The sequence below is a fragment of the Paenibacillus pasadenensis genome, from assembly GCF_023715725.1.
Classification (GTDB): domain Bacteria; phylum Bacillota; class Bacilli; order Paenibacillales; family Paenibacillaceae; genus Paenibacillus_O; species Paenibacillus_O pasadenensis_A.
This window is the reverse complement of the sequence record NZ_JAMBOT010000002.1, coordinates 286,377-401,719: the sequence shown is the minus strand read 5'-3', so window position 1 is coordinate 401,719 and position 115,343 is coordinate 286,377. Positions and strand designations below refer to the sequence as shown.

Here is a 115,343-nt window from a genome sequence, read left to right as displayed (position 1 = left end):
TATGCTCAACGTGGAGGTTCACGGCAAGACGATTATCGCCAGAGAAATTTCCGATCAATGGGGCGAGGAATGCCATACCTTCCTCAGCCGTCCTGAGCTGATGCACTGGGCACAAAATCGCTTTAAGCCGGAAAGCTTTCAAGGCCGCGAGGAAGAACTGGCCGAAATTATGCAGAATCTGCGCGACGTTTAAAATCGGATAGCCGGCCTTTGGCGCAGAGGCCCTTTTTTAACGTCCATTTTAATTATGCGCTTGAAGGAGTCCGGGTCATATCTCTCGAATTATCGCTCCAAGCGGAGCGAATTGAACAGATGGAGGAAACAAGCCTGCATGGACACGACTAACGCTGTCATTTTCATCATCGCCAGCTTCTGCCTAGCTGCAGTTGTCCTTATGAACCGCGAGCGTCTGAATGAGAAGGTACGGAGACCTCTGGCAATCAGCACCATCGTCCTCGTAGCGGTATCGTTCGTCGTACTGGTCGCCTCGCTTTTCCAAATGGGAACATAAGGATTAGGCGCAACAGCCATACTAGGGAGAATTCTGTTCTCTCTGGAGGCCTGTTCCATGAAATGGTTGCCCCTGCTGCTGTCGCTGAGCCTGCTTTCCGAAATTCAGGCAAGCGGCGCAGCCAACCGTCCTTCAACGCCGCTGCATGACCGCACCGCGAATGCGTTCCAAATCTCATCCCCGACAAGGAGGCCTATTATGAGCCAACTACCGAAACGTTCCGAGACGGCTCCGGAGTACCGCTGGAAGCTGGAGGATATTTTTGCCAATCAGGCCGCGTGGGACAAAGAATATGCTGAAGCGAAGGAGCTGCTCAAGGCCGCCGCTGCCTTTCAAGGCAAGCTGTCGGACGCTGCCCAGCTGAAAAAATGCTTCGAGCTGGAAGACGATCTCGGCTATCATGTCGAGCGGCTGTACGTATACGCCAATATGAAGCATCATGAGGACACGGCTGAGCCCGGGTTCCAGGCGCTGTCCGAGAAGTCCCAGAAGCTTAGCGTAGAAGCTGGCGAGTCGCTAAGCTTTTTGACGCCTGAAGTGCTGGCGCTGCCCGCTGAAACGCTGGAAGCATTCATCGCCGACGAGCAGCTTTTGCCATATCGCCAAACGCTGGAAGAAATGAAGCGGCAGAAGGCCCATATTTTGTCCAAATCCGAGGAATCGCTGCTGGCGCAGGTCGGCAACATCAGCTCCTCGCCGCAAACGATTTTCAGCATGCTGAATAACGCCGATCTCAAATTCCCTAAGGTGAAAAACGAAAAGGGCGAAGAAGTTGAGCTGACTCAGGGGCGTTACATCGAGTTTTTGGAAAGCCGCAACCGCGACGTGCGCCGGGATGCGTTCAAGGCGATGTACGATACATACGGCAAGCTGAAAAACACCCTCGCCTCCACGCTGAACGCAAACGTAAATAAAAACGTCTTTTATTCCAAGGCGCGCAAATACCCGTCCGTGCTGGAAATGTCTCTTTACGGAGACAATATTCCAACTACGGTTTATACGAACCTGATCGACACCGTGCATAAGTCTCTGCCGCTCATGTACCGTTACATGGAGCTCCGCAAAAAATTGCTGAATCTCGACGAGCTTCACATGTACGATCTGTTCGTTCCGCTTGTGGACGAATTCGATATGAAGATTTCTTTCGAGGAAGCGAAAAAAATTACTGCTGAAAGCCTAAAACCGCTCGGCGACGACTACGGCAAAACGCTGCAGGCAGGCTACACGAACAGCTGGATCGACGTTTACGAGAACGAAGGAAAGCGCAACGGCGCTTACAGCTGGGGGGCTTACGGCACCCATCCTTACGTGCTGTTGAACCACAAAGACAACCTGAACAGCATGTTCACGCTCACTCATGAGATGGGCCATGCGCTGCATTCCTACTACTCGGATCAGAACCAGAAGTACCGGGATGCGCAGTACACGATATTCCTCGCTGAAGTCGCGAGCACGCTGAACGAGGCGCTGCTGATGGATCATTTGCTCAAAAAATCGACCGACCGCAAGGAAAAAATGTATCTGCTCACCTATTACGCGGATCAATTCCGCACAACGGTGTTCCGCCAAACGATGTTTGCGGAGTTCGAGAAAATCATCCATGAAAAAGCCGAGGCAGGCGAATCGCTGACACCGCAGGAGCTGTCCAAAATTTACTACGGCTTGAACGAGCTGTATTACGGCAAGGGCATGACCATCGACAAGGACATCGAGATGGAATGGGCGCGCATTCCGCATTTTTACACGAGCTTTTATGTGTACAAATACGCGACCGGCTTCTCTGCCGCGACGAGCTTTGCGAAGCAGATTCTGGACGAAGGCCAGCCTGCCGTCGACCGTTATCTCGGCTTCCTGAAAAGCGGCGGCAGCGACTTCTCAATTGAGATTTTGAAAAAAGCCGGCGTCGACATGAGCTCGCCGGAGCCGATTGAACAAGCGATGAGCGTGTTCGAGGACGTCATCAGCCAGCTGGAAGCGCTGGTGGAGTAACATGTGGCGTTTCCGCTGGGACTACTCCAGCGGAAACATTGATGGAGTGACTCAGGTGTGAAAACCGGGATACCATCCGTAGAACGCTGGCGGGAACACCTTGGTGAAAACCAGGAAATCGCTGCAGCAGTTAGCTGGCGAATTGACAAACACCCCTGCGGGGACCGCGCTTGGCGCGGTTTCGCAGGGGTGTTTGCGTTATATGAGGGATGGGTTTAGCAGCGTTGCTGGAATTGTAGCGGGAGACGCCAGGGAGTAATTATGCCCAGCCCGCCCCGATGGCGGCGGCAATGATTCCGGCGAGCAGCGACGACAGCAGGTTGACGGCGTCGTTGGTCATCCAGGCGAAGCCGCGTACTGGTTCGGCAGCGCGCCCGCAATGCTCGGCGCGCTCCGTATCGCTGCCGCAAACGCGGCAGCGGTACATGGCCTGGACGGTTGCGCCGAGCCAGGAATCGGCGAGCGCTCCGGCCAGGCCCGCTGCGGCGCCGGCGATTAGCAGCGCCGCTCCCGGCGGAGCCGGCTGCGCAGCTGCCGCGCCCCATGCAAGCGGCAGCTCCGCCAGCAATGCGGCGGCTGCGCCGATGAAGGCGCCGCCAAGCAGCGCCGCGAGGGTGCCGAGCGGCGTAACGCCGCCGCTTGTGCCGGCCGGAACGCGGCGCAGCGTGCGCACGGATATTGGCTCGCTGCGGCTGAGGGCGCCAATTTCCGTCGCCCAAGTGTCAGCATTAACGCTGGCCATTACGCCGATAAATGTGTACAGCAGCCACGGCTCAGGCCATACGCTGTAAGCTGCGCACAGAAGCAGCCCCGCCCCTCCGTTTGCAAACACCTGCAAGGCGTCACGCTGACTGCCTTTGGCATAGTTACTCTCGGCCTGTGCTTTGGCCCGGTGATGCTTTTTCCACTTTGACCAGAGCGTCGAGCTTACAAAAAAGGCAATCAGCAGGCTAAACCAAATCGGACCGCCCCAAAATACATACCCGGTGCCAAGCAGAATTGCTGCCGCGGCTCCAGAGCCCGATAGCGCTCTTAGCTTCCAGGCGGCGCCGGCAATCAATATACTTCCAGCCGCACCAACAGCCAGCCGAAGCAGCGGACTGGCATCCAGTAAGCTCCAAATATCCATTCGCTTCGGTTCCTTTCCCTAATCCGGATTCGTTAACGCAACTGAGTTGCGTTTACTCCACTAAACCTACGCTCTAGCTATCAAACTCAACTTAGTACTCTTCAAAACTACACACTCTTTAGCGACTGAACGCAACTCTGCACGTTTCTACGCAATCCTACCATTTCGCAATTCTAACGCAACTGTGAGCTCTTATTCAGGTGTAATCCCCACTATTCATAACCTAATGCAACTGAGACGCCTTATCCCGCCATTTTAACGCCTAAACACGTCGATTGAAGGCAATTAACGCTTCCCAGTTGCGTTAGACTTCTAAAAGTGGTCAAATCGGGCAAATAGCGCTTCTCAGTTGCGTTAGCTCCTTGACTTACCAACGTGTACAGCACACAGCAAACAGCACACACAAAACAGTAGAGCGTGCGGAGAGCTGGAAAGTGTTAGTAAAACACCAAAAGGCCCAGAGTCCTTTTGATAGAATTATAAAGTCCTCTTACGAGCAGTTGCGCTTATTCGAGTTGAATTCTACTACCTAGCCGCTTAAATCATCCCGCTCGGGCAGGCTCCGCAGCGCTGCGCGCCAGTGGGACGGATCGTCCGTGCAAATCATCAGTTCCGCATCCATAAGCGCATAGCGGCGAATCAGCCTGAACTCATTGAGCGTCCAAGCCATCGTTCTCAGCCCATGCGCCCGCAGCTGCTTAAGCCGCTCGCGGTTAAGCGAGCGATAATCAATAGAGAGCAGGCTGCAGCCTAGCTCCAGCAGCTCGGCCGGAAGCTTGCCGCTCCAGCTGTCGGTAATTAAACCCGTTTGCAGCCGCTCATCCAGCTCCTTCACCCTTCGCAGCGAGCTGCGGCTGAAGGAGGTGAGCACACAGCGGTCAGCCATCCCCGCCCTGTGAATCGTTTCAATCACTTTCTCTTCCAGCGGCCGCGTGGTCCCGTGATGCTTCAACTCGATGTTGAAGCGCAGCCTGTCCCCTGTCTCGCGCAAAGCTTCCTCCAGCGTTGGCAGCTTCTCTCCCCGGTACTTTGCCGAGAACCAGCCCCCCGCATCGAGTTTGCCCATCTGCGCCGCCGTAAGCTGTCCCGGCTCCGCCCCTCCGCCGTTCGCCGTACGGCGAAGCTTGCGGTCGTGTACAAGCACCGGCACATGGTCGGCCGATAGCTGTACATCAACCTCAGCCCAGCCAACATCGGCGGCTTCCGCAGCAAGCTTGAGCGCTGCCAGCGTATTTTCCGGCGCAAGGCTTGACCAGCCGCGATGGGCGACGCAAGGATTCCTCAACGCTTAGCCACCGTCCCGTCTGCCGCTACAGAAGCAGCTCTGCTAATGCTGTCCAGCCGTTTTAATTGAGCCTCGCGCTCTTTGCCCGTTACCGATTGAGGGCGGGATTGAACGATTTTCATCGGATTAAACTTCAAGCCGCAGCGTCCGTCCTTCGAGCACACGGCGTCCAGCACGCCGCTTTCGCTCGTGTTGGAATTCGCGTTGGAGGTGAAAATAAAATTGCCGAGGCTATAAGCAATCCACTTGCCTTTATACAGCTCAAATCCTTGCAGCACATGAGGATGCGAACCGATGACCAGATCTGCGCCGGCATCGATAAAGTTTCGGGCCAGCGTTTTTTGGTGATCGACAGGCTGATCGGCCCGTTCCTTGCCCCAGTGAACCATCACGACGAGCAAATCCGCCTTGTCCCTTGCCGCGCGAATCGCCGCTTCGGCGCTTGCGGAATCGTAAGCGTCCGCGACGCCTATCCGGTTAGGGCCCGCTTTCCATTCAATAACGGGCATGACACGGCTAACGCCAATGTAAGCCACCTTGATGCCTCCGCGATTCACAATATACGGCTCGTAAGCTTCCTTGTCGTTGCGACCGGCCCCGACATAAGGAAGTCCGGCTTCATCCAGATGGCGGATCGTATCCAGAAGTCCCTCCGTGCCCTGGTCAAGTGTATGGTTATTTGCGAGAGTGACAACATCGAAGCCGGCTTTTTTCAGCGGCTTTAAGTATTCGGGCTTGCCTTTAAACACAAATTGTTTATCCTGCGCAGGGGTGCCGCCGGTCGTAATTGGCGTTTCCAGATTGCCGGCCGTTATGTCCGGTTGTTTCAAGAAAGCTCCGGCTCCTGTAAAAGGATAGTCCAGCCCTTTGCTGTCCATATGTGCCGCTACCTTGGAAGCAAGCAAAATATCGCCTGTAAACGCCAGATGAACCGTGGGAGCATCCTTTGGAACGCTTCCGCCCCAACCCGGTTGATTCGAACCTGAAGAGGATTCGTTGTCATTGGGCGAAGGGCTTGGACTTGGACTCACGCTAGGCGTTGCTGAGTGAGACGGAGTAGCGGATGGCGTCGGCGAACCCGTCGGTGTTGGGCTTGGTGTAACAGTCGGCAACATGGACGGTGAAGGCGTCGGCGAGGCTGTGCCAGCTGAGGCGGCATGTTCTCCCTGCCCCGGCTCCTGCGAATCCCCCCTGGAACCTCCGGGGCTTCCTGCGTTATCTGCAACGACGCCGTTCGGCTCCGAAGCGCCTGCATAATAAAATAAATAATAGCCCCCTGCCCCGATCAATAAAATAAGCAGTGTTACATTAAAAAATAACAGCCTGCGCATCGTACGCTGCTTACGCTTGCGTCCCTGCTCCCTGGCTTGAGTTCGATTACGGTACAAAAAAAGACAGCTCCTCTCGCGGGTGAAATGAATGGATGATGACCGGGCCGCACCCGCAGGGCAGCCTTCCGCCATTATACCATTCTATAACGTCCCGCAAAGAGAAGCTGTTGCAGATTAAATCAGGCTTGACCAAATTTTTTTGGCCGCTTCGCGGCCTTGACGGATGCAATCGGGCAAGCCGACTCCATCAAATGCCGCTCCCGTCACATACACGCCGGGACAATCCTGCAGCATAGCGTCCCTCAGGCTGGCAATTGCCTGCACATGTCCCACCGGATATTGCGGCATGGAGTGATGAAGCCGGGTAATTTCCGTAAACAGCGGCTCTGCGTCAATCCCCATCGTATCGCGCACATCGCGCCTAACAGCTGCTAACAGCTCGTCGTCCGGCAGGAACGCGCCTTCCTCGGCGCCCGAACGGCCAACATAACAACGAAGCAGCACATGATCGTCAGGACTTGTATGCAGCCATTTGGCGGAAGTCCACGTACAGGCCGTGATTGTCCTGCCCTCGGATATCGGCACCAGAAATCCGGAGCCGTCAAATTCCATATCGGCAATCGTCTCAGCTTTAAAGGCCATGACGACGTTTGCGACCGAAACGTATTCCACGGCGCGCAAAGCAGAAACATCCGTGAACGGCTGGAGCAGCTCCGCCGCAGTCGGGCTAGGCACAGTAACGACAACCGCATCAGCGAGCAGCTCTCCGCCTCCGTCCAGCTCCAGCACGTACGGGCGTTCGCCGCCTTCCGCAGCGCGGATCGAGCGAAGCGACGCGCCCATCCGGCGTTCAACGCCGCCGAGAGCATTGTCCAGCCCGTCAACGAGCGTACGCAGACCGTTCCGGTACGTCATAAACATGCCGCGCGCCGAAGCCGGCACGTAATCCGGCAACGCGGCTGCAGCGCCAGGCTTAGAAGCCCGCATGCCGCGAATGAGGCTGCCATGCTCCAGCTCGGCTTTGCGGAACTGCGGGAAGGTTGCGGCGAGACTCAGCTTGTACAGATTGCCGGCGTAGATGCCTGCCAGCAGCGGCTCGCTGATACTCTTCACCATATCCGCTCCGAACCGCCGCTCCAAAAAGGCGCCTACAGACTCGTCCGTGCCGTCATCGGGGCGCGGCGGGACGAGAAAATCCTCCGTCGCCCGGAATTTGGCGTCCACGTCAAGCAGCTCCGTCTTCAGGAAGGAGGCGATGTCCGCCGGAATGCCAAGCGCCAGCTTAGGCGGCATCGGATGCAGCTGTCCGCCTTGATAAATATACGTTTTGACCGCCTTGGAATTGGTCGTTACGAGCTCATCCAGCAGCCCGAGATCCTTCGTCAGCTCCAAAATGGCATGTTTGCGGCCCAGAAAAGAATCCGGCCCCTTTTCAATCGTGAAACCGTCCTTCTGGAGGGATTCTATCCGTCCGCCAAGGCGACTGCTTGCCTCCAACAGGACAATCTCAGCTTCAAGCCCTTGCTCCCTGCCCTGCTGCTGCAAGTAAAAAGCGGCGCTTAAACCGGTCAGCCCCGCTCCGGCAACAGCAATGACGGGTTTCCTTGCCGTAGTCATGCCCCTAGCTCCGCAGACGCTTCGCGAATGGAATCGGCCAGAGTCTCCATATAAAGCGGGTCGGAATTAAGCATGCGAATCCGCCCGAATGCAACGCCGAGCTGCTCGGCATGCGCCATTGCCTCAATATCGAGATCATAGAGCACTTCCAGGTGATCGGATACAAAGCCGACCGGAGCAGCCAGCAGCGCCCGCTCCCCTGCCCCCGCGAGAGATTCCATCGTCTCCAGAATGTCGGGTCCGAGCCACGGCTCCGGTGTTCTCCCCGCACTCTGCCAGGTGAATTGCCAGCTGTCTACTCCAGCCGCTTCAGCTACAGCACGCGACGTTTCAAGCAGCTGCTCCTCGTAAGGGTCGCCAGCCTCGCGAATTCGCACCGGCAAGCTGTGCGCGCTGAACAGCACTTTAACCTTGGCGCCGTCTGCCTTTGCGGAAACAGCCTCAACACCTTCGCGCACACGCTCCACCAGCGCCTGAATCAAGCTCGGATGCAGATGATAAGAGTCGACGCATACCATTCCAATGCCATGCTTCTCCGCTTCCGCAACCGCTCTTTTGTTATAACTCGCCACGCTCATCGTGGAAAAATGCGGCGCAAGCACGATGCCGACCGCTTGTTTCACGCCGTCCGCAGCCATTTGAGCCACGCCGTCCTCAATGTATGGACGGGCATGCTTCAAGCCTTGATAACAGCGGAAACGTCCCGGCTCCGCCGTGTCCAGCTTGTCCTGCAGGCTGCTGACCTGCCGGTCGGTATTTTCACGAAGCGGGAACACGCCCCCGGCAATGGCCTCGTAACGGTCCGTCAGCTCCTTGAGCTGCTCGGGCGAAGGAGCGCGGCCGCGACGGATATGCGTGTAATACTCCTCAACGTTGTCCAGACTTTCCGGAGTTCCGTACGACATAACCAGAACGCCGATCGTTCCATCAGGCATGGGAAATCTCCTCTCCTGCACTCTTTTTGCTAGAAGATACGCTGGAAAGAGCCTGCGCCGAATAATCGTGGATGTAATCCGTCAGCTGTTTAAGCTTGTCGAGCGAAGCTTCCGGGAACAAGCCGTGGCCTAGATTGAACACATAGCCAGGCTCCTGGATGCCCTGATCGATAATCGCTTTGGCATGCTCCTGTATAACCTCAATCGGAGCGGTGAGCACTACGGGATCAAGATTGCCCTGAACCGCGTACCCGCCTCCCAGACGTCTGCGCGCTTCCGGAATGCTGACGCGCCAGTCGATACCGATCGCTTCTGCCTGCAAACCGCGCAGCTCCGGCAGCAGCTCGCCCGAGCTTACGCCAGGGAAATAAATGCCCGGCTGCTCCAGGTCGGACAGCTCCGCAAAAATGCGGCGGATTGTCGGCAGCACGAAGACGCGGAAATCATGCGGCGCGAGCGAGCCGACCCAGCTGTCGAACAGCTGAAAAGCTTTGCCACCGTTCGCCGCATGAGCGCGCAAATAAGTAATGACCATATCGCCCAGCTTGTCCATGAGCAGAAACCAAGTTTGCGGATCGCCGTACATCATCGCTTTTGTTTTCAAATAACTGCGCGAAGGACGGCCCTCGATCAAGTAGCTGGCAATCGTGAAAGGCGCTCCGGCGAAAGTGATGAGCGGCACCTCAAGCTCCCGGTCAAGAATGCGGATTGTCTCCAGCACATGCCCCAGGTCCCCTTCGACATCGATCGGTTTCAGCCGCCGCACATCTTCCGCGCTGCAAATCGGATTGTGAATAACCGGTCCCGTGCCGGCGACAATATCAAAGTCAATCCCGATTGAAGCTACGGGATTCATAATATCGGAATATAAAATAGCGGCGTCCACGCCAAGCTTGCGAACAGGCATCAGCGTAACCTCTGCGGCCAGCTCGGGCTGCCGGCAAATCTCCAGCAGGCTGTAGGATTCCTTGATTTTGCGGTAATCCGGGTCGTACCGCCCCGCCTGCCTCATGTACCAGACCGGCACATGGTCGGTTTTTTCCCTCCGGACAGCCCGGAGGAAGGAGTCGTTTTTAATCATTTCCGCTCCCCTTTGCTCTCTATGAATTTCCCATCGCTTCCATTATGCCCGTTTTTAAAAACGCTAACAAGCTTCGACCTGTCACGGCTATGACAATCCTATGACAAAGAAGTTTCAAGTTCGGGCCAAAACGATTATACTATGCACAACTATTCGATTTCAGTAAGAATCAGGCTACGACAAGGAGAATGCCTCGATTATGACTTCATCTGCGATGAATTCCGAGCTGGCCGCTTTGGCCTATGACGGCTCGCCGCTGGGAATCGCTTTTGCCGTACTGCCAGAAGGGACCTGGCTTGGCATGAACGCCGCTTTTGGCAGACTGCTCGGCACAGCCTCTAATCCGGCACAGCAGCAGGAAGCTCCCGGACTAGTTCTTACGGAGCCCGGCGAAACGCCGGAGCAGCTTGGCGAGCTGCTGCGCAATCATCCTTATATTTATCGACGCATTCGTCTCAAGCATGCCGAAGGGTATTCCGTGCAGCTGCGGGTCAGCCTGAATGAAGTCGCTTTTGGCGGCGGCCGGGCCGTCATGATTACAGCCGTTGAAGCGGGGCAGGTGCTGCCCGAACGGCTGAATGATGAGGATTTATACGACCTGATCGTAAACAGCACGCAGGACATCGTCTCCTGCAGCACGCCTGAGGGCACAATTCTTTATATTACTCCGTCCGTCACGGAAATTCTTGGCTACACGGAAAGCGAGATGCTGGGCCGCAACCGCCGAGAATTTTACCATGCCGAGGAAGCAAGCGATATGGCGAACAGCCGTATGTTCGATCCGGAGAATAGCTTTGTGCGCAGGGTGCGGCATAAGGACGGCCGTTTTATTTGGATGGAGACGTACTTCAAAATCATTACTCTGCAAAGCGGGAACCGGCGGATTCTGACGTTCGGACGAGACGTAACCGCGTTGAAGAAGTATGAGGAGATGCTGGCTGCCGTACACCGGATCGCCAAAATCGGCGCATGGGAATGGGATATCGCCGCCAATCGGATCACCTTTTCCGAGGATGCCCGGCGAATGTACGGGTATTTGCTGCCCTCCGTGGCGCCTGCGGGTGACGAGTTGATTGATTCGCTTGGCCTGGACCCTCTTGTCTCCTTCGACTTCAAGCATTTTTTGCGGCTTGGCGCGCACAACAAGGACAAGCATAAGCTGTGGGAATACAAAATGAAGCTGCCAGACGGGAGCCTGAAATATTTCCAGGTGCAGTGTGAAGCAAAGGTAAACCACTATGGGGATATCTATCAATATATCGGAATCATCCGGGATGTAACGGAGCAGCGCGAGCTGCAGCAGAAGCTGCTGGACAGCGAGCAGAGATACAAATCGCTGTTTGAGCATAACCCGCAGACGGTGTATTCCATGAATATGAGCGGCCAGTTTCTGACCGCCAACGCCAAAATCGAGCAGTTAACCGGATATAGCGTGAAAGAGCTTGTCGGAATGGACTGGCACTCGCTCGTCTCCGCCGGGTTCGCGGACAAGGCAAAGCTATATTTTAAGCTGGCCTGCCAGGGCGTGCCGCAATCCTTTGACATTACGCTCCGTCACAAAAACGGTTATGAAATCCAAGTCAACATTACAAACATCCCTATTATTGTGGACCGGGAAATCGTCGGTGTTTACGGAATCGCGATGGACATAACGGACCATAGGAGATATTTGGATCAAATTGAAAAGCTCAGCTACAACTATACGTTGATTTTAAACGCCGTGTCGGAAGGAATTATGGGTCTGGACCGCCAGGGACGCTCTACCTTTATTAATCCGGCCGCCGCAGCCATGCTCGGTCTTTCACCTGCAGAAGCGCTCGGCGGTTCCTATTTGGACATTATCGATCAGACCCGTTCCGACGGCACGCCTTATCCGCTGGAAGAAGCGCCGATCTACCAGGCTCTGACCGAAGGCCGCCATTACCGCAACAAGGAAGCGGTGCTTTGGCGCAAGGACGGCACCAGCTTCCTGGCTGAATTTCGGGTTACGCCCATTTCCGATAACGGCGTCAACCGCGGCGTAGTTATTGTATTTCAGGATATTACGAACGAAAAGGAGATTATCCGGGCCAAGGAGTCGGCAGAGGAAGCGGACCGGGCCAAATCCGAGTTTCTTGCGATAATGAGCCACGAGCTTCGCACGCCGATGAACGGCATACTGGGCATGGCTGATCTGCTCGCCGGAACGGAGCTGGACGAGGAGCAGCAAAGCTACGCGGATACGATAATCCAGAGCGGGGAATCGCTGCTTCGGCTGCTGAACGAGATTTTGGACTTCAGTAAAATTGAAGCGGGTAAAATGTCGCTGGAAAAGGAGCGTTTTTCTTTAGCTTCGCTCGCCTCGGATGTGCTGGAGCTGTTCCGTCCCGTGGCTTCGGAGAAACAATTGAACCTGGAGCTTAAGCTCAGCGAGCGTTTGCCGGATCTATTTGTCGGCGATGCCGGACGTATTCGCCAGGTGCTCGTCAATCTTGTCGGCAATGCGGTGAAATTTACGGACCGCGGCTCCGTATCGCTTTGTTTGAACCCGCTGGCAATCGACGATCATTCCTGCATGCTGGAGCTAGCGGTGCACGATACCGGAATCGGGATTCCGCTGGATAAGCAAAATCTTCTGTTCCAGTCGTTCTCCCAGCTGCATCCGGCTCTGAATCGGAAATACGGCGGAACAGGACTCGGCTTAGCCATCAGCCGCAAGCTGGTGGAACTAATGGACGGCACAATCGGTGTTGAAAGCACGCCTGGCGAAGGCTCCGTGTTCCGGGTGATGATCAGCCTGGCATACGAACAGCAAACTGCCACCGCTATTAAACAGGCAGCCGAATTCGAGGAAGCTTTGAAGCCCCAGCCCGCCTGTTCCGCCCGTTTCAGCGGCATACATGCACTCGTTGCTGACGACAATCAGGTGAACCGGATGCTGCTTACCGCCCTGCTCCGCAAAATGGGCTGCAGTGCCGATACGGCCGCGAACGGCCAGGAAGCTGTGGAAAAACTCGATCAGCAAAGCTACGATATCGTGTTTATGGATTTGCAAATGCCCGTCATGGACGGCCTGGAGGCAAGCCGCACGATTCACGCCCGAATTCCAGCCGAGCGCCAGCCGGCTATCGTGGCAGTCACCGCATTTGTCCGCCAATCCGACCGGGACAAATGCTCCGATGCCGGAATGAAAGATTTCATTAGCAAGCCGGTATTCGCCTCTGAAGTGACACGCGTACTGGGCAATTTAGTGTCGGGCGTATATGGCGGTTCGCCTGCTGACGGCTCCTCCTAACCCGGCATGAACCGCAGATGTATTGAATTACTGGTTCAATTGGAACACTAGTCCATGTAAGGCGGCGTTGAACGTTGCTATAGTTTGGATTAGGTGATGACATGGCTTATGATTACTCCGTAATTGGAAAAAGAATCCGCAAAGCAAGAGAGGATAAAGGTCTGACTCAGGAAGCTCTGGCCGAAAGGCTGGACGTATCCAATGCCTATATCAGCAAGATCGAGCGTGGACGGACTCCGATCAATCTGGACAGGCTTTCGGAGTTATGCGTTGTCCTGGAGGAAACGCCGGAATATTTGTTAAGCGGCGCCAACAGCTCGGCCCAGGATTTCCTGCGCAACGAGATCATGGAGATGCTGGAAGGCTGTCCGCCCGAAAAAATCCGCCTTATATCCAAAGTAATCCGTCCGATTATTGAATACAAAGATTAAGCTTCAACAAAAAGGCCCGGCATTGGATGAGCAATCATCCGATGCCGGGCCTGAGCTTTATCCGGTTATGCTTTTACAATCCGCACTTCCACTTCATCCGGACGGAATACGCTGACGAGAGAGCCGTTTTTGTCCGCAGCGAACAACACCGACCGCTCCGCCTCCAGCTTGAAGGAATAACGGACGCCCGTGACAGGGTCCTTGACCGTAATATCCGCATCCAGCGCGTACTCCGATACAAACACATACACGGCTCCGCCTTGGAATTGCAGCTTGCGGCCGTACACGCCGGCAAGCTGTCCGCCCTGCTCCCACTCCAGCTCCGCCTCTACTCCCGCCGCTTCCAGCACGCGGTCATAAACGGCTTCAAGCGGCATGTAGGATTCCGCCAGCTCAAGCGGCAGAGGGCACCAGAACAGACGTCCTTTGCCAAGCTCGATTTCATGCAGCTGAGCGGCCGCATTCATTGGACGGCCGTCCTCCCCGAGCAGCGCCTGTTTGCTGAGACGCGCGATGCTCTCGCCTGCAAAGCTTACCGGCAGCAGCTCTCCATCCAGCTCCAGCGCCTCTTCGCGGCGCACGTTGGCTGCCACAGACGGGCCGGTCAGCGCGGCTGCACGCTCGGTGCGATGCCAATAAGCATCCAGGTTAAGCGGGCCGGTCACGAGCAGCGTGCCTCCCGTCTCGGTTGCCCAGTCGATAAGCGACTGCAGCGCCTCGTCACTGAAATTTTGCGCGGAAGGCACCATAATCAGCTTAGGCGATTCATAACGCTCATCCTTGAGCACATCAAGCCCGTACTCGCTCAGCGAGCGGAACGGAACGTTCATCCGGTGAGCCAGCGAGCGGCTCAGGCAGGACGTGCTTTCAAGCACGGAAGAACGGTTCGAGAAGCTGTTGCTGTACGGATATACGACCGCCACCTCTTCCAGCTTGCGGTCCTCGAACAGATGTCCCGCTTCCTTAATGAAGCGGCCGAAATCATACGATACGCTTGCTTCCGGCTTTTCCGTACCGTCAGCACGGATGGCTCCGATATGCGATTCATTGATGTTGTGCATGTAATAGTTGATGTTCCAGATCCATTGGACCGCGCCTGCGCCGCCAGTAGAAAACGTATAGGCGTACTTGCGCTCCAGAATGGAATGCAGCTCTTCTTCCGAACGTTTGGCGAAGCCGTCCGGCGTCTCGATGTACATGATGCCCGTTTCTTGAATAACGTTTGGCTTAAACGGCGTTTTGGCGAAAATACCGTCCAGCACAAGCTGATCGTTCATCCACCACGTATGGTTGGTCGTGTAATCAACCGCCGCCTCATAAAAGAGCGGAGACGGGCGCTGCGCCTGAAGCGCTTCGTCCTGGCCAACCGTTACCATCTGTTTCGGCTGAATCGCTTGGATTGCCTCGCGCAGTTCGGCCGCCCACCGGTTATGCATCTCTTGGGAGAACAGCAGGTAGTCGAGCCATTGCCCGCTGCGCTTTTCCAGCAGCTCAGTCGTTCTGAAGCCGATGTCTTCCTTGGTCGGCGTTTTAATGCTGTCAAAGGAAGGAAGATCAAGCGGCGACATATTCCACGTCTCCTGCAGCTTTTCGATGCTGCCGTGACGCTGCTGCAGCCATTCCCGGTAAGCGGCCAGCTCGAAGCGGTCGCCGATTGTGCTTGCCGCGCTCCACAGCTTCAGCGGGTGGAACATCGTCGGCTCGTTGATCAGATCCCAATGCACATGGGCGCTGTCCTTATGACGGGTCACAATCGCCGTAATAAAGCGTTTTTGCGCCTCGACGCTGCGCGGATCCAGATAAGGGTTCTCGCCCTCCCACAGCTCCGGCGTAAACGCGAAGAAGTTGAACACTAGCTCCAGGTCATGGCGTTTTGCCGTCAGGATGAGCGCATCAACCGCACGCAGCATCTCTTCGCTGACATGGCCGTCGACAAACGCCATTTTACGCAGCGCCGTCCAAATTCCGGTACGGATCATGTTGATGCCGGACTTTGCCATATGGGCCATATCGCGATCCCATACCGCCGTGTTAGGCAGATGCAAATATTTGCGCGCCACATCGCTCGTCATATACGTCATGCCAACGATCGGCAGCGGCTTGCCGTCCTTCACAAAATAATCGCGGTTCGCTTCCAGCATGCTGCCCTCGCGAAGCAGCTGCTCGTCGCGGCCCCAGAAGCCCTGCACGAGACGGCGAATCTCGCCGCTGCCCTCGGCCGTCAGCTCGGCGTCGATGCGGTAGTATCCCGGATCTGCCGTAATCGGCAGCGGAATACGCTCATAGTCGGTTAGCGCGCCGGATTGCAGCGTCAGGCTGTCTTCGACTACAACCGTCTCCTGTTCGCCTTTGATCCGGCTTACTTTGTACATCACCTTCCAGCTAGCATCACCGCCGGAGCGGCTAAGCCGCTGGCGCTGGAATGTCAGAACCGGCTTCTCGCCGATTTCATAACAGGCGTAGTTAGGCTTCAGCCACCATTCGGTCACGCCGCGCGCAGCAAAATCAGCCCAGGCCGCCAACGCTTCCGCGCCTTTGCCGTCTTCCCAGAAAGCGGCTCCCGCCTCGCGGTTGGCAAAGATCCACCGTCCGCCCGCGAAGTCCCCTTTTGTATTTTCCAACAGCACAACCGGAGCGCAGCGCTCGCGGGAATCTTTGTCCAGGCCGGTGAGCAGCGGGTAAATATGCGCATCCATCGGTCCGGCAGAGCCGTTTTCGTCCGGGTGATCGTTAGCGCGCGTCACATGCAGCGCCAAGCCGTAGGTCGGCGACTGATCAAACAGCCCTTCTGCGCCTTCAAGCAGAGGGATCGACGAAGAGGCTTTCCACTCGACAACCCGGGATACATCGGCCTTGAGCGCCTCGTGAATGCCGATTGCTTGATGATACGCGGTCTGCTCAGCCTCAGGCTGCCAGCTGCCCTCCACATGCGCTACCGGAACACGCAGCGGAATACCGCCGATTACGACAAGTCCGCCTCCCCGCTTCAGGTGGTTCATAATAGCTGGCCAAGCCGCTTTTGGAAAATAAGGACCGTGCAGCATAACGAGCGCCTCCGGCCGCTCCTGCTCCAAACGGTCAGCCAGAGCTGCCGCCTCAACGAGCGATTCACCTAACGGCCGAAGCTGTGCCTCAGCAGGGCGCTGTCCCGCGAACGGGAAGTTAGCGTCATAAAAAGCAATCCATTTATACATGTCATACGTCCTCTCTTCATACTCTCATTCCGGCTTCTTCCGGCAGCTGCATACGATTATATAGCCGTTAAAAAGGCCGCTGCCGGGCGGCAGGCTTTGGCATCAGATCTGCTGCCCGCCGCAAATTTAAGGTCAACCGAAAAAATAGTCTTGCGCTAATTTGTTAGGTTTGTTAGGCTAATGAGAAGCATAAATTCCACCAAACAATAGAGGGTGCAAACATCGATGTCAAGAGGCGGAAAAGTAACGATGCAGCAAATCGCCGATCGGCTGCAGGTGTCAAAATATACCGTATCCCAGGCGATGTCCGGCAAGTCCGGGGTCAGCGAGGCTACTCGCCAAAGGGTAATGGAAACAGCGCATGCGATGGGCTATGAAGCCCCGGCGGCCAAGGCGGAGCCTGCTGCAAGTTTATCGGCGGCGCAGCATCCTAACGATTTGACAAATTCCGGTTCGCGTTCGGCGGGAACGGACGGACGTTATGTGGTCATATGGATGTCGAGAGCCCATCAAGAAGAGCGCATGTACTGGCAGCGGGTGCTTGGCGGCATCCAGGAGGGCTGCCGTCAGCGCGGCTGGGGCACTGTTCTGCTCGCCCCGATGGACGAAGGCAAATCGGCCGAAATACTGCCGTCTTACTTGGACCGCTCGCGGTGCGTCGGCGGGCTTGCGGTTGGCGCGTTCCCGCTGCGCCAGCTGACGGCAATGAAGCGGACGGGGCTGTCCGTCGTGCTCGTCGACCATCAGGAGCCGTATTCCGGAATCGACAGCGTGGCAAACGATAATATTGCCGCTGCGCGCATGATTTGCGGTATGCTGCTCGACAAAGGCTGCCGGCGGTTTATTTTTATTGGCAGCGACCGCTTTTCCGTCAGCTTCAGAGAACGCTGGCTCGGCTGCCGTTCCGCGCTTGAACAGGCATTCGCCCAGCGCAAGGACGGAGAGCTGCGCCGCTGGAATATCCCGTACTCGCGCGAATGGGACGAGGCGCTGCTGACCCGCCTCGCCAAAACAACCCCGGACGATTTGCCGGACGCTTTTGTTTGCGCTAACGACGATATCGCCATCCATCTGCTCAAAGCGCTGCAGCAGCGCGAGGTTGCCGTACCGGGACGCTGCCGCGTTGCCGGCATCGACAACATTGAAGGCTCTGCCTGGACCAAGCCAACTCTGACTACGATGGATCTCGGCAAAGAGCTGCTTGGGCATCGCGCCGTCGAAGCGCTTGAGCGCAGAATGCGGCTGCCCGGAGCATCCGTCGAACGGATTGGCTTAGTGCCGGAGTTGGTCGTGCGCGCAAGCACCTGATGTACAACCGCAATAAGCCTCTTCCCCTTTTGAGGGGAGAGGCTTATTTTGCTTCATTATGGCTTTTTTAATGAAATACAGCCAAAAAGGGTCAGTCCTTGACGCGCATGACGGCCAGTCCGTCATAAGCAGGCAGAAGCGTCCCTGTCAGCCTCGGATCTTCGGATAACATCCGGTTGAAGTCCCTCATCGCCAGCACGGAAGGTCCTGTGCGCAACGGATCGGCGACACGGCCCCGCAGCAGCGTGTTATCGGCAACTATAACAGCCCCCGGCTCCGCCAGCCCGATGGCCGCCTCCAGATAACGCGGATATCCTCCTTTGTCCGCATCAATGAAAAAGAAATCAAAGCGCCTTCCTTCCCGTTTCAGCTGCTCCAGACTGTCCGCAGCATCTCCGACAACATACTCCGTCTGTGGGCCGAATCCGGCCGCAGCCAGATGATCTCTCGCTGTATCGGCGTAATCCTGCAGCAGTTCCAGCGAAGAAAGCCGGCCTTCCGGCTGCAGCCCGCGCGCCAGACAAATGCCGCTATAACCTCCTAACGCGCCGATTTCCAATACACGGGAAGCTCCGCTCATGGCAACGAGCAGCGTCAGCAGCCGGCCGTAACCGGTCGGCACGGAAATTTCCGGCATGCCCCGCTCGCGGATGCCAGTCAGCACTCTTTGCAAATCCGGATCGGGCGGAAATAACGCTTCTATATATGCCTCCATTTCTTCCTGTCCGTACAATCGTTCCTTCATTCGCGGTTCCTGCCTTTCTTCGTTGTACTTGTTGCGTTCAATCGCCTATACTTGATTGTATGACGACAGGTCAGGAGACACAAATGCTCCTCACCGGATATGGAGTGAATTGAACGACATGCAACAGCTTGAACTTATTGCAACTTCTCCTATGGGCCTCGAAGCGATCGTCGCCCGGGAGCTGAAGGAGCTTGGATACGAGGATACCAAAACCGAGAACGGACGCGTCACGTTCCGCGGCGGGCTGGAGGATATCGCCCGTGCCAATCTGTGGCTCCGCACGTCCGACCGGGTGCTCGTCAAAATGGCGGAGTTTCCGGCCGTCACGTTTGAAGAGCTTTTTGAAGGCACGCGCGCCATCAACTGGCCGGACTGGATTCCTGAGCACGGCGAGTTTCCGGTAAACGGCCGCTCTCACAAATCCCAGCTTTCCAGCGTGCCTGCCTGCCAGTCCATCGTCAAAAAAGCCGTCGTTGAGCGGATGAAGGACGAATACGGGACCGAATGGTTTACCGAGGACGGGGCTCGTTACGTAATCGAGGTTAGCCTGCTTAACGATGTCGCGCTCATTACGCTCGATACAACCGGGCCAAGCCTGCACAAGCGCGGTTACCGCAAGCTCGTTACGGAAGCGCCGCTGAAGGAAACGATGGCGGCAGCGATGGTGCTGCTCAGCCGCTGGCGCCCGGAGCGTCCGCTGTACGATCCGTTTTGCGGCTCCGGCACAATTCTTGTTGAAGCGGCGATGATTGGCTGGAACGTAGCTCCCGGCCTGCGCCGCGAATTCAACAGCAGCAATTGGGACATTATGGGAGATCGCCGCTGGGAGATCGCGCGCGAGGAAGCGATGGATTCCGTCAAGGATGACGTGAAGCTGGATATTAGCGGCTCGGACATTGATCCCGAAGCGATTGAGGTTGCGGAAGCGGCCGTGCGCAAAGCCGGCTTCGCCCGTGAAATCAAGCTGCAGACGATGCCGATTGCCCGCGTTCAGCCGCAGGGCAAATTCGGCTGCATCATTACGAACCCTCCTTACGGGGAGCGTCTCGGCTCCGAGAAAGAAGCGGACAAGGTAGTCCGGCAGCTCGGCTTCATTGATGCCGTGAAGAAGGACTGGTCGGTATTTGCGCTCAGTCCGTCCAAAACATTCGAGCAGAGCTACGGCCGCTCGGCGGACAAAAAACGCAAGCTGTTCAACGGCCGCATTGAATGCCAGCTGTACCAGTACCTCGGCCCGCTGCCGCCGCGTCCTCGTCCGGAAGAATGAAATAGGGGCTGTCCCATAGGTCACACGATGTGACTAGGGACAGCCCCTTTTCAGCTTGGATCGCTCCGTAAGGTCGTTTGGCGACCTTACGGACGCCGCTTTTCAGCTTCGCCCGCTCCGTAAGGTCGTTTGGAGACCTTACGGTCGTCGCTTTTCAGCTTCGCCCGCTCCGTAAGGTCGTTTGGCGACCTTTCGGTCGCCGCTTTTCAGCCCTGCCCGCTCCGTAAGGTCGTTTGGAGACCTTACGGTCGCCGCTTTTCAGCCCTGCCCGCTCCGTAAGGTCGTTTGGCGACCTTACGGCTGCCGCTTTTCGGCTTCGCCCGCCCCGTAAGGTCGTTTGGCGACCTTACGGTCGCCGCTTTCACACATCCCGCAAAAAAACCGGCCCCGCCATGAGAGAGCAACTCTCTCGCCAGCGGAAGCCGGTTTATTTTTTAATATGGGGTTTGACCTTCTCCAGTACCTCGTCCTCGGTCGGCGCCGTAATATATCGGCCGTTAATAAACACAAACGCCCTCTTGGCACAAGGCCCGCAGTAAGACTTGCAGCCTACCTTGATGTCCGCTTCAGGGTCCAGCTTCTGGAGCTTGGGCAGAAGCGTCTTGACCCGGGTAAAGTTGCATTTGTCGCAAATGCGGATATCGTTCAAAGCGGTGTAACACTCCCCGCCTGGCGCAGCCAGTGTCTCAGTGGTCACCGTGGTTGCCCTTCGACGGATTAGTTACAGTGAAGCCTTCTTCCGGACTGTACAGGTAGTCGATTTTAACGCCGTCTAACAACTCGATCCCTTTTTCCAGCAGCACGTCGATCTCTTTATCGGTGGAGACAAGCTCGTCCTTCTCCGTTTGATCGTCAATGCCAAGGCCGTAGTGAGCATGGTCGCCATGCGAATGAGTAATATAGACGCGAAGGAACTTTCCTTCGTGCTCCGGCTTGTCCAGCTCGGCCTTCAAAATCTTCGCCGCATTACGGGTAATCTTGCAATTCATGTGTATCCTCCTCGTCTATCAGAACCCTCTTGCCGCAGCAAGAGGACTGTCGGTCCAATTCTATCTTATTTTATAAAATGCAGGCTGAAACTTCAACCCGCGCGGTATTTGTTTTCCATCCAACGGGTGAAGCCTTCGGCAGCAATCATCGTCACCGCAACGTCGTCCACCGGGATAAACGGCATCACATCCGGCAAAACCCAGTAAAGCCCAACCGGAAGCAGAAACATCAGCTTATGGGACAGCTTCACTTGAGGTGAACGAAGGAGCCGGTATATTCTCGTAAAAACATGCTTCCAATGCCGCAGGGAAAGCAGCTTGCGCATGGTCATCCCTCCTTGAAGACAGAATTGCCGGATTGAACCTCTTTTAAACCGGCACTACTAATACGAATCAACTGCCCTCCTGGTTGCACGGCTGTTAGCGAGATGCTTTTTGAACCGCTTCATCGGCACGCCGCTTAATCTCCGCAACGGTCGTATCAATGCTCTGAGCGTTCATAAAATATTTCTCGGCCTCTTCCATGAAAATTTGCCGGATAACCGTGCTGGCTGTCGTATTTGTCGCAACAATCGGCATATACCGGCCCTTCAGCAGCCTTTCAAACGATTCCCGGTCAAAATATTGTCCTTTGTCGCCGATGATCAGATCGGCGATTTGATCCAGGTTCACCTTTTTACTGGAAGGTACGCGCCCCCCTGGAACCATATGCAGATTCCCCTCCGTCAAATACCAGACCATAAACCTCATGGCTTCTTCCTTATGAGCGCTTTTGGAGTTGATGCTTAAATAATCGCCATGTTTGGATTTGTCGATACCGGATCCCCCGGGAATTCTAGGCGTAGGCGCAAACGCAATTTGAAACTTCCGATCCGGATACGTTTTATCGTCCTTAATATATCGGACAAAATAAAGCGAGGCATAAACGGACGCTGCTTTTTCCTTCAGCAGCTCATCCTGCGTTTGGGCCTTGAACGCAATTCCCTCCAGGTACGGCATTGTCGCTTTAGCGTCCAGCAAGCCTTTTTGCAGCTCCAGTCCCTCCCTGAACGCAGGTTCGTCAAAGTTTGTGGAGCTTCCGTCTTTTTGATAATAAGGATTATGCGGCTTCACCGTGCTCAACACGTCATAGGCAATCGGCTCCCAGGTCGGATTAAAAAAGGTGCCGTACTGCCCCGGCTTCGTCAGCTTTTTGCTCAGCTCGGCGAACTCGTCCCATGTCCAGCCCGCTCTCGGCACCTCCTCGCCGATTGCATCAAGAGACGCCTTGTTAAAGGCGAAAAAACGAATATCCATCGTAGCCGGCAAATAATAGATGCCACGGTTATACTTCATCACGTTTTTGGAGCCGATAATTCCTTCCAGATCAAAGCCCGACTTTTCGATCAGCTTTTCCAGCGGCTCCGCCATTTCTCCCTTCACGCGCCGGTCAAGCTGGAACTCGCTATAGGAGAAAAACAGATCCGGCGCATCGGCAGCCGACAGCAGCGCCGTATCAAGCCTTGTATTGCCGGAGTCATCGTTAACAAAGCGGACATACTCGATCTGACTATCCTTATTTTTCGCATTCCAGGCGTCAACGACGGCGCTCGGGCCGTTTTCCTCCGGCACTCCTCCCCACCATTTCAGCGTTACCGCCGAAGAAGGCGTATTTGAAGCGTCGGGCTGAGCTTGTTTATTTTTGCAGCCTCCTGCTAGCACCGCAGCCGTTGCCAGCACCATTAACATAACGATTGCCTTGCGTCTCAACCGTCCCCCTCCTCTTCCGCATCATTTCGCTCCGCTCCGTTCATCCAAGGGTCGAACAGCTGATTCATGCTGGCTTGGCGAAGCCTCGCTCGGCGCTTCACCCCGGCCGGTCGCCAGTCTGCGGTATTCGAGCGGGAATAATCCTTCCATTTTTTTGAAATACTTGCTGAAATGATTGGAGTCGGTATAACCGACACGCTCGGAAATCTCGTAAATTTTCAGCGAAGGATTCATGAGCAGCTCTCTCGCTTTTTGCATGCGGATCTTCGTCAGGAAATCGACGATTTTTTCGCCGGTTTCTTTTTTGAACAAAACGCTCAAGTAATTTTCCGAAAAACCGACGCGCCGCGCCAAGTCCGACACTTTAATCGGCGTAGCGTATTCCCTCTGCATCATCTCAATTACAGCCTGCACTTCCTCGCGGTAAATCGGACGGGACGGACGGCGAATTAGAGAAACCGCTCCGGGGAGCCAGCCGAAAAACCAATCAGCGATTTCCTGCAGCGTCTCGGCATTGCGGATGACATCAAACGGAAAGCGCCCCTCGGCATCCTGCAGCAGATGAATATCCTTTCCGCTTCCATCCGGCGTCCGGCCCAGCCCATGCAGCAGCTGCAGCCACTGCTCCCTGACGAGAGAGCTTCCGAGAGCAGTCTGACCCTTCAGCGTTTCCTGCCATTCGGCAAATTCCTGCTTGAGCGGTTCCAGCTCTCCCGCTTCGATTCGCCTGATCCAATTGTCCACTGGCAGCAAGGACAGGCTGCTGTTTTTGTCTGATCCCGGGTAAAACACAAATTCTCCGCGTAAGAAAAAGCGCCTCGCCAGCGCCGCCTCCGCTTCAATAAAGCTTTGATGCAGCTCGTATTCTCCCTGATGTGAACAGGACACGCCAAAACTGATGCTAACCTGAGCAAACCGGATCACGGCCGAACGGATTTCATGCAGCAATTCATCGGAAATGGAGCTGCGGATGATCAGCAGCCTGCCGCTGTGCATGTCAACCAGCTCGCTGCTGCCGTATTTCCGCAATAATTCATTTATAATGTTAGCGACGGTATATAAAAGCAGCTGCTCGCTTTTAAACCGGTTCTGCTCCAGCACCCGTTCTCTTTGGTCGATGGAAACCGCTGCGACGCGATAACCCTCTTTCAAAAACTGCGGCAGCGGATGATCGCGAATTTGAGTATCAATTTCCGGCTTGGACGCTTGTTTGCCAAGCAAATTGCGAAGCAGCAGCTCTGTTGATTGCCTGCTCAGCCGTTCCAGCCGCACCGATTGCTTCTCATTTTCAAGCTGTTCCTCCAGCAGCGCCTCCCGAATTCCCCGGCACTTATCCAACAGCTCTTCCGGCGTCCAGGCCAGCTTAAGAATAAAGTCAACCGCTCCAAGGCGCAGCGCCTGCTGAACATATTCAAAGTCGTTATGGTTGGACAAAATGACACATTTGACCGACGGCCACTTGCTGCGGATTTGTTGAATTAGTCCCAGCCCGCCCATATTCGGCATGCGGATATCGGTTAGCACGATCTGGCAGGACTGCTTCTCCAGCAGCTCCAGCGCTTCCAGTCCGTCCGTGGCCTCGCCGATAATTTCAAATCCCGCTTCCTCCCACGGAATCAACGTTTTTAAAGATATCCGCACTAAAATCTCATCATCCACGATAAGAACTTTTGTGCTCATCTCATTCTTCCCTCCGCTCAGGAATAGTTGCCGTAATCAGCATGCCGCCCGTCTCCGGCGTAGAGACCTCCAGACCGTATTCGCTTCCAAAATGAAGCTTGATGCGGCGGTCGACATTGAGCAGGCCGAGGCCGCTGTACTTGGCATCGTCATGCTTCAGCTGGCTCTGAATACGCAGCATTTTATCCTCCGACACCCCTTGGCCGTTATCGCGGACCCGGATTTTCAAATCGTCCCGCTCACGCTCCGCTTCAATCCAAATGTGCAGCGGCAGCTTTGCCCCGTGAATAATGCAGTTTTCCACCAGAGGCTGCAGAGTGAACTTCAGCACGGTACAATCCAGCAGCTCCTCCGGCACGTGAATGGAAATATTAATATCATCGTGATAGCGGATTTTTTGCAGCTTCATGTACAGCTCCAAATATTGAAGCTCTTGGCGGAGCGTGACAAACACCGTATGCTGCTTCATCGAAAACTCCATCAGCTTGCCAAGGGCCGTAATCATGTCGCTTACATCGCGGTTCGTATTGGACAGCATCGCCATTAGCTTGATCGAATTCAGCGTATTAAATAAAAAATGCGGATTGATCTGTGCCTGAAGCGCCTGAAAATGAGACTCCTCCCGTTTTCGCTGCTCTTCGGAAACATGCCGGATCAGCTCGTCCAGCCGGGATACCATCCCGTTAAAGCTGCTCCCAAGCACAGCCGCTTCATCGTTGCCAATAACGGGAACCTTCTGTTTAAAATCTCCCTTGCCGACAAGCATAATTGACCGGATGAGCGTGTGCAGCGGCTTGGTGAACCGGATCAGCAGCAGCACAAAAACCGACAATCCTATCATATAAAACAGCACCAGAATAACAAGCGATTCGTTTTTGCTCCGGTTCATCTGCGCCCGGAATTCGTCTATGGGCAGCAGCGCCGCTACGGAAAGGCCTATCTGGGGGATTTGAGCGATATTAACCAAATATTCGTTTCCGTCCAGCTTCAGCCTTTTTACCGTCCGAGAATGCTGCTTCAGCTCGACCATCTGCTCCGGCGCCAGCTTAATCTCACGTTCTCCGCTCAGATGCGCCATATATTCGCCGCCATCCCAAACGAGCAATTCCGAAAATCCGGCAGTTGTCTGAGGCTGAACGTTAAAAAATTGCTGCATCGACATTCCGATTACGACGACTCCATAATTTTGAACGCTGCCAACGCCGTTCAGAACACGCGACACGACTAAAAAATCTTTATTAGGCGCGCCTTCGACATATCCCCATTCCGGCGGAATCCGGTACCCCCTTAACCAGTACGGATAGCCCTTTTTCTCAACGCCGATTTTGTACCAAGGCTCGCTGCGAATGTTTCCAACCGCTTCCAGGTGAAAATCGCTTAGCGTTGTCACCGCGTCCCCGTTCTCATCCACAATGCCGACAAAGGAATAATTATCTAGCATCACATCGCGCAAACTTAACATGCTCTTCTGAATTTGCAATATCGTCGACATATCCTGATTGTCAGCCGTATTCCAAAGCGCCGGTTTGTTCAAATAACTCGAATACAGCTGAGCGTCAAGCATGTACGTCATCTTAACCATTTTTTCCGCGTTCAGGTTCATGCCGCTGACAGCTTGATCCATCAGGGACTGATTGGCCCAATAAACCTCCTTCTCCAGCAGCTGTGAGGATTCAGCCGTGAACCGGTAAAACACAAGGATCGTTGGCAGCGCCACAACAACAATAAACGCTCCAAGCAGCTTGCTGCGAATGGAAATAAAACGTTTAAACGGTTCGTTCAACATTGTCCCCCCGGAGATTGCAGTCTAGTTAGGCCTGCCTGAAGGCTCTGCACAAAAAGGGCGATTCCCCGGATCGGGTTGATCCGGGGAATGCCCGTCAGCTTGATAAGGAAATCCGGCTAAATGATTAGGATATTGCCTGTTCCATGACGATATCGTCATATGAATTTGTTGCTTTATAGGTATACAAGCCCGATTTTCCCCATGAAAACGTGTTGTCAGTGACCGTACAGACCGTTACGAAGCCCGATCCGCTGTCCGCTTCCAGCGTCAGCTGATTTCCTTTTACCGTGGCGCGGAGCGTGTATTCCACAGCGGTGTTAAAGGTGAAGGCGGGGCCTTCCGCAAGCGTGCTCCATATTCCGGCTTGTTTTTTCCAGATTTTCCACGTTCCCGACGACTTGCTGTAGCCGAGCCTGTAAAAGTTGCTGGTGTCGACATAACGGGCTACAAGCGATACCGATCCGTCCGTTGCGATTGCAGACGCTTTCACTTTAGCTTGAATACTGGCGTCATTCCAAGGACGCTCAAACAGCGACATGGATTCGCCAGCTGCCGAAGCAGCGTTATACCGGGAAGTTCCATCCGTCACAACGCTCCAGGTGCCGACGGAGTTGGAGGATGGATTCCAGCCGTTTGCGTTGCCGTCGTTAAAGTTGTCGCGGATCAGGCTTGGCTTAATGACAATATCGTCATACAGATTGATACTATTGTAGGTAAGCAGCCCCGTCAAGCCGCTCGTGAAGGAAGAGTCTGTCCCGGACGCAACCGTGACGAACCCGCTTCCGCTGTTTACCTGCAGCAAGAGCTGATTGTCCTTTAGAACGGCACGTACGCCATATTCCGTATTAGCAGCAAAAGCAGTCGGAGCGCTCTCGGCGATTGTTGTCCAGGTGCCGGAAATTTTCTTCCAGATTTTCCATGTGCCGGACGTTTGACTATATCCGAACCGGTAAAAATTAGCGGAGTCTACGTAGCGTGCCACGATAGCTGCCGAGCCGTTAGAGGTCATATTCGTTGACTTAATTTTGGCTTCAATACTCGTGTTGGAATAAGTCGAGCCGAGCAGGGAAATCGTTTCATTGCCTGTCAGCGACGAGGCTTGGTATTTTTGCGTCCCGTCGTTCACAATGCTCCAGTTCGCTGCTGGTCCGCTTACAACGCTCCATCCCGAGGCGTTGCCGTCGTTGAAGTTATCGGTGAACAGCTCGGCATTAAGCGGCGTTGGTGTCGGCGTTGGTGTCGGCGTTGGCGTTGGCGTTGGAGGCGTCGGTGTCGGAAGCGGCGATGGCGTCGGCACCTCATGCGTAATTCCCGGTCCGTTATAGGCGCCGCGGTTCGGCGCAGCTGTCGCGGACACGCTGTTGCCCCAGTAGTCTCTTCCTCCGTTATTCGGGATAACAACACCGGAATTCAGCGCAGGAGAGCCTGCTTTCAGCAAGTATCCGTCCACCGTGTCTTTGCTGACAGCCGTCCCCGGATTGGCCAGCATCGGATTGCTGGTCAGTTTGTTCGGATCGGCCGGCTCGCTGGCCGTATTGTTGCCGTAAAAGACGTTGGAATCAAAAAGGTTGTTTGTGCTGGAGCCGAAGGAGTAGCCTTTCGTACCGTGATTAACAAAGATATTATTGTAATATTGCGTATTGTTCGCAAAACCGTTCCAGTTGCCATGCTCGATAATCGTCGGAGTCATATAAGGACCCAAGTGGGATCCGACATAGATTGTATTGTTATAAATTTTCGTATTTTGGACCGGGCCCATGACCTGGATGGAGCGCGTCATATCATTCTGGCTGATGTTGTAACGGGCAATGCCGTTTGTCGTTGTCTGGCCTTTGCTGCCGTCAACGCACACAAGCAGAAAGCCGCCAACGTTATCATGGCTGTAATTGTATTGGATAATCGTTCCATCCTGCGCGTAGTCAATATCGAAGCCTTGCCCGTCCGCCGTTTTTTGCGTGCCGAACGCTTCGTTGAACTGAATGATGTTGCGGTCTCCGTTCCATACCCAAATGCCCGCATGCGCTAAAAATTTATCGTTATAATTAGAATAGCTAACGACATTGTATTCAATGACGGCATCGTTGGAGTTCGTAATGAGAATGCCGTCGCCCCACGCCCGCTGCACCGTGTTGTTCCTGACAACGATATTGGACCATGGCTGGAACGGGCCGGCGGCGTCTGACACGCCGGGGCGCTTGCGCCAGCTGGAATAAGTTGCGATTCCGGAACGGGTAACATCAATGACTCTGTTCCCTTCGATAAGGACGTTGTCAAATTTGGTCGTCGTCCCGCTGCCCGTAACTTTAACAATAATGCCGCCGTCATATTTCCAGCTCGCATCTGCATCCACGTCGTGCACGTAGTTGTTGAGGATTTTAATGTCGCTGACGAGGCTGGAGTCAACTCCCTCGACGAGAATGCCGGACAGACCGGGCAATTTTGTCGGGCTTTCGTTCGTCACTTCCAGGTTCTGAATTACCATATGGGACTGGTTTTTCAGGTAAACGGCGCCGCCTTGAATGCCGTTGCCTTGAATGAGCGGCAAACCGCCTGTGCCGTATTTATCAATCGTGATCGGGCTGCCCGGAGCGCCGGAGCCTTTTGGGTACAACTGGCCTGTCCACGCGCTGCCGGACTTCAGCATTATTTTATCTCCTGCGGAGAACGTTGTGCTGTTGACCTTGTCCAGCGTCTTCCAAGGCGACGAGCTGCTGAGGCCGTCGTTGGTATCGGACCCGCTCACGGAATCTACGTAGTAAGAGTTTCCGGCCGCGTATGCGCGTTCCGGCTGAGTTCCAATTCCAATAAATAACGTACATACGAGTGAAACAATGAGGATTGGGCTGCACCATTTCATAGCCAATCTGTTCATCATGATGATTGCTCCTCGTTCATATTTTACTTTATTCCATCTCAAAATCATTAAAAGCGCCTGTCAATTCCACCTTTGCCTTATCCGCCTGTTCAGCAACCTCGGCATCAAATGCCTTCTCAACCATCATCGTTGCAATAGCACCGCCTACTTCTTCCAGCGGCTGATACCCGCCCTCCATTATTTCAGCAAGCTGAATAATCTGATAGCTGCCGGTTTCTTCCCAAACCCCGCTGATGTCCCCAGCCTTCATGTCCTGCAGCATCCTCAGCAGTCCTTCGTCGTTCATTCCGGGGTTCATGTTTTTGCGCGGATCCCAGATTTCCGATTCCGGCTTTCCAGACTCATGGACCTGCTTCGCGGCCACATCAAACGGTTTTCCGCCGAATATGTCTTGCGCAAGCAACTCCGCTTGTTTCAGCGCCGCCTCGGGTTCATCGCCCTTGTCGATAACGATTCTTTTGATGCTGTAGGAGTTGGGCCTATGAAACATCGCGTCTTTGTTCGCTTCATAATAGGCTTTCAATTCGGCTTCATCGGGGCTCCAGACCGGATCCGCGAGCAGCTTCCGAACAAGGCCCAATTTCAGGTTGGCGGTCAGGTAATCATAGTAATCGGCTTCAGAGTATTGCGTAGGGCCGTAGACAGGCTGGTTGTTTTCTAACGCTTTTTGTCTTCGCTCATTTTCCGACTCCAGCTTCTCTGGAAAGGATGCGTAATCGAACGACTCCTCCAGCTTCAGCTCCTGAGCCTGCTTCTGGATTAGTTTGGCCTCGACCAGCTGTTTCAGCGCCTCTTTTTTGATGTATTCCAAAGGCGATTCAGGAGCGCCATGTTTCTCCGTCCAGTAATTTTTGCCGAAGCTTGCGCCGTACTGCTCCGTATAATGCTGGATGACGCCGGAACGGAGCTTTTGCGTATAGAGCTCAAATTCCCCCTTTTCGACGGCTTCCCCGTTTACGGTGAAAACAGGCTGATCGGAGCCGCAGCCCGCACAGGCTGCGGACACAATGGCGAGCGGAAGCAGCAGGCGAAAAACAGGCCGCGAGAGCGGGCGCAAGAGCTGCGATAACCGTCCGTATAGACGGGAGCCTGGATGCACTTGCAAAACGTTCACCTCATCCTTGTCCGAATTTGCGTTAAACCTTCACATATCCCCCTTCCGTCAAAATGTAGCGCTTACAACTGTTCCAATCGAGAGTCTGCAGGCTGAAAGGCCTTTCTTGAGTAAGTGTAACCAATGTCATTTTTGAAAAGAATGTTTTATTCTGTTGATTTGCCGTGAATTTCTGCGATGATGGAAAATGCAAAAAAGGAGCCCGCAGGCTCCCTGTTGTGCTGTCCTTGTTATGTCGCAAATCATAGGCTCCGCTAGGAAATAACTTGCTCCATTACAATATCATCGTACGAATTTACCGCTTTATAGACATATAAGCCTGATTTTCCCGCTGCAAACGAACTGTCGGTTACGGAGCAAACCGTCACAAGGCCCGATCCGCTATCCGCCTCCAGCGTCAACTGATTTCCTTTCACACTGGCGCGGAGAGTGTACTCCGTATTGGTGTTAAACGTGAAGGCCGGACCTTCAGCCAGCGTGCTCCACATTCCCCACTGCTTTTTCCAAATCTTCCATGTGCCCGAAGTTTTGCTGTAGCCGAAACGATAAAAATTGCTGGTATCGACATAACGGGCTACGAGCGACACCGAGCCGTCGCCGGCGATTGAAGACGCTTTGACCTTGGCTTGAATACTGGCGTCATCCCATGGACGCTCGAACAGCGACATCGATTCGCCAGCCGCCGAAGCGATGTTATAACGGGAGGTGCCGTCCGTTACGATGCTCCAGGCGCCAACGGAATTGGAGGAAGGACTCCATCCGTTAGCATTGCCGTCGTTGAAGTTGTCGCTAATCAGGCTGGGCTTGATCACAATGTCATCGTACAGATTTGTGCTTCTGTAGGCCAGCAGTCCCGTCAACCCGCTGGAGAAGGCGGAGTCTGTACCGGACGCTACGGTAACATAGCCGCTAAAGCTATTCACTTGCAGCAAGAGCTGGTTATCCTTCAAAACAGCCTTTACGCCATACTCCGTATTAACGGCAAAAGTAAAAGGCGCGCTCTCGGCGATCGTTGTCCATGAGCCGGATTGTTTTTTCCAAATTTTCCATGTTCCCGTTGTTTTACTGAAGCCGAAGCGATAGTAGTTGGCGGAGTCAACATAACGGGCTATGAGCGAAACGGAGCCGGTTGACGTCATATTTGTTGATTTGACCTTTGCCTCGATGCTCGAATTGGAATAAGCCGGGCTGAGCAGCGAAATCGTTTCGTCACCTGTCAGCGAGGAGCCCTGATATTTCGGCGTGCCGTCGTTCACCATACTCCAGTTGGACGTCGTGCCGCTCACTACGTTCCAGCCGTTGGCATCGCCATCGTTGAAGGTATCGCTAAACAGCTCTGCGCTGAGCGGCGTTGGCGTCGGCGTTGCCGAAGGCGTTGGCGTCGGGCTGGGGGTCGGCGTCGGCGATGGAGGTGTTGGCGTCGGAAGCGGCGAAGGCGTCGGCACCTCGTGCGTGATGCCCGGTCCGTTATAAGCGCCGCGGTTCGGAGCAGCCGTCGCGGATACGCTGTTGCCCCAATAATCATGCCCGCCGTTATTCGGTACAACGAAACCGGAACCAATTGCAGGAGAGCCTGCCTTAAGCAAGTACCCGTCCACCGTATTTTTGCTGACGGCCGTTCCCGGATTGGCCAGCATCGGATCGCTGGTCAGCTTGTTCGGATCGGCTGGCTCGCTAGCCGGATTGTTGCCGTAGAACACGTTGGAGTCAAAAACGTTGTTCGTGCTGGAACCCAAGTAATACCCTTTTGGACCATGATTAACAAAGATGTTGTTGTAATACTGCGTATTGTTCGCAAATCCGCCCCAGTTGCCATGCTCAATAATGGTCGGGCTCATATAGGGGCCAAGATGCGAGCCGACATAGATCGTATTGTTATAAATTTTTGCCCCTTCCACAGGGCCCGAAACCTGGATGGAGCGTGTCATATCGTTCTGGCTGATGTTGTAACGGGCGATGCCGTTTGTCGTTGTATTGGCGCCAATGCTGCCGTTGGAGCAGACAAGCAGGAAGCCGCCGACGTTATCATGGCTGTAATTGTATTGAATAATCGTTCCGTCCTGCGCGTAGTCAATGTCGAAGCCTTGCCCGTCACGCGTGTTTTGCGTAGCGAACGCTTCGTTGAATTGAATGATGTTGCGGTCTCCGTTCCACACCCATATGCCTGCTATAGCGATATAAAGATTGGTGTAATTCGCGTAGCCAACCGTGTTGTACTCAATGATAGAGTCGTTGGCGTTTGTGATGAGAATGCCGTCGCCAACCGTTTTATGAACCGTATTATTGCGGACGACTACATTGGACCATGGCAAGAAATCTCCGGCGCCATTTGTAACTCCCGGGCGCTTGCGCCAAGTGGAATACGTCGCAATTCCGGAGCGTCCAACCTCCGTGACCCGGTTCCCCTCGATCAGAACGTTGTCAAACTTGGTCGGAGTTGCACTTCCCAAAACCTGGACAATAATGCCGCCGTAATAATTCCAGTTATGGTCGGAGTCCACGTCGTGCACGTAGTTGTTGAGGATTTTAATGTCGCTGACGAGGCCGGAGTCAACCCCCTCGACGAGAATGCCGGACAGGCCAGGCGCTCTCGACGCGATATCGTTGGTGACTTCCAGGTTCTGAATCACCATATGAGATTGGTTTTTCAGGTAAACAGCGCCGCCTACAATGCCGTTGCCTTGAATGAGCGGCAGGTTGCCGGTGCCGTATTTGTCAATCGTAATGGGGCTGCCCGCTGCGCCGGAGCCTTTCGGATACAGCTGGCCTGTCCAAACGCTGCCGGACTTCAGCAAAATGTTATCTCCCGGGGAGAACGTCGTTCCGTTCACCTTGTCCAGCGTTTTCCAAGGCGACGAGCTGCTCAGGCCGTCATTGCTGTCGGAGCCGCTGACTGAATCCACATAATAGGAGCTGCCTGCAGCATAAACGCGTTCCGGCTGTACTCCAATCCCGATGAACATTGTGCAAATCAGTGAAAAGACCAGAATCGAACTGCACCATTTTTTAGCCGTACTATCCATGATTATTGCTCCTCCTTCAATTTTGCGCTGCTTTGTGTCCGAATTTGCACGTAAGGCTCCGTTGCCCCCTTCCTGAAATATAGCGCTTACAAAACTGTGCCGGCCGGCAATCCACTTTGGAAATGACTGCCACCTGTAGTGTAATCAATGGAATTTTTGAAAAGAATGTCCTATTCTGTTTGTTTTCCGTGAATTTCTATGGTGAAATAAAAAAAGGAGCCCGCAGGCTCCCTAGCGTCCGACTTTTTTGGAAATTCGCAGCAGCTCGTCGAGCAAACTGCGGAGTTTTACATACATGTCCTCCCACTGCTCCAGCGGCAGCGGATTTACTCCTCTTCCAGCCTCTATCGTAAAACCGGGACGGATTACACTCCACCACTTGAGAAAGAAAAAACACTTAAAACAAAAAAACCGCTCTATACGCGGTTTCTATGCATATATGTTCTTGTCCTCTGACAGTTGTCCAATGACACAGATCACTGCTAACAGGATCACGAACCGAAATATTAATGAATCCAAGAATTCGGATTCACGCTTATGTAGATTGGTAATTTGTGATAGTTTAAGACGATTTTACAAGAGTCAAGTAGAATGCATTAGTCGGCTTGGGTGAGCATTTTTGCCAGCGGCGAGGGAAACTTCGGCAGTACGCGTTTACCGTCGAGCCAGCCGCTAAGCCGTGCGGCTTCGAATTCGAGCGCGTTAAGCCCTTCTGAGCCGATATCCTCAAGCAGTTGAAGGATGACTTCGCCTTTGTCACTTTGGACCCAGCCCCCCACGATCCTGCCATCCCACCAAGCCGTGGGTCCTGCGTTGCCACTAGTGTCGAACAAGTGCTCTTTGTAAGGGCCGAGATACCAGTCGCGTTCAGCCCACCCCATTGTCGTCGGATCCAGCGGCGGCAGGAGCGCAGCCCACGGTTCGACAGGGTCGACCGATTCCACGTCATCAGGAAGGATATAGCCGATCTGGCCGTCGAGATCGACCTCAACCGCGTGGAGGCCGACAAGCGCCTTACGCACCGCGGTGATTGTCGATCCGAGCCACCATTTGATGTCGGTCACGGTACCGGGTCCGAAAGTTCGCAGCCACAGTTCGACCAGCCTCGCTTCACCCTCGGCTTCGTTGCAAGGTTCGATGTCCTCACCCGCCCAGGAGCTCATCGTGGCCCAACGGTGTCGGGATGTGCTCCATGAGCCATCGTTTGATGCGCGCACAATTTGTCCTGCTGCGGACAGAGTGGTTAAAACTCTTGGACCGACCGCGACTTTCCCTCCCCAGGATTTCCCTTCTCCTTGAGTTATGGATCCGGTGAGAAGCGGTATCTTCTCGCGCAATTCGGACAGAGTCGCCTCGCGCCCGTCCGCGAGCAGCGCAAGCGTCTGATCGCCTGCCTCGCGGAGCCAGCGTTCGCCATCCTGATGGAGGCCGGCCTGTCCCACCTCGCGTACCAAACGGCGCCGCTCGGCAATGGCGACGCGGTTGCTCGCCCCAGCCTGGGCAAAGCGAAGCAACTCACGAGGGAAGACAAACAGGGTTCGTCGCATCGCCAAGTGCTTGATGAGGGAGCGTTCAACGTAGAGAGCACGATCCATGTCATCCACGGTCATCCCATCGACACGCGCCCAGGAAGAGAGATACACGGTTGGCTGGTCTGTCCCGTGGAGACACACCATGCTCCTCGCTGCGTCAACAACTTTCGTCGCCCGAAAGCCAGGCGCTATACGGTGGCGACGGGCCAATCGCGCTCGACGCTCGGGAGCTCCGATGCGACGGATGGACAGAGTACCCATTGCTTTTATACCTCCTCTGCTTAAATAACGGTCAAATGACGGCAATCAAACCACCCGCAATGCTGATTACTGAAAGCGTTAAAAAGACCTTGCCTGTTATGATTCTCTTCGGAACGATTGTATGTTGTAGTCTATGGGTTCACAGAAGTGTTTTTAGACGTTTCCGAAAAACGTCCGCACTTCTTCTGCATACCGCTGCGGCTGCTCCATCGCGTAGAAATGGCCTCCTACCGGACATTCGCTCCAATGCACGATCGCATGATCTTTCTCGGCAAGAGCCCGCACTGACATATCTTGGGAGAGTGAAACCAGTACGCCGGTCGGCACCGTACCCTTTTCCTTCGGCAGCCACGCGGACTCATCATGCGCTGACTCGTAGTACACCTGCGCCGCCGATCCTGCCGTGCCGGTAAACCAATACAGACTGACATTGGTCAGCAGGCGGTCGAGATGGATGATCTCCTCAGGCAGCGTTTCAGCGGGAGAGGTCCACTTCATGAAAATCTCCATGATCCACGCAAGCTGCCCCACCGGCGAATCCCCCAAGCCAAATGCGAGCGTGTGCGGGCTCTTGGACTGGATCTGCAGGTAGCCGTCGTTGAACGTCTCCATACGCGCCAAGCGAGCTTGCTCTTCCTCGGACAATGCATCCAGCTCTCCTTCTTCGCCAGAAGGGAAGGTGAACATCGCATTCAGATGAATGCCGATGATCCGCTCCGGCGCTAGCCGCCCCATCTCGGAGGCCACAAATGCGCCGGTATCGCCGCCCTGCACGCCGTACCGCTCGTAACCGAGACGATCCATGAGCTGTACCATCGCCTCGGCCATCCGGCCGGGCGTCCAACCGCTCTCGGCCAGCGGAGCAGAGAATCCAAAGCCGGGCAGCGACGGGATGACGAGGTGAAATGCCTGCGCCCCCTCCCGGCCATGCGCCTGCGGGTTCGTCAGCTCGTCGATGGTGTCCAGGAACTCCACGAACGATCCCGGCCAACCGTGCAACAGCAGGAGCGGCGTCGCTTCCGCCTCGAGTGATTGGACATGGATAAAATGAATCTGTTGCCCGTCGATAACGGTCGTATATTGCGGCAGCTTGTTAAGCGCCTCCTCCTGCGCCCGCCAATCGTATCGATGCTGCCAATAATCGGCAAGGTCACGGATATAGGATTGGGGCGCTCCGCGTTCCCATCCGGTCTCCGGCAGCTCTGTCCAACGGGTGCGGACCAGCCGCGTTTTAAGATCCTGCAATGCTTCCTCGGATACCTGAATTTGAAAAGGCTGTATCAGCGGGTTGATGTTTGTCATCGTTCATTCTCCTTTGTATTTGTATTTATCATCCAAGCAGACACCGGCTTGTCAGTGAGTGCTCCGCTTGCAGCAGCTGTGACGGCGTGCCTTCAAACACCACGCTCACGCCTCTACTTCCGCCCTCGGGACCAATGTCGATGATCCAGTCGGTACTGCTGACGACGTTTTACGGATCATCTGAGTTTTATTGTACACCCCTAATCCTGACAACATGGTTGTCAGGATTACCAGGACCGCAGTCCAAGTTCTTCACAAAGCTCCATGAGCTGATGGATGCCAGTTAGCTGATTTCGATTGCGTTCACGGATCTGAGTGACGATTTCCCAGTGTAATCAATTGAATGAAATTTCTGAAAATAATGTCCTATTCTGTTTGTGTTTCGTGAATTTCTATGGTGAAACTAAAAAAAGGAGCCCGCAGGCTCCTTACCGTCCAACTCCTTTGGCGATCCGCAACAGCTCATCGAGCAGGCTGCGCAGCTTGACGTACATATCCTCCCACTGCTCAAGCGGCAGCGGATTGACGCCTCGCCCCGCCTCTATCGTGAACCCGGGACGGCGGAACTTTTGAATAAACCAATCCTTGTAACCGGCATCGCTGTCGGTAAGCGCAATCGGCGCATAACCGCTGACCGCACCGAGCCGTTCCACTATCGCTCTCGACTCCGGCGGCTCCAGCCCCCGATAGTTCCAATAGATTTCCTCTCCTTGCGTGTGCAGCGCAGCTACCATATCGAACGACTCCCGTTCACTGAGCAAAACGACCGCTCTGGATTCCGGTTCGCTGAGCGGGCTCTCGCCGGGATAATCGCGCGGCCCCGGTCCGTCCGTGCCCCGCCGGCTTCGCTCCTCTTCCCAATTGGCGGGAAATTGGTCGTTCAGGTCTACACCGCGGATATTGGCTTTCCATGCGCTGAAATCCTCGCTGCCCCCATTCCATTCCAGCAGCTGGCGGCGATAGGGATGCTCCGGCGGAGCGCCTTTCAGCGACAGCTCGACCCCGTCGGGATTAACCATTGGCATGAGCCAGATCGTCAGCTCCTCCATCCCGCTTGAACCGGCAGCTTGCCGCTCCAGCAGTTCTTCCGTATACATCATGAGCAGCAGACTCGTAATCCACTCGCAGCCGTGCACGGACGCATTCAAATGCACATATGCCGCGCCGCTGCCAATACGCAGCGACTCCAGCCTTTTGCCCATAACGCTTGTTCCCGCAGGCTGTCTGTGCAGGAAAGGATAGCGAAGCTGCAATGCAGCCAGATCCGCAGCCAGTTCGGCCGGACCATAGCGGCATGGCTGAACAATGTTGCCCAATCGTTCACGGTTCACGTATTGCCGCCTCCCTTGTCTGTCCTCACTCATCTATATGCCGGGACGAGCGGGTCTATCCCGGTGCTTTGTCACAAGCAGCGGCAGCGCGGCGCAGCAGCAAAAAATAGAGCCAGTCGAGCCTGAAAAAAGGCTGGCGACTGGCTCTATTGCAGCAACATGCTGCTAGAATAATTCTGAGTCGGTTATTAGGCCATGGTGTTAATGATTGCCGATCTGAGGAATTTGCCACACGACCGGAGTCAGCTCAATCTGTTTGCCGAGCCATTGCTGCGCAATGCTTTTGAACAGAGCCGGGTCGCCGCTGCAGAAGAAGCGGTGCACAGGAAGCTCCGCCTGCGAAGCAAGCTTGCCCGTTTCCTGCAAAATCGTGCTCATCTCGCGGGCCGTCTCGTTGTCCGAGCTGATGAGCTGCACACCGGGACCTACCGCACGACCGATTGATTCGGACAGAAACGGATAATGGGTGCAGCCGAGAATAAGCGTATCCAGCGGAATTTCCTTCAGCGGAGTGAGCGAATCCTCAACAATATGGAACGTTTCCGGTGAATGAAAGTTCCCCTGTTCCACAAGCGGCACGAATAGCGGACAGGCTAAGCTCGCGACATGAATATTCGGATTGAGCCGCTTGAGCGCTTGTTCATAGGCGCGGCTGCGCACCGTACCGACGGTGCCGATAATGCCGACCACGCCGGATTTTGTGCTGTTAATCGCAGCGCGAGCGCCGGGGTTAATCACTCCGATGACCGGCACGTCAACGACGCTGCGAATTTCCTCCAATGCTACCGCAGTTGCTGTATTACAAGCAATAATAATCATTTTAGGGTTATATTGCATCAGATAGGTGACAATCTCTCGCGTGAACCGAACCACTTCCTCGGCCGGCCGAGGTCCATAGGGCGTTCGTGCGGTATCTCCAAAGTAGATGACCTTCTCGCGGGGAAGCTGCCGCATGACTTCACGGACAACCGTAAGTCCCCCTACTCCGGAATCTAGGATGGCTATCGGTCTTTGCACGTACACACCGCTTTCCTTGTACAAAATTGATGTCGGTTAAAACTATGACAGCATATGAATAGCTTCTGCCAAACGTACCTACATCTTAGCGGATTCCGCGTATCGCTTCAAGCCGGGCTCACTCTGGACGGTGGAGCGGCAGGACGGCAGTCATTACCGTTACGGCTCCTTCTTCACTGGCCGCACTGATGCTGCCTCCGTGCATTTGCATAATTTTACGGCTGATAGAGAGACCAAGTCCGCTGCCTCCGCCCTTTCGCGTGCGCGACGGGTCGACTTTGTAAAACCGGTCGAAAATAAAGGGCAGGCTGTCCGCCGGAATGCCGGCTCCTGAATTCTCCACCTCCACTACCGCATCACTGCCGCGGCTGCGCAGCTTGATGCTGATTGCGCCGCCCTCCGGCGTGAACTTAACGGCGTTATGCAGCAGATTCGTCCACACCTGACGCAGCAGATCGTCGTCCGCCTCCACCTCCAGCGGCTCCGCATCCATACCGATCTCCTGATTTTTCGCGCTCCAAAGTGGCTCCAGAGAAAGCATAGCCTGCTGCAGCTGCCTGTCCAGCCTGAACGTCCTCGGATGAAACGGATGATGCTCGGAATCCAGCGAAGCCAGCCTCAGCATGTTATCGGACAGACGCGAGAGGCGAATGCTCTCCTGCTCGATAATATCGAGATAACGTTTTCTCTGGTCCGGCGGCAGGCTGTCATCCTTTAATGCTTGAGCGAACCCGCTAATAGACGTCAGCGGCGACTGGATTTCATGCGAGACGTTGGAGATAAACTCCTGCCGCATGATCTCCATTCGTCCCAAATCGGCCGCCATATCGTTGATACCCCGCACCAGATGATTGAAATGGTTACGGTCGTCCCATGGCTCCGGCAGCTTGATCTCTACTTGAAAGTCTCCGCTTGCAATTTGCCGCAGCGCATCAAGAATGGACTGGAACAGATCGAAATTACGTTTGTTCAAAACACGGGCCATGAGGCCGACTGTTAAGCCGAAAATCAAAAAGCCTAACGCGGCGCCTGCCAGATGCTCCACCAGCGGCGAAGGTTTCCAGCCGCTCGTCTGCATGACGTAATACGCGCCGATCCAGCAGAGCGCAAGCCAGCTGATGATGCCTATTACCGCAAACACACCACGGATTTTGGCGCGGGTTCTCTCCTTATGCCGCCTCACTTCTTTTCCTCCAGCCGGTATCCGAGCCCGCGAATCGTGCGGATTTCTACGTGCTGCGCTTCCTCCAATCGACTGCGCAGCCTTTTGATATGGACATCGAGTGTACGCTCGTCTCCTTCGTAATCATATCCCCAAACCTGCTCCACCAATTGCTCCCGGGGCAGCGTTTTGCCTGGATAGCTAGCCAGTAGAAACAACAGCTCGAATTCTTTGCGGGGCAAAATAAGCTCCCTGCTGCCGATGCGGCATTGAAACGTTTGGCGGTCCAGAAACAAATCACCGACGGCAGCCTGCTGGGATGCCGAAATCCGGCTGCGCTTAAGCAGCGCCTTGACGCGGGCGACGAGCTCCAGCGGATCAAACGGCTTCACGACATAGTCGTCCGTGCCAAGCTCAAAGCCCCTTACCTTATGCGGCGTTTCGCCTTTCGCGGTCAGCATCAGCAGCGGCAGCTCGCTGTAATCCTCACGCAGCAGGCGGCATAACTCCCAGCCGTCCATGCCCGGCATCATAATATCCATAATGACCAGATCGGCGGGGTCCGACTCGTACAGCTGCAGCGCTTCCCGTCCGCCAGCGGCTTCCGATGTTGTAAAGCCTTCTCTTCGCATAAAATGAGCGACCAGCTCCCGAATATGGCTGTCGTCGTCCACAACGAGGATGTGCGGCACGCCGATCCCCTCCTTTTAAACGTTTGTAGTGATGTGCTGTGAATTAAGCACAATTTTATCATAATCATACCCGAGCAATATGAACCGAATATGTCCTGGGAGCAGAGCATTCTAGCGCTGTCCATATGTAGAGATTGATGCCGAGCACGTTGGGCGGCTCACCTGCCAAACTCCTCGATTAAGCGTTTAATGGAAGTATCGCCGAAAAGATATCCAAATAAAAAGGCCCCATCAAGGGCCGTCATTCATCTAGCCGTATAGGGCGTATCTGTTCAATCATACACAACTTCCGTACCTGCAATAAAATCGTGAATATCTTCATGAACCCCAATCATAATTGCGCTGACAATAAGTGCAATACCCAATGTAAATCCTTAGATCAGACCAGCGACCACATTTCGCAGCAGCATCGTCCCCAGGCCTGGCGGCATCCCGTCTCTAACTTTTACAATCCGACAGCTGCAGATCCGTTGCCAGGGTTCTTTATTTTCAAACAGTCAATCCTCTCTGTTGAATTTTAAATGCACCTTCGGTCAACCGAAGAAGAGATCCACAATGTTGGAACCGGCCGACGATTGTTTGTTATAAAATTCGGAGTATCCGCAATCAGCGCAATACACAACGACAAATTGATTATTTTGAATATCGAACATTTTGGAAAGACCGGTCCCGGTCATTGCGACTTCTTTGGTCCTAGCGTCCCTACTTCCGCATTTAACGCATCCCTTTTCTTCCATCCAAGTCCACTCCCTCATCTTAAGTTTGCTTATATACGTTTCCATTACTTGGAAAGTTTCTGAGTTCAAGAAAATAAATTCTGGACTTTCGCTATTGAACAAGCGACGATCTGAATTCGGCTGAAATTCCTCTGGTTCAAGTACTTTCCCTATCACCTGATCCACAGATAACGGGCCAAAGGTAAAAGTTGTTCATTTCATAAAAAACCTCTAAATTACCCCCTGTTTTTCTATTGTTTCTATTTCATTTTTTGTTTTAGAGTCAGTTAATGCCTCGTCATTTGAGCAACCCACTATAATCAGTAATGTCATTAAAGTTGTAAAAACAATTAAATAATTCTTCATTTAATTCCTCCCTACAAAATTGATTTTAATATTCTTAAATGACAGCTGCTTGTTACTACGATAATCAACCGAAATCGCCAAAAAGGCCGCTTCTCAGCGGCCTTTCCACTCTAGCTCTAATTTAGTTGTACTTCGGCAGCCAATCGCCATGCGCTTCAATCAGGTCGTCGCACAGCGAGACAATGTCATCGATTGACAGCTCGGCAGCCGTATGCGGGTCCAGCATCGCGGCGTGGTAGATATGCTCTTTGCGGCGAGTAACCGCCGCTTCCAGCGTCAGCAGCTGCGTATTGATGTTCGTACGGTTCAGCGCAGCCAGCTGCGGCGGCAAATTGCCGATGTGAACTGGCTGGATGCCGCTGCGGTCGACGAGACACGGAACCTCGACGCATGCCTCGCGCGGCAGGTTGGAGATCAAACCTCCGGTGTTCATGACGTTACCGCCAATTTTGTACGGAATGTTGGTTTCGATTGCTTCCATGATGTATGAAGCGTATTCTTCGGTACGCTTATGGCTGATTTCAGCCTTGCTGAGCAAGTCGTCGCGCACCTTGTTCCATCTGTCGATCTGGTCCACGCAGCGGCGCGGATACTCATCCAGCGGAATATTGAAGCGCTCGATGAGCTCCGGGTAGTTGCGCTTGATGAAATACGGATGATATTCGGCATTATGCTCCGACGATTCCGTCACATATGCTCCGAATTTCAGCATCAGCTCAAGGCGAACCATATCCCAATGTTTTTCCTTTTGCTTTTCGGCAGCAAGGCGTTTGATTTCCGGGTACAGGTCGACTCCGTCGCGCGTCACCTCAAGCAGCCATGCCATATGGTTGATGCCGGCAATCTTGGATTTGACGCCCGATTTGTCGATTCCAAGGTTATCGAACAAATTGGACACGCAGTGCTGAACGCTGTGGCAGAGGCCGACCGTGTTCACACCGGCATAAGTATTCATATAGTTAGTCAAAACGGCCATCGGGTTGGTGTAGTTCATGAACAGCGCGTCCGGACATACCTCGCGGATGTCCTGCGCAAAACCTTCCAGCACCGGAATCGTACGCAGATTGCGGAAAATGCCGCCGATGCCGATCGTGTCGGCAATCGTTTGTCGCAGGCCGTATTTTTTCGGAATTTCAAAGTCCGTCACCGTACAAGGCTCGTACCCGCCTACCTGAATCGCATTGATAATATATTTTGCTCCGCGCAGAGCTTCTTTGCGGTCCTCATACACTTTAATCGTGCATGTGCTGCCGCTCGTACGCTTGATTGCATTAAGCAGCTGCTCCGATTCCCTGACCCGTTTATGGTCAATGTCAAACAATGCAATCTCAAACGACTGAAGCGCCGAAGTCAGCAGGACGTCACCCAGCACGTTACGCGCGAATACGGTGCTTCCTGCGCCTAAAAAAGTAATTTTGCTCATCTTGCATCCTCCTATATAACCCGGATTAATGTCTTTTTTGGCATAAACGGAGAAAACGCTGCCAATCCGCTTCGCTGCCGTAACATCGGGAATTAATACTTAAACTATACGAGGTTTTCGGCTTATAGCGCTATGGAAGTTTGGAGCTAATGGATGGACATTTGTCGTTTCTTATTCTATCCTGAATGAAGCAACGCCCGCCGGGAGGAGGATTCAATCGGATGGATACGGAGACACAACACAACGATTTGCCGGATCATTACGTTTATAAGGTAAGCGGCAACCGTGAGCCGGCCGAGGCTAGCGAGCTTACGGTGTTGTTCTGCGGAGAAGGAAGCCCGGTGAAGCTGCAGCGCACCGGTCCGGGCATTCACGATTACGTTCTGGTGCATACGATCATCAGCGGCAAAGGCGTGTTCCGTTGGAAAGGCAGCGAGTATGAGCTCGCATCCGGCGATACGTTTGTCATTTTTGAGGATGACTTGTTTGAGTATGAAGCAGACGGAGATGATCCGTGGACTTATAAATGGGTAGCTTTTCGCGGTTACGCCTCCGGCCAGCTCTTGAGAGAGGTTGGACTTACTCCTGAGCATCCCGTCATTACCGGGGCATCCGGATTCGGAGCTCTCGTGCTGTACGACCGGCTGCAGGCCGTGCTGGCCGGCAGCGGCAGCGCCGCCGTGACCGACTTGGAGGCAAGCGGCTGGCTCAGACTGCTGCTTGGCGAATTCGCCCGCCTGCAGCCCCACCGGACAAGGCCTGCCCCCCACTCCTCCGCAGCGGCAAAACGGCAAGTGGATCAAGCGGCCCGCTGGCTGCAGACGCATTATGCGGAGCAGGTGTCCATTCAGGAGCTAGCACGTTCGCTCGGCTACCACCGGACCCATTTGTCCAAGCTGTTCCGGCTATATACCGGGCTGTCGCCGATGCAATATTTGCAGCAGCTCCGTCTGAAAAAATCCGCCGATCTGCTGAAAACCGATTTGACGATTGAGCAGGTCGCCGGATCAAGCGGCTTCGCCGACCCGCTTTATTTTTCAAGACAATTCAAGAACAGCTTCGGCCTGTCTCCCTCGGCTTACCGCCAGAAATGGTTTGGAGGCGGAGATTTGCAGAAAGAGGACTAGCCCAACGTCAAAAGGCGTCAACCCTTCCAACAGGGTTGACGCCTTTTGTGATGAAGAGCAGAGCCTTTTCGCTTAGCTTATTAAACCTGCTGGATTTTAATCAGGTTGGTTGCGCCGGATTTGCCGCTTGGCACGCCGGAAGAGATAACGACGTAGTCGCCCTCATGCAGCAGGCCGGTTTTGCCGCCGTCTACAATGGCAGACTGCAGCAGCTCGTCCGTAGAGCGGGCGCGCTCGCCTTGAACCGGAATGACTCCACGAAGCAAACAAAGCTTCGCAATCGTTTTTGGATCCGGAGTAATGGCAATGATCGGAGCTTTTGGACGGTATTTGGACACCATGCGCGCCGTGAAGCCGGATTCCGTAGGCGTCAGAATCGCTTTTGCGTCCAGATCCAGCGAAGAGCTAACCGCAGCTTGGCTGATGACTTCGGTCGTCGTCGTTGCATGCAGCGTCTGGCGGGTGCGGAATTGCAGGCGGTAATCAGCCAGCGATTCCGTTTTAGTGGCGATCGTCGCCATGCGGCGCACCGACTCAACCGGATATTTGCCCGCAGCCGTCTCGCCGGACAGCATGATGCAGTCCGTGCCTTGGATAACGGCGTTGGCAACGTCGCTAACCTCAGCGCGCGTTGGACGAGGATTAACCTGCATCGACTCCAGCATATGCGTCGCGACGATGACAGGCTTGCCAGCCAGGTTGCATTTGTGAATCATCTGCTCCTGCAGCGCAGGCACGTCTTCTACCGGAATTTCTACGCCAAGGTCGCCGCGGGCAACCATGATGCCGTCGGAAGCCTCGATAATAGCATCGAGGTTTTCTACGCCCTCATCGTTCTCGATTTTGGAAATAATCTGGATATGGCCGGCGCCGTTCTCCTCCAAAATCTGGCGAATCTCAATAATATCCTCTGCTTTGCGTACAAACGAAGCTGCAATAATATCTACCTGCTCACGGATGCCGAAATGAATGTGTTTCACATCGCGCTCCGTTACGCCTGGCAGTCGGGTGCGCACACCCGGCAGGTTCACGCCTTTGCGCGGTTTCAGCACGCCGCCGCTAATAATACGGCAGCGAATTTCGGTACCGCCGGATTCAATGACTTCCAGCTCAATCAAGCCGTCGTCGATCAAAATCGTGCTGCCTGCGGATACGTCCTCCGGCAATCCGGCGTAGTTCACGGAAATTCGGGAAGCGTCTCCTTCCAGCTCAATCGTTGTCAGTGTCAGTTCTTCACCTGGAACAAGCAAAACAGACGCCTCGCGCAGCTTGCCGATCCGGACTTCCGGGCCTTTAATGTCCATCAGCACCGGCACAACAACGCCAGCCTTTGCCGATGCCTCGCGCACAGCGCGGATGCGCGCCGAATGGTCTTCCAGCTCACCGTGAGCCATATTGATACGGGCAACGTTCATGCCCTCTTCCATCATTTGAATCAGGACGGACAGCGCTTCGCATGCAGGTCCCATAGTACAGACAATTTTTGTTTTACGAATGGTCACAAATATAGCCTCCTTCACATACTGCCTCTATTGTACCTCTGCAGTCGTCAGGATTCGACATGCTATAGTATAATAAAAAACCTATAGTACAATTTTGAGCAGCGGCAGAGGGGATACGTTCATGAACTGGTCGACCATCCATTTGCAAGGCAGTCATTCATCACGGCACGGATCTGCTCCTGAATCCCTCCAGCGGGGAAATCAAGGAACGCTCCTGCTTATGACCTATGGCGGCATTCAGCTGCGCTTGCCCGGTCAACCGGCCTCCATGCCGCTCCGCCGGGGAGAAATGGCTTATGTACCGCCAGGTTTTCAACCTGCACTTGTTCAACCAGACGGGAAAGTATATGAGTTGTATGCCATTTCCTTCAAGACGGAATCGCCAGAGATTCGTATGCTTGAGCTGCCGGAGTTAAGCTGCCATTCGCTCAAAACGATCCGTTATGATTGGGCGCTGCTTCGTTACCGGACTTTGGCGGAGGAAGAAAAGGAGAAACAGACGGGCTTTCGGATTCGCGGATGGGGAATCCTGCTCGAGCTGCTCGCTTTGTGGAGCAGGGAGCGAACAGCCGGCGCTGCCGCACCGGCCGCAGCACGCCACCTGGAGCGGATGAAAACCTACATTCAAGACCGGTACCGGGAAAAGGTGACGAAGGAGGACCTGGGCCGCTGCATCGGCCGGACGCCCAATTACGCCGCCACCCTTTTCCGGCGGGGCACCGGCCAGACTATCAGCGGCTACGTCCATGATCAGAGGATGAAAACAGCCGTATATATGCTGTCGGAATCGCTATTGACCATAGAAGAAATAGCCGATTATCTCGGCTATGGGGAGGTTTCTTATTTTCAGCGCATTTTCAAGCGCTCATACGGAATGCCGCCTTCTCATTATGCAGGGCGGCACGAATAATCCGTATTTAACTTAAATTTTGTCGTCCAGCGTTTGCTCGCGGATGAACGTCTCTGCTTCTTCACGAGCTTCGTCAGCTAGCTCATCTAAGGGTAGATTATCCGTCAGCTCCTCGAACGAATCCTTTGCTTCATGTGCCGCTTTAGCGCCTGCTGAGGAAATAACCGCCAGCTCACCCTCCGCTTTACGCTCCCAGAACTTAATGTTTGAGGCGAGATGATCCGCTGTATGCAGCGCTTTGTCTTTCAACGCAGCGGCCCCTTCCGCCGTTTGTCTTGCCGCATGCACAGCGCCGCTGCCGATTTTTTCGCTCAGCTCTCCGGCACGGTCAGCCGCTCTTGCCGCACGCTCGCCCAGCTCAGCACGAAGCTCGCTGCCTGCTTTTGGCGCCAGCAGCAGTGCGGTTACTGAACCAACAATCCCGCCTGCCAATGCTCCAAGCAGAAATCCTCCGCTTTTTTTCGATTTAAATTTCATCATGTTCAATCTCTCCTTTCAGCGTTAGGGTTCCCAATCTCACGGTCAGAACATGCAGGCGTTTTTAGTTTGGCCGCTGCGGTACGGATATACATCCAGCCTTCCAGCGCCGCATCCGCGATGCCGATGGCATCCTCCAGCTGCGTCCTGTATTTGCCTGCCGCCCGGCGCACCCGTTCGGCTGCCGCATCCGCCGTTCCAGCCGCCTGATCCGCAATGCGCCGAGCCGCCGCACCAGCCGTATCCGCCGCAACCCGCAGCGAATCAGCTGCCTCCAGCAGCGGCTCCAGCCTCTCTAGCTGCCGTTTGGCCAGCATTGCGGTTTCATGCATCGGCTGAAGCGCATTTTGCACTTCCTCGGCTGCGCTCGCAATTTCCTTCAGCGCCTCCGAAGCGCCATGCTCCAAGCCGTCGGCCAAACGGCCCAGACGATGCAGCAGCCGGTTCAGCTGCCAGGCGGTGCATGCCGCAGAAGCGGCAAACACAGCAGCACATGCCGCTATCCACCATTCCATACCTTCACCTCCGCGCCTGCTTTTCAGAACCGGGCGGGCGCCCACATTCCTGGTGACAGTATAAGCAGGATGGGCTTGGCCTGACACAAAGCATGCGTAACTTTTGCACAAATAAGGTGAAACGGCAAAAAAACCGGCCTTCCGTCATCTCCATGACGAAAGGCCGGCTATCCGGCAATTGAATAGTTAGGAGCAACCGATTTACTGCTCCTTACGCAAATAAGACTCAACCTGCTCCCCAAAGCTGCGAAGCCATCCGGCAAGCTGAACGGTGCTGTCATGCAGCTCCCGGCGCGGCCAGCTGTAATACTCCTGCACGAGCGGGCGGCGAAGCTGGGCCAGACATTGCAGCTGTTTGTTCAGCTCTTCATCCAGGACGCCTTCGGCGCCAATAATCTCGATAATGTCGCTGTAGCTGCTGGCATCCCTCATCAAATATCCGTCAATAAGGCAGCTGCCGACATCGGTTACCGTTTCAATCGCCAAATGCAGCAGCCGTTCTTGAGCCAATCCCTGCAGCAGCGTGCCGCTCCATTCCGCAGTCAACTGGTCCAGCGCTTCCGTCAGCTCCGGTATGGCGTCCAGCCGCAGCCGGATATCCTGCACGTTCACATAATACATGAGGCGCCTCCGTTATCGCTTATTCTTCTTTTTGCCGCGGCGCTTCAGCCAGGCGATCATAATGATGCCGCTGATTACCACGACAAACAAATACGTAACCATCATGTAAAAATCTTCGCCGAGCGACCGTTCCTCCATCGTTTTGAACGTTCCTTTCCTGCCCGATCAGGACTCGTAATCTACGGCTACCGAAGATTCGCGGACTTCATTCATATGGCGGATCACTTCTTGGTGAACCGGGTGAACCTGGTACTCTCCCAGCGCCTCAAGCGAATCGAATTTTGTAACGAGCGCGATATCGTAAGAGCGTTCGGAATGAACGATGTCCTTGCCGACCTCAAGATAACGCAGCACTTCAATTTTGCCTTCCATGTCGCGCAGAACGGCCGCTGTGCGCTCCACGCTCTCCGGCGTGCGGTCCTTTAAACGGAAAAAGACGATATGTGTCAGCATGCTGTAAACGCTCCCCCAATCGGTCATGCCCGCTGTCCGGGCTGAAGGGCGACGGAAGCTTGTCCCGTTATCCTGCCGGGCCATTTGCATGTCCGGCGCCCTTTTGACCCATAATAACGCAAGCCGTACGATTCGGCAATGCCGTCACAAGGGGGCCCCACCGATGCGATATCCTATAACGATAGCGGCCGTGGCAATTGGACTTTTGTTATGCCTGTTCAATTACACGGGCTATGATCCGCATAACGTATTTTTTTTCATGCTTAGTCCGCCAGCCTGGATCTCGGATGTATTTTACGACATCCACAAAACCCCGGTGATGACGATGTATGTGCTCACCATAATAAGCTATGCCATCGTCGGTTATGCCTGCGACCGGCTGATCGCAGCAGGACGCAAGCGCAGCCGCGCTTAGTGCCTTATCGGGCGGAAAGCCGTGCCTGCACGCCTTTCCTGATATTTTGGCTGTTTAGCGGCAGTCAGCTCAGCTCCTATCAGCGACTAAAAAGCGTTCCCCCATCGGGAACGCTTTTTCGCATAGCCTATTCGCTTCGCCGGCAATTGCCGGCTGTACAACTGTTATTCAACGACGATTGTCGCTTTCATCTTGTCATGTCCGAGACCGCACATAACGGAACAGTGCATTTCATAACGGCCAGGCTTGTCAAACGTCACTTCCTGCTCCATCGTATCGCCCTGAAGGTCGATGCCGAGCGCTTCAACGCCTACGCCGTGGATGCCGCTTTTGTTGCTCAGCACCATTTTGTACTTTTGGCCCGCTTTAACGACATACTCTTCCTTGTCAAATACAAAATCGTTAGAAGCAACGATTTTAAGCAGCTCTACGCCCTCGGGAAGATCCGCCGCTTCATCCTTCGGCGGCTTCGGCAGGCCGATTGTCATCATATAGATGCCAACCGCAGCAGCGATTACAAGCAAAAAAGACATAATCCATTTCATGAGGTTGTTTGCTCCCCTTTGTGCGTTGTTGTTTACCCAGTTTTGTCCATAACTATTGCTAATATACCGAAATATAGGGGGCAATCACAAGCTTTAACCGTTTCCATTCGCAAGATTACGGCTCATTTATGACAACTTTTTGAACATTGCGTGACCGTCAGGAGTCTTTGCGCTTGAAGATTTCAATGAATTCCTTCAGCTTGGTCGGCAGCGGCAAGCCGATTCTCCCGTAATTCTCGGTGATGGATAACAGCTCGTTTCCAATATAAAAAAAGATGGTCGCGCTGCGGACTGCATCCCCGCCGCCAATCAGCTGATCGATACGGTGGGCAATCAAAATGACAAGTAGCGTCAACCCTTTTCGAGCCAATCCCCAGGAGCCGACAACGCTGCTTAAACCGCGCTTTTCTTTCAAGGATGCCGCTACGCCCGAAATGTAATCCACGGCCATGCAAACGACAAGCAATGTCAACGATTCCTGCCAAATGCCAAACGAAAAACTGACAATTGAACCAATGACAGCGAACAACGATACAGCGATATATTCCTTCAACGCATCTGCCCCCTCTACCATTAGACTGATAGAGTATTGTATGTGCGCTGCTGCCAGCCCGCCTGTTTGTCCGCCTGTCATTAGTCATTAATTCGCCAATTTAAGTCAAATCAAATTTGCCGGTGTGAACCAAATCGAACGAAATGTCGATCTGCAGCTCTCCCTCCCTCGGAACCCAGCCTCCCGTACGCTCCAGCTGCCGCCAGTAGCTTAAGTGATTGCGGTAAAGCTGCTCCCCCAGCAAATACAAATCGATTTTCTCCCGGCAGGCGTATTGGTATGTAGCTTCAATCTCCTGTTTGATTTGATCTTTTACAGCATCTTTGATCTCCTCCTCCGTCATCGGGCCGCCAAGCTCAATGACATGCCCTTGGAGATGCAGATTCAGCTTAAACTGAGGTCTTGCTCCGTCCGTATTTACCGTAATTTGCGGAACGGAGCGATCAATGCTGACTGTCGCGTCCCCTTGGTCGTCCGGATCGTGAGCCTCCGAGCTTCCGGCTTCTTCCGTTTCCAAAATATAGTGCTTGAATTCCGGGTCGATCCAGCGGTATCCCGAGCTCAATTCAATGGGTAAAAACTTGCGGAAATTCCGGTTATTAAACGCAAACAAACCATCATAAGACTGAACCTCCAGCGGATCGGTCGCTTTGCTCCATTTCCCGTCTACCAGCCCGATTGAGGGCAGCAGGGCGGTAATCCCCTTTTCGTCCATTCCCCGGACGAATTCCTGCATCGTAAGCGGGCGCACATAGCTGCTTTGCTCATATTGCCTTTTGGGGTTGTACATGACACTCATCAAATGGGAATGCCCAAAAAAGGTTCCCGAATTAAACAGCTTGTCTATTTTCTCCCTTGTTCCGAATACAAAGCTTGTGTAACGCGAGGCTCTCTGCCTGTTGTTCGCATCCAAAATATCGTCCAGATGCGGCAGCGCTCTCTCTTGAACGATAAGCACCTTCATATGCTCCAAATTCAGCACAAACTGCGACGATTTTTGCAAATTGGATATAGCTCCCAGAACGGTCTTCCCTTCCGCGCGCCCAACCCAGGCAACAGGATCTCCCGCCCTATTGGAGCTCGTTTTGGCAACGGCAGCGAACTGGATCAGTTGAGCGTAAGCAACATATCGCTTGTCAACATAATCGATGCCAAGCCCGGACACATATCCCTGCTCGGTCAAATCCAGCTCGTCCCAGCAGCCCGTCAGCAGCGCGGCCGGCAGAAGCACGGCAGTCAAAGGCTTAAGGAGCCAGCTTCCCGTGATTCGATACCGGCTAATCATGGCTTTTCCCGCCCCCCTTTTGCCGGCGCCTTTTCCATGGAACCTGAAGAAAGCTTGGCAGCATCAGCTTAAAGTCCATATTCGCCAGCGGCGCCATGTACGGCTGCCCAAACGTCTCCAACGAGCAAACATGGATAATGATGAGAAACATGCCGGCAAAAAAACCGAACATTCCCAGCACCGCCGAGCAGGTCAGCACGAAAAAGCGCAGCACGGATACTGTTCCGTTGAGCGTCTGATTCACGAGCGTGAACGTAGATACAGCCGTGATTGCAGCTACGACCAGCATCGTCGGCGAGGTCAGCCCCGCGTCAATCGCCGCGTTGCCGACAATCAAGCCGCCTACGACCGAAACGGTCTGTCCAACAGCGCGCGGCAGGCGGACCCCCGCTTCGCGGAATAGCTCAAACATCGCCAGCATCAGAAACATTTCCATCGTGGAAGACAAAGGCAGCCCGTTGCGGGAAGTGGAGACAGTAGCAAGCAGCGTAAACGGAATCTGATCGGTATTAAAGGAACAGAGCGCAATCCAAAACCCGGGAAGGAAAATGCTCATGAATAAACCGATAAACCGTAATGTCCGCTCAAGCGAAACGTAAAAAAACGGCATGGACAAATCCTCGGGGGATTTAATCAAAAAAGCCAGGTTAGCCGGAGCGGCGATGACGGCCGGATTGCCGTCCACCAGAATGGCGATCCGTCCCGACATTAAAGCCGATGCGGCAAAATCGGGCCTTCCGCTGTAATGCACCAAAGGAAAAATGCTTCCTTTTACATCCGATATGAGCGACTCGATCTGAGTGCTGCTTTCAATCGATACAACGTTGGATCGGATGTCCTGAAGCCTTGTCCGAGCCATCTCCACTACATCGGGCTTAGCCAGACTGGCCATGTAAAGCAGGGCGACCTGCGTCCTCGACTGACTGCCTAGCGTCATCATTTCTACCTGGAGATCAGGTGTTTTGAGCCGGCGGCGAACAAGGCAAACATTTTGATTAACATCCTCCACAAACCCGTCCCTCGGTCCTTTGAGCGAAACCTCCATGACCGATTCGTCCGGCTGCCGCACCGGCATGTCGGCAATATTGTACAGATAAAGCATTTCCTCTCTTCCCTCGCCGACTCCGATAATGACGGTTCCGCTGAACAACGCTTCATATAGATCCGTATTGTCTTTATACTCCTGAAAATGAAGCAGCTCGCTGTCCCAGCCTGCCTCCAGCCTGCCTCCTTTTTGTCGCAGCTCGCGGAGAACCGTCTGTTGAAACAGCACGGCGTCGATCATATTGGGACAATAAAGCAGGGTGACCAGCGTACCCGGCTTCCCTTCCAGCTCCAAATGGGATTGAAGCACCTCGACGTCTCCGCATCCCCGCAGCTCCTCTGTCATTGAAGCAAGATTCCAACGCCTGTTTGGATGAGTTGCCCCTTCATTCGGCTGCTCCGCTTCGTTTCCGTGCGAGCGCGGGCTATTTGTAGAGTGTTTGCCCGAATATCCTTTTTGGGACATATCAGCTCTCCTCCTTTAGAAGCGGTTTTTCTCCGCTGTTGTCCCGCGCAGCCAGAACCGCCAAAAGCCAGCCGGAGAGGCTTATAACGAGCACTAGCATTCCGGAAAAAGGGAAATAGATATTCATAAAGTGCCGATAAGGCAGCATATGGTCGGTGACGATCTGTGCAAGCGGCGTTAATAGGGCGATGACCATCCAGCCGTAAACCGCATTTCCTTTCGGCTTGCGAATACCTATCATGTCTTTTAGCAAATACAGACTGAGAGCAATTCGGATCATCGCCCCGGACAGCCACTGGTATATAGCAAAAAAATCGAGATGCTCCAAATATTTGCCGACCTGAACAAGCCGCCATTGCGAAAAGGCCGGGTATCTCATCTTGGCGGCCTCGGTTGGGCCGAACTGGACAATCGCTCCTAAAAGCGGCCCCAGCGAGAGCAGGACAAGACAAACCATCAGCAGCAGCAGCTGCCAGCGGCGAAAACGATTTTTAATCAGATGCTGATAAAAAACGAGCATGTAAATCTCGCCCATCGTGCAGGCGGCCAGCAGCGCCCCCGATACGATCTGCCAATAGCCGTTCTCAAAATAAGGCTTTAAATATTGATAATCCTTGTGCGGCATATTCGCGGACATAACAAAATCGCCAAGCAGAATAACAAAAGGCAGCAAAATACCCGATGCAAACGCGATTGTCCTTAATCCTTTTGTTACGGCATAAAGCGAAACCCCGAGCATGGCGATTGCAAATATGTAATTGGGGGTATAGGGCAGGTAAGTTGTTTTGGACCATGAAATGGAGTCAATCAGCGTATTAAACGCGATGCCTAATAAAAGCACCAAAACGGGCAATTTAATCAGCCAAGCTCCCGCTTTGCCGAGTTTTCTCTCGACCATGCACCAGAACGGCTCCTTTAGCCTTTTTAAGGTGCCGTATAAGGGAAAGCTGACCCATACGATTCCGATGACGCAGGTCAGCAGCGGGCTCATCCAGCTGTCCCTTCCGGCGGTATTGAGGATGACGGGAACAATCAAAACATGATTGACCAGCCCGACCGATAAGATCAGCATGCACACGGCAGGAAGTCTGCCAAAGGTTGATTGTTGGCTCACTCTCTCACCTCTTTCCGGTATAGAATATCCCTGTACCGGAAGCTTTATCCAAATAAAGCGGTAAACGAGGAAGGGTTTAAAAAAACGCTCCCCCGTTTGGAGAGCGTTTGCTGAGTGTGCTTATTTAAGTATGGGCGGTTATTCGGCATAAATCATTTTGCGCGTCATTCCGCCGTCAACGGTTATGTTATGGCCGGTAACAAAGTCGTTGCCCGGATCAGTCAAATAAAAGCAAGCCCTCGCGATATCCTCCGGCTTGCCGACTCTGCCTGCAGGATGCTGCTCATGGTCCTCCCGGCTAAGCTGCGCCGTGTCGCCGGTTGCGATCCAGCCCGGACTAACCGAATTGACGCGAATTCCATAAGGGGAAAGAGACATTGCCATTGCATGGGTCAGCGCGATCATTCCCCCTTTGGATGCTGCATAGGCTTCCGAATCCGGCTCCGACATGAACGCGCGGGTAGAGGCGATATTAACGATGCGGCCGCGCTTGCCCGCCTCCTTCATCTGTCCCGCCGCTTCACGGCTGCACAGGAAAGCGGCTCTCAGGTTGACGTTAATAACCCGGTCCCATTCCTCGACGCTTAGCTCCCACATCGATTTGAACGGGCTGATGCCGGCATTATTAATGAGGATATCGACGGCGCCATGCTCTTCGCGGATGCGCTTGAACAAGGCTAAAATCGTTTCCGCATTCCCGAGATCCGCTTCGTAAACCGCTGCGTCGCCGTCTAAGCTGCGAATTGCCGCTTGGGTTTCCTTCAGTCCCTCCAGACTGCGGTCAACGAGGATAGCTTTGCTTCCTTTCGCTGCATAAGCCTGCGCCAAGCCTCTGCCAATGCCCGCTCCGGCTCCCGTTATGACGACAATATTTTTGTCTGCAGCTTCCATCATGCAACATCCTCTCCTTTGAAATATACAGATGATATCGGTTTCATGAATAAGTTCTATCCTATTACCTCCCTGGCCGCGGCTTCAACCTCGGCGCACAGAAGCGGCCCGCTGCCGTATGGCTGCGAACCGCTGGCATATGCTGTACCTTGTTTGGAGAATAGCGCTTCTAACCCGTCGACGGGCTATTTGGCACATGGCCTTTCTGATTCCGGTTTTCGTCTGTTCCGGCTGCCGTATTGTTTTCCGCTTCCTTGGAACGTTTCGCCATTCCGGCCTGTTTGCTCTCGAAAGAGTGTTTGCCGCCTTTAGCCATATCCGTTCACCTCCGTCGCTGCAAGCTGCCGGCACTGAAAGTCCGGTTTAATTGAGGACGCTGCGCCGTTAGGCATCACAGCCCCGTTAGCTTGTCCAAGCGGCCGCTTCTCCATGAAAAAGGGTCCGGTTTCCCTTTTGCAGATTATCCCTTACAATAAACACAGAATGAGCGAATATTGATTTATCTGATAACCGCCTAAGAAAGGAAGCCTGATTCTATGATCATTAAACCGAGAACACGCGGCTTTATCTGCACAACCGCGCATCCTGAGGGCTGCGCCAAACAAGTACAGGAGCAGATCGATTACATAAAGTCCCAGCCAAAATGGAATGGTCCAAAACGCGCGCTCGTGCTTGGCGCATCTACCGGATACGGTTTGTCCGCCAGAACTGCGCTCGCATTTGGCGCAGGAGCCGCTACGATTGGCGTTTTCCGCCCAAGCAGCGCAACGGACAAGCGTACCGCATCGGCTGGCTGGTACAACTCCGCCGCATTTGAAAGCAAAGCCGCCGAGGCTGGCCTGAAGTCAGTCAGCGTAACCGGCGACGCCTTTACCGACGAAACAAAGGATCGTGTCATTGAAGCGATTCGCGAGGAGCTCGGACAAGTCGATCTAGTCGTGTACAGCGTAGCGGCGCCGCGCCGTGTCGACCCCGATTCCGGCGAAACGTATAACTCCGTGCTTAAGCCAATCGGAGCTCCGTATACGAACAAAACCGTCAACTTCCATACGGGCGAGGTTAGTGAAGTGACAATTGAACCTGCGGAAGGTGACGATATCGCGCAAACGGTCGCTGTTATGGGCGGAGCGGATTGGCAGCGCTGGCTGACTCGCCTGCAAGAGGCTGGCGTTCTCGCCGAGGGCGCTGTCACAATTGCTTACTCTTATATCGGCTCCGGTATAACGCAAGCCATCTATCGCGAGGGCACAATCGGCCAGGCAAAGGATGATCTGGAGGCTACTGCGCTTCAGCTTCAACAGCAGCTGGCGCCGCTTGGCGGCCGCGCTTATGTGAGCGTAAGCAAGGCGCTTGTCACCCAATCCAGCTCGGCCATACCTGTTGTTCCGCTTTACGTGTCGGCTCTTTATAAAGTAATGAAAGAAAAAGGACTGCATGAAAACACCATTCAGCAGTCGCATCGCTTGTTTGAGCAGCTGTACCGCGAAACCGGCACTCCAATCGACGAAAAAGGCCGTATCCGCATTGACGATTGGGAGCTGCGTGAGGATGTACAAGAGGAAGTAGGACGCATCTGGAGCGAGGTCAATAGCGACAATATCGCCAGCCTGACCGATCTTGACGGCTACCGCAAGGAGTTTTTCCAGCTGTTCGGCTTTGAAACGGAAGGCGTCGATTACGAGCAGGATACGAACCCGCTAGTTGAAATCCCATCCGCTCGATAATATTTAGCGGGCTGTATTTTCAGCCCGCTTTTCTTCTAAACACTAAAAGGGACCAAGCCGACCTTTCGTCCGCTTGATCCCTTTTTGGCTTCAAATTAAGCCGCCTGTTTTTCTGAATCGTCCTCATCCTCAGCTGCCTCATAGTGCGAAGCTGCCATCTCCCGCAGCAAAAACAGGTTGATTTCGCCTGACAGATGCTCCGATAACGCATGAATTTGTTGGGCTTGTCCGGCAATCCGGCGAATTTCGTCGTCCTGCAGCAAGCCTGAAGCCAGTACCTGCTGAGCTGCAGCGGCGGCATGTTCTGCGATATTGGATACCGTTCCAGCGGCTGCAAGCAGCTGCTCGCAGCTTGCGCGGGTCCGTTCTGCTTGTACATGCACAGACTGGATTCCGCTGCTGATCTGTCCCACGGAGTCGCCAATCGCTTCAAAGCTGCGGAACGTCACTTCAGTTTGTTTTTCCTGCGCTTGCAAAAGCTGCCGGTTTTCCTCCATCGCCGCCCGGAAACCTTCCATTCCTTGCTGCAGCCGCCGGATAAGCGTGCCAATGAATACGGAAGATTCCTTGGACTGAACTGAAAGCTTCCTCACCTCATCAGCAATAATCGAAAAACCTCTGCCCCCAGCGCCAGCCTGAGCAGCTTCAATAGATGCATTAAGCGCCAGCACCTGAGTTTGCGCCGAGATTTCAATCATGGTTGCGGTGATGCCATTAATTTTTTGCGAATGTCCGGACAGCACTTCCAGCTCGCGGTACATCTCATCCATCCGCTCGCTTGTACGTTTGGATACTGCCTGAAGCTCCTTCACCGCATGCAGGCCGCGCCCTGTATTCTCCTCTGCTTGCCGGCCAAGCTGCCGCATTCCGTCTGTTAATCCGTCAATTTCGCCAATCTCTGCAGACAGCCCGTCAATCAACCCCTTGGTGTCCTCGGATAGCTTGCTCTGCTGCTCTGCCCCTTCCGCTATATCCGATATGGAACGGACGATTTCCTCGTTCGCCCGCGCCGTAACTGCTGCTGATCCGCTGAAAACAGTCGAGTTGTCAAGCATCGATCCAGCGATTTTACGGCTCTGCTCCAGCATCCCGTGCACTTTATCCACCATGGAATCGAACTGGCGGCTGAGGCGGCCAAGCTCGTCCTTACGCTTGGAGCCAATCCGTTCGCGGAGGTCTCCCTCGGCTAAAATGCGAACTGCTTTGTTTAGCCTGCCGATGCCGGAACTGAATGAGCGAATGAGTATAAACGCAACCAGCGTTGTTAATAACAGCACTGCAACTGCTGCAGCCTGAGACACATGGAGCGTTTCCTGCAGCAGCTCAAAAGAACCTGCTTGCGCTCGCGATGCATTCCGGTCGGCGGCTGCGCTGAGGCGGCTGCTGATTTCTTGCATATTTTGATTATCGGCGGTAACAAACGTATGCAGCTCGTCCAGCTTCTCAAGCAGAAGCAGCGACTCGGCGTTCCCGTCTTGCAGCAGCGAGGACATTTGTTTCACCCCATCCGCATATTCGGAGGATTTGACGTACAAAGCGTTTAAATCTTCCTCAGCCGCGGAGCTGCCGCTGAATTCCAGCTTCTCCAGCTCTTTTTCCATAGCAGAATGAATTTGTAAAAACGGCTCTAGACGTTCGGCGTCATTTTCCTGTTTCAGTTCACCTTCAAGACGGTCCATCTCCTGCAAAAACTGGCTAATTTTCGCCACAGCAATCCGCTTTTCCATTTCTTTCTTTTGTTCGTTCATCGAGAGCCTGACTTCTGCGATTTTCCCGTTCTGATACAGCGCCGATCCCAAAAAAAGCAAAGCAACGACAGCAAAACTTGCCATCAGCTTCCACTTCATATCAGCCCAGCTTCCACGGTCTTCCATCCTCATCTGTCCTTCCCCCTCGGCTGACAATACATTTCCGTTCTTTCTATCCAAGTTTAGGTAAGCACAGTTAAGCGAAACCACATTTTTCGTTAATATCATGTAAATTTAACAGAGCGCGGAAAAGAAGTATCGCAAAAACGATTTCCATGCTGCTTTGAACAAATAAATATACTGAAAATAGATCAAAAGTCATAATGAAACCCGTTTCAAAATAAGTTGACATGGGTATTTATGCCTGATAGTCTTTGATTAGCTTTGATAGAATTAGTATGTAAACGGAGGAAACTATGATGAACTTAAAAAGTAAAATTGCCAAAAAAACAGTTCTTTTAGCTGCTATGGCTGCCTTATCTTTCACGGTTCTGCCAGCGGTCGCTGGTGCTTCAACAGGTTATACCGGTAAGACAGGTTATACCGGAGTTACTGGCGCTACTGGTGCGACGGGCGCCACAGGTCCAACTGGAGCAACAGGACCAACCGGTGCTACCGGCGTTACTGGTGCTACCGGAGAAACTGGCCCGACGGGTGCCACAGGACCAACTGGAGCAACAGGACCAACCGGCGCTACCGGACCAACTGGCCCGACAGGTCCAACTGGCCCGACAAACAATCCAAAACCGCCAGTGAAATATCCTGCGAGCCCGGCTAGTCCTGCAAGCCCCGCTAGTCCGGCCAGCCCGGCTAGTCCCGCCAGCAAAGCTAGCCCTGCCAGTCCTGCGAGTCCTGCCAGCAAAGCTAGCCCTGCGAGCCCGGCGAGTCCCGCTAGCCCTGCCAGCAAAGCCAGCCCTGCGAGTCCCGCTAGCCCTAAAGCTTAATCATTCATTCCGAAAGCCATAGCCCGCACAGGATTCTCATCCTTTGCAGTTATGGCTTTTTTGAACCAAATATTTCAGCCTTGGCGATAATAGTGACATACTGTTGTCAGTACACCGCCTGTATTCTGAAGTTAGACGCAAAAAGGAGAGAATTCACGTGGGCGATAAGATCGACTATAAAAAACATTACAAACAGCTTTATTTGCCTCCAGCGGAACCTGCTGTTATCGATGTGGGAAAGATGTCTTTTATGAGCATCAATGGAATGGGCAATCCGAACGGCGAGGAGTTTGCCAAAAAAACCGAAGCGCTATACAGTCTAAGCTACGCGGTGAAAATGTCTTACAAAAGCAATGAAGTACCTGACGGATATTACGAGTATACGGTTTTCCCGCTAGAAGGAGTCTGGGATTTAATCGATACATCCAAGCCGCCAACGGACTTGGACAATTTGAAATATACCATTATGATTCGGCAGCCGGACTTTTTAACCGATGAGCTTTTCCGGAGCTTCGTGGAACGCACCAAAAAGAAAAAGTCGAACCCCCATCTAGACCTCGTGGAGTTAGGTGAAATAACGGATGGTTTATGCTGCCAAATGATGCATATCGGAAGCTTCGCCGATGAACCCAAAAGCATGGCAAAAATGGAGGCGTATTGCAAGGAGCAGGGTTACGAGCGCTCAGCCCTTACTCACCGCGAAATCTATCTGTCCGACCCGCGCAGAACGGAAGCGGCCAAGCTGAAAACGGTATTGAGATTTCATGTAACAAAGCTCTGACAATTAGCTGGGATTGGTTTGAATTCCAAACAGGGCCGTCCCAAAAGTCATTATTTATGACATAGGACCGCCCATTTTAAATTTCGGTTATCACTGCAGACAAGTCTCAGCTGTTAATAAGCTGTTTCATAATTTCGCGGTTGCGCTCCTTAAATACGTCATTATGCGACGACACCATGCCGTACTCCTCCGCCTGCGGCTGTATGTAGAGCTTCGCTCGGTTGACGGCGTTGGCGGCATCCTGGAACGTCCCGGCAATCAGATGCAGCTTGCCTTCCTGCATCAGAATATCGCCTGCGGCGTACAAACCCGGCACGCTGGACTCGCCGGAGCCGTTACCGGCAACATAATAATCGTCAACTCGCTTCAGCTCCAAAGGACTGTTGTCCAGCAGCGAGCTTTCCCGTTCGTAGCCGTGGTTGATGACCACTTCGTCGATTTCCAGCTCCGTCACCTCACCCGTCACGGCATGTGTCAGCTCCACCGTAGCAATGCGTTCTCCGCCCTTCTCGGCGACCAGCTTCGTAATCGACGTATTGAACATGCAGCGCGCCGAGCTGGAGAGCAGCTGATCCACACTGGCTTCATGGCCGCTCAGCTGATCCTTCCGGTAAGCGACATACACCTGTTTGGCAACAGCTGTCAGCTCGTTTGCCCAGTCAACGGCAGAGTTGCCTCCTCCGGACACGAGCACAACTTTATCCTTGAACTGTTTAAGCGACTTTACCGTATAGTTCAGGTTTGTTACCTCAAAACGCTCTGCTCCCTCAATGTCCAGCCGCTGCGGATTCAAAATTCCGCCTCCAACGGCAACAATGACAGCTTTAGAACGATGAGTTCTGCCCGAGGAGCCCTTCAGCAGAAACACGCCGTCCCCATCCTTGGCAATTTGCTCAACTTTTTCGCCCAGCACAACTTCCGGATTAAAGGTCAGACCTTGTTTCACCAGCTGCTCAATCAGCTGCGCGCCTGGAACCGGAGTCAGACCGCCGACATCCCAGATAATTTTTTCAGGATATACGTGGATTTTCCCGCCAAGCCGCGGCTGGTACTCGATAATTTTCGTTTTCATGCCTCTCAGACCGCTATAAAAAGCAGAGTACAGGCCAGCCGGACCTCCGCCGATAATCGTCATTTCAAACAGTTCTTCCTGCTCCCCCGCCGGTTGCAGGTCTGCTTCAAGCTCAGGCTTTTGCAGCGAATCGCTCATTCGGGCACCTCCGCATTTTCATTGATTATCATTCTCAATTAGTGTACTTCTTTTTAAAGATTTCTGCAATCAGGTTGACAGATCCGCCCCGTCCTTATATATTGGTAAACGGCATTGATAATCATTATCACTTCTAAGGAGAGTTCATCATTGAAAAAGATTTGGCTGCCACTCGTTCTGACTCTAATGCTCGTTCTGTCCGCTTGCGGCGGCGGAAGCACCAGCAATAACGCAAATACAGGCGCTGCGGAGAATACGCCTGCCAACACAAATACTGCGACAAACGAAGCTGCAGGCGGCGAAACGGCGTCCGGCACGATTACGTATCAGTCGGAAAACGGACCGATTGAAGTTCCCGCTAATCCTCAGCGCGTCATCGTGCTCGCTTCCTTCGCCGGCAATATTATGGCGCTGGATGTTCCGCTTGTCGGTGTCGACAGCTGGTCCAAAGGCAACCCGCGTTACCAGGACAAGCTGGCTAATGTGGAAGAAGTAAGCGATGAAAATATTGAAAAAATCATCGAGCTTGAGCCTGATCTGATCATTGCCCTGTCCTCCGTCAAAAACCTGGATAAGCTTAAGGAAATCGCGCCAACGGTCACGTACACCTACGGTAAAGTGGACTACCTGCAGCAGCATGTCGAGCTCGGCAAGCTGGTGAATAAAGGCGACGAAGCCCAAGCTTGGGTAGATGATTTCAAAAAACGCGCTGACGAAGCCGGCGAGCAGATTCGCGCCAAAATCGGAGACAAAACGGTATCCGTAATTGAGAGCTTCAACAAACAGCTGTATGTATACGGCGACAACTGGGGCCGCGGCACGGAAATTCTTTATCAGGCAATGAAGCTGAACATGCCTGAAAAAGTCAAAGAAACGGCGCTTAAGGAAGGCTACCACGCCCTGTCCACCGAGGTGCTGCCTGAGTTTGCAGGCGATTATCTCATCATCAGCAAGTTCCCGGATCAGGACAATTCTTATCAAGAAACCGAATCCTACAAAAACATTCCTGCCGTGAAAAACGGTCAAGTGTTTGAAGCCAACGCTAAAGAGTTCTATTTCAACGATCCGATTACGCTGGACTTCCAACTGGAATTTTTCAAGCAGCATTTCCTCGGCAACTAAACCCATTAGGGCCAAGGGATAGAGGAACTCTTGAGCCGCTCAAGAGTTCCTTTTCCCTATTTAAATTGCGGATAAGGTGATGAATGTCATGCAAAAGGCGACAGCAAGGCGTCGCGGACAATATTTTGGCTTGAAGCTAGCGGCTTCGCTGGTCGTATTGGGCCTATGCTTTATCATTTCGCTCACCTTTGGCGCAGCGGACACATCATTCAATGATGTATGGCTTGCGCTGTTCACCGATTCCTCCGCCAAAGCGGTATTAACGATCCGCGAGCTGCGGCTGCCGCGCGAGCTGGCGGCTATGGCGGTTGGAGCCGCGCTTGGCGTGTCCGGCGCTGCGATGCAGGGAATGACCCGCAATCCGCTTGCCGACCCCGGCATTTTAGGGCTTACGGCCGGCTCCAATCTGATGCTTGCATTGACCATTGCCTTCTTTCCGGCAGCCGGATACTTTGGCATTATGGCCGCATGTTTCATTGGAGCGGCCGTAGCCGCGCTGCTCGTTTTTGGTGTCAGCGCATCCAAGCAGAACCGATTCTCACCGCTGCGCATCGTGCTGGCGGGCTCGGCCATTTCAGCGCTGTTCTTCGCAGCTGCGGAAGCGGTCGGGCTGCATTTTAAAATTACGCAGCAGGTGAATATGTGGAATGCCGGCGGCGTAGTCGGCACCACCTGGAAGCAGCTGTCCGTCATTACTCCGTTCATCGCAGTCGGCATTATCGCCGCCATGCTGCTGTCCCGGCAGCTGACCGTGCTCAGCATGAGCGAAGAGGTATCCGCAGGTCTTGGCCAAAATACGGCAAGAGCCAAAACGATGCTGTTCATCGTTGTTGTGCTGCTGGCCGGCTCTTCGGTAGCGCTTGTTGGCAACATGGCCTTTGTCGGACTGCTTGTTCCCCATGTCGTTCGCACGATTACCGGCCCGGATTACCGCTTTGTCCTGCCGGTATCGGCTGTGGGCGGCGCGGCGCTTATGCTGATCGCCGACACGATGGGCCGCACCATCAACGCGCCTTATGAGACATCGCTTACCGCTATCGTCGCCATGCTCGGTCTTCCCTTTTTCCTATGGATCGTTAATCGTAAAGGAGGTGCGCTGCGCTAATGGTTCCTGCCGCAATCCGCAAACAGCGCATCGCGCTTGCCATCCTGTTCGTGCTTATCATCGCCATGATATTCATAAGCGCCGGCTGGGGATATTCCTCGCTAGGCTACAAACGCCTGCTGCCCGTATTGTTTGGCGACGGCTCGCGTAAAGAAGAATTCGTGCTGTTTACGATTCGTCTGCCGCGCATCTTTATTACTCTGCTGGCAGGCATCGGCTTGGCGCTGTCCGGCGCGATTTTACAGCGTGTCACGCGCAACGATCTCGCCGATCCCGGCATTATCGGCATCAACGCCGGCGCCGGACTCGGCGTGGCGATCTTTTTCCTGTACAGCCCGATTGAGCCCGGCAATTTCGCCTACCTGCTTACGGCTGTCGCCTTTTTCAGCGCCATGCTGACCGCGTTTCTGATCTACCTTTTCTCCTACCGCAAAGGAGAGGGCTTAAACCCGGTCCGGCTTGTGCTGGTCGGCGTTGGCTTCTCGTTATCAATCTCCGGCATCATGACGGTCCTAATTACCTCGGTCGCCGAAAGGGATAAAGTCGACTTCATCGCCAAATGGCTCGCCGGGAACATTTGGGGCACGGACTGGCTGTACATCTGGGCGCTGCTGCCATGGCTGCTGCTGCTCATCCCGTTCACGCTCATTAAGGCGAACCAGCTTAACATGCTGGAGCTGAGCGAGCCGGTCGCCGTCGGTATCGGCCTGCCGGTGCAGAAGGAGCGCATCTGGCTCATGGTCGCCGCCGTTGCTCTGGCCGCATCCTCCGTTGCCGTTACAGGCGGAATCAGCTTTATCGGCTTGATGGCGCCTCATATCGCCAGAGCGCTCGTCGGCCCGCGCAACCAGCTGTCGCTTCCGATTGCGATGCTGATCGGCGGTTTGCTGCTGCTCACGGCGGATACGCTGGGCCGCAATATGGCCGATCCGAGCGGCATTCCTGCCGGCATCGTCGCGGCTTTTATCGGCGCTCCCTATTTCGTTTATCTGCTGCTCAAAAAGACGGCATAGAGTTTTTTTTGGAGCCAGGCCCGCAAGGGCCTTTTTTTCATCCCATAAACGGCTATATTAGGAACAGGACATTGCGGCATCGGCCGCGAACCTCTACAAGCAAGTTTGCAAAAAGCGGCAACGGCTTCTTCGCAAGGTTAACGAAAGGAATGAGCATTCACTATGGATTTAATGGAGCAGAGAATGAAGCAGCTTACGGAATGCGACGGCGTTCCGGGGCATGAAGGCGCAGTACGAAAGCTGATGCAAAGTTATTTGGAGCCGCTGAGCGGGGAAATTATAACCGACCGCCTGGGCAGCCTGTTTGGGGTAAAAACCGGCGCGGAAGGCGGGCCAAAGGTGATGCTCGCCGGACATCTGGACGAAATCGGTTTTATGGTAACGCAAATTACGCCAAAGGGCTTTTTGCGCTTCACGCAGCTAGGCGGCTGGTGGCCGCATAACCTGCTGTCTCATCGCGTGCTCGTCAAAACGCGCGGCGGCGATCATATGGGGCTTATCGGCTCCAAAGCGCCCCATGTGCTGACGCCGGATGAGCGGAACAAGGTGCTCAAGCTAAAGGATTTGTATATCGATATCGGCGCCAAAAGTGAAGAGGATGCCCGCGAGATGGGCGTACGTCCCGGCGATTGGGTTGCGCCAGTTAGCGAGTTTTTCACGATGCGCGGCGGCGAGCTGTGGGCCGGCAAAGCGCTCGACAACCGCGCCGGCTGCTCGCTGGCGGTTGAGGTGCTCAACCGTTTACAGGATGGAAACCATCCCAACGTAGTGTACGCCGGAGCTACCGTACAGGAAGAGGTCGGTTTGCGCGGCGCTGGCACGGCGGCCAATCTCGTGCAGCCAGATATCGCCTTTGTGCTTGATGTGGGCATCGCCTACGACACGCCGGGCAGCGAATCCGGCTCCATGAGCTGCAACGTCGGAGACGGTCCGCTTATTCTGCTGATGGATGCAACGATGATTTCGCATACAGGCCTGCGCCGCCTGGCCGTAGACACGGCCGAGGAGCTCGGCATTAAAGTCCAGTTCGACGCCATTACCGGCGGCGGCACGGACGGCGGCAAAATCCATGTGAGCGGCATCGGCTGCCCGACACTGTCCGTCGGCTTTGCAACCCGTTATATCCATAGCCATAACGCCGTCATGTCGCGCAGTGATTTTGACCAGGCCGCAACGCTGCTGACCGCTTTGGTGCGCAAGCTGGACCGCGATACGGTTGAGGCTTTAATTAGGGGATGATGGTGCTCCGGGCTCGGCTTGGCTTCGCCGAGCTTACTGATAGCTGGTGAACAGCACCCGCTGCGCCAAAGGCCGCCCCTCCGATCGCTGTTGACCTCGGATATCCCTGAATAATTACCGCCATAGCGGTTGATATCCGACGTCAAAGGCGAACGCTGATGCTTCTCCGGGCGCGGCCCTTGGCTTCGCTGCTTGTTGCACCAGTCAGTTAAACTGAAAACCCCGCCTCCGAGCCCGGAGGCGGGGTTTTGCATATGCATCATGGATTCGGTATAATCGAATCCATATTAAAGGGTTTAAATTTTTAAACCTTTCAACGAAGGAGGGGCGTATGGGAAAGCTGGCTTTAAAGCTGTTCCGGGAATGCCTGCCGGTATTCCAGACGCTGTCCGACCCCAATCGTCAGGACATACTGCTGCTGCTGCATGAGAACGGTCCGCTCCCGGTAAATGAACTGACCTCCAAGTTAAGCTTGAGCCGTCCTGCTGTGTCTCATCATCTTAAGCTGCTGCTGCAGGCAGGTTTGGTGTCCTGCGAGCAGCAGGGCACGCAGCGGCATTATTCGCTGAGCCTGGAGGCCTCGGTTACGATGCTGCGCGAGCTTATTTCCGTTGTAGAAGAAGAGTGTCTGCCGAAATTCGATACCACGATCCCCGCTAAGGAGGCTAGGCTATGATTCCGCTCACCCATTCTGATGTCGACACGCTGCTTGCCGAGCACAAACGTTATTTTGACACCGGCCGCACCCGTTCCATCGATTTCCGCATCACGCAGCTGAATCGGCTGGCGGAAGCAATCCGCAAGTTCGAAAAGCCGCTTCTGGAAGCGGTATACAAGGATCTGCACAAAGCCCCTAACGAGGCCTATATGACCGAGATCGGCTTCACGCTGGGCAACATTAAAGAGGCCGCCAATAAGCTGCGCCGCTGGTCGAAGCCGGAACGGGTTCGTTCTCCACTGTACCATTGGCCAGCCAAAAGCCGTGTTTACCGCGAGCCCTACGGCACGGTGTTAATTATCGGACCGTTTAACTATCCGTTCCATCTGCTTGTTGAGCCGCTTGTCGGCGCGATTGCTGCGGGCAACTGCACCGTGCTGAAGCCCTCTGAAAATACGCCTCATGTGTCGACTGTCGTCAAGGAGATGATTGCCGATACGTTTGAGCCCGGATATATCCGCGTCGTCGAGGGAGAAAAGGAAACAACGTCGGCGCTGATCGAATCAGCCTTCGATTACATCTTTTTTACCGGCAGCCCGGCAGTCGGCAAAATCGTTATGGCTGCAGCGGCCAAAAATCTCGTTCCCGTCACGCTGGAGCTCGGCGGCAAAAGCCCTGCAATCGTGGAGCGTTCGGCCGACCTAAAGGTGACGGCGCAGCGCATGATCTGGGGCAAGCTGATCAATGCCGGCCAAACCTGCGTTGCCCCCGATTACGTGCTCGTCGAAAATAGCGTCAAAGCTGATCTGATCCGGCAGCTGGGCGAAACGATTACCGCCTTTTACGGCGAGGACCCGTCCACTGCGGAGTACGGCCGGATCGTCAATGAACGCCAATTCGACCGGCTGGCCGATATTTTACAGCGGGATCAGTCGCAGATCGTATTCGGCGGCAAAACCGACCGGGAGTCGCTTTACGTTGAGCCAACGCTGCTTGACTCGGACTTCCGCTCCTCGGCGGCGATGGAAGAGGAGCTGTTCGGTCCGCTGCTGCCGATTATCGGGGTGGACAGCGTGGACGAGGCGATCCGGCTGGTCAACAGCCGGCCGAAGCCGCTCGCCCTGTATTTGTTCACGGAGAACAAGGACGTGACGGACAAAGTGCTGGAAAGCTGCTCCTTCGGCGGCGGCTCCGTCAACGATACGCTGGCCCATCTGGTCAATTCCAACCTGCCGTTTGGCGGCGTTGGCCAATCCGGAGTTGGCGCCTACCACGGCCGCCACAGCTACGAGCTGTTCTCGCATCGCAAAAGTGTGGTCATCCGCAGCTTCAAGCTGAACAATAGCTTCATGTTCCCGCCGTACACCGCCGATAAAATGAAAATCATCAAAAAATTCCTTGGCTAATCGCCGCCAGCCTGCGCGTTCCGCTTGAATACAACAACTAACCCCGCAGCCAACGGCACCGGGGTTAGTTGCTTATCGGCTAAACTCCGCTTCTATGCGCCGCCGGCACAACCGGGATCCAAATCTCGCTGCGGTAATCGGGCTTGCTCGTGTCCGGCGATTCATTCCATAACAGCTCCGGGCCCTCGGCAAGCTCCCAGCCGGAGGACGGAAACCACTCGGAATAGATTCGCCCCCATACGTTTTGCAGCGCATCAGGAAACTTGCCAACGGCCTCGAATACGGCCCAGCGCGAAGCGGCTACCTCCAGGGCATCCATGCCTTCCGGCGTCTCCTTCGTTGTAGCTGCGCCGATGTAATGGTCCAGCTCCCCTCTCTCCTCCATACGGCCCTCGGAGAAGTTCACCGAAGCGCTTACAAAGCCGGATGGCTCTCCGTCGGATAAACTTTTGATCTGCAAAATTCTTGCCATATCCAGACTTTCCCACATCGCTTGGATTGCCGGATTAACTCCTTCAAACTGAATCGGCACGCGGCGTCCGATGCCTACGATGCGAAAAACGCCTTTATCGACTATTTTTACGTTCATTTCCATACCGCCCCTCAAGCTGAGTTGAAAGGTCATCCTCGGAAAATGCAGAAGCTGAACATGCCCTTCTCTGGCCTCGCTCGGCGTAACACCATGCAGGCTCTGAAACGCGCGGGTAAACGCATCTGGCGAGGTATAGCCGTATTTCAGCGCGATATCAATAATTCTGGAGTTCTCCTGCTGCAGCTCCTCTGCTGCCCGCGTGAGCTTTCTCCGCCTGATGTACTCCGAAAGCGGAATACCGGACAGATAGGAGAACATGCGCTTAAAATGATGCTCCGAGCATACGGCAATCCGAGCCGCCTGCCCGACATCCAGCCGTTCCTCCGCCAAATGAGCCTCAATATAATCCAAAGCTCTGTTCCAAGCCTCCAGCATCTTTCCTCAGCCACCTTTCACAAGCTCAGCTTATCATTATGAGCGCCGCCCAATCCGACCGCACAGGTTCCGGTTTGGTCGGGTCGCAGTGCTTAATCGAATCCATCGTTCATACGCAGCTACATATCCCTAACCGCAGCCGCTTCGGCGATCCTTCGTACGCCGTTCTGAATCTGCTCCGTTCCGGTGCGGGATATGCTGAGCCGCAAAAACTTGTCCCGCTCCAGCCAGCCCGCCAAATAAAAGTCGGGGCCTGTCCGGACTTTGATTCCTTGAGCTGCCAGCCGCGCCTCCAGCCGGTCCAGATTGACTGCCTGCGGCAGCCGCAGCGCAATATAGATGCCTGACCCGCTGCTTGGCAGCCGCAGCTCGCCGGACTGATGAATGGCTTTGACCGCTTCGTTCATATCGTTCATCCGCGCCGCGTAACGGCTGCCGATCCGGCTTTTATGCCGGTCGTACATCCCGCTTCGCATATAAATATCAAGCGCGGCCTGAGACAGCAGCGAGCAGCTGGAATAGGCAAGCCGCTCCAGAAAGATCGCCTCCAGCTGCTCCGGCAGCACGGCGAGCCCAATACGCAGGCCGGGGAAAATCGATTTGGAAAAGCTTTTTAAATAAATGACCCTCGTCCGGTCAAACCCATGAATCGGCTTGAAGCCGCGCGCCTCGCCGAGATCCGCCATGTAGTCGTCTTCCGCAACGTACACGTCGTATTTGGCCGCCAGCTTGGCTATTTTACGTTTCTGCTCATCATTTAGCGAAGTCCCAAGCGGATTATGATACCGTGACATCGTGTAAAACAGCTTGACGTCGCCTCGTTTAAATTGCTTCTCCAGCTCCGCCAGATCAAGCCCCGACTCGCCGCGCGGCACCCCCCGTACCGGAATTCCCTCCGCCTCCAAAAATCTCAAGTAAAGGTCAAAGGTCGGCTGCTCCACAATAACGGCGTTTTTGCCATTAGGAAAAGGCATCCGCGCCAGCAGGTCGAGCACTGGCTTCACCCCTGCCGTTACAAAGATTGAATCCGGCGAAGCATACACTCCGTCCCCTGCCAAATGGGAAACAAGCGTCCGTCTAAGCGAGTCCAGCCCGCGAACCGATCCGTATTGAAACAGCTCGTGCTGGTAGGTATCAATCGCTTTGTTCAGGCAGTGCTGAAAATCCCGGTACGGAAACAGCTCCGTATCCGGCAGCACAGATGAAAAGTCGATCAGCGAGCTCTCACCTGCCTGTCCGTTCCCGGTACGGCCGACCGCAAAATATCCGCTCTGCGGAATCGAATAGATTAAATGTCTTTTTTCCAGCTCGGAATAGGCGCGCAGCACCGTGCTGACGCTGCAGCCCTGCTGCATCGCAGCGTTTCGTACTGAAGGCAGCTTCTCCCCTGGACGGATGGCCCCGTCAGCCAGCTGCCGTTCCAAGCCGGCGAGGATTTCCCCGTATTTGCTCATCCCTTACACACTCCGATTCAGCCTGTTTTCTCCATTATACCCGCATGCTGCCATTAACTGTACCGGTACAGTTCTCCGATTTCATTCTGTTCGTTTTGCTCATATCCCCTTAATCTGGAAACAGAATCATATAACCGGAAAGAAGGAACGTCAGATGAAATCTCCCATAATTCCATGGCTTGCATACGCCGCAACCATTCTGCATGCTCTAATTGTCGGTCTTTCCTTCCTGTTTGCCAAAATGGCGCTGGAATACGCTTCTCCATTGGATACGCTGGCTTACCGGTTTGCAGTTTCCTTTGGGCTGTTATGCATTCCGGCGGCGCTAGGCTGGCTGAAGCTAAACTACCTTGGAAAGCCGGTTGGCAAGCTTTTGCTGCTGGCCACGGCATACCCGCTCGGTTTTTTCCTGTTTCAAACGTTTGGGCTGCGTCTTTCCACCTCGTCGGAGGCTGGCATGTTATTTTCGCTCGGCCCGATTGTGACCACAATTCTTGCCTCCCTTATCTTGAAGGAAGGAACGACTCCGCTGCAGAAGCTATTCATTCTGGTATCCGTGTCCGGCGTCGTCAGCATTTTTGCCTTTCAATCCGGGGACGGCATGACGGGCGGAGCAACGGGTATTGTTCTGCTGTTATTGTCCACCTTGGCGATTTCCTTTTACAGCGTGCTGACACGTTCGCTGCTGCGCAGCTTCACAACAGCTGAAATTCTGTTTTTGCTGCAGGGTATCGGGTTTGTGAGCTTTATCGGCTGGGCCGTCGCCCGCCACGCGCTCTCCGGCACTCTGGAGCAGCTGGCAGCTCCGCTGTCGAATAATTCATTTATACTCGACATTCTGTATCTCGGCATTTTGGCGTCGCTGGTTACGTCGCTCACATCGATCTATGCTCTGTCCCGCATTTCCGCTTCCATTACTAGCGTCTTTTCTAATTTGTCGACGGTCGTTTCAATCGCTGCAGGCATGGTTCTGCTTGGCGAGTCCATGACAGCTGCATCGCTTATCGGTTCTGTGCTTATTATTGCCGGGGCAGTCGGGACGGCGGTATTCGGCCGCAGATCAGCTGCCATGAAAAAAAGAAACGATTCTACAATTAATACTGAAGCGAAAGGTGCTGAATCACTATGACAAATAGACACCAATTGAACCAACTGTTTCGGGAACGGATCGGCTGGTCGGAGACAGGCAAGCTGGAGTTTTCGCAGCTCCCTTCATTACTCGAAGCGGCAGCGCTTGCCTTCCCGTTTGAAAATCTGCGCGTAATCTCTGGATCCTCTATCCCGATGAATGACGAGTCGTTAACGGATAAACTGCTGATCCGCAAGGAAGGCGGATTATGCTACGAGCTGAATTCGCTGCTCTATCTTTTTCTGGCCGATAACGGCTTTGATGTCCGTATGACGAGAGGCATTGTGTATAATCACGAGCTGCAGCAATGGCCGGACTCAGGAAGGACGCACATCGCCGTTCTGTTAACCGAGCAGGGCAAACGTTATTTGGTCGATACGGGGTTTGGCATTAATCACGCTCTGCGCGCGCTGCCGCTTACCGGCGAGGCGGAGGAATCCCGAAACGGGCGGTTTCGAATCCGACAGGAGGAGACTCCTTACGGCGACTATGTATACGAAATGATGTTAAGCGGTAAAGACGATAACTGGCGGCTCGGTTATGCGTTCGATTCCACGCTCGCATTGACCAGCTTGGACGAACCGCGCGAGGTGCAGGAAATGATCGAACGGCATCCGAAATCTCCGTTTAACAAAAAGCCGCTTGCAGCCAAGCTTACTAAAAACGGAAGCATATCGCTGAGCCCGCAGACATTCACGCAATGGGTGGACGGCCAAATGACTAAAACAGCCATAAACGAAACAGAATACGCCGAAAAACTCCGCCTTTTCGGTTTATAAACCCAGGTTGACAAAGTCTCTCCCCGTTAACTATAATTTTATTATACTTTCGTATATTTATTTTTTGATTAAATTTCTTTTCAATTTTATACAGGATTATGCATGGGATGGTATTTAAATGCTTCCATAACTTTTTCGGGGGATGAGACTTTGGCTTCTTTTTTGGCAGCGGAGCGCCGAAACAAAATTCTAGACTACCTGTTTCAGCAGAAACGGGCGACAGTGAAAGAGCTGTCGGAGCTGCTCGGTGTATCCGAAGTTACACTCCGCTCCGATCTGCGCCTGATGGACAAGGACGGATTGATCCAACGCACCCATGGCGGCGTTATTTTGCAGGAGGAGCCGCGCAATGAGCATAATTTCTCCGTCCGGGAAAAGAAAAATCATGACGAGAAATCGGCTATCGGCCAGAGCGCGCTGGAGTTCGTAGAGGACGGCCAATGCATCGTGCTGGACGGAAGCTCCACCGTGCTGGAGATGGCGCGTGGACTCAAAAAGATGAAAGTGCGGCTTACCGTTATAACAAATGGAATGTACACGGCGCTGGAGCTGAGTGAAAATCCCGGCTTAACCGTCATTCTGATCGGCGGCGTGCTTCGTGTAGGCAGCAGCGCGCTGGAAGGCACGCTTGGCAAAACCATTTTGGAGAAAATTAATGTAGACACGATGTTCACCTCTGCCAGCGGCTTCACAGCCGAGGAAGGGCTGACTGACTTCAACGTGTACGAGGTTGAGCTCAAAAAAGAAATGGCCGCTGCTTCCACGCGCATCGTCGCGCTGCTCGACCATAGCAAAATCGGCAGGAACTCGATTTCCACCTTTGCCGCCGCGAATGAAATCCATACGATAATCACGGACAGCGCTACTCCCCGCAAAATTGTCGATGAGATCCGCGGCCAAGGAATCAACGTCATCGTTCCTTGAGCAACTGACGCTCGATCTTCGTTTGCTTCCTCCGCGCCAAAAAGCTCTTGCAAACTGCAAGGGCTTTTTGGCGCGGAGGGACTACTTATACTGCTGTTTGATTCTGTACCTGTATTTAAATAATTTCCTCTTTCCCCCACTTTTTCTGTATAACTCCGTTTAGACGATCCAAAAGCCTGTTCTTCCGAAAAACACTTCGCTTTTTACTTTAGAGTCCAAGCTTAGTCTTTTATTACGCATATAGTGTTTGATATAAGGTGAGCTTGAGGGATCGATATTAGAAAAACCTCGTAATTGAAGCTGAAAGGAGTAATTAAAATGAATATTAACAATTGCCAAAAAAGCAACATGAGTTTTATATTGGTTATATTTATTCTTCTCGTTCTCATTGTTCAATGCTTCCCGTCTATGGATAGCCTTAACTCTCAGAACGAGGGTATGAGCGGCATAGTAGATTATCAAGGATTTGACATCATTAACAATTCGAGTTATGAATTAAAGTGGGTCAGTTCCGTTGGTACACGTCGTCCTTTTCCAACCCCTACTGATATTTTGGCTGCCCGGGATGGTTTTCAGCATTTTGAGTTACCGATTGTGCCAAATGAGGTGATTCAATCCACTCAGTCCTATTATTCCCCTTTCTTTTTAACGTTGGCTAAATTTAGATTAAATTGTGTTTCTTTGAGTTCCAGACCGCTTCCTAGTATTAGTAATATTATTTTACCATTGCAATTAACCTACAATTTATCTACCAGTAGAACGCAGTTAATAATTTTGGACGCGTCACGTTAGTTTGCCAACACTAAACGGGACAACGTTTATGGATGCAGCAATTTACCCGCGCATTCATGGCGATTCCGAAGGCACGGTTAAATGAAAGGGCTGTTTTCCTTTATAAAACTTCTTCAGCGCTTTATGAATGGCGTCGGCGACCGTTTGCTGCCCCTGGCTGCTTAACAGCATTTCTTCCTCATCCGGATTCGTTAAATATCCCGATTCCACGATAACAGCCGGCACCTCTGCCGTTGTCAAAATAATATACTCATCCTGCTTTACGCCGCGGTTCCGGGTTCCCAATGCCTTTGAAACCTGATTCTGCAGCGCTGTAGCAAGAGCTATGCTATGTTCCTGTTCATACAAGGTCTCGGTTCCGGAAACCTCTTGATCCTCGTACGTATTGCCGTGAAGAGATATAATGGCATCTGCCTTCCATTCGTTTGCCAGCTTGGACCGATCCACCAGCTCAATAAACTGATCATCCGTCCGGGTCATTTTTGTTTCGAACATCGGGTCCTGCCCCAGCAGTTCATTGACTCGAAAAGCTAAAGACAGATTGGAATCTTTTTCATAAGCTCCGCTTGCTCCCGTTGCTCCCGGATCTTTGCCGCCATGTCCCGCATCAATGACGATTCTGAATTTCACCGGAGCTCCCGAATTGGATTTATGCAGGGGAACTACGGGAGACGTGAGATCATTGATAGAGAAGTTATTTTGAACAATGAGGAAGATCATGATAATGGAGAGCAATAACAGCACCAGAGCAGATGCACGATTGATTGATTTGCCGCGTTTCCGTATTCTATTCCTGCCCATAACTCCTCCTTAACCGTTTCATGTTGCACACGCCTATTTCCATGCAGCGTTAAATGCTTCATCCATTCGGCCTGCATTCTCCGAAACCGCAAAGAATACAAGCGGCCCTTTCGATAGGAGCACATGTTTTTCAATCAGATAGTATTCTTTGGGCCGGTAATCTTTAAATTTAACGGTTTGCGCCTTAATTCTTTGCTGAATCCGTTCCATCACGCTTGCGGTTTTGCTTGCATCTTTGACCTTGATGATAGCCAGCTCGTCCGCTTTCACATTTGAGGTCGATGTGTACAGAACAAAATCCTCTATTTCGTCAGCTGTTATGCCATATAACTTCTGCAGCTTATCCGCATCCTGCTGCTTCATTCCGCTTAAATCCGCCGCTTGCTCCATACGGTCCTTGAGACCGGCAACAGTCGGAACTTTGCCTGTCCCGCCATCGTCGGAGCAGGCGCTTAAAAGTGCGATGACCAAGGCCATTGCAAACATGAGACTGCCTCGTTTTATCATGGCGATTCCTCCGATACATTCAAAATAGACGGGTCTTCAAAAAAGGTTTTGATATTATACAGGATCAACATGTCTTGATATCCGCGCTCTCGTGCAAGGTCCGGAAGCGAACCGGTAAAATAACGAAGATCAACAACGTCGATTTCGCCATAATGCTTCGTCAAAAATGGAATCAGGCTGTTGGCGAATGAATCCTTTACAATCAGCAGCTTTTTCTCTGGCGGTCCTTCTGTCACGATTCGAACTAAAGCCTCATTGCCGCCCAAAAAGACAGCGTATTTGTCCTTCTCATCGAGCTTTTCCTTTTCATACAAGGAGTCCGTCAGTCGGCCTTCCTCCTCATACGAAACCTTCAACGGGCTTTCCTGTTTTGGTACATAAAGCTGAATATGGTCCGGTTGAAGGCGGCGGAACCCGCTTTTGGAATACAGCGACCCATAGAACTCGTCCGTTGCCACATCGATGCGGAACGAGCTTTCTTCCTGCGGAACGAATCCCAGCTTGCTGCCAAGCTCCCGGTAGGCGTAATAAGCGCCCTTTGTAGTCCAGTGATGGTCGGTTTTATAAAAGAGAGGCTTATCCCGCTCGGCAGCTAATGCGGAGTAAGCATCGGCAACCTGGATATCTGGCGGCAGCAGCCCGCCGATCCGCTTCAGATCGGCCAGCTGGTCGCCGACGGGAGCGTATGCCGGCAGCTTCTCGGGAAACAGCGCGGCGGCGGTTGGCACGAGCATGACCACTTTGCGAAGACCAGGCGTCGCTTGGTCAAAGCTCCGAATCGCCTCCACCCGTTCCTCCAGCTCGGCATCTGGCGGAGACGTATAACGCTCCATCAGCTGGCCGTCCTTGCCCAGAAAAACGCCATTGCTTTCTTTTTTTCCAATGGCGCGGTCTGCGTCGGTTTTCATTCCCGCCCAGACGTTTCGGAAAGCGATCTGGTCCGTCGCATAACGTTCGTAATCGGAAGTGAATTGCCCCGAGGTCAGCGCTCGCAGCGAAAAGTCAGGCCGTTTTTCCAGTACCCTATTCTCCGTATCCGAAAAGGATTTATCCGGCGTCAGCATGTTCGCCAAACTTATCCCGCCGATATAAAATAGCAGCAGCAATCCGATAAGGGAATTTGATTTAACCAAACGTCTCATCGTCGTTTCTTCCCCCTCAGAATCGGAAATATAAAAATGGATTGTAGGTTTGCGCGACCAGGTAAGCCGTTGCTATAACTAGAGCAATGAAGTAAAGAGCCGGAACGGCAGCCGCGCCTATGAGGCGGTGCTTGTAGGTAAACCGCAATAGCCATTTGCGAGGGAGCGGTGTAGCGCACAGGGCCGACAGCGCCAGCACGAGGCCGTATGTCGACAGATCATAAAGCGCAACGCCGTTCACCCATCCATTCGCAGCGAAACCGGCCATACTGCCGATGAACGTCCAAGCTGCTTCCATCCGCTCGAATTCAAAAAACACCCAGCCGACAGCGACAGCTAAAAGCAAATACAGGTGAGCTGCAGGTCGCGGCAAACGCTTCAGCCATTTCAGCAGAAACAGCTTCTCAAGCGTCACAAGCAATCCGAAATACAATCCCCAAATAACAAAATTCCAGCTTGCCCCATGCCATAAGCCGGTTAAAAACCAGACAATGAACAAATTTCGGAGCTGATTGCTCATCCCCGCCCGATTGCCGCCAAGCGGAATATAGACGTATTCGCGGAACCAGGAACCGAGCGACATATGCCAGCGCCGCCAGAACTCCGTTACACTGCGGGAAATGTACGGGTAATTAAAATTAATTTTCATATGGAACCCTAACATTTTGGCCAAACCGCGCGCCATGTCCGAGTAACCGCTAAAGTCGAAGTAAATTTGCAGCGTGAACGCGGCGATGCCGAGCCAGGCGCCCAGCACGGTCATCTCGTCCGCAGGCGTCGCTTTTACGCTTGTCCATAACAGACCGAGATTGTTGGCCAGCAGCACCTTTTTTGCCAAGCCGCGAATGAATAAGACCGCTCCTTGACCGAAGCGATGCAGCGTTACGGTTCGCGAAATCATTTGCCGTGCAATGTCTGAATATTTGACGATTGGCCCGGCTACGAGCTGAGGAAACATCATCACATAGGTTCCGAAGGTGAGTAAGTTCCGCTGCGGCTCCATTTTTCCGCGGTAGACATCAATGATATAGGACAATGATTGGAACGTATAAAAGGACAGGCCAATCGGCAACGGAAGGTCAGTCGCCTGCAGGCTCAGAGAAAACCATTGATTCAGATTGTCGGCAAGGAACCCGGCGTATTTGAAAAAGCCGAGAAGTCCTAAATTGCCAACCAAAGAAATAATGAAAACCAGCCTGGCTATTTGTTTTTGATGCCTGAAACGGTGAATTAGAAGCCCGTTCACATAATCAAAAACGCCTGCAAAAATCATCAAGAAGATATAGATTGGTTCTCCCCAAGAGTAGAAAACAACACTTGCGACTAGCAGAACGGCGTTCCGCAGCCGTTTGGGCGCTAGGTAATAAACAAGCAGGACAGTCGGCAAAAATTGAAACAGGAAAATCAGGCTGCTAAAAACCAAAGCTTATTCCCTCCTCCCTCCCCGATTGGCGGCATTCACTTGGACTCTTTACTCAAATATTCGAGCAGAAAAGGATAAAACGCAGCCTGAAAATGAATGCCGTCGGTGTCGTACAGATCAGTGTGCTCGGCAACGAGAGCGGTCAGATCGATATACTTCGCCTGCTTTTCCGCGGCAAGCGCCTTAAGCCCTTCGTTGTAATCCGCAATGTTGGCGTAACGCGGTTCAAGCTTCTCCGCTTCAGCCGTCACCGGCGTCACAGACAACAGCGTGATGGCCGCATCCGGCAGCTTGGCCTTGATGGCGTCGATAAGCTTTGCATATTGCTTCATCGAATATTCCTTCGGATTTTCGGTAGGCCACAAAATATCCGTTGAACCTAATTGAATAAATACGTGCTCGGGCTTGCGGTCCGCCAACTTGGCAACGTCATCTTCCATTAATGCGAATTCGGCTGTTTTTCCCGCGCCAGCCAGCACGTTTTCCTTGTTTAATACATCATGATAGGACAGGCCTTCCGTAATGGAATCGCCGAAAAATACACTTGTCCGGTAAAGTTCCTTGTAATTTACAGCTGTCGGCTTCGGTTCCGGAGTAGCTGCAGCCCCTCCGTCATTTGTTTGATTTCCGCAAGCGGCCAACAGCAGCACGATTGCGATGAGCAGCATTCCAAACCCCGTATTTTTTTTCATCTTTTTTTCTCTCCTCTCGTTTCCTCACCTTGAATATTACAGAGGAGATATATAGACCATGTGCAGACCAGATGCAGATGAAATAAAAAAAGCGCAGAACATAAAGTTCTACGCATCTTGCTTTGTGCTTAATTCAAAATAGAATTGCACGCCGTTCTCAGTATTGACCGCTCCGTACCGCGCATGGTGCAGGTTAAGAATTTGCCGGCATATCGCCAGACCTAGACCGGTTCCGCCCGTTGAGCGCTGGCGGGACTCGTCGATCCGATAAAAACGGTCCCAAATTTTGCTCATCTGTTCATCCGGGATACGGGCGCCGTAATTTTCAATCATGACGACAACTGATTTCGCTTTTTCCGTCATCTTAATTACAATGTTCTCCCCCTCCGGCGTATAACGGACGGCATTGGTGAGGAGATTAACAATGACTTGTTCAATGCGCTGCTCGCTGGCGACGACTTCCAGGGGAATGAATTGAGTGTGCAGCCGCAGCTGTTTATCGTTTATATCCAAAGCCAGCTTGTCACAAACCTTCTCTAACAAAGCATCAATGCGGAAGACGGACATCTCCATTTTATACGTGCCGGATTCGTACTTCGCCAGCTCCAGCATGTCGCCAACCAACAGGTTCATCTTCTGGACCTCATCTTTCATGGCCAAAAAGTAGTGCTCCCGTTTGGGGCTGTCCGGTTTGTCTTGGATAATGTAAAGACAGCTTTCCATGATGCTGAGCGGCGTTTTTAACTCATGAGAAACATCGGCAATGAACGCTTTCCTCGTTTGCTCCAGCCTTCTCTCCTGCTCAATATCCTGTTCCAGCCGATTGATATGATCATGCAGCATGTTTGAAAGTCCGTTGATGTTTTGCGACAGCTGTCCAATTTCATCTTCCGTGTTCACCGAAATGCGGGTGGAGAAATCCAAATTGGCCATTCGCTGCGTAACTTCATTCACGCGAAGCAATGGTCGGGCAATGCGGCGTGCGTAATAAAAGGAAACGAGAGCAACAACCAGCAATGCGCCAAAACCGATATAGATGTAATAATTGCGCATGACCCCCGCTGCCTCGTTTACAGGCTGCAAGGACGTCATAGCAAACAGATAATAGGGAGCTCCGGAGCTGTCCCTCCGCTGGTTTACGAAGATTTTGTAGGGAACATTATTTTCCACGTAGTCAATAACTGCATTTCCCTTTTCGGTAAATTCTCCATAGAGCAGGTCCGCTTGAAACGACTTTATTTGCTCCAGAAACAAGTGGTTCGTGTAACGGGCTTCCGCCGCTCCTTCCGGTGTTTCAAGCTTGGTTACCGTTCCGAGCACAAGAATGCTCGTGTAATGCTTCCGATATTCCGTCGCACCCAAGCGGGAGGCGACTTTGTATTCCTTGTTGACGAAAGGGGTATTCTCAAGCCGTCCCTCCTCTCTCAAATTAGAGTTTTGGCTAGCAATCCGCTGCGGCACAAACTGACCATTTATGAGGAGACCTTCTATAGCGATACGTTCTCCAGGTTTAACAAAAAAATCAGCCAGAAGGGGATTATCGCTTCTAAGCTCTTCTACATTCATGACGGTGTACAAAGGAATGGAGAAGGTTGTATTAGAGAGAGCCGGAGCATCAGGCACGCTGTCCAGCTTTACCTCGGCTTTGAAATTATCGGTGCTGGCTAGATAACCTGAAGCGTCTAACCGGGCGGCCCAAGTGTTATACGTTTGGTAAAATTGCTGTTCCATCTCAAAGGAGGCTTGAGAATTCCGTGTCTTTTCCCACTCTTCTGTTGATAAGCCGTCCAGCGCGCTCTGTACGTTCGCCACTTTCTGCGAGACATAAAATTGCTCAAAAAACATCGTTTGTCCAACAAAAAGACCTGCGAGAATAAAGAGAAACAAACTTACCGTGAGTAAAAATAGCTTAAAAACAATGCTTTTTCTCATGGGCTGTCCTCAAATTTGTAGCCGGTACGGATAACCGTAACAATATGATCGGCATGTTCTCCGAGCTTGGCGCGCAGATTGCGGATATGGCTGCTGAGCGTCCGGTCATCCCCCGCAAAGTCATATCCCCAAATTTTCGTAATCAGCTGCTCTCTTGTGAAGATCACGCCTTTACTCCCCATCAGACAGGCTAAAATCTCAAATTCCGTATGGGTCAGGCTGCAAGGCAAGCCGTTAAGCGTAACGCTTCGCGAAGGCAAATTTAATGTGATCGCCCCGCCGGACAGCGTTTCTCGCGATTGATGCCGCGGCTGACCGCTCAGAAGACGCTTCACCCGCGCCAACAGGATAGGCGGACTGCATGGTTTAACAACGTAATCATCCGCACCCAGTTCAAATCCCAGCAGAGTATCATCCTCGTCCGACCGGGAGGTCAGCATAAGCACCGGCACGCTGGACGTTTTGCGTATCCGCCGGCAGACTGACCAGCCATCCACTTCTGGCAGCATAATGTCAAGGATGACCAGATCGATTTCTTGCTCTTGAAATAGTGCTAAAGCCTGCTTGCCATCGCCGGCTTCCAGTACGCGGTAGCCTTCATCCGCCAAGTATTCCTTCATGATTTCCCGCAGCACCTGCTGGTCTTCCACGATTAAAATTGTTTTTGACATTTCTCATCCTCCGGGACCGTAGGCTAGATCAGTTGTATTATGTCATCAAGTGCAGTCTACTAACAGGGCAGCAAAATTTCAATTTTTGTGCCTTGCCCCAGCTCGGATTGGACCTGAATGTTACCGTTATGCGCTTCCACGATCGTTTTGGCAATGCTCATTCCGAGCCCGGAGCCAGCCGTCGATTCATTCGTATTCGTTCCCCGGTAGTAGCGATTGAATAAATGATGCAGCGTTTCTTCGTCCATTCCCCTGCCGTTATCGATAACTCTTATGCATGCCATATTGTTCAGCGCGCCGATGGAGACGGTGACGTCCACACCCGGCGGATTGTGCTTCACGGCGTTGGACAGCAGATTGTCCATCAGACGATGCAGCCACGTTTCATCAGCTTGTATTCGCAGCGGACGCTCTTTCCCGTTATAGTGAAAATGATACTCCGACATGGTCGTGTCGTTAACGTATTTCAGTACGGAATACCGTACCAGCTCATCCAGATCCGTCTCCCGCAGCTCCATGATTGAATCGCCCTGCCTGAGCTGATGAATCATCGAGAAGTCGGATATCAGCTCCAGCATATAATCCCCCTTCTCACGGATCGTCGTCCCCATCGTCCGCAGCTCCTCCTGGCTCCATTGCTCCGGCAAGCTCTCCAGCATATAACCGTATCCTTGAATGGTGGACAGAGGCGTACGCAAATCATGGGATATTCCTGACATCCAATCCGCTTGCGCCTTTTCCAGTCTCCCGCGCTCCTTCTCGGATTGAGCCAGTTTAAAGGTCATCTGATAAAAGGATTCAATCACTTCCTTATACAACCTGTAGCGGATTCGCATCTTTCCGTCTCGGCGGAATATTTTGCGTTTATCCTTGGCGGTCAGCACCTGATCGTACTGTCCGCGGCCCATCCGTTCAAACCAGCCTGCAAACAGCAGCAGCGGACGACTGTAGCGGTAGCCGTGCCAGATAGAAAGGGGAACGGCCAACAGCAGGATGATAGCCGAAAACCAGACAAGTCCGCGCGTTGCCGTATCCAGCGTAGAATGTTTCAGAGATTCTCCCGCTGTATTGGCTGTATAGAGAATCCAAGTCATTCCGCTGCGCTGATCCCGATGCGCGACAATCGAAGTATCGTAGTTGCTGCCGGGCGACTGCTCGATGGCTAGTATATCCAGCGGACGATACCCCTTCTGCGCGTATGTTTTATCCCCGATGTCTTGTATGACCCGGCCCGAGGGGTCGACTACCTGCAAATAACTGCCGTTATCGCGCAGCCGCCGGTCCAGTAGGGGAAGCGTTTTGCTCTCCACCAGACCCGCCTCCTCATAGGCGTCAAACCAGACGACGAGCCGGTCAAGACCAGGACTAGGATAGCCGAGCAAGTACAGGAGCGGTTGTTCGTAAGCAAAACTCAGCTGAGTGTGTACGGCATACTCCCCTAGCTTCCTTGTCTCTTCGATCTCGAGCAATTGAGTCATGGAATAAGAGGCCGGCAGCGTTGAATGGGGGGCTGTATTGGCACCGTAAATGACGTCTCCTTCGGCGCTGACAACCTGCAGCCACATTCCTTTTTCCTCGATGAGCTCGCCCCATTTAGCAGATATTCGAATCGTTCCATCCTTGTATTTAGTCTCTTGGGCGATCAATTGCAGAGCGCCGACCGGGAAGTTCCGGCGCAGCTCGTTCGTTCTCATGTTCTGGATGAACAGCAGTCCAGCAACTAAAGTAACGGTCACAATCAGCAAGGAATAAAAGACTAACTGATACGTGAAGTGGAAGGACATGCGCTGCCTGATCTTCATGGCTCCGGGGACTCCCTCACCAGCTTGTAGCCGATCCCGCGTATGGTGAGCAGCAGCTGCGGATTACCGGGATCGATCTCGATCCGTTCCCTTATGCGCCGGATATGCACCATCACCGTCGAGTCATCTCCCTGTCGGTTAATTCCCCAAACCTTGTCGTAGAGCTGCGTTTTGGAAAATACAATTCCGGGATGTTTGCAGAAATGAACCAGCAGCTGGAAAACCTGCGCGGGGCAACTAACCTGTTTCCCCTCCACGTTCAGCTCGCCCTCCGCTTCCTTGACGGTGAAACGGCCGAACCGGTAAACTCCCGTATCCGGCCGGTTCGCTGAATCGAATACGGGAGCTTCCGGCTCCAGACGCCGTATGCGCGCTTGAATTCTTGCGGCTATCTCCAGAGGATTGAACGGTTTTGTAATATAGTCGTCCCCTCCCATGGCGAAGCCTCGCAGCACATCGAGATCGGAAGCCTTGGCCGTCAGAAACAAAATATGGGGATTCCCGTATTCACGGAGCTTGGAGCAGAGCTCCAGTCCGCTGCCGTCGGGAAGCATAATGTCAAGCAGAATGATATCGGGGACTACGCGCGCAGCCAGGCTAAGCGCTTCTGCACAGGTTGCAGCCGTGTACAGCTGATGGAAGCCTGCCCGGCGAAGCACCATTTGCAGCATCGTGGCAATTGAAGGCTCGTCGTCCACAATAGCGATTTTAATATTGGATATATTTGTCATCAACTCACCCTATTTCATCGTAGCACATTCACCTTAACACAACCTAAACGGCGGAAGAAAAGTTAAGCTTCCGTTCATCGATTTGTTTAGGCTCCGTTTCATTGACGCGAGTAGGATAGGAAATAGTTGCTGTTAGTTATTTCACAAAATAGGAGTGTATTTATGAAAAAGATCAGTGCCGTCTTCCTATCCGTAAGCCTGCTTGCTTCCGGCGTCTCTTCTGTACAAGCATCCGATCAAGCCACAACCGTTTGGATAAACGGAAAAAAAATCCAATTCGATCAATCCGAGCTATTCATTGAAAAAGGGGTAGCCCTCGTTCCATTACGCCCGCTTTTGCAGGAATTCGGCGCCGCAATGAAATGGGATAAAACGACCCGCACGGTCAGCGGTACAAAAGAGAACTTCTCTATTTCAATGCAAATTGGCAGCACAAACGCAACGGCAAATGGAAAATCGGTCAAGGTTAATACGGCGCCTAAGCAAATTCGGAGTGTGACTTATGCGCCGCTTCGTTTTGTCGCCGAGGCTGGAGGTTATCAAGTTGGTTGGGATCCGTCGTCGCGCCGGATTAGCCTTACCTCCAAACCGACCGATCCCAAAGTTCGCCTGCAAGACGATTTTTATGCAGCTGTGAATGCGAAATGGATGGAATCCACGGAATTGCCGCCGGGTAAAATGACAACAGGCTTTTTTGAAGATCTAGGTACGAATATCAAAAAGCTGTTGTCCGCGGATTTCAGAAAGATGGCGGCTGAGGGCCGCGATAAAACCGATGACGAGATCGGCAACATGGTTCAATTTTATAAGCTTGCCGCCGACAGACAAACGTTAAACAAGCAAGGATACGAAGCCATTAAAGCGGATATCGCAGCCATCAAATCAATCAACAGTTTGGCGGAATTTGAAAAAAATCAAAAGGATCTTTATTTTAGAGGACTAGGCTTGCCATTTGCAATGTTCGATTTGCCGGATATGAAAAACGCGACCAAAAACGCCCTTTATATTGATGTCCCTGTACCCGCTTTGCCAGATAAGAGCTTCTACTCGCCTGATAATCCTCAGAGCAAAACCTACTTAGGGTTATACAAAAAAATGCTGTCGGAACTATTAGTCATGGTTGGAGAAACGCAGCAGGAAGCGGACCGCATTGCCAGTGAGGCAGTGGCTTTCGAAACCGAGTATATGCAGTACTCTTTAAGCTCGGAAGAACTCGCCAATTTTGAATTGATTTATAACCCGAAAACGATCACCGAGTTAAAAGCATACAGCAAAAATATGGATCTGGAACAATTCCTGATCGATGTTACCGGGAAAGCTCCGAAGCATATTTCTCTCGCGCAAGTAAAGTATTTCGAGAACTTGGACAAAATTGTCCATGAGAACAATTGGCCAAAAATGAAAAGCTGGACGTACGCCACTTTTGTATTAAGATCTGCGCCTCTGTTATCGGATGATTTTGTACAAACATCGTCTCAATTGAAAAAAGCGCTTTTCGGTGAGGAAAAAATGGAAGACAAGATTTATAATCTTGTTAATTCGCCCTTCCAATATGTTGCCGGTTACTATTATGGCCAGAAATACCTTGGCGCGGAAGCAAAACAGGATGTTACGAACATGCTTAAGAACTTGATTGAAGTTTACAAAAACAAGCTTGTGAAAAATGACTGGATGTCGGAGCAAACGAAAAAAGAAGCGATTAAAAAACTGGACAATATGAACACACTCGTTGGTTATCCCGATCAGCTGGATGACGTTTATTCGATGTTTAAGGTAGATGAAAATAAAACCTTACTTGAAAACGACCGTTTCATACAAACGATTATCATGAAAAACAGCTTCTCAACAATAGATCAACCTGTTGATCGCAATGAGTGGTTCATGTCGCCCAATACAGTGAACGCCTCCTATTTGGCATTGACGAACACGGCGACGATTCCCGCAGCGTTTCTCCAGGCGCCGGTGTATGATAAAAACCAGAGCGCCAGCCGGAATTATGGCGGTTTAGGAGCTATTCTCGGGCATGAAATTACGCACGGCTTTGATACAAATGGAGCCAAATATGACGAGGTTGGAAATTTGCGAAGATGGTGGACGGCTGAGGACTACAAAAGCTTCGAAAACATCGCGCAGACCGTTATTGACCAATACAATGGAGTGGAATACTTTGGCCGAAAAATCAATGGACAAATGACCGTTTCCGAAAACATCGGCGACATTGGCGGACTCACAGGCGCGCTCGAAGCGGTGAAACAGCTGCCGGATGCCAATCTGAAAGAGTTTTATCAATCCTGGGCTACCGTGTGGAGACGAGAGACTCGCCCTGAATTTGAAGAAATGTTTTTTATCACCTCTCGGCATTCGCCCCATAAGGTCAGGGTAAATACGGTTATTGCCAACACGGATGAGTTCTACTCCACCTTTGGTGTCAAAAAAGGCGATGCCATGTACATTGCCCCGGAGGATAGGCTTCGAATTTGGTAAACCAAAAAAAGCGGCAGGCGCATAAACGCGCCTGCCGCTTTCTCTATTATTTCGCCTGCGGCTTGAACCAGCCGTCCAGACCGTCTTGAATCGTTTTGGCCGCCTCAGCAGGCTCCATCTTTTTGTTCATGACAAGCGCCGAGATGCGTCCCAGTTCAGCGTCGGTGTTAGGCTCGCCGCGTGAAAGCAGCTGGTAGGCAAGCCTTGGCGAAGAGTTGCCGTCCTTCACCCAGCTCATGAACTGCTGAGCCAGCGGGTCTTTCAGCTCAACCTTATGGCTGGAGAGCGAGAAGAAGCCCGGCAGCGCATTGTTCCAAAGCTCGGCGAACTCCGGCGTCATGAGCCATTGCAGGAATTGCTTCGCCTCCTCCGGATGTTTGGTGGCGGCGTTCAGCGCCATGCCGCTGTCCGGATGGTTGTTGATATAACCGGTGTCGCCTTCTTTTTCAACCGGCAGCGGGAAGGCCCCATACTCGAACTGGGAGCCGATTTTATCTTTGAAAATCGAAATCTCCCACGAGCCAGCCGGATAAACCGCCGCTTGTCCGGACATAAACAGGTTCTGCATATCGGCATACGTAATCGACTCATAACCATCCGGCATATAATCGGCGAGCTTGCGCAGGAATTCCCACGTCTGCACATAAGGCGCGTCGGTAAACTTCTGTTTGCCTTCAATCAGCGCGAGGCGTCCTTCCTCACCTTTGTTAAAGCCCGGCACGTTCAGGTTAAACCCGAGCAGCCCCGGCACGAACTGGTCGGCTGTGCCCATTGCAAACGGCGTATACTTGCCATCCTTTTTGACCGCGTCCAGCACCTGGAAAAATTGCTCGCGGGTCGTCGGAACCTGCAGCTTCAGCTCGTCGAAAATTGCCTTGTTGTAAATATAGCCATGGAGCACGGATGCGAGGGGAACGGCAAACTGTGTGCCGTCGTCAAGTTTCCATGCGTCAAGAGCCATCTCTGGGAAGTTGCCCTTGTTCAGACCTTCAAGATCGTTCAACTTGGCAAACGAGCCGTTTTTAGCCATATCGATCCGGAAATCATAGGGCTCCACCATGATGAGATCCCCTGCTGTGCCGGCCGATAATTTGGTCGAAAGCGATGTGCCGTATTCGGTATTTTGCGTAGGCTTGAACTCAACCTGAATATTAGGATATTTTGCCTCAAACGCCGGCAAAATGACCTCGTTCCAAACTTTCATATCGTCCGTGCGCCAGCTTTCAATCGTCAGCTTCACTTTCTCTCCGCCATTGCCCGTTCCCGCGTTGTTGTTCTCTCCTTGCGTCTGCGCGCCGCCTCCGCCGCATCCTGCAGCCGCCAGTGCCATTACAAGTACAGTGCTTGCCAGCCAGCTCTTTCTCATGTCGACAATCCCCCTCGTTTGAGTTGTCTTAACTTACTTAATTCATGGATATTGCTTAACGCCCATTTGCTCCGGATCATGCGACATCAGAATATAATCCGCGCGTTTGATGGCTTCCTCCATGCTGTGCCACAGCTCGATCACATTGGCAAAACGGCCTGGAGGCGTCAACGGCCAACCGTGTTTTTTGTCCGGCTCCATATTTTCGCGAACGAACATCAGGTCGCCGACGATTACATATTTGCCTTTTTCAGTCTGTACGGAAACTGCCATATGGCCCGGGCTGTGACCCGGTGTCGGGAACACGCTGATTCCTTCGATAATGTCGGCGTCGCCTTCCACCAGATCAAAGGTGCGGCCTGCAAACGGAGGCGTCAGGCCGGTCGCTTCCGGGTACTCGTAGGAGTTCCAGTAGAACGGAATCGGATTGACCGCGAATTCATGCTCAATGCGGCTTGCCACCAGCTTCGCGTTCGGGAAGTGATGCAGATTGAAGCAGTGGTCCCAGTGCAGATGCGTGAAAATAATCAGCTCGATTTCATCCGTCGAGATGCCCATGGAAGCGAGCTGCTCGTGAATGGCCTGGCCCGGGTCTTGTCTGCCGTCATGATGATATTTGATCGAGTGCTCCGTATCGCTCATGCCCGTATCAACAAGAATCTTTTTGCCGCCGCCTTCAACGAGGAAGCAGAATACCGGGAATTCCACAATTTCTCCGTTCCCTTGACGGAATGTCGCGTAGTTACCTTTGTCCAGCAGCTGGTAGCCTGTAATAATCGGTTTGATTGTGTAGTTCATAATATCCTCCTGAATTTGAATTGTAGTATTGTCATGGATTAAAGCTCGATTGTGACGCCTTGCTCTTCCGCCGCACGGACGATATAATCTCGCGCCAGACGGTATTCGCGCTCCAGCAGCTCCGGCTGGCTATGCGGTGACCGGTTGAAGCCCGGATATCCGGCTGCGCCAGGCACATCCTCAAGCTCCAGCGACAGCGGACCGTTGTAGCCGATATCGTCAAGCGCGCGAATCGTCGCGCCCCAATCGATTTTGCCTTTGCCGGGGCGCCAGTGGGCGTTGGATTGGCCGTCGTTGTCGGAGAAGTGGGTGTGGAAAATGCGGTCGCCAACTTCGTAAGCGACCACTTGCGCCATTTCGCCCATCGGGAACAGATGGCTCGGATCAAGATTGAGTCCGATGCGGTTCGTTGACAGCTGATCCATCAGCCGCAGCATGCCCGCGCTGTTATGAATCATCCGGTTCGGATGCGGCTCAATCGCCATCCGCATGTTGGCGTCTTCCAGCAGAACCTCGTATTGGCGCATCGTGTCCACAAAATCGGACCAGTTGCGTTTCCAATCCAATCCTTTTGGCAGCTCAATCGTCCATTCCTGCGAGGTCGGCTTCAGCTGCTCAAACGGGAAGTCCAGCTCAAACGGGCAGGATGTCACTGTCAGCACGGTATCCGCGCCAAGCTGATGGGCAACGTCCAGCACCCGTTTCAAATATTCGACGGATGCGGCGCGCTGTTTCGGATCTTCGCTGGCCATCCCAAGCGGAATGCAGAACAGCTCGGACAGCTTCAGTCCTTCGTCGGCAATCAGCTGGCGCAGCTGGCGGTTCGTCGCCGGCGTGTAATATCCATTCAGCAGCTCTTCATTCCATACGGTAAGCTCAACGCTTTTAAAGCCTCCCAGTCTGGCAATGCGGCGAATTGCGTCATCGTACGGCGCTCCCCAGCTAAACACCCATGTCGGCACTCCAAGATACATATGGTCTCCTCCTGTTTTCTATTGGCTGCGCTTGACTGTCATCAGCCTTTCAGCAGCTTCTCGGTGTAATCGTAGGCATCGCGAACGTTGTCGGCGATGGGGCGTTCCCAATAGTCAGGCCGAAAGATTTCGACCGAAAGATGTCCTGAATATCCCCGTCTGCGCAGCAGGCCGATAACCTCCTGGAGCGGTATGATGCCATGCCCCGGGTATACCCGGTCGGCGTCTTTCAGCTCGTTCAGCGGCAAATCAGGCGAATCGTTGATATGCACGATATAAAGCTTGTCCAGCGGAATCTGCTCCAGCTGATCGTTGCCGATTCCGGAGCGCAAGTTGTGAAAAGTATCAAACAGGACGCCTACATTGGCCGGAGAGCCTGCACGCTGGATCAAGGCCAAGCCTTCCAGCGGTCCCGGCACCAGCGTATGGCCGCCGATCGGCTCGATTGCGAGCCGGATGCCTGCGGCTGCGGCGCGTTCCGCGTACCAGGCCAGCTCATCCGCATGACGCTGCAATGCCTCTTCCTTGCTCAGCGAAGCAGGCTGAAAGTCGGGACATACAACAAGCATGCCGCACTCGATCTCTTCGGCGACGCGCACCGCCAGCTCAAAATCTTTGCGCAGCGCCTCTTGGTTACGGAACGGAGAGACGAGGAACGGGCAGATCGCCACCGCCTCCAGTCCGCTCCTGTCCAGCAGCAGCCGCACATATTCCGGAGCTTTAGTTTCGAGGCAATCCTTAACCTTGTCCCACCAAAGCTCGATGCCGGCAAAGCCTGCTGCAGCCGCAGCTGTTATGTCTTCCTCCAGCGAATATGGCATCGTCGTTGCACCGTTAATGGCGAGTTTCACCATAATCACCTCCTTTCTGATTATTTCATCATGCGCCGGAGACAAGCGATCTGCGCGCATTCCTCGACCAGCTGCGCGTTGTGCTCGGCGGCGATGACGCTTTTCCCCCAAGCGACGCTGCCGTGCGCGGCAAGCACAAACGCCTCCAGCCGCGTGTCCTGCCGCAGTTTTTGCTCAATCTCCGGAAAATGCTCCGGCCCGACAACTGGCGAATCAATAGGCAGCACCGGGATCGGCGAGCTCAATTTAAGCCGCGCATGCTGCGTCAGCAGCGGGATGTCCTGTCCCTCCAGCGACCAGGCGACCGCCCACGGCGAGTGGCAATGCACAATGCCGCCGATGTCCGGCAACAGCTTGTAAAGCATGCCGTGCAGGTACGCCTCCTTCGTCGGCAGCCCGTTTCCCTCGATGAGATTGCCTTCAAAGTCGGTCACGATCAGATTGTCCGGCGTGCAGTCAATGAGCGATATTTCCCTTGGCTTGATCAGCATATGGGGCCGCTCCGGCACTCTGGCGCTTATGTTGCCGCCATTGCCAAGCTGGATGCTCTTGTTGTAGGAGCGGGCGGCGGCGGTAATAAAGTCGTTTTTCAGCTGTGCCAAATTGCTGCTCATCGCTGCTCCGCCGCCTTTCTTGTCATCTGCCGGACCATTTCCGCATAATTTTCCGGCACAAGGCTGGCACGTCCGACGAACAGTCCGTCGATATGCGGCTGCTCCAGCAGCTTCGGAAAATTGTCCAAATTGACGCTCCCGCCATAAACAATGCGGAATTCCGATCCTTCCTTGGAGGACGGGTACAGCTCGGCCAGTACGCTGCGCAAGGAGCCGATAATCGGATTCACCTCTTCTGGTTCTGCCGACTGCGCCACTCCGATCGCCCATACCGGCTCGTAAGCAAAAATAATTGTCTGCGCTTCCTCAAATCCGATTCCGTGCAGCGCCTCGCGGAACTCTTCGGCAAGGACACGCTCCGTCTGCCCGTTCCGCTTCTCGGCGGCATTTTCGCCAAAACAATAAACGGGTGTGAGGCCGTGCTGCAGCGCTGTGCGCAGCTTGAGGGCGATTGTTGCCACCGTTTCCCCAAACAGCTCGCGCCGCTCGGTGTGGCCGATCTCAACATGCGTGACGCCCATTTCCTTAAGCGACAGAACCGAAACCTCGCCGGTAAAAGCTCCCTTTTCCGCCCAGGCCATATTCTGCGCCCCGACCCGGATGCCGCTGCCCGCCAAACGTTCGGTTACCCGATGCAGCGCCGTGAAGGACGGGAGCACAAACAGCTCCAATCCCTGCGCCTCCGTTCCGTAAGCGGCAATCGCTTCGGCATGAGCCAGCGCTTCGCTGTCGGACAGGAACATTTTCCAGCCTGAGCCTAAAATCATCCGTTTCATCCCGCTCACCTCCCGGAGCCGGACGGCCGATGCCACAGCTCAAGCGCCGTCTGCAGCTCAGGATGGCTTTTGGCATGCTCCGCAGCGGATACGCCGTTCATCGCCGCATCAACAGCCTGCCTCATCGCTTTGCCGCCCGCAGCCGCTCCGCCCGGATGGCCTTGAATCGCGCCGCCTGTTGCCAGCACGATGTCTTTGCCCAGATCAGCGATATAACGCTCTACCATACCGGGGTGCAGCCCGCCGCCAACGGCCGGCATCGTCGGCTTTAAGCCGTAAAACGGCAGCGTCAGCTGATGAGCCGTGCGGAAATATTTGTCCGGGCGCAGCGGATAATTGCCGTACGGCGTATTAATGACGACCATATCGGCCCCGGCCAGCCTCGGCAGCCTGCCTACCGCAAGCGGCGAGCTCATGCCGGAGGACGCTCCTTCGTAATACATGCCCGCCGCCGCATAATGGCCCAGCACCGGGAGGTTGACGGCATCCGCCGCCTGGCGGACTGCGCCGTATCCGGCTGCGGCGAAGTTGACCATCACCGCGTCGGCTCCCGCTTCCTCGGCGCGCCTTGCGTTATCGGCGATACGCTCCGGGCTGTCGGTAATGTTGACGATATAACGCGTCCGCTGCCCGGTAACGCCGTAGGCGCTTTCTGCCGCTTGAACATAAGCCTTGACGCGTTTTTCAATCGGGCTGAACGGCGGGTTGCCAAGCAGCTCGTCGTCCTTGATGATATCTACGCCGCCAAGCGCCGTTTCGTAAAAGATCGCCGCTCCCGCTTCCGGGGTCAGGCCGGTGCAGGGCTTAATCATATTCATGATGAGCGGGCGTCCGTAAACGCCAGTCATATCGCGGATTCCTTCAACCCCGAAACGCGGGCCGCCAAAATCCAGCGCCAGCTGCCTTGGCAGCTGCAGATCGACCAGCTTCGCCTGTGACGATGTGGAGGCGTCATTGCCAAGCAGCGTCGTCAGCAGCATCGGGAACTGTGCCCCGAAGTTAATTGAAGGAAAAGCCAGCTGCACCAGATAGGCCTGCTGCTTGTCTGCGTCCTGCGGTGAGGTCAGCTCACTTGGCGGCACGTCGTAAATATTTACGACGCGGCCCATATGCCGCTCCCGCATCGCATCGTCAATGCCCGGCACGGGCAGCCATGTTCCGAGCGTTTGGCCCACGGCCAGCGCTGCTGCTTTTTTGACGATATCGTCACCGGCGCGAAGCGCCATGTAATAGGTTGCAATCACGTAGTCTCCGTCTTTTGCTTCTTCCATCAGCGTGTACAAGCCGCTTCGCCTCCTATGCTTTGCGTTGTTCCCGAATCATCCGGTCCAGCTCCCGCACGGCGGCTGCGGCGAATTCGGGATCGTTAATATGTGCGTCGATGCGTAGCAGCGATGTCCGTGCTCCGCCGCCAGCTGCAGTCAACGCCCCCTCCGCGCCTTCCGCAAATGCTGCATCCGACTCCGGCTCATAGAGCGGGCCTCCCGGGGCATTCAGCTCGCTGAAGCCGCGCAGCGGTATCAGCACCGCAGCCGGACCGGACGATGCCGCAAGCCGCTGCCCGATAAACGCTCCCGTTTCCCTCATCTGAGCGCGATCTGCTTTGACATGGGTGTGAATGGGATTGTGCCGGACTAACTTGCTCTCCCTCGCCTTCTCAGGCACCGACGACATCGGCCCGTATAAAACGATGTCCGCGCAGCCAGGCGCGACAACCTGAGGAATGCCGCGCCGTCCGCTTGCTTCGAAGCGGCCGGCATGAGCCGGCATAATTCCGCCGTGCAGCAGATCGGACACATCATGCGGACTCAGATCGAGAATGCCTGCCAGCCGTCCATCCGCTGCCAGCTCCTCCATTGCCTTGGCGCCGATGCCGTTGCAATGGAATACAACCGTGTCGTAGCCGAGCGCTTCCAGCAGCGGCACCGCCCGCATAACACATGCGGTTGTTACGCCGGCCATCGTAATGCCAATCAACGGACGATCGTCCTGTCCGGGGTCCGGCCCCATTTCCGCCATGCCGGTAATTGCGCCGACCGCCTGCCGGAATACCGCTCTTGTTATCGCGTTTAAACCGGTAATATCCGCAACGGAGTGCATGATCGTCACATCCTTTGTGCCGACAAACGGGCCAAATGCCGTCTGCCCGTTGGCTACCGCCGACACCATTAGCTTTGGCACGCCAACCGGAAGCGTCCGCATAGCGGCTGTAGCCATCATCGTGCCCTGGACGCCGCCGATGGACAGCAGCCCGTCGAGGCGTCCCTCGCCATACAGGCGGAGGGCGAGCCGCTCCAGCCCGCGCGTCATCGCTTCGATGGCGGCGTTTTTGTCGCCGGCGGCCAGCAGGTCTCCGATGGTTGTGCCTGAAGCAGCCGCAACCTCATGCCTCGACAGATCGGGTGTTACAGTCGGCACGCCCTTGATTCCGCTGTCCACAATAAGGGGAATATGGCCTCTGTCGCGGATCAGCCTGCAGATGTATTCCACCTCCGGCCCCTTTGTATCCAGCGTGCCGATGACAACAATATGTTTGCTCAACGTTCCTAACCTCCCTCAGTTGTCCCTTGATTGAATGATGTAGGCCGCTGCGCCAAAGGCCGGCTCTCCGATCGCTGTTGACCTCAGATTTCTTTGAATTTAAGCGCCATAGCGGCTGAAATCTGACGTCAAAGGCGAACGCTGACGCTTCTACGAGCTCGACCTATGGCTTCGCTTCTTTCATCAGCCAGCCGTTTAAGGGACAAGCACCGCTTTGATCATGCGGCCGGGATCGGCGGCCAGTCTGCGGAACGCCTGAGCGCCTTCGCTGAGCGGCACCTCGGAGATGAGCTTGTCCGCCGATACGCAGCCATGCGCCAAGTACTGGATTGCTTTCGCGAAATCGCGTTCCGTGTAACATTGCGTGCCGGTCAGCTTCAGCTCCTTGCCAACCACGCCCATAAAATCCACCGGCGTTGGCGCGGCGCCAAGCGCCAAAAATATCGCCGTTCCGCCTGGACGCAGACAGGAGAGCGCCTGCTGTCTCGTCGAAGTAATGCCTGCCGCATCTACGGTCAGATCCACCTCCGCGCCGCCGTTCATCTCCAGCACCGCTGGAAGCGTATCCTCTTTTGCCGGATTAATAACCCGTGTCGCTCCCAGCTCCATCGCCAGCTCCAGCCTGCTTTCGACGACATCGGTTACCGCCACCTTTTTAATCCCAAGGAATAACGCCACCTGAAGCAGCATCAAGCCTTGCGCCCCCGCTCCAAAAATAACCATGCTTTCCATCTCGGATGACCAGTTGCGCTCCAGCGCATGGACAGCCGTTGCAAGCGGCTCCACCAGCGCGGCATGCGCGAGCGGCAAAGAATCGGGAATGCGAAACAGATTGGCTGCCGGAACAACGGCGTATTCCGCGAATCCGCCCGGCTGCTCCCCGCCGATCAGGTTGATGTCGCTGCATAAATTGCGGCGTCCGGCAAGGCAGGAGCGGCATACTCCGCAGAACAACAGCGGCTGAACGACGACACGATCGCCTGGACTAAAACCTTCTACATCTTCCGCGATTGCTCGCACCGTGCCCGCAAATTCATGGCCGCGAATGCCTGGAGTCGGCCAGGTCGAAGCCATTCCTTTATACACATGCATGTCCGTACCGCAAATGCCGCATCCGGCTACCCGGATTAGCACATGTCCCGGCTGCAGCTTCGGGTCCCCCGTTTCGCCGTACTCCAGATTGTCATGGCTCATTGCGATCAGCGCGTTCATGCCATTCCCTCCGTTTCACCGTCTGCAGCGCCGTTTCCGGAGCGGACAGGCAGCAATTTTATGGTCAAAATCTCATAAGGCCGGTACTCCAAACGAACGACGTTTCCTGTAACCTCAGCCTCGGCAATCGGCGTTTCGTACAAGTCGCAAAGGTAGGCTTTTGCGACGGGGAAAGCAGCGGTCAACTGCGCGGTTCCGCGCGTCCGTTCGTTCTCATACACCCGGCATACGATACCGGAATCGTCCTCGGACAGCTTTACCGTTTCGATAAGAAGCTGACGTTTGTCCGAGCGGATGAAGGAGCCTGCTTGTACCGGGCCTGACAGGGCTTGAGTTAGTTGAGCTGATGCAGCGCTCCCTGCTGACGCCTGGACATCCGCTGTCCGTTCTTCTACCTGCCCGAGCCTGCGGGCTCCTGCGGGATGGACGATCAGCGGATCGTTAAGCGCGTACGCTTCCGCCGATGTAGTCACCCGCCAGTCTCCCTCATGCGGCAGGAGACGGTACACAAATTCGTGATCGCCGCGGTCTGCGGTCGGATCGGGGAAGGTCGGGCTGCGCAGCGCCGTCATGCGAATCGTATTCCCTGTAACGTCGTAGCCGTACTTGCAATCGTTCAGCAGGCTTACGCCATAGTCGCCCTCGCTCAAATCAACCCATTTATGCGCGCAGCTTTCGAAGCGGGCCCAATCCTCCAGCGTATTGCGATGTGTAGGCCGCTCCACATTCCCCCATTGAATGTCGTACGTGGCATGCGTGCTGTTCACCCGGACCGGAAACGCCACCTTAAGCAGCACATGCGTTTCGTTCCAGCTGATTTTTGTTCCAAACTCCAATGCCGCTCCCGAACGGGTCAAGCTAATGCGCTGCACGATTACGCTGTCCCGTATTTTTCTCTCTATCTCAATTGTCCCGCGCAGCGGTCCCGATTCAACGATCTCCATCCGGCTTGCCGGCTCGGCGGCCCACATTTTGTCCTGATAATAGAGATCGATATCCCAGGCATCCCAGTCCAGCGGTTTATCCTCAAACGCCTGCCACAAATTCGCCTTTGCGCCTTCCGCGACGGCTTCGCGCCCGGCTCGTTTGTCGTACAGCCTGACGATGTCTCCACAGCGGTCCAGCTCGGCGCGCAGCGCGGCATTTTCCAGCACCATATAAACATCCGCATGGGCCGCCGCATCGGCCGCTGCTTCTTTCGCCAAACCTGCAAACAAGAGCCGTTCTGCACCTTTCTCTTCAAAAGACGCCTTGCGCAGCACGGCATGCCCGTAAGGCTCTATATCAGGCAGCTCCGCGAGCAGCAGCCCTGGGTCCGCAGTCTGCTGCACCTCAAGCCTGTCATCCGCCGACACAAACGCCTCGCCTGTTCCGATCAGCTTCGCGGGAAGTTCGATCAGCTCACAGCTGCGGCGGAACGGAGACGGATTATACACAACGGAGATCGCGTCTTCTGGCAAATCCGCCTCAAGAGCATCCAGCGCCTCGGATACGATACCTTCCGCAGCAGCGCGAATTTGCGCGTAGTCGAGCTCGCTCTGCTCATACACTTCTTTAATAGAAGAGCCGGGAATGATGTCATGAAATTGGTTGAGGCAAAGCAGCTCCCATGCCTCCCGCAGCCGTTCCCTTGGATAGCGGTTCCGTCCGCCCATCGCCGCCATTGCGGCGAGGAATTCAGCGTCATGCAGCAGGAATTCATTTTTCCGGTTATGCAGCTTGTTTCTCGCTTGCGTCGTATAGGTGCCGCGATGAAGCTCAAAGTACAACTCGCCGTCCCAAGCGGGAAGCCGGTCGCCGACGCTGCGTTCCAGCCGGTCGAAAAATTCGGCCGCCGTGCTGTTTTTCACCTGCGGTAATCCAGGGTGATGCTGGAGCAGCTCCGCGCGTTTCACCATCTCTCGCGTCGGACCGCCGCCGCCGTCTCCAAAGCCGAAGGCGATGAGCGTTTCTTCCGCCAGTTCCTTATGCGGCCGTCCCCGCCAGGTGGAGATCAGCTCTTCCGGCGTCAAGTCGGCGCTATAGGTCGCTCCCCACCATCCCGGCTTGGAGGTGCCGATCAGATGGGAAAGAATGGAGCTGCCGTCAAGCCCTTTCCACCAGAAGCTGTCGTACGGAAACTTTGTATATTGATTCCAGGTGAGCTTGGCAGTGACAAAATAGTCCATGCCCGCCAGCTTCATCAGCTGCGGCAGCTGGGCATTGAAGCCAAACACATCCGGCAGCCAGACGACCGGGGAACCCGGCTGCCCGAACCGTTCCATATAATAAGCGCGTCCGAGCATGAACTGCCTGACAAGCGCTTCGCCGCCGGAAAGGTTGCAATCCGCCTCGACCCACATGCCGCCGAGCGCCTCCCAGCGTCCTTCCTTTACCCTCCGGTCAATCTCTGCGGTAAGCTCGGGATAACGTTCGTCCACATACCGGTATAACTGCGGCTGGCTTTGCGCGAATACGAAGCTTTTATTCTCGTCCATAAGCCTCAGCACATTGGCAAAAGTACGTGCGCCCTTTTCCTTCGTCTGCTCCAGCGTCCAAAGCCAGGCCAGATCGAGATGTCCATGGCCGACTGCCGCCGCCGTCACCTGCAGCGGCTCGCCGCATGCCGGAAGCCCCTGCTCCAGCAAGCGCTCGGCGCGGGCGGCGCTTTCCAGAAATGCTCCTTGCCCGCCAGTCCAGTCCAGCTCCTGCAGTACCTTGTCGAGCAGATCCAGCATTTTGGAGCGCGATGGCTGTGCATCCGCCGTTAACCGCATGGCCTCATATAAAACATGAAGCCTTGCCGCCAGCTGCGCCGCCCGGTCGTGAATCTCCACAACTGCGGGCTGTCCCATCTCGTACCGTTCGTCACGTATGCCGGTCCATCCGTACAGCGCAATTTGATGTTCACGCCCGTCAAGGTATCGCTCCGGAAGAGAGATCAGAGTGCGGTTCGGAGCCAGTCCGATTAAAAGCTCCCCGTCAATGAACACCAGCGCTTCGGGGCCATACAGAAACGACAGCGCTTCCAAGCTTTTGCTGTTGCCAAGCGGCAGCAGCAGCTCGATGCGGCCGCTCAAGCTTTCCGGCACGGCGAACCTTGTTCTCATCGTGAACGGCTGTCCCTTTGTTCCCCAATATTGGCCCGGGAGCAAAACATCCCATTCACGGTCGTCCGTTTCGGCGCCGGTAAGCCGTTCCGTTCCGTAATGCACTCTGAACGGCTCAAGCGGCAGTGTCTGCGTTCGCGCCCGCTCCTCCAGCTCCGTAATAAGCGGGGCGATTTTGCGTTCCGTCAGCCGTATGCTGTGCATGCAGCTCCTCCTTCCTCCTGTTCCGTCACTTGACGCTGCCTGATGTCAGACCGCTCATAATCTGTTTGGAAAAGACGAAAAACATGATGAAAATCGGGACGATCGACATCGAAAGCGCTGCCAAAACGGCGTTCCAATCGCTGGAGAACTGCCCCAGAAACTGCTGAGCGCCTAAAGTAACGGTACGCGTCGCTTCACCCGGCGCCAGTATGAGCGGGAACCAGATGTCATTCCAAATCGGAATGATCGTAAATACGGCTACGGTGGCAAGCGCCGGTTTAATGAGCGGCACCGTCAATAAATAAATCTTGTATTCGCCCGCGCCTTCAATGCGCGCCGCTTCTTTGATGCTTTTTGGAATGCTGCGCATGAATTGGGTCAGCACCAGAACGGCTAACGACAACCCCTGGGCGATATAGACCAGAATGAGTGCCAGCAGCGTGCCGACAAGCTGCATGGATACCATCATGTCGAGCAGGCTGACCGAGCCGAGCCGAATCGGAATCAGCAGGCCAAGAATGAAGAAGATGTAGAAGAAGCCGTTGCCCCTGAACTTGTATTCCGACAGGCAGAAGGCAACCATTGAAGCGAACAGCGTAATGAGAATGATGGAAACGATTGTGATGATGAGGCTGTTTTTGTAGTACATTAAAAAGTCCGACTGCCCATGAACGGCTTCGTAACCGGCCAGGCTGAACGTGCCCGATCCAGGCAGCTTGTATGGATTGGCGAAGATCGCCGCTCTGGTCTTAAACGAGTTCATGATAATGATGAACACGGGAAAGATCGCCAAAAAGCTGAATGCGATCAGGACGGCATGTTTGCCGGCAGAAGCCCATCTGTTTGCAACCACGGTTTTCACCCCGATTCGCTAACTTCTTATAATTCGTAATTTTCGATTTTCTTTTGCCAAAAATAATAGATCAGGACGCCGACGAGCAAAATACAGAGGATCAGGCCAGCGATAGCCGCGCCCATTTCGGGATTCGGCTGCTGGAATTCATGGCCGAAAAACGTGCGGTAGAAGAAAGACATCATCGTGTCGGTGGAGAGATTAGGTCCGGCAAGCGGCCCTTTTAGAGCGTAAATAATGTCAAATGCATTGAAGTTGAAAATGTAGGTCATGATGGAAATGACGCCGGCCACAGGCAGGATGAGCGGAAACTTGATTGTCCAGAAAATTTTCCATCCGCTTGCGCCGTCGATATGAGCTGCCTCGATCAGCTGCTCGGGGATTGCAATTAGAGCTGTGTAATACAGTAGAATCGGAACGCCGATGTACTGCCAGGAAGAAATGAGCGCCATCGCGATGAGGGCTGTGCTTTCCAGGCCGAGCCAAGGATGATAGGGCAGCCCAACCGCTTCAAGCGGCGTTTTTACAATGCCCCAGATCGGATTCAGAAGCATCTGCCATACAAAGCCGACTACGACGAGCGACAGCGTTGTCGGTGCATAAAGCAGAGCCCGATACGTAGCCCCGCCTCTAGTCTTCGTTGCGAGCAGCGCCGCCAAAAACAGCGCAACCGGGTTTTGTACGCAGAAGTTGATGATGAAAAAAACGGAGCTGTTGCGAAGCGCATTAAGCAAATCCTCGCGCCATTTCGGCGTGCTCAGCAGCTCGGCGTAATTATCCAGTCCGGCAAACCGCGGAATCCGGTTGGCATCCATAACGTAAAAGCTGATTCGGAGCGAGTCGAAAATGGGAAACATCATAAATAAGGTGTAGACGAGCAGTGCAGGGAACAAAAACACAAAGATGTGAAAACGAATCCTTTTACGTGGAAAAACTTTCGTTTCGCTATCCCGCATATCGCACCTCTTTTCTTGATAGCGTTTACATTAACCGTTTTCGTCGCTCCTTATGGGTTAGATTCTACACTCCTATTTCTCTTTGTTCAATTATTTATTTACAATTTCCTTGCGTTTACTTTCAATATTATTCGATTACCAATTTTTCACTTCATTCCTTAAGAAAGGATGAATGATGAGTTTCAATGAATCGTTTCGTTCTGCCTTTGCTGTGCAGCAGCAGCGTATGGGTGGATCTGCCGCCAGCCGACTCGCGAACTCCGCGTAAAAACAGTCCCTCAGTTATGCCGGTCGCCGCAAACAAGCAGTCGCCGGAGCCGGTCAATTGCTCCATGCCGAGCGGTCTTCCAGGATCGCTCAAACCCATGCTGACGCAGCGTTCATATTCCGCAGCATTAGCCGGAAGCAGCCTCGCCTGCATCTCCCCGCCAAGACATTTCAGCGCTACGGCCGAAATGACGCCTTCCGGCGAGCCTCCGATGCCAACAAATAAATCCGCCAAGCCAAGCTCCAGCGCCGCTGCGATCGAAAAGCTGACATCCCCGTCATCGAACAGCCTTACGCGCGCTCCTTGATCCAGCACCGTGCGGACCAGCTCCTTATGGCGTTCGCGATTCTGAATCATCACGCACAGCTCATCAACTCTTTTGCCGGTCGCTGCGGCAACGGCACGCATGTTAACCGGCAGCGGCGCTTCGATGTCGATATGACCCGCAGCCTTTGGGCCGACCGCGATTTTGTCCATGTACATATCCGGCGCCTGCAGCAGCATGCCCTTCGGCGCTGCGGCAATAACGGCAATGGAATGTGAGCTTCCGGTCACGGTCAGGTTGGTGCCCTCCAGCGGATCGACGGCGATATCAAGATCCGGTCCGCCTCCAAGCCCGACGGCTTCACCGATATAAAGCATCGGCGCCTCATCCATTTCACCTTCACCGATGACGATGCTGCCCTTGATGCTCATCCGGTTCAACCGCTCCCGCATGGCGCAGGTAGCCGCGTCGTCCGCCTCGATTTTTTTGCCCCGTCCGATCCATGGATATGAAGCGAGCGCAGCAGCCTCCGTAACTCCGGCAAAATCATATAAAACTGACTCCATAGGCAGATTCACTCCTCTTATTCAGAGTCCGCTTTTGTTTCCGGGAAACCGTTTTTTAATATCTCCCGTTCTTTATCTATAATTTTTTGAATTTTGGCGGTGGAACGTCCGTCTTCAAAGAAGGATGAAGCCCATGCTTCAACGACCTTTTTAGCCGCCTCAACTCCGATAATTTGCGCCCCCATCGTAATAATTTGCGCATTGTTGCTTTTCTGCGAGCGTTCTGCCGAATAGGGATCATGGCAAAGGGCGGCGCGTATGCCGGGATATTTGCCTGCCGCGATCGCCACGCCGATGCCGGTGCCGCATATGAGCAGCCCTCGCTCCAGCCGTCCTTCCGAGATGTGCTGGGCAACCTGGAAGGCGATGTCAGGGTAGTCTACCGATTGGCAGGCATCGCAACCGTAGTCGTCCACCTCGTGGCCGAGCTCAAGCAGAAAGTGCTTTAATTGCTCTTTCATTTCGAATCCGTTTTGATCCGCCCCGATTCCGATTTTCATTCTGTGTCACTCTCCTCCGTTTACAAATCGTTTATCGTCGAACCGCAACTAGTTCTTATCTTTAATTTATTTTTTATTTCGTATTTTGTCAACTACTTTTCTTTATTTTCATTTACTTTCATTTGTTACGCTTTCATCGAAAACAAAAAGAAAGCGAGCTTCCCCTTAAGTCACGTGATGTGACTAGGGACTGCTCCCTTTCTTAAACTGCCGGTTTTCGAGCTTTGTAGCTCCGGTAAGGTCGTTTGGTGACCTTACCGAGGCCGATCTTCGGCTTTGCATGCTCGGTAAGGTCATTTGGTGACCTTACCGAGGCCGATCTTCGGCTTTGCATGCTCGGTAAGGTCATTTGGTGACCTTACCGAGGCTGATCTTCGGCTTTACATGCTCGGTAAGGTCGTTTGACTACTTTACCGAGGCCGATCTTCGACTTTGCCTGCTCTGTAAGGTCATTTGGTGACCTTACCGAGGCCGATCTTCGACTTTGCCTGCTCGGTAAGGTCATTGGGTGACCTTACCGAGGGCGTTTTTCGGCTATGACCGCCCCGTAAGGTCGTTTGACGACCTTACGGGCCTAGTTTTATTTTGCATTTTAACAAATCAATTCTCTAACTCGACAATCGCAGCCCGGACACTAATTTTCTGAAACAACAACTACTATATTCCCTTTTTTTCTCCCAGTCTCGACATGCCGATGCGCCTCTTGAATTTGCTCCAGCGGATACGTTCGTTCAATGACGGCTCTTATATGTCCCTCTTCCGCCAGCTGTTTAAGCAGCACAAGATCCGGACCGCTGGTTCTAGCCATTCCCTTCCCTTCCACGGTAAGAAACGCCCCGCCGGGAGCAAGCGCTTTGCGAGCGCTGGCCGCCCGGCATTTGCCGACCGTATCAAACACGATATCATACCGCTCCGCCCTGTCCGCAAAGTCCTCTTTGGTGTAATCAATCGTATGGTTTGCCCCAAGGGAGCGCACAAGCCCGGTATTCGCCCCGCTGCACACGGCCGTCACCTCAGCTCCGTAATAGGCAGCGATTTGCACGGCGGCTGTGCCTACTGCCCCGGACGCTCCATACACAAGAACCTTTTTCCCAGGCCCGATGCCGCTCTTCCGGAAGAAGTACAGGGCCGTTGTCGCGCCGAATGGAATCGCCGCCGCCTCCTGCCAATCGAGGTTGTCCGGCTTAAGCGCTATCGTCCCATTTTCGTGCAAACATACATATTCGGCGTGAGCCCCGAAACGCATTCCGCTAAGCGCATACACCTCATCGCCGGGCCGGAACTTTTTCACCTTGGGGCCGACCGCTTCGACTACGCCCGCAAGCTCAACGCCCAATATCGGGTTGCGCGGCTTGCGAATTCCGAGAATCAGCCGCATCGGCAGCCAGTACAATAACGGGCAGCGAAACGATCTCACTCTGCAATCGCCGGTCGTGACTGTCGTCGCGCGGACTTTGACCAGAAGCTCGCTTCCTTTCGGCTTTGGTTTTGCGGTCTGCCGCAGCTCCAGCACCTCGGGCGGACCATATTTTGTGCATAGGATTGCTTTCATTTGATCTCTCACCTCGCCGCTCCAGTATACCCGCACGACCATGCTGCGCTGGAGCAACTAAAGTATTGTTTTGAGGTGAAAAAAACGCTGCGCCAAAGGTCGGCCTTCCGATCGCTGTTGACCTCAGATTTCTTTGAATTTAACCGCTATAGCGGTAGAAATCCGACGTCAAAGGCGAACGCTGACGCTTCTCCAAGCTCGACCTTTGGCTCCGCTCCCTATTTTTTCACAGCTGCGCTTGTGCCGGAGAGAACTTGCCCTGACTTTCGCTACGCTTCGTTGGGCACAGCCTTTGGCTCCGCTCCTCTTGTTCACACGGCTTCGCTTATGCGTTTGACTGTCGCTTCGTAGGGCTTATCCCTGCAAAAGCCCCAGCGCTCTAGCGCGAGCCACGGCTTCGGTGCGGCGCTTGACCTGGAGCTTATCAAATATGATGCGGTTATGCCCTTTAACGGTTGCGAGCGCAATGAACAGCAGATCGGCGATTTCCCGATTGGAACGGCCTTGAGCCACAAGCCGCAGAACCTCCAGCTCCCGTTCGCTGAGCGGTTCCACTAAAGGGAACCGATTCGCTCCGCTGTCTGGAACGGTTGCTGCAGCTATTACGTTTCGGTCGACTCCTCGTTTGCCCGTTTGCTCCAGCTTAACCAGCAGCTGCTCTGCTGCTAAAGCGCGATCCGTCTGTTCCAGCTGCCGGGCCAGCTGCAGGCTTTGCATCGCAAGCGGCCGGGCTAAATCCGGCTCGCCTCTCGCAGCATGTATTCGAGCCAAGCCTAAATAGGCTTCGCAGGCTGCGGGAAGCGGCGGTTTTCCAGCCAATCCGATGACCTCCCGATACGTCTCAGACGCTTCGTAAAAGCGGAGATCGGCTTCCTGCAATTGCCCGAGCCCTAGCATGGACATCATGAAAATAACGGTATGCCCGATTTTGCGGCTTCCTGACAATGCTTCAGCATACGCTTTTTCGGCCAGCGCCTGATTGCCCTGCAGCTGGTACGCATACCCAAGCGACCATTGCGCGGACGTTCGCACCGGCACATTGTCTGGACGCAACAATTGCAGAGCCTTTTGCGATTGCTCCAATATCGCCGCAGCATCGTGTCTGGTGACCGCCAGCACAGCCCGGATCGAAGCGATATGACCGATCCAGTCTAGAGCCCGCTCCTCCTTCTCTCCGCCCTCAAAAGCGGATTCGGCCGCTTTCAGCAGCGGCTCAACGCTGGACAGCTCGCCTGTCATAAGCAGCGCAGAAGCATACAGCACCCTCAGCTGCGGTCTGAGCTCCAGCTCAGCTGCCGGAAGCTTCCGCAACCATCCCAGCACGGGATCAAGACCGCCTCTGAACTGCAGAGGCATGCCCCCGCCCTCCGCCAACCGGGCAGCACGGCCGATATCCCCAGCCGACACGGCATGCCGGAACGCCTCCGCAGGAAAGCCGTTCTGCTCATGCCAATCGCTTGCCCGGAGATGCAGCTCCGCCGCCGTCCGTTCGTCATGCAGCGGCAATCTTTGAAGCAGCATTTCACGGAAAAGATGGTGATAGCGGTACCAGCGCCGCTCTCCGTCCAACGGCACAACAAACAGCTGAGCCAGCTCCAGCTCGGACAGCAAAGCGCCGCCGGAAGCTGCGTCTAACGTCTCGCTGGCTCCCGCTGCCACTGCAGCGCATAACGGCCCGCACATCCGCTCCAAAATTGAAGTCCGCAGCAAAAAGCTCTGAATATGCTGCGGCTGCCGTCTTAACACCTCTTCCAGAAAATAATCGGCAATAAAACCGTGGCTGCCGGTGTAGGAAGCGACGAATCCGGAAACGTTCTCTGTCCGGCGCAAGGAAATTGCGGCCAGCTGCAGCGCGGCAATCCAGCCCTCTGTCCGCTTGCCGAGCAGCTCTGCGTCCGCTTTGGACAGCCCCGTCACCCCCATCGACTCCCGCAGAAACAGGGCAGACTCAGCAGCGGAGAAGCTCAGTTCAGCGGCTCCGATTTCATTCAGCGCATTGCTGGCCCGCAGCCGGGCAAGCGGAAAGCGGGGCAGCTCCCGGCTAATGAGAACGATATGGAGCAGCTGCGGCAGCTGCTCCAGCAGAAATTGCAGAGCCGAGTCAGTCGCGTCAGCTGCGCACAGATGATAATCGTCGAGGACGAGGACGAGCGGCTTCGTTTCAGCCTCAAGCTTATGGAGAAGCTCCGTTAACACGGGCTCGGCAGCAGGATAGCTTCCTGACTGAAGAGCTCTCATGAACTCCGGCTCCAGCGAAACGCCGGCTTTGCGCAGCGCAGCACAAAGATAAAGGATAAAACGCGACGGCTCCCGATCCTGTTCGTCTAGCGATAGCCATGCTGCTGCAAGCCCGCTGCCATGCAGCCATTCGCAAACAAGCGTTGTTTTGCCGCTGCCTGCATGCCCGTGGACAAGCGATAATTTGCCGTTTAAACCGCCGCTTAGCCGTTCCGTCAAGCGAGGACGAATGACGGCATTGCTGCGCGGCGGCGGAATAAAAAGCTTAGCCGATATAAGCTGAGGATAAGTCATTGGGACCCCACCGTTTCTTGAAGCGATTGACCGATTCTGACAATAGGTTTGACATCTAGTCCCCCGTTCCCTTTTGATGTACAAAATAAGCCCGTCCTCACCGGCAGAGCCGGGAAGGACGGGCAGCAGATGGAGCTATTCCTCCAAATATAGCGTTATTTTGTTTTGAATCGCTTTTGCCGCATCCTCCGCCGATTGCTCTCCCTTAAAGAACGAATTTGCTTCGTCCGTCAAAATAGCCTCAATTTTAGAATCCATTCCGCCAAAACGTTTTAATTGAGGCATAAGATCTGACAACAGCTGGGCTTCCTCGGCTGTCGGCTTTTTATAACCGGTTTCTTTTTTGCCCTCTTGAAGCTCAGCCAGCCGCGCCTCCATAACCTGTTTATTGACCGAAAGGCCGGAGAGTCCGTCCGGACCTTGTAATCCCTGTATTTTTTCCGACAGCAGGAATTGCAGAAATGCCCAAGCTTCCTTTTTAACCTTTGATTTGTTGTTCAGCGCAAGCAGCAAGTCGGATTTAAACGCTCTGCCGTCTCCGGCGTCCGGTGCTGGCGGAGCCATGATTTGCGGATGATCCAAAATGACATGTCCAAACGTAATCATTTGCGGGACGGTTAATTTCAAATAAGGGTAAAAGGTCTCCTTAATTTTGCCGGAGGAATACTGCCCTTTCGGGTACGCCTTGATCTGCTCCAGCAGCTGAATGAATTCTGGACTGTCAAAGGCCGCTTTTCTTTCTCCAGCGTTCAAGTAACGGTCAAGCTCTCCCTTCACCCGGTCCAGAAAAAACAGGTCCGGACGCTCAACGGCGATAACAGGACCGCCTCCGGATTCCCCTTCCTCAACGATTTGGTCGAACTGCTCCCATGTCCAGGAATCGGGATTCAGATTAGCGTCCTTAATGCGAGCCTTATCCGCAAACCACAAATCCGTTGTAACGCTCAGCGGCAAAGCATAGAGGCCGCCGTTATGCTTCATAGCATCAAAAATGTTCATATAGTAGTTTTCCGGTTTAAAGCCGTTCGCCTCATTCATATACTCATTGAAGTCAACGAGCAGCTTTTTATCCGCATATTTGTTGTAGGCAAGAATATCTACCGCGATCAGATCGGAAGCATTGCCGTTCATGAGCTCTGCATTCACTTGAGTCGTATATTTCTCTACGGCAATGGGAGAATACCCTTCCATGGAGACTCTGCCGCCGCCCTCCATCTCCAGCGATTGAGCTTCTTTAATCTCGATTCGGATACCTGGATTCTCCGCTTCGAATTTCTTTTTGGCCTCGTTCAGAAAGTAATTCGTTGTAACGACCGAAATAGTAACTACGCCTTCTAATTTAGCATTTCCGTCGTTTGTTTGCTCCTTGTCCTGCAACCCGGATTGGGAGAGCGGATTTGATGGCGGATTCTGATTTGCCGTTGAATTCCCCGCAGAGCTGCATGCCGACAGAACGAGCAGCATCATCCATAACAGGAGAAAAATACGGCTATGTTTCAACTTTGGTCTATTCATAACATGCTCCCCTTTCTTGTTGAACCCGTTATCCGAAAATGTTGATCCAGTTTCGGATTAATCATTGAGGTTAGATATGAAGCAACAACGAGATCAGTGTAGTCAAAAAATGCGGTAAAAAAATGAGAGTATTATGGGAAAATGTGTGAAGATGTACGTCAAAAGCCCCGAATCAGCGTCAGCGGCTGAAACGGGGCTTGCATTTCTTCCAAGAGCAGGAGCTTCAGGGGCTACCAAGCCGCCTCCTTTTTCTCGGACTTAATATTAATGGAAAGGAGCATATTTGGCTTAAAAGAGCATTCTTACTAGGTTGAGTCACTTTTGGGCGGAGAAACGATTCGCAGATCTATATCCGGATTCGCCGCTTTAACCTTCTCTTCTGCGTGCTGCAAAAAGCGGTTTGAAATATGGTTATTGTTTCCCGTAAACGGCTCCGCCGAAGCTGCATTTGTTGAAAGCATTAGAAAAATAGCGCTTGATCCGGCCAAAATACCTCTTCTGCTCCAATACTTTACGTTCATATATGACCCATCCTTTCATCGCCCCATAGTTAACTACTTGGGATTAGTCTAGCGAAACATTGTCGTTTAAAGATGAAAGCTTTGTGGGAAATTATGGTCCTTGATGAAACGCAAAAAAACCGGCCGCGTCCAATGACGCGCACCGGTTTATCTGATTGTTTACTCTTCCATATAAAGCGTAATTTTGTTTTGCAGCGCTTTAGCCACGTCCTCGGCCGATTTTTCGCCTTTAAAGAATAGAGCTGTCTCTTCCATGACAATATCATTGATTTTTGGTTCCATTCCGCCAAATCGCGTCAGCTGAGGCATAATTTCTTTGGCTTTTTCCAAATATTCCGGAGAAAGCTTGTTTTCTCCTTCGGCCAGCCCGCTGATTTGCGCCTCTGCCGTTTTTTTGTTGACGGGCAGACCGAACAGATCCGGCTCCGACTGCATCTCATCCGACAGGAGGAATTGGAGGAAATCCCATGCCTGGTCCTTGTTTTTTGACTTCTCGTTCATCGCGAGCAGCATGCCGGCAGTAAACGAGTTGCCTTTGCTGTTTTGTTCCGTAGGCGGCGCGAATATTTGAGGTTTAGCGAACCAGGTTTCACCAAAGCTAAGCGATCCAAAGCTGGTAAGCTTCAAATTAATAAAAGCTTCCTTGGAGTTCATTTTTTCGCCCATTTTAATCGCTTTGCCCATTCCGGTTTTACCGTTCATATCGGGCTCCACAAAAATCTTATTGTCGTAATAGGATTTGATCTCGTTCAGCAAACCGATAAATTCGGCACTGTCGAAGCTGGCTTTTTTCTCATTCAAATTCATGAATTGATCAATGTTTTCACTGATTCTCTCATTGGCAAAATATTCAGGCGGTAAGTACTGCATGACCGGATCTCCGCCTTTTTTGGCAAGCCCGCTCAACTGCTCGGAAAACTGCGCCCAAGTCCATGAATTCGGATCCAGCTTCAAATCCTTGATCCGGTCTTGATTTCCGAACCAAATGTTTGCAATGGCATTCGGAGTAATGGCATAAAGCCCGTCCTTATATTTGAGCGCATCAAAAATGTTCATATAATAATCGTCGGGGTTAAAGCCCTTTTCTTTGGTCATATAGGCCTGCAAATCGGCAAGCAGCTTTTTATCCGCATACTTGGTGTAAGCCAAGGTATCGACCATGATGAGATCGGCAGCGTTGCCGTTCATTAATTCCGAGTTAACGAGTGCGACATGTTTCTCGACAGCGGCCGGATCGTAACCGAAAGCACGCATCGCCACCATGCCGCCGCCTTCCGTTTTAGGAGGTTCATACGATTGCTTCAGCTCGATTTTAACGCCTGGATTTGCAGCCTCGTATTTTTCTTTCGCCAATTCAAGAAAACGGTTGGATGTAACGACGGATACAGTAACAACGCCCGATCCTTTGCTGTTCGTGTTGTTTTGCTCCGATGCGCCATCGTTCCCAACATTCCCATTATTTGTACCGGCGCCGCTCGAACAAGCCGAGATCGCAAGCAGCGCCGCGCTGGTACAAGCCAGCAGCCCCGTTTTACTCCAAGATTTCACGTTCACTTTTATTCCATCCTTCCATCATCAAAATGGTCATTTTAAAGAGCTTCTGGTGGTAGTTTAGCGGAAAATTACGGAAGAATAATGAAAGAATTATGGGAAATTGTGGTCCGGTCCGGACAAAGAAAAAGCCGAACCGCATCTGGTTCGACGCGAATCGGCTTTCTGGCTACTCTTCCATGTATAACATAACTTTGTTTTGCAGCGATTTGGCCACGTCTTCAGCGGATTTTTCACCTTTGAAGAAAGGTTCCGTCTCTGCCTTTACAAGGTCGCTGATTTTAGGTTCAATTCCCGAGAACCGTGACAGCTTCGGCATGATTTCTTTGGCCGCATCCACTTGTTCCTGGGTCAACGGATTTTCTCCGCTCGTCAAAGCATTAATTTGAGCCTCTGCTGCCTTTTTATTAACCGGCAGACCGCCAAGATCCGGCAGCGACTGCATCTCTTCCGATAGCAGGAATTTGAGGAAGTCCCAGGCTTGATCTTTGTTTTTTGATTTTTCATTCATCGCAAGCAGCATTCCGGCAGCAAACGAGTTGCCAGAGCTACCGTCCCCGGTAGGAGGTGAAAACACCTTCGAATTTTCAAACGCCATATTGCCAAAACCAAGCGAGCTAAAGCTGACAAGTTTCATATTCAGGAAAGCTTCCTTCATATTCATTTTCTCGCCCATGCGGATTGCTTTGCCCATGCCGCCCGTACTTGGATCCGGCTCTACCATAATTTTGTTATCGTAATACGATTTAATTTCATTTAACAGAGCAATGAATTCAGGGCTGTCGAAGCCGGCTTTTTTGTCGCTCCAGTTCAAATACTTGTCCAAGTTTTCCCCGATTCGATCATTGAGAAGGTTGCCTGGAGGACTATAAGGCAAGATAGGATCTCCGCCTTTTTTAGCAAGCTCGCCAAGCTGCTCAGAAAACTGCGCCCAGGTCCATGATTTCGGGTCCAGCTTCAAGTCTTTGATCCGATCCATATTGCCAATCCACGCATTCGCGATTACGTTAGGCGAGATAGCATAAAGACCGTCCTTGTATTTCATTGCATCAAAAATATTCATATAGTAATCTTCTTCGTTAAAGCCTTTTTCTTTATTCATATACGCCTGCAGATCGGCCAGCAGCTTTTTATCGGCATATTTGGAATATGCCAGCGTATCGACCATGATAAGATCGGCGGCATTACCGTTCATCAGCTCTGAGTTAACGGTTGCCATATGCTTCTCAACTGCAGCAGGATCGTATCCGAAGCCGCCAATCGTTGCCGAGCCGGCCTGCTGTTTCGGAGGTTCGTAGGATTGTTTCAATTCAATTTTAACGCCCGGATTTGCCGCTTCATACTTCGCTTTTGCCTGCTCCAGAAACCGGTTAGACGTGACGACCGATACCGTAATCACGCCTGACCCCTGATTGTTTGTGTTGTTTTGCTGCGCTGCCCCTTCGTTCTCAACGTTGGTTCCCGCCCCGCTTGAGCAAGCCGTAATTGCAAGCAGCGCCGCGCTTGTACATGCCAGCAGCCCCGTTTTACCCCAAGATTTAACGTTCATTTTTACTCCATCCTTCCATCATCAAAATATTCATTGTAAGAGCTTCTGGTGGTAGTTTAGCGAAAAATTACGGAAGAAAGATGAAAGAATTATGGGAAATCATGGGCCGGACGAACAAGAGAAAGCCGATTCAAACCTGGTTCGATGCAAATCGGCTTTATGCTACTCTTCCATATGAAGCATAACTTTGTTTTGCAGCGACTTGGCCACGTCTTCGGCAGATTTTTCACCCTTGAGAACGGCGCCGTCTCTTCCTTTACTAGGTCACTGATTTTTGGCTCAATACCGCCGTAACGTTTCAGCTGCGGCACGATCCCCTTGGCCTTTTCAACCTGCTCCGGAGCTGCAGGCGGACAGTGCTACTGTGCTTGCCAGAAAACAGAGAGCTAAACCCTGTTTACCGTTAAGTTTAATGTTTAACATAATCATCCTCTCGATTCGGTTGTTGATAAGCCGCGAAGAACAGACAAAATCCGAACAGCGAAATCCATAAACCCGGTGAAATAAACTGCGGCAGTCCGATAAGCAGCATCACCAGACCTAACAGCAAGTAACAGAATGCGATGCAGTAAAACAAACGGACAAAACGTTTAGCAAGCGGGAGAGCGTTCCTTTTCCATTCACGGATTCCGAGCAGAAACAACGGCAGTCCCAGCAGCAGGCCGACGGCCGTAACAACCGGAATATAGGAGCCAAGCCGGTCTTCCAATAATTGATAGGGAAGAATATGGCTAAATAGCGGGGGCTGCTCCTGCCAATGCTCAAAAAGCTTCGTTTTGAAAAAGTTCAAATCAATCCAGCGGTCGGGGATATATTCCGAAGGGATGAAAAAGGAGAAGCGAGCGAGCAGCACCAGAGCGACTGTGCTTGCCCCTATGGCAATAAAGACCAGAATCTGCCTAAACATATAAAGCCTTTCCCGTTTCATGACCTCATCCGAATCTCCGATTTTCAGCGCCCGTTTCATGCGGCCGTAGGTGCCGCCGGCAATTCTCCGCATCCAGATCAATCCAAGCACTAATATAATGACGCCGGTTAACGCCGGCAGCAGACGCGGCAGCTGCTTCATCAAACGCCAGCCTTTTTCGCCGATTTCAATTTTATAAACGCCTGGCGTCAGCTTGTTTTCCAGCAGCGCCTTATTTACTTGCATCTCCCCGTTCAAGAGCGCGTCTCCGGACGCCTCCAGCAAAATCGTTCCGACTCTTGACTCCGGGCTGAGTTCGGCAAATACGCTTGAAGGCAGGAGCACCTCCGGCTTCACGCCTCTGCTCATCCAATCCATCAGATTGTTTTCGGTGCTGTATACGCCGATGATTCGCAGCTTTTGGTTTTGGATCATTATTTCCTTGCCAAGCACATCGGTTGAACCGAACAGGTAATCGGCCAAGCTGTCGCTAATGACAACGACCTGGTCCATTCGTTCATTGGAGGCTTCCGTAATCATGCTGCCTCTGTCCAGTAAAATGGACGTAAAGTCGCTATAGTTCCCGCCGATCCCCGCCGTTTCAACTTCCTTTTGGCGGCTGCCAGCCTTTACGGGGAATGTTCCTTTTATAGAATAGGCCGCTTCTCCCTTCCAGGATTCGATCAGCTTATTGGCCTCTTTGGCGGTATAACCGGCAGCCCCGGTTTGGCCTGGAGCGGAGACCGCCTGCAAATTAAACCGCTCTGGGCCAATCGTTCCGCCCGACTGCTGCCATGCCATGACGGCAGCTTCGGAAAAGACGCTGCTGAAGCTCATCAGCAGCATGCCGATGGCCACCAGAAAGGTAGCTAAGCGCATTGTCCTCACTCCGATCCATTTTCCTCTTCATCCGTCACCAATACCCGCTTGCCCTCTTCAATGGCCTTATTGCTGGAGGTGACAACAAAGTCAGCCGGGCTAATCCCGTCTTTAACTTCCGTATATTCGGCATCCGATTCCTTCACGGTCAACTTAACTTTGCGAATGTAATATTCCTTGCCGAGAGAGCCTTCTTTTTCCGAAACCACATACACAAATTTGCCGTCCTCATTACTTTCTCGAATCGCGCTGTTCGGGACTAAAATTTCCGGCTCCTGTTCCGAACCCGCCTTTTTGGACCATTCAAAGTCCCCGGTCTCGCCACCTTGCAGCCTTTTATCCTTAAGTACAGCGATAATCTCCTTCTGGTCGGTATTCTCCTGCTGTCCTCCGCCCGGATTGTTCTGCTGGCCCTCCTGTTTATCAGGCTTTTTGGTTCCAACGGATTTAATTTTTACCTCAAACACAGCGTCATCAAGGCTTGGAACCGTAATTTTAATGGAATCCCCCGCCTTCAGCCGTTTCGCCTGTTCATTCGTTACGTCGGCTTTAAACTCAAAGCTGGTCGATGTTTTTTTTAGATTAACAACGGCTGAGCCTGGAGCTACCGTCGCACCGACTGCGGCGAGAACCTCGGTAACCGTGCCTTCCTCCGAGGAGGTCAGCACCGAATATTTGCTGATTTCCTCTCTAAGCCGGTCGATTTTGCGCTTTTGAGCATCCAGATCAAGCTGAGCGCTCTCCATATCGCGCCTAAATCCGGCGGCCAGTTTATCATCAAATACCTGTTTGGCTTCCTTGTAGCTGGTTTGCAGCTTTTCCAGCGCAATCTGCTGTTTCTCGTAGTTCAGCTGCTCCGCCTCAATCTGCTCTTCCGCAGCCGATGTATCAAAACGGATAAGCGCTTGGCCCTTTTTGACCTTGTCGCCGACCTCTACCTCCACTTCTTCCACCGGCCATGCGCCATACTCGGCCAGCACCTTGACCTCTTCTGCCGATTCCACCGTGCCTGTGCCGTTAACCTTAAAGCTCAGACCGCCAAAGCTTGGTCTTTCGGCCGAAACTCTAGGCAGAGAGTATTCCAGAATCGTATTGGAAAATAACGTAAGCACGATCATCATTAAAATAAACGCGATAATGATGCCGCCTGTTTTTTTCTTTTTCGACTTACCGGAGGATCTTTCTTCCGTTAAAACAGCTGCTTCCATGTCGATTCTCCTTTCTATCCTTTAACGCCTGAAAGCTGTACGCCCTCGACTAGCTCTTTTTCCGCATGAAGCATAAGCAGAATTGCAGGCAGCATGTAAATAACCGATGCCGCAAACGCAAGTCCGATATCGTCCTCGCTAATGTAGGCAAGGTATACGGAGAGAGGCTGTTTGATCGCATCCTTCAGGAAAATAAGCGGTTGCTCAACCATGTTCCAATTGTCGATGAAAGCTAGCACCGCCAGCGCGGCCATGCCGGAGCGGCACATCGGAAGCACGATCATAATCAAAATTTTCATATGCCCAGCCCCGTCCATGCGAGCCGCTTCAATGTAGCTGTAGGGGACGACCTGCATGAACTGCCGCATGAGGAACACTCCGAAAGCACTGAAGATGCCCGGTAAAATAATCGACCATTCCGTGTTGAGCAGTCCGAGCGAGTTCGCCATGATATAGTTAGGCACAAGTGTAACCTGGAAGGGCATCAGCATGACCACGATATAGGCAAAAAATAGCGGCTCCCTCAGGCGAAACCGGAGCTGGGAAAAGGCATATGCGGCCAGCACCGATACAAGGACCTGTCCGATTACAATCGGCACGGTCAGTTTCATTGAATTCCAGAAGAGCAGCAAAAACTGAGGCTGTGCAAGCAAAATATCGTAATAAGCGTTTAACGTCGCCTTGGACGGAATCAGCTTAAGCTGCACGTATTTGGGTTCTTCTCCGATTTTATCTTTTTCCTTCTGCTGATCTTCGTCCGAGCTTTTAATAATCGGCTTGAGCTCGGTTTTGATATCATCGGGCGTTTTGAACGAATGGATCGTTGTCATCACAATGGGAAAAACAAAGATGACGACAAGCAGCGCCAAAAATGTCGTTAGCACTCCTTTGTATAGTCTGCTGCCAATTTTCCCACGCAGTATACTGCTACCGAATTCCATTCGGCCCCACTCTCCTTTCGACTGCCTCGAACCGCCCGTTTATAACCACCGGCTGAACCGGCGTTCTACGCTAAACAGGACAAGCACCATAATTACAATCGCGCTGGCCATCAAAAATGCCGCAGAGGTCATTTTCTGATAA

100 protein-coding genes (2 of these 100 cut by a window edge) are annotated in these 115,343 nt (G+C 53.4%); 23 read left to right on the top strand and 77 right to left on the bottom strand.

The window, feature by feature from the left end:
* The 3 genes from M3223_RS07110 to pepF all read left to right on the top strand — a co-directional run.
* Positions 1-193, top strand: partial view of a hypothetical protein gene (locus tag M3223_RS07110; RefSeq protein WP_251560458.1) — the 3' portion only. 41 nt of this gene lie to the left of the window's left edge; 193 of the gene's 234 nt are visible here — the last part of the coding sequence; its start codon lies beyond the left edge, outside the window; its stop codon occupies positions 191-193.
* 138 nt (positions 194-331) lie between these two features.
* Positions 332-511 (top strand): hypothetical protein, encoded by a 180-nt coding sequence (locus tag M3223_RS07105; RefSeq protein WP_251560456.1) that lies wholly within the window; start codon positions 332-334, stop codon positions 509-511.
* 198 nt (positions 512-709) lie between these two features.
* The gene (pepF, locus tag M3223_RS07100; protein ID WP_251561003.1) at positions 710-2,500 is read left to right on the top strand and encodes an oligoendopeptidase F; all 1,791 of its coding nucleotides are present in this window, start codon (positions 710-712) and stop codon (positions 2,498-2,500) included.
* 259 nt (positions 2,501-2,759) lie between these two features.
* On the opposite strand, the gene M3223_RS07095 is transcribed toward pepF, so the two are convergent.
* The 6 genes from M3223_RS07095 to hemE form a co-directional block, all read right to left on the bottom strand.
* Positions 2,760-3,629 carry a DUF92 domain-containing protein gene (locus M3223_RS07095; protein WP_251560454.1) on the bottom strand — a complete coding sequence of 290 codons (870 nt, stop codon included), beginning with the start codon at positions 3,627-3,629 and terminating at the stop codon, positions 2,760-2,762.
* Between the two features lie 529 nt (positions 3,630-4,158).
* Positions 4,159-4,914, bottom strand: coding sequence for a glycerophosphodiester phosphodiesterase (locus M3223_RS07090; RefSeq protein ID WP_251560452.1), 756 nt, complete (start codon positions 4,912-4,914; stop codon positions 4,159-4,161).
* Positions 4,911-6,302: a CapA family protein gene (locus M3223_RS24220; protein WP_285891167.1), complete on the bottom strand. Its 1,392-nt coding sequence runs from the start codon at positions 6,300-6,302 to the stop codon at positions 4,911-4,913. The genes M3223_RS07090 and M3223_RS24220 overlap by 4 nt, the downstream gene beginning before the upstream one ends.
* A 117-nt stretch (positions 6,303-6,419) precedes the next feature.
* Positions 6,420-7,862 (bottom strand): protoporphyrinogen oxidase, encoded by a 1,443-nt coding sequence (gene hemG, locus M3223_RS07080; protein WP_251560450.1) that lies wholly within the window; start codon positions 7,860-7,862, stop codon positions 6,420-6,422.
* Entirely contained in the window at positions 7,859-8,797 is a 939-nt protein-coding gene (gene hemH, locus M3223_RS07075) for a ferrochelatase (protein WP_251560448.1), read from the bottom strand. The genes hemG and hemH overlap by 4 nt, the downstream gene beginning before the upstream one ends.
* Positions 8,790-9,878 carry a uroporphyrinogen decarboxylase gene (gene hemE, locus M3223_RS07070; RefSeq protein ID WP_251560446.1) on the bottom strand — a complete coding sequence of 363 codons (1,089 nt, stop codon included), beginning with the start codon at positions 9,876-9,878 and terminating at the stop codon, positions 8,790-8,792. Before hemE ends, hemH begins: the two co-directional genes overlap by 8 nt.
* A 199-nt stretch (positions 9,879-10,077) precedes the next feature.
* Between hemE and M3223_RS07065 the strand changes: the two genes are divergently transcribed.
* Both M3223_RS07065 and M3223_RS07060 read left to right on the top strand, forming a co-directional pair.
* Positions 10,078-13,152, top strand: a complete 3,075-nt coding sequence (locus tag M3223_RS07065; RefSeq protein ID WP_251560444.1) for a PAS domain S-box protein — start codon at positions 10,078-10,080, stop codon at positions 13,150-13,152.
* A gap of 101 nt (positions 13,153-13,253) precedes the next feature.
* Positions 13,254-13,583, top strand: a complete 330-nt coding sequence (locus M3223_RS07060) for a helix-turn-helix domain-containing protein (RefSeq protein WP_251560442.1) — start codon at positions 13,254-13,256, stop codon at positions 13,581-13,583.
* A 65-nt stretch (positions 13,584-13,648) separates the two neighbouring features.
* Here M3223_RS07060 and M3223_RS07055 read toward each other — a convergent pair whose 3' ends face one another.
* Positions 13,649-16,777 (bottom strand): beta-galactosidase, encoded by a 3,129-nt coding sequence (locus M3223_RS07055; protein WP_251560440.1) that lies wholly within the window; start codon positions 16,775-16,777, stop codon positions 13,649-13,651.
* A gap of 225 nt (positions 16,778-17,002) precedes the next feature.
* Here M3223_RS07055 and M3223_RS07050 point away from each other — a divergent pair, with 225 nt between their 5' ends.
* On the top strand, positions 17,003-18,085 hold the full coding sequence (locus M3223_RS07050) for a LacI family DNA-binding transcriptional regulator (protein ID WP_251560438.1): 1,083 nt from the start codon (positions 17,003-17,005) through the stop codon (positions 18,083-18,085).
* Between the two features lie 91 nt (positions 18,086-18,176).
* Here M3223_RS07050 and M3223_RS07045 read toward each other — a convergent pair whose 3' ends face one another.
* A complete protein-coding gene (locus M3223_RS07045; RefSeq protein WP_251560436.1) occupies positions 18,177-18,830 on the bottom strand; it encodes an O-methyltransferase in 654 nt (217 codons plus the stop codon).
* Positions 18,831-18,948: 118 nt separating this feature from the next.
* On the opposite strand from M3223_RS07045, the gene M3223_RS07040 reads away from it, so the two are divergent.
* Positions 18,949-20,097: a THUMP domain-containing class I SAM-dependent RNA methyltransferase gene (locus tag M3223_RS07040; RefSeq protein ID WP_251560434.1), complete on the top strand. Its 1,149-nt coding sequence runs from the start codon at positions 18,949-18,951 to the stop codon at positions 20,095-20,097.
* Between the two features lie 427 nt (positions 20,098-20,524).
* Here the strand turns inward: M3223_RS07040 and M3223_RS07035 are convergent, their stop codons facing one another.
* From M3223_RS07035 to M3223_RS06945, 18 genes are all read right to left on the bottom strand, one after another.
* Positions 20,525-20,794: a DUF1450 domain-containing protein gene (locus M3223_RS07035; protein ID WP_251560433.1), complete on the bottom strand. Its 270-nt coding sequence runs from the start codon at positions 20,792-20,794 to the stop codon at positions 20,525-20,527.
* Positions 20,784-21,086, bottom strand: coding sequence for an iron-sulfur cluster assembly accessory protein (locus tag M3223_RS07030; RefSeq protein ID WP_251560431.1), 303 nt, complete (start codon positions 21,084-21,086; stop codon positions 20,784-20,786). Before M3223_RS07030 ends, M3223_RS07035 begins: the two co-directional genes overlap by 11 nt.
* A 92-nt stretch (positions 21,087-21,178) precedes the next feature.
* Entirely contained in the window at positions 21,179-21,418 is a 240-nt protein-coding gene (locus M3223_RS07025) for a hypothetical protein (protein WP_435367996.1), read from the bottom strand.
* An 88-nt stretch (positions 21,419-21,506) separates the two neighbouring features.
* Positions 21,507-22,835, bottom strand: a complete 1,329-nt coding sequence (locus tag M3223_RS07020) for an ABC transporter substrate-binding protein (protein WP_251560427.1) — start codon at positions 22,833-22,835, stop codon at positions 21,507-21,509.
* 21 nt (positions 22,836-22,856) lie between these two features.
* Positions 22,857-24,515 carry a response regulator gene (locus tag M3223_RS07015; protein WP_251560425.1) on the bottom strand — a complete coding sequence of 553 codons (1,659 nt, stop codon included), beginning with the start codon at positions 24,513-24,515 and terminating at the stop codon, positions 22,857-22,859.
* Between the two features lies 1 nt (position 24,516).
* Positions 24,517-26,298, bottom strand: coding sequence for a sensor histidine kinase (locus tag M3223_RS07010; RefSeq protein ID WP_251560424.1), 1,782 nt, complete (start codon positions 26,296-26,298; stop codon positions 24,517-24,519).
* Between the two features lie 127 nt (positions 26,299-26,425).
* Positions 26,426-29,176, bottom strand: coding sequence for a right-handed parallel beta-helix repeat-containing protein (locus M3223_RS07005; protein ID WP_251560421.1), 2,751 nt, complete (start codon positions 29,174-29,176; stop codon positions 26,426-26,428).
* A gap of 28 nt (positions 29,177-29,204) precedes the next feature.
* On the bottom strand, positions 29,205-30,275 hold the full coding sequence (locus M3223_RS07000; protein WP_251561001.1) for a peptidylprolyl isomerase: 1,071 nt from the start codon (positions 30,273-30,275) through the stop codon (positions 29,205-29,207).
* 269 nt (positions 30,276-30,544) lie between these two features.
* Positions 30,545-33,313, bottom strand: coding sequence for a right-handed parallel beta-helix repeat-containing protein (locus M3223_RS06995; RefSeq protein WP_251560419.1), 2,769 nt, complete (start codon positions 33,311-33,313; stop codon positions 30,545-30,547).
* Between the two features lie 596 nt (positions 33,314-33,909).
* Positions 33,910-34,989 (bottom strand): winged helix DNA-binding domain-containing protein, encoded by a 1,080-nt coding sequence (locus M3223_RS06990; protein ID WP_251561000.1) that lies wholly within the window; start codon positions 34,987-34,989, stop codon positions 33,910-33,912.
* Between the two features lie 270 nt (positions 34,990-35,259).
* Positions 35,260-36,408, bottom strand: coding sequence for an epoxide hydrolase family protein (locus tag M3223_RS06985; RefSeq protein ID WP_251560417.1), 1,149 nt, complete (start codon positions 36,406-36,408; stop codon positions 35,260-35,262).
* Between the two features lie 428 nt (positions 36,409-36,836).
* Positions 36,837-37,739 (bottom strand): M14 family metallopeptidase, encoded by a 903-nt coding sequence (locus M3223_RS06975; protein WP_251560415.1) that lies wholly within the window; start codon positions 37,737-37,739, stop codon positions 36,837-36,839.
* A gap of 201 nt (positions 37,740-37,940) precedes the next feature.
* Entirely contained in the window at positions 37,941-38,756 is an 816-nt protein-coding gene (gene racE, locus M3223_RS06970) for a glutamate racemase (RefSeq protein WP_353057673.1), read from the bottom strand.
* A gap of 118 nt (positions 38,757-38,874) precedes the next feature.
* Positions 38,875-39,939: a sensor histidine kinase gene (locus tag M3223_RS06965; RefSeq protein WP_251560411.1), complete on the bottom strand. Its 1,065-nt coding sequence runs from the start codon at positions 39,937-39,939 to the stop codon at positions 38,875-38,877.
* Entirely contained in the window at positions 39,936-40,610 is a 675-nt protein-coding gene (locus M3223_RS06960; protein WP_353057672.1) for a response regulator transcription factor, read from the bottom strand. Before M3223_RS06960 ends, M3223_RS06965 begins: the two co-directional genes overlap by 4 nt.
* Before the next feature lie 533 nt (positions 40,611-41,143).
* Positions 41,144-41,347 carry a zinc ribbon domain-containing protein gene (locus tag M3223_RS06950; protein ID WP_251560409.1) on the bottom strand — a complete coding sequence of 68 codons (204 nt, stop codon included), beginning with the start codon at positions 41,345-41,347 and terminating at the stop codon, positions 41,144-41,146.
* 210 nt (positions 41,348-41,557) lie between these two features.
* On the bottom strand, positions 41,558-41,692 hold the full coding sequence (locus M3223_RS24215) for a hypothetical protein (RefSeq protein ID WP_285891162.1): 135 nt from the start codon (positions 41,690-41,692) through the stop codon (positions 41,558-41,560).
* 121 nt (positions 41,693-41,813) lie between these two features.
* The gene (locus M3223_RS06945) at positions 41,814-43,115 is read right to left on the bottom strand and encodes an alpha-glucosidase/alpha-galactosidase (protein WP_251560407.1); all 1,302 of its coding nucleotides are present in this window, start codon (positions 43,113-43,115) and stop codon (positions 41,814-41,816) included.
* Between the two features lie 221 nt (positions 43,116-43,336).
* Here M3223_RS06945 and M3223_RS06940 point away from each other — a divergent pair, with 221 nt between their 5' ends.
* Positions 43,337-44,242: an AraC family transcriptional regulator gene (locus M3223_RS06940; protein ID WP_251560405.1), complete on the top strand. Its 906-nt coding sequence runs from the start codon at positions 43,337-43,339 to the stop codon at positions 44,240-44,242.
* Between the two features lie 80 nt (positions 44,243-44,322).
* Here M3223_RS06940 and pyk read toward each other — a convergent pair whose 3' ends face one another.
* A complete protein-coding gene (gene pyk, locus M3223_RS06935) occupies positions 44,323-45,738 on the bottom strand; it encodes a pyruvate kinase (RefSeq protein WP_251560998.1) in 1,416 nt (471 codons plus the stop codon).
* Positions 45,739-45,865: 127 nt separating this feature from the next.
* Here pyk and M3223_RS06930 point away from each other — a divergent pair, with 127 nt between their 5' ends.
* Positions 45,866-46,654: a helix-turn-helix transcriptional regulator gene (locus tag M3223_RS06930; RefSeq protein ID WP_251560403.1), complete on the top strand. Its 789-nt coding sequence runs from the start codon at positions 45,866-45,868 to the stop codon at positions 46,652-46,654.
* 12 nt (positions 46,655-46,666) lie between these two features.
* Here the strand turns inward: M3223_RS06930 and M3223_RS06925 are convergent, their stop codons facing one another.
* The 5 genes from M3223_RS06925 to M3223_RS06910 all read right to left on the bottom strand — a co-directional run bounded on the left by M3223_RS06925 (position 46,667) and on the right by M3223_RS06910 (position 48,720).
* Positions 46,667-47,134, bottom strand: coding sequence for a YtxH domain-containing protein (locus M3223_RS06925; RefSeq protein ID WP_251560401.1), 468 nt, complete (start codon positions 47,132-47,134; stop codon positions 46,667-46,669).
* Positions 47,135-47,136: 2 nt separating this feature from the next.
* Positions 47,137-47,646, bottom strand: coding sequence for a hypothetical protein (locus M3223_RS06920; RefSeq protein ID WP_251560399.1), 510 nt, complete (start codon positions 47,644-47,646; stop codon positions 47,137-47,139).
* 201 nt (positions 47,647-47,847) lie between these two features.
* Complete coding sequence (locus M3223_RS06915) at positions 47,848-48,267, bottom strand: DUF86 domain-containing protein (RefSeq protein ID WP_251560398.1); 420 nt, start codon at positions 48,265-48,267, stop codon at positions 47,848-47,850.
* A gap of 12 nt (positions 48,268-48,279) precedes the next feature.
* Positions 48,280-48,405 carry a hypothetical protein gene (locus M3223_RS24210; protein ID WP_285891161.1) on the bottom strand — a complete coding sequence of 42 codons (126 nt, stop codon included), beginning with the start codon at positions 48,403-48,405 and terminating at the stop codon, positions 48,280-48,282.
* Between the two features lie 27 nt (positions 48,406-48,432).
* On the bottom strand, positions 48,433-48,720 hold the full coding sequence (locus M3223_RS06910; RefSeq protein WP_251560997.1) for a Dabb family protein: 288 nt from the start codon (positions 48,718-48,720) through the stop codon (positions 48,433-48,435).
* A 163-nt stretch (positions 48,721-48,883) separates the two neighbouring features.
* Here M3223_RS06910 and M3223_RS06905 point away from each other — a divergent pair, with 163 nt between their 5' ends.
* On the top strand, positions 48,884-49,135 hold the full coding sequence (locus M3223_RS06905; protein WP_251560396.1) for a hypothetical protein: 252 nt from the start codon (positions 48,884-48,886) through the stop codon (positions 49,133-49,135).
* 164 nt (positions 49,136-49,299) lie between these two features.
* Here the strand turns inward: M3223_RS06905 and M3223_RS06900 are convergent, their stop codons facing one another.
* The 7 genes from M3223_RS06900 to M3223_RS06870 all read right to left on the bottom strand — a co-directional run bounded on the left by M3223_RS06900 (position 49,300) and on the right by M3223_RS06870 (position 55,349).
* Entirely contained in the window at positions 49,300-49,680 is a 381-nt protein-coding gene (locus M3223_RS06900; protein WP_251560394.1) for a cytochrome C oxidase subunit II, read from the bottom strand.
* 157 nt (positions 49,681-49,837) lie between these two features.
* Positions 49,838-50,254 carry a phage holin family protein gene (locus tag M3223_RS06895; RefSeq protein ID WP_435368001.1) on the bottom strand — a complete coding sequence of 139 codons (417 nt, stop codon included), beginning with the start codon at positions 50,252-50,254 and terminating at the stop codon, positions 49,838-49,840.
* A 79-nt stretch (positions 50,255-50,333) separates the two neighbouring features.
* Complete coding sequence (locus M3223_RS06890) at positions 50,334-51,518, bottom strand: Ger(x)C family spore germination protein (protein WP_251560390.1); 1,185 nt, start codon at positions 51,516-51,518, stop codon at positions 50,334-50,336.
* Complete coding sequence (locus M3223_RS06885; RefSeq protein WP_251560388.1) at positions 51,511-53,028, bottom strand: spore germination protein; 1,518 nt, start codon at positions 53,026-53,028, stop codon at positions 51,511-51,513. The genes M3223_RS06890 and M3223_RS06885 overlap by 8 nt, the downstream gene beginning before the upstream one ends.
* Position 53,029: 1 nt before the next feature.
* Positions 53,030-54,142 (bottom strand): endospore germination permease, encoded by a 1,113-nt coding sequence (locus M3223_RS06880; RefSeq protein ID WP_251560386.1) that lies wholly within the window; start codon positions 54,140-54,142, stop codon positions 53,030-53,032.
* Positions 54,143-54,280: 138 nt separating this feature from the next.
* Positions 54,281-55,033, bottom strand: coding sequence for an SDR family NAD(P)-dependent oxidoreductase (locus tag M3223_RS06875; protein ID WP_251560996.1), 753 nt, complete (start codon positions 55,031-55,033; stop codon positions 54,281-54,283).
* 169 nt (positions 55,034-55,202) lie between these two features.
* Positions 55,203-55,349 carry a hypothetical protein gene (locus M3223_RS06870; RefSeq protein WP_251560384.1) on the bottom strand — a complete coding sequence of 49 codons (147 nt, stop codon included), beginning with the start codon at positions 55,347-55,349 and terminating at the stop codon, positions 55,203-55,205.
* Positions 55,350-55,569: 220 nt separating this feature from the next.
* On the opposite strand from M3223_RS06870, the gene fabV reads away from it, so the two are divergent.
* Positions 55,570-56,757, top strand: a complete 1,188-nt coding sequence (fabV, locus tag M3223_RS06865) for an enoyl-ACP reductase FabV (RefSeq protein ID WP_251560382.1) — start codon at positions 55,570-55,572, stop codon at positions 56,755-56,757.
* A gap of 95 nt (positions 56,758-56,852) precedes the next feature.
* Here fabV and M3223_RS06860 read toward each other — a convergent pair whose 3' ends face one another.
* Both M3223_RS06860 and M3223_RS06855 read right to left on the bottom strand, forming a co-directional pair.
* Positions 56,853-58,637 (bottom strand): methyl-accepting chemotaxis protein, encoded by a 1,785-nt coding sequence (locus tag M3223_RS06860; RefSeq protein ID WP_251560379.1) that lies wholly within the window; start codon positions 58,635-58,637, stop codon positions 56,853-56,855.
* A 406-nt stretch (positions 58,638-59,043) separates the two neighbouring features.
* Positions 59,044-59,412, bottom strand: a complete 369-nt coding sequence (locus tag M3223_RS06855) for a hypothetical protein (protein WP_251560377.1) — start codon at positions 59,410-59,412, stop codon at positions 59,044-59,046.
* Positions 59,413-59,606: 194 nt separating this feature from the next.
* Between M3223_RS06855 and M3223_RS06850 the strand changes: the two genes are divergently transcribed.
* Positions 59,607-60,230 (top strand): GyrI-like domain-containing protein, encoded by a 624-nt coding sequence (locus tag M3223_RS06850; protein WP_251560375.1) that lies wholly within the window; start codon positions 59,607-59,609, stop codon positions 60,228-60,230.
* 106 nt (positions 60,231-60,336) lie between these two features.
* Here the strand turns inward: M3223_RS06850 and M3223_RS06845 are convergent, their stop codons facing one another.
* Complete coding sequence (locus tag M3223_RS06845) at positions 60,337-61,440, bottom strand: NAD(P)/FAD-dependent oxidoreductase (protein WP_435367995.1); 1,104 nt, start codon at positions 61,438-61,440, stop codon at positions 60,337-60,339.
* A gap of 150 nt (positions 61,441-61,590) precedes the next feature.
* Between M3223_RS06845 and M3223_RS06840 the strand changes: the two genes are divergently transcribed.
* The 6 genes from M3223_RS06840 to M3223_RS06815 all read left to right on the top strand — a co-directional run bounded on the left by M3223_RS06840 (position 61,591) and on the right by M3223_RS06815 (position 67,983).
* A complete protein-coding gene (locus M3223_RS06840) occupies positions 61,591-62,562 on the top strand; it encodes an iron-hydroxamate ABC transporter substrate-binding protein (protein ID WP_251560373.1) in 972 nt (323 codons plus the stop codon).
* 88 nt (positions 62,563-62,650) lie between these two features.
* Complete coding sequence (locus tag M3223_RS06835; RefSeq protein WP_251560370.1) at positions 62,651-63,667, top strand: FecCD family ABC transporter permease; 1,017 nt, start codon at positions 62,651-62,653, stop codon at positions 63,665-63,667.
* Positions 63,667-64,680 (top strand): FecCD family ABC transporter permease, encoded by a 1,014-nt coding sequence (locus M3223_RS06830; RefSeq protein ID WP_251560368.1) that lies wholly within the window; start codon positions 63,667-63,669, stop codon positions 64,678-64,680. The genes M3223_RS06835 and M3223_RS06830 overlap by 1 nt, the downstream gene beginning before the upstream one ends.
* 183 nt (positions 64,681-64,863) lie before the next feature.
* The gene (locus tag M3223_RS06825; protein ID WP_435367994.1) at positions 64,864-65,919 is read left to right on the top strand and encodes a M42 family metallopeptidase; all 1,056 of its coding nucleotides are present in this window, start codon (positions 64,864-64,866) and stop codon (positions 65,917-65,919) included.
* Between the two features lie 331 nt (positions 65,920-66,250).
* On the top strand, positions 66,251-66,595 hold the full coding sequence (locus M3223_RS06820; protein WP_251560364.1) for an ArsR/SmtB family transcription factor: 345 nt from the start codon (positions 66,251-66,253) through the stop codon (positions 66,593-66,595).
* Positions 66,592-67,983 (top strand): aldehyde dehydrogenase, encoded by a 1,392-nt coding sequence (locus M3223_RS06815; protein ID WP_251560363.1) that lies wholly within the window; start codon positions 66,592-66,594, stop codon positions 67,981-67,983. Before M3223_RS06820 ends, M3223_RS06815 begins: the two co-directional genes overlap by 4 nt.
* A gap of 79 nt (positions 67,984-68,062) precedes the next feature.
* Here M3223_RS06815 and M3223_RS06810 read toward each other — a convergent pair whose 3' ends face one another.
* Together M3223_RS06810 and M3223_RS06805 are read right to left on the bottom strand one after the other, a co-directional pair.
* Positions 68,063-68,950: an AraC family transcriptional regulator gene (locus tag M3223_RS06810; protein ID WP_251560361.1), complete on the bottom strand. Its 888-nt coding sequence runs from the start codon at positions 68,948-68,950 to the stop codon at positions 68,063-68,065.
* A gap of 119 nt (positions 68,951-69,069) precedes the next feature.
* Positions 69,070-70,404 carry a PLP-dependent aminotransferase family protein gene (locus M3223_RS06805; RefSeq protein ID WP_251560359.1) on the bottom strand — a complete coding sequence of 445 codons (1,335 nt, stop codon included), beginning with the start codon at positions 70,402-70,404 and terminating at the stop codon, positions 69,070-69,072.
* Positions 70,405-70,558: 154 nt separating this feature from the next.
* Between M3223_RS06805 and M3223_RS06800 the strand changes: the two genes are divergently transcribed.
* The 4 genes from M3223_RS06800 to M3223_RS06785 all read left to right on the top strand — a co-directional run bounded on the left by M3223_RS06800 (position 70,559) and on the right by M3223_RS06785 (position 74,028).
* On the top strand, positions 70,559-71,533 hold the full coding sequence (locus tag M3223_RS06800) for a DMT family transporter (RefSeq protein ID WP_251560357.1): 975 nt from the start codon (positions 70,559-70,561) through the stop codon (positions 71,531-71,533).
* Positions 71,530-72,312: an arylamine N-acetyltransferase family protein gene (locus M3223_RS06795; RefSeq protein ID WP_251560355.1), complete on the top strand. Its 783-nt coding sequence runs from the start codon at positions 71,530-71,532 to the stop codon at positions 72,310-72,312. Before M3223_RS06800 ends, M3223_RS06795 begins: the two co-directional genes overlap by 4 nt.
* 150 nt (positions 72,313-72,462) lie before the next feature.
* Entirely contained in the window at positions 72,463-73,236 is a 774-nt protein-coding gene (locus M3223_RS06790; RefSeq protein WP_251560352.1) for a DeoR/GlpR family DNA-binding transcription regulator, read from the top strand.
* Positions 73,237-73,554: 318 nt separating this feature from the next.
* A complete protein-coding gene (locus M3223_RS06785) occupies positions 73,555-74,028 on the top strand; it encodes a hypothetical protein (RefSeq protein ID WP_251560350.1) in 474 nt (157 codons plus the stop codon).
* Between the two features lie 54 nt (positions 74,029-74,082).
* Here M3223_RS06785 and M3223_RS06780 read toward each other — a convergent pair whose 3' ends face one another.
* From M3223_RS06780 to M3223_RS06740, 9 genes are all read right to left on the bottom strand, one after another.
* The gene (locus tag M3223_RS06780; RefSeq protein WP_251560348.1) at positions 74,083-74,829 is read right to left on the bottom strand and encodes an N-acetylmuramoyl-L-alanine amidase family protein; all 747 of its coding nucleotides are present in this window, start codon (positions 74,827-74,829) and stop codon (positions 74,083-74,085) included.
* Between the two features lie 33 nt (positions 74,830-74,862).
* Positions 74,863-75,336, bottom strand: a complete 474-nt coding sequence (locus M3223_RS06775; protein ID WP_251560346.1) for a DUF4358 domain-containing protein — start codon at positions 75,334-75,336, stop codon at positions 74,863-74,865.
* Entirely contained in the window at positions 75,333-76,478 is a 1,146-nt protein-coding gene (locus M3223_RS06770; RefSeq protein WP_251560344.1) for a DHHW family protein, read from the bottom strand. Before M3223_RS06770 ends, M3223_RS06775 begins: the two co-directional genes overlap by 4 nt.
* 16 nt (positions 76,479-76,494) lie before the next feature.
* Complete coding sequence (locus M3223_RS06765; RefSeq protein WP_251560342.1) at positions 76,495-77,901, bottom strand: MBOAT family O-acyltransferase; 1,407 nt, start codon at positions 77,899-77,901, stop codon at positions 76,495-76,497.
* 35 nt (positions 77,902-77,936) lie between these two features.
* Positions 77,937-78,593 (bottom strand): GDSL-type esterase/lipase family protein, encoded by a 657-nt coding sequence (locus M3223_RS06760; RefSeq protein ID WP_251560340.1) that lies wholly within the window; start codon positions 78,591-78,593, stop codon positions 77,937-77,939.
* A 108-nt stretch (positions 78,594-78,701) separates the two neighbouring features.
* Complete coding sequence (locus M3223_RS06755; protein ID WP_251560339.1) at positions 78,702-80,525, bottom strand: sensor histidine kinase; 1,824 nt, start codon at positions 80,523-80,525, stop codon at positions 78,702-78,704.
* Complete coding sequence (locus M3223_RS06750) at positions 80,522-81,196, bottom strand: response regulator transcription factor (protein WP_251560337.1); 675 nt, start codon at positions 81,194-81,196, stop codon at positions 80,522-80,524. Before M3223_RS06750 ends, M3223_RS06755 begins: the two co-directional genes overlap by 4 nt.
* Positions 81,197-81,255: 59 nt before the next feature.
* Positions 81,256-82,998: a sensor histidine kinase gene (locus tag M3223_RS06745; protein WP_251560335.1), complete on the bottom strand. Its 1,743-nt coding sequence runs from the start codon at positions 82,996-82,998 to the stop codon at positions 81,256-81,258.
* Positions 82,995-83,729 (bottom strand): response regulator transcription factor, encoded by a 735-nt coding sequence (locus M3223_RS06740; RefSeq protein ID WP_285891160.1) that lies wholly within the window; start codon positions 83,727-83,729, stop codon positions 82,995-82,997. The genes M3223_RS06745 and M3223_RS06740 overlap by 4 nt, the downstream gene beginning before the upstream one ends.
* Positions 83,730-83,891: 162 nt before the next feature.
* On the opposite strand from M3223_RS06740, the gene M3223_RS06735 reads away from it, so the two are divergent.
* On the top strand, positions 83,892-86,213 hold the full coding sequence (locus tag M3223_RS06735) for a M13-type metalloendopeptidase (RefSeq protein ID WP_251560333.1): 2,322 nt from the start codon (positions 83,892-83,894) through the stop codon (positions 86,211-86,213).
* A 46-nt stretch (positions 86,214-86,259) separates the two neighbouring features.
* On the opposite strand, the gene M3223_RS06730 is transcribed toward M3223_RS06735, so the two are convergent.
* From M3223_RS06730 to M3223_RS06615, 24 genes are all read right to left on the bottom strand, one after another.
* Entirely contained in the window at positions 86,260-87,579 is a 1,320-nt protein-coding gene (locus M3223_RS06730) for an ABC transporter substrate-binding protein (RefSeq protein WP_251560331.1), read from the bottom strand.
* 42 nt (positions 87,580-87,621) lie between these two features.
* Complete coding sequence (locus tag M3223_RS06725) at positions 87,622-88,377, bottom strand: N-acyl homoserine lactonase family protein (protein ID WP_251560328.1); 756 nt, start codon at positions 88,375-88,377, stop codon at positions 87,622-87,624.
* A gap of 38 nt (positions 88,378-88,415) precedes the next feature.
* Positions 88,416-89,351, bottom strand: coding sequence for a sugar phosphate isomerase/epimerase family protein (locus tag M3223_RS06720; RefSeq protein ID WP_251560326.1), 936 nt, complete (start codon positions 89,349-89,351; stop codon positions 88,416-88,418).
* A 41-nt stretch (positions 89,352-89,392) separates the two neighbouring features.
* Positions 89,393-90,202 carry a sugar phosphate isomerase/epimerase family protein gene (locus M3223_RS06715; RefSeq protein WP_251560324.1) on the bottom strand — a complete coding sequence of 270 codons (810 nt, stop codon included), beginning with the start codon at positions 90,200-90,202 and terminating at the stop codon, positions 89,393-89,395.
* A gap of 20 nt (positions 90,203-90,222) precedes the next feature.
* Complete coding sequence (locus M3223_RS06710) at positions 90,223-90,816, bottom strand: class II aldolase/adducin family protein (protein WP_251560322.1); 594 nt, start codon at positions 90,814-90,816, stop codon at positions 90,223-90,225.
* Entirely contained in the window at positions 90,813-91,592 is a 780-nt protein-coding gene (locus M3223_RS06705; protein ID WP_251560320.1) for a triose-phosphate isomerase family protein, read from the bottom strand. The genes M3223_RS06710 and M3223_RS06705 overlap by 4 nt, the downstream gene beginning before the upstream one ends.
* Positions 91,593-91,597: 5 nt before the next feature.
* Positions 91,598-92,875: a RuBisCO large subunit C-terminal-like domain-containing protein gene (locus tag M3223_RS06700; protein WP_251560318.1), complete on the bottom strand. Its 1,278-nt coding sequence runs from the start codon at positions 92,873-92,875 to the stop codon at positions 91,598-91,600.
* A gap of 13 nt (positions 92,876-92,888) precedes the next feature.
* A complete protein-coding gene (locus M3223_RS06695) occupies positions 92,889-94,133 on the bottom strand; it encodes a Tm-1-like ATP-binding domain-containing protein (protein WP_251560316.1) in 1,245 nt (414 codons plus the stop codon).
* A 195-nt stretch (positions 94,134-94,328) separates the two neighbouring features.
* On the bottom strand, positions 94,329-95,345 hold the full coding sequence (locus M3223_RS06690) for a zinc-dependent alcohol dehydrogenase (protein WP_251560315.1): 1,017 nt from the start codon (positions 95,343-95,345) through the stop codon (positions 94,329-94,331).
* Complete coding sequence (locus M3223_RS06685; RefSeq protein WP_251560313.1) at positions 95,342-98,638, bottom strand: alpha-mannosidase; 3,297 nt, start codon at positions 98,636-98,638, stop codon at positions 95,342-95,344. The genes M3223_RS06690 and M3223_RS06685 overlap by 4 nt, the downstream gene beginning before the upstream one ends.
* A 25-nt stretch (positions 98,639-98,663) precedes the next feature.
* Complete coding sequence (locus M3223_RS06680; RefSeq protein WP_251560311.1) at positions 98,664-99,491, bottom strand: carbohydrate ABC transporter permease; 828 nt, start codon at positions 99,489-99,491, stop codon at positions 98,664-98,666.
* A 26-nt stretch (positions 99,492-99,517) separates the two neighbouring features.
* Positions 99,518-100,447, bottom strand: coding sequence for a carbohydrate ABC transporter permease (locus M3223_RS06675; protein WP_251560309.1), 930 nt, complete (start codon positions 100,445-100,447; stop codon positions 99,518-99,520).
* Positions 100,448-100,598: 151 nt separating this feature from the next.
* Positions 100,599-101,546 (bottom strand): class II fructose-bisphosphatase, encoded by a 948-nt coding sequence (gene glpX, locus M3223_RS06670; protein ID WP_251560306.1) that lies wholly within the window; start codon positions 101,544-101,546, stop codon positions 100,599-100,601.
* Between the two features lie 17 nt (positions 101,547-101,563).
* Positions 101,564-102,046: a ribose 5-phosphate isomerase B gene (rpiB, locus tag M3223_RS06665; RefSeq protein ID WP_251560303.1), complete on the bottom strand. Its 483-nt coding sequence runs from the start codon at positions 102,044-102,046 to the stop codon at positions 101,564-101,566.
* Positions 102,047-102,680: 634 nt separating this feature from the next.
* On the bottom strand, positions 102,681-103,598 hold the full coding sequence (locus M3223_RS06660; protein WP_251560301.1) for an NAD(P)-dependent alcohol dehydrogenase: 918 nt from the start codon (positions 103,596-103,598) through the stop codon (positions 102,681-102,683).
* Positions 103,599-103,952: 354 nt separating this feature from the next.
* Entirely contained in the window at positions 103,953-106,130 is a 2,178-nt protein-coding gene (locus M3223_RS06655) for a LuxR C-terminal-related transcriptional regulator (RefSeq protein WP_251560299.1), read from the bottom strand.
* Positions 106,131-106,265: 135 nt separating this feature from the next.
* Positions 106,266-107,645 (bottom strand): ABC transporter substrate-binding protein, encoded by a 1,380-nt coding sequence (locus M3223_RS06650; RefSeq protein WP_251560297.1) that lies wholly within the window; start codon positions 107,643-107,645, stop codon positions 106,266-106,268.
* Positions 107,646-107,950: 305 nt separating this feature from the next.
* Positions 107,951-108,166 (bottom strand): hypothetical protein, encoded by a 216-nt coding sequence (locus tag M3223_RS06645; protein WP_251560295.1) that lies wholly within the window; start codon positions 108,164-108,166, stop codon positions 107,951-107,953.
* Positions 108,167-108,325: 159 nt separating this feature from the next.
* Positions 108,326-109,720, bottom strand: coding sequence for an ABC transporter substrate-binding protein (locus M3223_RS06640; protein ID WP_251560293.1), 1,395 nt, complete (start codon positions 109,718-109,720; stop codon positions 108,326-108,328).
* Between the two features lie 166 nt (positions 109,721-109,886).
* The gene (locus M3223_RS06635) at positions 109,887-111,266 is read right to left on the bottom strand and encodes an ABC transporter substrate-binding protein (protein ID WP_251560291.1); all 1,380 of its coding nucleotides are present in this window, start codon (positions 111,264-111,266) and stop codon (positions 109,887-109,889) included.
* A 409-nt stretch (positions 111,267-111,675) separates the two neighbouring features.
* Positions 111,676-113,052, bottom strand: a complete 1,377-nt coding sequence (locus tag M3223_RS06630) for an ABC transporter permease (protein ID WP_251560289.1) — start codon at positions 113,050-113,052, stop codon at positions 111,676-111,678.
* Positions 113,053-113,057: 5 nt separating this feature from the next.
* A complete protein-coding gene (locus tag M3223_RS06625) occupies positions 113,058-114,260 on the bottom strand; it encodes an efflux RND transporter periplasmic adaptor subunit (protein ID WP_251560287.1) in 1,203 nt (400 codons plus the stop codon).
* A 14-nt stretch (positions 114,261-114,274) separates the two neighbouring features.
* Positions 114,275-115,201, bottom strand: coding sequence for a carbohydrate ABC transporter permease (locus M3223_RS06620; RefSeq protein ID WP_251560285.1), 927 nt, complete (start codon positions 115,199-115,201; stop codon positions 114,275-114,277).
* Positions 115,202-115,240: 39 nt separating this feature from the next.
* Positions 115,241-115,343: the final stretch of a carbohydrate ABC transporter permease gene (locus tag M3223_RS06615; RefSeq protein ID WP_251560283.1), read on the bottom strand. Its footprint extends 788 nt past the window's final position; only the last 103 of its 891 coding nucleotides appear in the window; its start codon lies beyond the right edge, outside the window; the stop codon is at positions 115,241-115,243.

Excerpts from the sequence above, each read along its gene's own strand:
- M3223_RS07105 (WP_251560456.1), top strand. The coding sequence starts at position 332 with ATGGACACGACTAACGCTGTCATTTTCATCATCGCCAGCTTCTGCCTA.
- pepF (WP_251561003.1), top strand. The coding sequence starts at position 710 with ATGAGCCAACTACCGAAACGTTCCGAGACGGCTCCGGAGTACCGCTGG.
- M3223_RS07095 (WP_251560454.1), bottom strand. The coding sequence starts at position 3,629 with ATGGATATTTGGAGCTTACTGGATGCCAGTCCGCTGCTTCGGCTGGCT.
- hemG (WP_251560450.1), bottom strand. The coding sequence starts at position 7,862 with ATGACTACGGCAAGGAAACCCGTCATTGCTGTTGCCGGAGCGGGGCTG.
- hemH (WP_251560448.1), bottom strand. The coding sequence starts at position 8,797 with ATGCCTGATGGAACGATCGGCGTTCTGGTTATGTCGTACGGAACTCCG.
- hemE (WP_251560446.1), bottom strand. The coding sequence starts at position 9,878 with ATGATTAAAAACGACTCCTTCCTCCGGGCTGTCCGGAGGGAAAAAACC.
- M3223_RS07065 (WP_251560444.1), top strand. The coding sequence starts at position 10,078 with ATGACTTCATCTGCGATGAATTCCGAGCTGGCCGCTTTGGCCTATGAC.
- M3223_RS07060 (WP_251560442.1), top strand. The coding sequence starts at position 13,254 with ATGGCTTATGATTACTCCGTAATTGGAAAAAGAATCCGCAAAGCAAGA.
- M3223_RS07055 (WP_251560440.1), bottom strand. The coding sequence starts at position 16,777 with ATGTATAAATGGATTGCTTTTTATGACGCTAACTTCCCGTTCGCGGGA.
- M3223_RS07050 (WP_251560438.1), top strand. The coding sequence starts at position 17,003 with ATGTCAAGAGGCGGAAAAGTAACGATGCAGCAAATCGCCGATCGGCTG.
- M3223_RS07045 (WP_251560436.1), bottom strand. The coding sequence starts at position 18,830 with ATGAAGGAACGATTGTACGGACAGGAAGAAATGGAGGCATATATAGAA.
- M3223_RS07040 (WP_251560434.1), top strand. The coding sequence starts at position 18,949 with ATGCAACAGCTTGAACTTATTGCAACTTCTCCTATGGGCCTCGAAGCG.
- M3223_RS07030 (WP_251560431.1), bottom strand. The coding sequence starts at position 21,086 with ATGAATTGCAAGATTACCCGTAATGCGGCGAAGATTTTGAAGGCCGAG.
- M3223_RS07025 (WP_435367996.1), bottom strand. The coding sequence starts at position 21,418 with ATGACCATGCGCAAGCTGCTTTCCCTGCGGCATTGGAAGCATGTTTTT.
- M3223_RS07015 (WP_251560425.1), bottom strand. The coding sequence starts at position 24,515 with ATGAGCACAAAAGTTCTTATCGTGGATGATGAGATTTTAGTGCGGATA.
- M3223_RS07005 (WP_251560421.1), bottom strand. The coding sequence starts at position 29,176 with ATGATGAACAGATTGGCTATGAAATGGTGCAGCCCAATCCTCATTGTT.
- M3223_RS06995 (WP_251560419.1), bottom strand. The coding sequence starts at position 33,313 with ATGGATAGTACGGCTAAAAAATGGTGCAGTTCGATTCTGGTCTTTTCA.
- M3223_RS06990 (WP_251561000.1), bottom strand. The coding sequence starts at position 34,989 with ATGGTGTGTCTCCACGGGACAGACCAGCCAACCGTGTATCTCTCTTCC.
- M3223_RS06985 (WP_251560417.1), bottom strand. The coding sequence starts at position 36,408 with ATGACAAACATCAACCCGCTGATACAGCCTTTTCAAATTCAGGTATCC.
- M3223_RS06950 (WP_251560409.1), bottom strand. The coding sequence starts at position 41,347 with ATGGAAGAAAAGGGATGCGTTAAATGCGGAAGTAGGGACGCTAGGACC.
- M3223_RS24215 (WP_285891162.1), bottom strand. The coding sequence starts at position 41,692 with ATGAAGAATTATTTAATTGTTTTTACAACTTTAATGACATTACTGATT.
- M3223_RS06945 (WP_251560407.1), bottom strand. The coding sequence starts at position 43,115 with ATGAGCAAAATTACTTTTTTAGGCGCAGGAAGCACCGTATTCGCGCGT.
- M3223_RS06940 (WP_251560405.1), top strand. The coding sequence starts at position 43,337 with ATGGATACGGAGACACAACACAACGATTTGCCGGATCATTACGTTTAT.
- M3223_RS06930 (WP_251560403.1), top strand. The coding sequence starts at position 45,866 with ATGAACTGGTCGACCATCCATTTGCAAGGCAGTCATTCATCACGGCAC.
- M3223_RS06925 (WP_251560401.1), bottom strand. The coding sequence starts at position 47,134 with ATGATGAAATTTAAATCGAAAAAAAGCGGAGGATTTCTGCTTGGAGCA.
- M3223_RS06920 (WP_251560399.1), bottom strand. The coding sequence starts at position 47,646 with ATGGAATGGTGGATAGCGGCATGTGCTGCTGTGTTTGCCGCTTCTGCG.
- M3223_RS06915 (WP_251560398.1), bottom strand. The coding sequence starts at position 48,267 with ATGTATTATGTGAACGTGCAGGATATCCGGCTGCGGCTGGACGCCATA.
- M3223_RS24210 (WP_285891161.1), bottom strand. The coding sequence starts at position 48,405 with ATGGAGGAACGGTCGCTCGGCGAAGATTTTTACATGATGGTTACGTAT.
- M3223_RS06910 (WP_251560997.1), bottom strand. The coding sequence starts at position 48,720 with ATGCTGACACATATCGTCTTTTTCCGTTTAAAGGACCGCACGCCGGAG.
- M3223_RS06905 (WP_251560396.1), top strand. The coding sequence starts at position 48,884 with ATGCGATATCCTATAACGATAGCGGCCGTGGCAATTGGACTTTTGTTA.
- M3223_RS06900 (WP_251560394.1), bottom strand. The coding sequence starts at position 49,680 with ATGAAATGGATTATGTCTTTTTTGCTTGTAATCGCTGCTGCGGTTGGC.
- M3223_RS06895 (WP_435368001.1), bottom strand. The coding sequence starts at position 50,254 with ATGGTAGAGGGGGCAGATGCGTTGAAGGAATATATCGCTGTATCGTTG.
- M3223_RS06890 (WP_251560390.1), bottom strand. The coding sequence starts at position 51,518 with ATGATTAGCCGGTATCGAATCACGGGAAGCTGGCTCCTTAAGCCTTTG.
- M3223_RS06885 (WP_251560388.1), bottom strand. The coding sequence starts at position 53,028 with ATGTCCCAAAAAGGATATTCGGGCAAACACTCTACAAATAGCCCGCGC.
- M3223_RS06875 (WP_251560996.1), bottom strand. The coding sequence starts at position 55,033 with ATGGAAGCTGCAGACAAAAATATTGTCGTCATAACGGGAGCCGGAGCG.
- M3223_RS06870 (WP_251560384.1), bottom strand. The coding sequence starts at position 55,349 with ATGGCTAAAGGCGGCAAACACTCTTTCGAGAGCAAACAGGCCGGAATG.
- fabV (WP_251560382.1), top strand. The coding sequence starts at position 55,570 with ATGATCATTAAACCGAGAACACGCGGCTTTATCTGCACAACCGCGCAT.
- M3223_RS06860 (WP_251560379.1), bottom strand. The coding sequence starts at position 58,637 with ATGAGGATGGAAGACCGTGGAAGCTGGGCTGATATGAAGTGGAAGCTG.
- M3223_RS06845 (WP_435367995.1), bottom strand. The coding sequence starts at position 61,440 with ATGAGCGATTCGCTGCAAAAGCCTGAGCTTGAAGCAGACCTGCAACCG.
- M3223_RS06835 (WP_251560370.1), top strand. The coding sequence starts at position 62,651 with ATGCAAAAGGCGACAGCAAGGCGTCGCGGACAATATTTTGGCTTGAAG.
- M3223_RS06830 (WP_251560368.1), top strand. The coding sequence starts at position 63,667 with ATGGTTCCTGCCGCAATCCGCAAACAGCGCATCGCGCTTGCCATCCTG.
- M3223_RS06825 (WP_435367994.1), top strand. The coding sequence starts at position 64,864 with ATGAAGCAGCTTACGGAATGCGACGGCGTTCCGGGGCATGAAGGCGCA.
- M3223_RS06820 (WP_251560364.1), top strand. The coding sequence starts at position 66,251 with ATGGGAAAGCTGGCTTTAAAGCTGTTCCGGGAATGCCTGCCGGTATTC.
- M3223_RS06815 (WP_251560363.1), top strand. The coding sequence starts at position 66,592 with ATGATTCCGCTCACCCATTCTGATGTCGACACGCTGCTTGCCGAGCAC.
- M3223_RS06810 (WP_251560361.1), bottom strand. The coding sequence starts at position 68,950 with ATGCTGGAGGCTTGGAACAGAGCTTTGGATTATATTGAGGCTCATTTG.
- M3223_RS06805 (WP_251560359.1), bottom strand. The coding sequence starts at position 70,404 with ATGAGCAAATACGGGGAAATCCTCGCCGGCTTGGAACGGCAGCTGGCT.
- M3223_RS06800 (WP_251560357.1), top strand. The coding sequence starts at position 70,559 with ATGAAATCTCCCATAATTCCATGGCTTGCATACGCCGCAACCATTCTG.
- M3223_RS06795 (WP_251560355.1), top strand. The coding sequence starts at position 71,530 with ATGACAAATAGACACCAATTGAACCAACTGTTTCGGGAACGGATCGGC.
- M3223_RS06785 (WP_251560350.1), top strand. The coding sequence starts at position 73,555 with ATGAATATTAACAATTGCCAAAAAAGCAACATGAGTTTTATATTGGTT.
- M3223_RS06780 (WP_251560348.1), bottom strand. The coding sequence starts at position 74,829 with ATGGGCAGGAATAGAATACGGAAACGCGGCAAATCAATCAATCGTGCA.
- M3223_RS06775 (WP_251560346.1), bottom strand. The coding sequence starts at position 75,336 with ATGATAAAACGAGGCAGTCTCATGTTTGCAATGGCCTTGGTCATCGCA.
- M3223_RS06770 (WP_251560344.1), bottom strand. The coding sequence starts at position 76,478 with ATGAGACGTTTGGTTAAATCAAATTCCCTTATCGGATTGCTGCTGCTA.
- M3223_RS06760 (WP_251560340.1), bottom strand. The coding sequence starts at position 78,593 with ATGAAAAAAAATACGGGGTTTGGAATGCTGCTCATCGCAATCGTGCTG.
- M3223_RS06755 (WP_251560339.1), bottom strand. The coding sequence starts at position 80,525 with ATGAGAAAAAGCATTGTTTTTAAGCTATTTTTACTCACGGTAAGTTTG.
- M3223_RS06750 (WP_251560337.1), bottom strand. The coding sequence starts at position 81,196 with ATGTCAAAAACAATTTTAATCGTGGAAGACCAGCAGGTGCTGCGGGAA.
- M3223_RS06745 (WP_251560335.1), bottom strand. The coding sequence starts at position 82,998 with ATGAAGATCAGGCAGCGCATGTCCTTCCACTTCACGTATCAGTTAGTC.
- M3223_RS06740 (WP_285891160.1), bottom strand. The coding sequence starts at position 83,729 with ATGACAAATATATCCAATATTAAAATCGCTATTGTGGACGACGAGCCT.
- M3223_RS06735 (WP_251560333.1), top strand. The coding sequence starts at position 83,892 with ATGAAAAAGATCAGTGCCGTCTTCCTATCCGTAAGCCTGCTTGCTTCC.
- M3223_RS06730 (WP_251560331.1), bottom strand. The coding sequence starts at position 87,579 with ATGAGAAAGAGCTGGCTGGCAAGCACTGTACTTGTAATGGCACTGGCG.
- M3223_RS06725 (WP_251560328.1), bottom strand. The coding sequence starts at position 88,377 with ATGAACTACACAATCAAACCGATTATTACAGGCTACCAGCTGCTGGAC.
- M3223_RS06720 (WP_251560326.1), bottom strand. The coding sequence starts at position 89,351 with ATGTATCTTGGAGTGCCGACATGGGTGTTTAGCTGGGGAGCGCCGTAC.
- M3223_RS06710 (WP_251560322.1), bottom strand. The coding sequence starts at position 90,816 with ATGAGCAGCAATTTGGCACAGCTGAAAAACGACTTTATTACCGCCGCC.
- M3223_RS06705 (WP_251560320.1), bottom strand. The coding sequence starts at position 91,592 with ATGAAACGGATGATTTTAGGCTCAGGCTGGAAAATGTTCCTGTCCGAC.
- M3223_RS06690 (WP_251560315.1), bottom strand. The coding sequence starts at position 95,345 with ATGAACGCGCTGATCGCAATGAGCCATGACAATCTGGAGTACGGCGAA.
- M3223_RS06685 (WP_251560313.1), bottom strand. The coding sequence starts at position 98,638 with ATGCACAGCATACGGCTGACGGAACGCAAAATCGCCCCGCTTATTACG.
- M3223_RS06675 (WP_251560309.1), bottom strand. The coding sequence starts at position 100,447 with ATGCGGGATAGCGAAACGAAAGTTTTTCCACGTAAAAGGATTCGTTTT.
- glpX (WP_251560306.1), bottom strand. The coding sequence starts at position 101,546 with ATGGAGTCAGTTTTATATGATTTTGCCGGAGTTACGGAGGCTGCTGCG.
- rpiB (WP_251560303.1), bottom strand. The coding sequence starts at position 102,046 with ATGAAAATCGGAATCGGGGCGGATCAAAACGGATTCGAAATGAAAGAG.
- M3223_RS06660 (WP_251560301.1), bottom strand. The coding sequence starts at position 103,598 with ATGAAAGCAATCCTATGCACAAAATATGGTCCGCCCGAGGTGCTGGAG.
- M3223_RS06655 (WP_251560299.1), bottom strand. The coding sequence starts at position 106,130 with ATGACTTATCCTCAGCTTATATCGGCTAAGCTTTTTATTCCGCCGCCG.
- M3223_RS06650 (WP_251560297.1), bottom strand. The coding sequence starts at position 107,645 with ATGAATAGACCAAAGTTGAAACATAGCCGTATTTTTCTCCTGTTATGG.
- M3223_RS06645 (WP_251560295.1), bottom strand. The coding sequence starts at position 108,166 with ATGAACGTAAAGTATTGGAGCAGAAGAGGTATTTTGGCCGGATCAAGC.
- M3223_RS06635 (WP_251560291.1), bottom strand. The coding sequence starts at position 111,266 with ATGAACGTTAAATCTTGGGGTAAAACGGGGCTGCTGGCATGTACAAGC.
- M3223_RS06630 (WP_251560289.1), bottom strand. The coding sequence starts at position 113,052 with ATGCGCTTAGCTACCTTTCTGGTGGCCATCGGCATGCTGCTGATGAGC.
- M3223_RS06625 (WP_251560287.1), bottom strand. The coding sequence starts at position 114,260 with ATGGAAGCAGCTGTTTTAACGGAAGAAAGATCCTCCGGTAAGTCGAAA.
- M3223_RS06620 (WP_251560285.1), bottom strand. The coding sequence starts at position 115,201 with ATGGAATTCGGTAGCAGTATACTGCGTGGGAAAATTGGCAGCAGACTA.